Origin of the sequence: Lactococcus sp. S64, from assembly GCF_016516525.1 — a bacterium.
In the GTDB taxonomy this organism is placed as follows: domain Bacteria; phylum Bacillota; class Bacilli; order Lactobacillales; family Streptococcaceae; genus Lactococcus; species Lactococcus lactis.
In genome coordinates this window covers 115,344-230,686 of the sequence record NZ_JACVUQ010000001.1, presented here as the reverse complement: position 1 = coordinate 230,686, position 115,343 = coordinate 115,344, and the positions used below count along the sequence as shown (strand labels likewise).

The following is a 115,343-nucleotide window of genomic DNA, read 5'->3' as shown; positions in this document are numbered from 1 at the left end:
GCTGCTGGAACAACTTCCATACCATAGACTTTTGCAACTCTATCAGCCATACTAATTCCAATTGTTCCAATTCCAGAGTATGCATCAATAACAACATCACCTGGTTTTAGACCCGCAAAGTCATAGGCAGTTTCATAAAGCTTTTCAGCTTGAGGTGTGTTAACTTGATAAAAGGCAGGAGCCGAAATTTGATAAGTTTTATCTAGCATCAAATCTGTGATGAAATCTTTGCCGTATAATAAAATAAATTCTTTTCCTAAAATAAATGAACCTGTTCCAGAATTAATATTTAATTGAACAGATTTTATATTTGTAAAACGTTCAACCAAATGATCAATCACAAGTTCAACCTTTTCTGGAAGTTTTTTACTTGTAACGACTAAAGTAATCATCATTTCACCCGTGTGAAATGCTCGACGGACAACAATATTTCGCAACCAACCTTTTCTTGTTTTCTCATCATAAGCTTGTAAATTAATCTTTCGAAACTCATCGCGCAAAAAAAGAACCACAGCATCAATCTCAGGATGTTGAATATAAAAATCTTCCACAGGAATCAAAGTATGAGAATTCTTTCGATAAAATCCTGTAGTTAAAAGCCCGTCAACCATTTGGACAGGAATTTGTGCTTTATTTCGATAATTAATTGTTTTAATTGCTTCAACTACTGGTAAAACTGGATAATCAGATTTACCAGCTGTTTTTCTCAAAATATCTACTACTTGCTTATGTTTAAATTTCACTTGTTCATCATAAGATAGATGACCAAAATCTGCGATTCCGGTGCGCAAATAATCAAGGTTAAGCTGAGTAACACGATGTTTACTCTGACTTATAAATTCATCCACACGCCCAAATCCAAAAGATTTCCCAACCTTAAGCACATGCATTTTGATACGTTCCCCAGGTAAAGCATTATCCACAAAGAAAGGGAAAGAGTCGATTTTAACAACCCCTTGTCCTTCATGTGTTAAGTCAAGTACTTCTGCTTCAAATATATCGTTTTTCTTGAAATTTGTCATGTCCATATTATAACACATATTATCATTTGGGTTCTATAAATGAAGAGTATTTAAATTTTTGAAAAAATATACTCCATAATTCCCGGATTCTTTCACCTAAAATATAGTTAAAAGTGTAGTCAAATATTTTTCGACAATAAAAAAGCCACTCACAAGGTAAGTAGTTCTAATTTATCTAATAAAGAAAGTGTAGTCTTTATTATGAATTTACATTAACGCAAAATCTCTATTCTACGTTGAGCACTTGCATGAATGAGTTTCACTTTATTTTCTCCAAAAAGTTTTACTAATTTATCAAATTCTGCACTTTTAGCAAATTTTTCATTGTGCTTTAAATTTTTTTTACCATTTTTTTTGGCTTTCAAAGTAATATAAATTTCTTGTCCTTTTTCATTGTATGGAACAAAATTAGTCTGTTCTAAAACAATTTTTTCAATTTCCTTTTTTGATTTTGCCATTGAGAAAATACTCCTTTTTCATTTTTATTCAATAAATATCATAGCATAAGATTCCGAAAAACTTAAATATTTATCATTTTCTTACTATATTTTTAAAAAAGCAATTAAAAATTTATGTCATTTGACAAAAATGTAAGCGCATGCTATATTCGTTGTTGGAGAATATCTCCACTTTAATTTTTATTGGAGGCAAATCATAGAATGAATAAAGAAGTATTTTTAGACAAAGTAAAAAATGGTATTATTGTATCCTGTCAGGCTTTACCTGGTGAAGCTTTATATTCTGAAGAAGGTGGTATCATGCCTTTGATGGCTAAAGCAGCTGCGCAAGCGGGAGCCGTTGGAATTAGGGCAAATTCTGTAAGAGATATTAAAGAAATTCAGGAAATAGTTGATTTACCAATAATTGGTATTATTAAAAGAGATTATCCACCACAAAAACCTTTTATTACTGCTACCATGAAAGAAATAGATGAGTTAGTAGCCACTTCTTGTGAAGTCATCGCCTTGGATTGTACCTTTAGAGAACGTTATGATGGCCTAACTATTAATGAATTTATCAAATCAATCAAAGAAAAATATCCAAACCAACTTTTGATGGCAGATTGTTCAACCTTTGAAGAATGTAAAAATGCATATGAAGCTGGGGTAGATTTTGTTGGTACAACGCTTAGTGGTTACACAGATGAGAGTCCAAAACAAGATGAACCTGATTTTGCCTTACTTGAAAAACTAGTTGAGGAGAAGATTCCAGTCATTGCAGAGGGAAGAATTCATAGTCCAGAACAAGCCAAACGCGTTTATGATATTGGTGTTGATGCCATGGTTATCGGGGGAGCAATAACCAGACCTTTTGAGATTGCCACACGATTTATAAAAGCAATTGGTGAAAAATAGTAGCCCATTCATCGGAATAAAAAAAAGACATCTCCAAAAAGGATAGTGTCTTTTTTTTTATGCTTATCTCTCGTTTACATTTTCTTTATTAACCTGAGATCTTTCCCAATTATCGACTAATATCTTCTTATATTGAGGTCTTTCAATCGCTGCTTTTGCATTATACTGTCTTAATTTGGTAAATGAAAATCCACTGATTAAGGCTAAACCTACAAGAAGTATCGCAATTTTCTTTGTTTTTCTCTTTATATTTTTAGAGAATAAAGCTCTAACCATAAGAATCATTAAGATACAGATAATTGTTGGTATAACAAATCTGAAACTTTTGAAAGGTGCAATTCCTAAAAATTTAGTTACTGGTGAAATAAAGTAAGTTCCATAAAAGAGTGCTGTCATTCCGACAATAACAATAGCTCTAAAGCGGCTTAACGGACGGCATAAGAGATAGAGTGAAAAGAGTTGAACACTACCAATAACCAAAGTTACATCACTGATAAACTCCTTATAATGAGTCACAAAGTGTCCATCAGTAAATGTCGTATAGATTGGGAATTTATAGGCCAAGCTGAACATTACAAATATAGCAATCCCAATAATGATTCCCGTAGGTAGAGCGTTGTCTCTAATTTTTTGGAGAATATCATCTTCATTTCTTTTTTCATCTTTTTCTAGCACAAGTAGAGCACTAGGAATTCCGACGGTAAAGATACCCATCATCATTAAATTTATTGATTCTAATGGGAAGAGATGACGAGTAATTAACAATAGAACTGTTAAGGTAAAGATGTATATCACTCTTAGAAGATTCATACTAGCGACACGTGTAATATTATTAATTACCTTTCTTCCCTCTTTGAGAATATTTGGAAGAACAGAGAAATCATTTTTCAATAGAATAAATTGAGCAACTGACTTTGTAGCTTCATTACCGCTTCCTAAGGCGATTGGACAATCTGATTTCTTAAGGGCAAGAATATCATTAATTCCATCTCCAATCATTCCCACAGTATGACCATTTGCTTGTAAGGCAGCAATGATATCACGTTTTCTTTCTGGAGTTATACGACCGAATATTGTCTTTTCTTCTACCACTTCCTGTAGTTCTTTTTCACTTTCAGGAAGTTCTGATAGACCAATATAATCCGCTTCTAAACCGACCTCTTTTGCAATAAGTGAGACCGTTTTTGGATGGTCACCCGAAATAATTTTAATCTGAGTCCCTTGTTTTTCAAAGTATTCTAATATTTTTTTAGCTTCTTTTTTAGGTCTATCTTTTAAGAAAATAAGACAAAGAAGTTGGCTTTTTTCTCCCAAAACATTATGAGAGAGAGCGAGAATTCTATAACCTTTTTCCAAGGCTTCTTCAATATCAGCTTGCTGTTTAGGAGTGACATCTTTTGCTACTAAATCAAAAGCTCCTAAAATATAATTTCCTTTATTTTTAATTTCTACAGATTGATATTTAGTTTCTGAACTAAAAGGTTGATATGAAACTAATTCAAAGGTATTTTGTTGACCACTAGTAAAATATTTTGTCAAAGCCTCTATTGAGGAATTTTGTTCTTTATCTAAGGAGATAATATATGAAATGATATCATTTGTTTCAGCTTTATCATTATAGTATAGAACATTTTCAACATTCATTTGTCCTTCGGTAATTGTTCCCGTTTTATCTAAACATAAAACGTCAACCCTAGCCAATGTTTCAATTGCTGATAATTCTTGAGTCAAAACATCCATTTGTGAAAGTTTAATGACACCTAAGGCCAAAGCAACTGATGTAAGCAAGACTAATCCTTCAGGAATTAAACTTGTAATCGTTGTTGCTGTTCCAACAATCGCCATCTTTCTTTGAGGAATCACTGACAAGTTTAATGACGAAAAGACGAACTGGTTCAGCAAAACAAGAATTGAAATAGGAATAATACCTATTGCTATAATTTTTAAAATTTTATCAATTTGTTGTTGAATTTTTGATTTTGATTTTTTTAAAACTGAAGCTTCTTTTGTGAGCTTACTGATAAATGTATGATTCCCGACTGCCTGAACTTGTGCTTTTGAAGCACCTTGCATGACAAGACTACCTGAATAGATGAAATCACCAACATGTTTTTCAATAAAATCAGATTCTCCGGTAATCATGGATTCATCAACATCTAGTCCTTCTTCCAAGCATATCGCATCCACTGGAACCTGAACCCCTTTTTTCAGACAAATAATATCATTTAAAACAAGTTCTTCTTTTTCAATACTTACTTGTTCACCTGCTCTTATCACTTCTACTTTATCTTGTTTTAGAAAAGAAAGTTTTTCAATAATTCTTTTGGCTTTAATTTCTTGATAGATACCAATTGAGGTATTAGAAATAATTGAGAAAATAAACAGCATATTTTTATAAGAACCAATGATAAATAACACAACCGCAAGTACTAGATTGAGTAAATTAAATAAGGTCATTGAATTTTTAATGATAATATCTTTATTTGAATTCCCAACTTTAACCGTCATGATATTCAAATTTCCAAGTCTTTTTTGTTCTTCGACTTCTGCATTTGACAGTCCTTCGGTCATGTTTACTTTATTCAATATCTGCTTTTCCTCCTAAACTAATTTCTTTAATTATTATTATATCTAAAATTTTACCTTTTTTTCTTACATTTTTGAAAGTATTTGAAAAATTATTTTATCAAAAAAGTTATTAGAAGGCTAATAATTCTAATAACTTTTTAGCTTTTAAATTATCTATTGATTATAAAAGATTTTTATTTGTTCAATATTGAACAAGTAAAAAAGGCACCTCTTTGCAGCGCCTAAAAAAATATACACTAAAAGACGTTTTCTTTTGTTCTCTCTATTGTAGCAGATGTTTTTTTAAAATTATTTTTTATCCTAGTATTTCAAAATCAAAAAAGAACTAATTAAATAGTTCTTTTTTATTTTTTCAATTGTTTTCTACCCAACAAAATTGAAATCGAAAGAATCACTAAACCAGCTATCATTGTAGTAATGACGAATAACTCTGACTCTCCAGTTTTTGGTAATTTATTTTCTGATATAGAATTGTCGGTTTTAGACTTCTTATTATCCGTTTTTTTGTTATTTTTTTCAGAAGCTGACTCTTTATTCCTATTTCCTTCGGATGGAAATACATTTATTTTTTTATCTTTAACAGTTACCTTAGCTACGTTCGAGATACCATCATAAGTATAGGTCACTTCATAAACACCGGCTTTACTTGTATCAACTTTAGAATCATCTACTGTGAGTTGGTTGAAGTCGACTTTATTTCCGTCTTTATCAAGCGCTGATTCAAAGTTATCTTCCGCTTTCCAAGTATCCCCAACATAAATACTTGAATCATGAACATTCACAGCTGCCTTTAATTCTCCAACTACAATTTCTGATGAAAGTTTCTGTGATAACTGAGGTGAGCCGATAGGTAACGTGGCCGGAATAATAAACCAATCTAACTTATCACCAGAAGCAAAAACTTCTCCATTAGGTAGTGTAAAAGAAAAGGAATAGTAGTCCTTATTTAATCGTGTTATTGAATAATTGAACATTTGATTTCCATTTACAGTATTTTGATTATAAATTTTATTATTAAGAGAAAACATTGCTGCACTAGAATAATTCAATTCTATTTTTTGGCCTGTATTTGTTTCACCGTATGCCGGTAAAGTTCCAGTAATCACAACATCTCGTGATGTTATTGGATTGATAATCGCTGATTCTACATTTGTTTGATTTAGTTTGACTGTAATTTTTGCTGTACGAATTAATCCACCATAAGAATAAATAGCCTCATAAGTCCCTTCTTTATCTGTATCAACATTAGAAGTATCTACTTTAATTTGGCTAAAGTCTATATTTTTTCCATCAACATCGGTAGCAGAAACAAAATTATCTTGAGCATTCCACTTATCTCCTGTATAAACAGTTGAATCTTTTACATTCAATCTTGTCTGGTCAACTTTATAGATGTAAGTAACTGTTTGGGCTTGATCCGTTAATGTCCCCGTGGTGTTTCCTTGAACTTCTTCGAAGATGTAACCTTTAATTGCTTTTTGTTCTGTAATATAAGAATCTCCAATATCTCCCGATTTTACTACATCTTCAGAAATCTTATTACCATTAGTATCTAAATATTTAACAGTCAAATCAGCTGCTTTATTCGATATTGGCTGCCATACATAAGTGTCATTTTTAGGATAGGAATTAAATTTTTGTGTTAGTTCTTTACTTGTCCAAATATCTTTTCCATTTGGATTTTCATTAGTACCTGAACCTATATTTTGCCATTTCCCAGAGTATTCATTATTTGGTGAAATTTCTGGAAGTTCTACATTCACATTATCTGTAATCCAAAATCTAAACTTATCACTTAACTTCAATGACTTTAGGGAATTTGTGTTTTGAAAGAATCTTGACATTTCATAGCCAGTAATAAATGATGGCTCCAATTTAGTCATATCAAACCCACTAAGATCAAGCCCCTCTAAAGAAGAATCTCCCATGAACACCCCTTGAGCAGCGTTAAGTGGTGTTACTTTCCAACGGGATAAATCTAATTTTTTCAATTTAGACATGGTTGAAAACGCATAAGTAATCTTAGTCATGCTTGAAGTATCCCAATTTGATACATTCAATGATTGCATATTTGTTGCTCCATTGAATAGTGAAAAAATGTCTACTACATGTGAGACATCCCACGCAGTCAAATCAAGACTTGTTAAACTAGAACATCCCCCAAATACCCGTTGCATTTTTGTGGTTTTTGAAGTATTAAGTTGTTCGATTCCCTCAATATTAGTTACATTACTTAGATTATCAAATAAATTATTCAAACTATCACTTGCTACAACTGGTGCTTCAAAATGTATACTTGTAATCTGAGAACGCCATTGAACCCAAGGGCTGCTACTAGTATTTCCACCCTGATTAAGAGGCGTATCAGAAAATTCACCGGCTCCAATATACAATGCACCATTTGAATCTATTCGCCAATCTGAGGTACCAAATGTTCCTGAAGCTATATCGGCGGCGGATAAGGTACTTTCTTCAACCAGAGCATTTGTAGCTTTTTGTTCTTGAACAGTGGTAGTTAAAAGTTCTTTCGGTATTTCTCCTTGACTCTTATGTAACACTTGATTTTTACTATTAGTAGAATTACTGATTATAGTATTTGAAATTGTTGAAAGAAAACTAGATTGAGATAGTAGCTTTTTAGCGCTCTCTGAAGAGTCCACGGTTGAAGATTCTTTTGTGTTTACAGAACTTGTTTCTGAAATTACTCGTATTGTCGGTGAAAGTGTCCCAAGTAATATTGTACTTAATAAAATTCTACAGGTCTTTTTTTTCATTAGTTCATCTCCTATTATTTGATTTATTCTAGTTTTTAATATATATTTTTTTAACTGAGTTTGCTTTCTTTTCATCTAACAGCCATTCTTGTGATAATCTATACATTTCGAGTTTTTGGTTTTTACTTAAATTTTTGAAAATAAACTCAGCAAGACTATCTTTACTTTTTTCTTTAAAATGAATATCATCATACCCCATCAAATATTGGGGAGTAACATCAAAGTACTCAGCTAATTCTAATAGTCGAATTGCTGAAGGCATCGTTTTATTTTTGTAATTACTTAATGCATTTCTAGAGTATCCTAATTCTTTCTCAACCTGATTAAATGATTTATTCGAAGCTTCTGCAAGTTCTTTTAATCTCTCATAAAAATTTTTTCTATCCATTTCAAATCCTTTCAATAATTCTTTTTTCAAATTTACGAAAAATTAATGTTTTCTCGAAAGCTCTGTGATATTATTGATATGAAAATACTTATAAATGCCCAGTTTTGGCTAAAACTCAAATAATTGGAGCTTCAAAATAATATATTTAAGAAAGGATAAGTCATTATTTGATAACATAAGCGATACAATGGAACTGCTTTCCATGAAAATAATATACAAAAGACTCCGAAAAACATTAATTTTTCGGAGTCTTTTTCTATTTATAATAATAAATTAATACTTACCCTATTAACAACTCATATTGTAAACGCTAAGAATACAATACTACCATACATATATTTATATTCTTTATAATTGTATTACAATATGTCATGTACTTCATATTGTACACTATTTTTATTATTTTGAAAAGCCCCAAAATGGATAACACTAACTGTTAAACTAATAAATAAAAAGAAAAGGAGCAAGAATCACTCTCTTTTCTTATTTACGGATTCTACTCAACAGCATTAATTTCTGTTGAATCATTTGCGTAGATTTATTTGCTTTGCTTATCTCATCATCATTACGCATTTACTCGGTATAAATAACAAATGAGTATTTATGATTTTTTATTTAGAGTAGAAAATCAAGAAACTAATAAGTATGAAAGATTTGTAGCATCTATTACTCTACTCTTGAATAATTGACTCTCAGTTGTAGGAAGAATTACTCCAAAATAAAAACCACTAAAATTTTCAAGTGATTTTTATTTTTCAATATCAATGTATTTTAAAGGAGTCAATTCATCCTTATTAAGACCTATAGGACCATTTATAATATCGGACTAAGCAATCTCGAAAAGTTTTGCTTGATTTTAAGCCAGATAGATTGTTGGGCAATTTCTTCATCAGTAAGTAGCTTTGAATTTCTTAAGTCTCCCTCAAAGGTCCTGCTCATCTCTTTTGCTACAGTTTCATCATAACAAAAAGCACTTATCTCGAAATTTAATTCATAACTGCGAATATCTTGATTAGTTGTACCAAATACTCCTAATTTTCCATCCATTACAAGAGTTTTAGAGTGTATGAAGCCATTTGTATAATTGTATATTTTCACACCGTGTTTATGTAGATAATTTGCGTAATATTGTGTTGCTCTAAAAATAAACGGATGATCTGGCATATTGGGAATCATAATTCTTACATCAACACCAGAATTCGCCGCTGCTACAAGCGCTGTTATCATAGAGTCATCAGGTATCAAGTAAGGCGATTGAAGCCAAATATAGTCTTCCGCATCCATAATCATTTTAATAAAACCTGTTCTTAAGGTTTTATTATCACTCTCTGGTCCGTTAGCGACAATCTGAATATCAATGTTCCCTTCTTCTTCCGGTACCACAAAATATGAATCTTCTCTTTCAAGCTTATCATTAGGATCTCTGACTGAAACATTCCAATCTCGAATAAATGTTTCTTGAAGACCAAAAGCTGCTGTACCAACAATTCTACCGTGTGTATCGCGCCAGAAGCCAAACTTTTTACTGTTATAAATATATTGATCACCAACATTAAAACCGCCAGTCCAACCAATTTGACCATCTATCACTACAATTTTACGATGTAAATGATAGTTAAGTCGGGTTTTTGTTAGTGTATTACGCGATGTGATAAAGGCTGTGACCTTACCTCCTGCCTCTTCTAAAGGTTTAAAGAAATCCTTTCTCGTTTTTCCTCCCCATGGATCGTAAACTACTCTAACTTCCACCCCTTCTTTAGCTTTTTCAATTAGATGATCTCGAAAAGCAGTTCCAATTTTGTCATTAAAGAATGCATAGTACTCTACATGAATATTATCTTTAGCATTCTTTATGTCGTCAAACAAGGCTGAAAATTTATCTTCTCCATTCAGATAAAAATTCACTTTATTCCCACGACAAAGTGGTGTACGTTCCATATTATTAAAATACCTTTTCAGTAATCTTTCATGGGGTGCCATTTCTTTTGGCTCAAATTTTTCATTATTTTCACGCACCCTTTGGGCAAGAATAGATAGATTATATTTATTTTCTTCTTCAAAACGATTTGTTGTTGTTCGATCAAGCCCTCTTCCTAAAAAAAGATAGCCAAGGAAACCAACGCCTGGTAAAAAGAACAAGAACATAGACCACGCAAAAATACTAGCAATAGACCTAGGTTTCCGAAAAATTGTCACAAGGGCAAGCAATGTGTTAATCGTTATTAGTGTTCCCATCAAACTATAGATTGTCGCAAGTGACATAAAATATTTCTCCATAATCTCCATAAAATAATATTATTTATCTAATTATATCAAAATTTATTGGATACTTTATGTATTTTATATAAGCAAAGTTCAAAGTTTTTTTGTAAGTATTATTGATTCATTAGTTATTAATGCATTTGTATTATCTATACCACTATAATAAACTAACTCTGAAAGTTATTTTTATTTTTTTAACTATTACATTATTGGATAAACATCTTTCTCCAAATAAAGCTTGCTATTCTCGTCTTGTTATTATTGAAAATCATAACAAAATATAGAATTATAAATTATTTGGCAAATTTTTGGAATAAATAAAATGCCAGCAGATTGCTGACACCATGTTTAAGAGTTCTAATATATCATACTCTCTCATAATTTCAACCGAATATAAAAAACTGAAGTAATGACTCCAGTTTTTGCACGATTTTCAGATGCAATTATGCTTTTGTGATATTAACTGCTTGTGGTCCACGTTGACCTTCTTCAACATCAAATTCAACTTTTTGACCTTCATCAAGTGTTTTGAATCCATCAGATTGGATTGCTGAGAAGTGAGCGAACAAATCTTTGCCTTCTTCTGAAGTGATAAAGCCAAATCCTTTATCTGCGTTAAACCATTTTACTGTTCCATTTGCCATAATATTTATTTCCTTTCGACAAAATTGTAAATCTCATTTTGCGAAAAAGTGCATTCCTAAAACATTTAAACTCGAGACAAAACCTACCTCATAGTAATAACACCTATTATTACTAAAGGCAAATTGGTCTATTTAATACTTATTGATCTTCTTGTGACTCCCCAGATTTTCATGCGGATTTGCTTTAGCAAGTGTCAGGGTTTCTCTATCAACAACCCTGACATCATGGTTTTCTAATTCAACAATTAGTGCATTATTATAGAGATTAATATATCCAGAAACGACCGTTGCATGTTCCCCATTTGATAATGTAATTTTATCTCCTGTTTTCATTTTTCACTTCCATTCTAGGTGTTGCCTATTTCACGAAAAAATTTTTACTTAAGGGTGGGTTTTTATAAGAAAAATAAGGGCTCCCTAAAGCCCTTAAAATATTGCGGGAATAGGATTTGAACCTATGACCTTCGGGTTATGAGCCCGACGAGCTACCTAACTGCTCCATCCCGCTTTTTAACTATAACACTAATATCAGTTAAAAACAATTTAACATTTGGATTCATAAATTATTTTAAAGATGTGTTATCTTATCCGAACACCAAGTTATTTCTCACATTAGTAAAGCTATCACTAGATATATCACTAAAATACTTACTATAAACTCGAAAAACAGTATTCCTATGATCGCCCTTTTCTCTTTATTATTATTCGTTAGATGCTCCTTAATCTTATTATCAAATTGATTTTTGTTTATAGTTACATATTATTTAAAAAAGCTAACCCAAATGTGGGAGGGTGACTCATGTTAGAAAGAAAAGAGCTCAATCAAACTCACCAGAGTAAGTATACCAATTTTTACTATTATTACAAGGGATTCTTTGAATAAAAAAGCACCTAAATTCATAGGCGCTTAGGAGTATTTATGAAAAAGTTATTTTTTGGAATGAACTTATTATATAACTTGTTTCTTAAATGAATGATAATCTCAGCCTAGCTCTTAAGAACTAAATTCTTTTTAGGACAATTATATAAGTTTAATGTGATGAACCGTATATATTTACTAATACTACTCCTATTACAATAAAAAACAACCCTAAAATTGTTGCTATATTGACTGATTCTTTCATCACAAATATTGAAATCAGCGTAACCAATATGATTCCAAGAGCCCCCCAAAGAGCATAGGCAATATACAAAGGAATATAATTAACTGTTTTTGAAAGCATAAATATTGCAAGCCCAAATAAAGCCATGCAAAATATTGATGGAAGAGGTTTTGTAAAACCTTCTGTATACTTAATTAAACTTGAACCAGTAACCTCTGAAACAATAGCAATCGCTAAAAATAAATAACCTAAATTCATTTTTGTCCCTCTCCGATTATAATATAATGATAACAGTATAACATATTAAAACCAAAATAAGAAAGTACTCTAATGACGGTTAGAGTACTTTCGAAACAATCTATTGCTATTATAACTTATATGTTGACGTTTACAAAATGATATACTCTGGTATTATAAATAACAATTCTATAAAGCATTTCTTTTGACAACGTTATCTTTTGTTGGTATTCTTAAGCTATCAATTAAGAAGGAAACCCGAAATGGTTGGGAGAATATAATTATTTAGTGGGTTCAATCCCCACCTCCTTCATTATTAAAACTATCCTACTAGTCTGCTGCTATTAGGTTTTTTTAAAGAAAAACACCCGCTGAAGCGGGATAAATTATTTAACACGGGTAAACATCGGGTGACCTGGAACAAATTCAATTAAATCCCATAAGTTACCATATAAATCTTTGAAGACTGCAACTTTTCCATATTCTTGGACTTTTGGAGGTCTAACAAATTCAACACCTTTATTTACCATCTCTGAGTAATCTCTATCGAAATTGTCAGTTCCCAAAAAAAGAAATACTCGCCCTCCTGCTTGATTTCCTATGAATGATTCTTGGACTTTCTTTGTAGCCTTTGCCAAAAGAATAGTTGTACCATTGGAACTAGGAGGAGATACTACCACCCATCTTTTTTTTGCTCAGGTTGATATGTATCTTCTACTAATTCAAAATGAAGCTTTTTAGTATAAAAATCTATTGCCTCATCGTAATCATTAACAACTAACGCAATATGCACTATTGATTGAATCATAATTCCTCACTTTCTTTGATATTATTATATCAAAAAAACCCCTTGACTAAAGTCAGGATATTAGTTTACAATCTATTCTTTTAATTTTTCCAATGCTGCTTTTGGTACTTCACTTTTTTTAACCTCTTCCCAAGAAATTACTCCCTTAGTAGGATTAACCTTTAATTTCAAATATGCTTCTTTTCGAAGATTATGATCCGTATTGAAATCGACTCTTTTTACTTTTCCATCTTTTTGATAAGAATCTATATCATAAGCATATTGTTTATATTTTGCACTTGATTCGGACGTAATTTTTTCCTCTTCTTTACCATTTTTATTAATCTGAACATAGTAGGCTGTACCGCCATAATTTACCTTATACCAAGTATAACCAGAGCCGATAAGGATTACTAATAATACAGTAGCTAAACCAAAAAATATTTTTTTCATTATTTTATTCCTCAAAATGTTTTGATACTTAAAGTATAACATTTTGTAAGTGTAACACTTACAAAATTGTAAAAAACTGGCCGAAGTCAGGGTTATTTTTATTCAAATTTAATATATCTGCCATTGCTTTAGGCGATACCTGTGCTTGTTCATAGAATTCGGCAAGAGTGTTCCACCAGTTCCCAATTTTAGATTTTTTAACTCTTCTATTCTTCAAAATCGGTACGGATAATAAGAATCTTATCAGAAATATTAACAATCATGACCTGCTTTATTTGCAAAAGTTCTCCAATGTTATTCATATCAACAAACCTCCCAAACTTTAAATTCCCCCTGTGCTATATCAAAAGCTTCTTTAAGAGTAAACACGCGCTCTTCTATTTTTCCCATGTATTTGTTGTAAATTAAGTAGATATTGTCCACGTTCTACTCTCCTGTCTTTTTTCACTCCAATTCAATTAGCATATTTGTATTTCTGATAGAAATCAGTTCAGAAGCATTTTTTGATTAGATGAAAATTTTAAAAAAATTATTCTTTGGAGATATAAACATCGCCAAGAAAAGTTGTTCCAAGATTTGGAACTCACAAATCCTAACCCTAATAATTTAGTTTGCTGGCATCAACACAGAGGAATAATTGTAATTTTAGAAGCAAATAAGCACTAAAGAAATTCTGTAACGAATTGGACTTGACCATCATATAACTTCACATGAATTAAGACATACACATACCTCTGTACTTCTTTATAAAAGAGTTAACATTATGACTATTTCTAAAAAAATAGGACATTCAAATATATCCATAATACTCGATATGTATTTCCATATTCTAAAGAGCTAAAAAATTTAAGAATATAAAAGTTAAAAATATCTTTAGTAAAATAAATAATGATATAAAATTTGCCACAACAAAGAAAAAAGAGCGTAACCGCTAGGGTTGAATGCTCTTTTTATTTATTCATCTTAAATTCTAAATATAAATCATTATAAATTCCAGTCCAGTATGGATTGAGGTTTTTGTAGGCTTCATCATCTTTGATGGTTACTTCATCTGGATAAAAGGATTTATTATCTCGAATTTCTTTGGGTAAAAGGGCTTTGGCTTTCAGATTTGGAGTTGCATAACCAATCCACTGCGCATTTTGGGCTGCATTTTTGGGTTCTTGCATGAAATTGATAAATGCGTAAGCTGCTTTGACGTTTTTAGCTGTTTTTGGAATGGCTAAATTGTCATACCAAATATTTGTTCGCTCAGGAATAACGTATTTCAAATTTTTATTTTCAGAGGTCATCTCTGCTGCTTGTCCGCTATAAACAACGGCCAAAGGTGTTTCATTATTAATCATGTAATTCATGATTTCATCACCCAGAATTGCTTTTACATTTGGCGTAAGTTTTAGAAGATCTTGATAGGCTATATCTAGCTCTTTTTGGTTGGTTGTATTTAATGAATATCCATGTTTACTAAGGACCATTGCCATAACGTCACGCACACTGTCTGTCAGTAAAATTGAGTTTTTGTAAGTTGGTGACCAGATATCATTCCACGTTTTTGGTGGCCTTGTTACTGTTTTTGAATTATAAACAATCCCTAATGTTCCCCAAAAGTATGGAACAGAATATTGATTTCCTTGGTCAAAAGCCGGATTTAGGAGTTTAGGGTCATCATCTTTTAAACCTTTAATCTTACTATGGTCTAGCTTAATGAGCAAATTTTCTTTGGCCATTTTTTCAATCATGTAATCGGAAGGAACAATCAGGTCATAAGCTGTTCCTCCTTGTTTGACTTTTGAATACATGGCTTCATTGGAATCAAAGGTCATATAGTTTACTTTATATCCTGTTTCTTTTTGAAATTTACTAATCAAGTCTGGGTCGATATACTCTCCCCAGTTAAAAATGGTCAGGCTATTATTTTGAGTTTTGACTCCATCAGCAGCTTTCATTCTATTAGTAATCAGTCCTAACGAGGCAGTAATAATCAAAATTCCTACAAAGAAGTATAATAATTTTTTCAAGTTTCTCCTTTCTATACTTTGAGCTACAAAGTATCAGTAAAATAGTTTTAAGTCAGATTTGAAGATTTTCCAACAGTTTCTGAATCTCTCATAATATAATAATAGCCTATAACTAATAGAATTGAAAAGAGAAATACAAGAGTAGAAAGGGCATTAATTTCTAAAGAAATTCCGGCGCGAGCTCTGGAATAGATTTCAACTGATAGGGTTGTGAAATCATTTCCTGTGACAAAGAAAGTGACAGCAAAATCATCTAAAGAATAAGTAAATGCCATAAAGAAACCAGCAATAATTCCTGGTGTTAAATAGGGCAGGGTAATTTCACGCATTATTTGGCTTGAATTTGCCCCTAAATCATTTGCGGCATCAATGAGTGAACTATCCATTTCTTGATAAAGCGGCATTACCATCAGAACCACAATAGGGATAGAAAAGGCAATATGACTGAGTAAAACAGACATAAAACCAAGTTTCATTCCAACAATTGTAAATAAAATCAGGAAGGAAGCACCGATGACAACGTCTGGGGAAACCATTAAGACATTATTTAAGCCCAGTAAAGTTTCACGACGTCTTCTCTTGAATTTAACAAGGTTCAAAGCACCAATTGTTCCAATAACTGTAGCAATCAGTGAGCTTAAAAAGGCGAGAAAGAAAGTTTGAACAACAATCAGAATTAGACGACTGTCAGAAAACAATGTTTTGAAATTATCTAATGTGAAACCTGTAAATTTGCTCATATCACTTCCGGAGTTGAATGAGTAAAAAATAAGGTAAAAAATAGGTGCATATAAAAGGATGAGGACAAAGGTGAGGTAAACTTTACCAAGTGAATTTTTCTTTCGCAAATCAATCTCTCCTTTCTTTCGTCATTCTCATGACAATCAACATGGCTACAACTAAAACAACAGCAATGGTTGAACCCATTCCCCAGTTTTGTGTCGTTAGGAAGTGTTCTTCAACGGCCGTACCGAGTGTGATGACTTTATTCCCACCGATTAAACGCGTCAACATGAAGAGTGACAAACTAGGAATAAAGACAGCCTGCACTCCAGCTCTAACACCGTTTAATGAAAGTGGCCAAATCACTTGAGTAAAAGTTTGGAAACGTGAGGCGCCTAAATCGGCACTCGCATTTACCAAATTATCATCTAAATCATTTAAAGCATTAAAAATTGGTAAAACCATAAAGGGAATGGAAATATATGATGCGACCAAAATAAAACTTAGGTCAGTAAATAGAATCTGTGTCCGTCCAATTCCCAAAAACTGTAAAAAGTTATTAACTGAACCATATTTACCAAAAATTCCAATAAAGGCATAAGCTTTGAGTAACAAGTTAACCCAAGTAGGTAAAATAATAAGCATGAGCCAAAATTGTTTCATTTTTAGTTTGGTCAAAACATAAGCTACGGGGTAGGAGATGACAAGGGTTGCTACAGTAATAATCAGTGCGTAGAGAATAGAGTTCCATGTCATTAAGAGGTAAGTTCCGCTAGAAAAATAGAGGATATAATTGTTAAGGGTAAAGTGACCATTTAAATCAAAAAATGATTGCCATAAAAGCATGGCCAAAGGGACGATAACAAAGAAAAGAATCCAGAGAAAATAGGGAACAGAATAAATTCTTTTGGTCAATTATTAGCCCCACTTTCTTTATTTTCTGACTCAGGTTCATTCTCTTGCTTTTGTAAAATTTCATTCACTGTTTCAGCAAGTTCTGTCAATTCCATCGTGTTTTCAAGCGCTTCTTTAACGGCTTCTTGAATGGCAGCTTCTTCTTCGGCATTTTCTTCTTCGACAGCATTAGCTAAACCGACCGTTTCTTCTTCTTCAACATATTCTTCAATACGTGCATCAAATTCTTCTTCGGTTTCATTAAGACGCATGATGTGAATGGCTTCTGGGTCAAAATCGAGTCCAACTGTTTCTCCAACAATGGCTTTATGTGTTGAATGAATGAGCCATTCGTTATTAAATTCATCGTAGGCTACAATTTCATAATGGACGCCACGAAAGAGTTGAGTATCTACTTTTACATTGAATTTGCCTTCGTCAGGAAGTGTAAACCAGATATCTTCAGGGCGAATAACAACCTCAATTGGTTCATTTTTACGCATCCCCCCATCGACAGCTTCAAATTTCTGACCATTAAATTCAACGAGGTAGTCTTCAATCATTCTTCCGTTTAGAATGTTTGATTCACCAATAAAATCAGCAACAAAATGATTAATTGGTTCATCATAAATATCAGTTGGAGTCCCTGATTGCACAATTTCACCCTCATTCATGATGAAGACCCAATCAGACATCGCTAGCGCTTCTTCTTGGTCATGCGTAACAAAGATAAATGTAATTCCAAGACTTTGTTGTAACTCTCTTAATTCATATTGCATATCTTTTCTGAGTTTCATATCAAGTGCTGAAAGAGATTCATCAAGTAAGAGAACTTTAGGGCGATCAATTATGGCACGGGCAATAGCTACCCTTTGTTTTTGCCCTCCTGATAATTTAGTAATTGAACGCTTTTCAAAGCCATCTAAACGCACGAGTTTTAAACTCTCAGAGACGCGCTTGGCAATTTCCTTTTTATCTACCCCTTTAATTTTAAGAGCGAAAGCGACGTTATCAAAAACGTTCATATTTGGAAAAAGAGCATAGGATTGAAAAATAGTATGAACATTTCGTTTATTTGCGGGTAAGTCATTAATTCTTTTATTATCAAGAATAACATCACCATCGGTTGCATCAAGAAGCCCAGCAATAATATTTAAAATTGTTGATTTTCCTGAACCTGACGCGCCTAAAAGAGTATAAAATTTTCCCTCTTCTAGTTCAAATGAAATATCTTTAAGAACGGTTGTATCAGTGTCAGCATAAGTTTTACTGACATTTTTAAATTCGATAATTGTTTTTGACATTTTTTTAATTCCTTTGAATATAAAGATGTGATAAGCCGTAAAATTGCTTGTAAGTAATATAAAAAACCAAGCCAACGCTTGGTTTCATCATCAATTTAAGTTTTCTGATTCCAAAAGGAAAAACAGAAAAATCTAGTGCAGAGTCTATACAGCAGAAGAACTTTTAATACTCTTATTGATGCGCCAAAGCGTGTTTTTCTTGGGTGGGGCTTTTATATTCCCCATAACTCCTAAAAAGAGTTAATCAATAAGGCAACGAAAGTCGCCAATTTCGGCTTTTGACCCGGCTGTCCGTCTGGCCTTGGCTCAATTTTTACTGACAAATCGTCAATATTTTACTGACGAGATGTTATTTTTACTGACTAAAAGTATTTTTGAGAAATTTTTAGTTTCGTCAGTTCAATGCGACCAAAGGAAGTCATTGAATCGGTGGATAAGGGAAGTTTCAGCTTTGCTGAAATTTCTATCAGTTCAATGCGACCAGAGGAAGCCATTGAAGCGGTAGATAAAGGAAATTTCGACTTTGTTGAAATTTCTGTCAGTAAATTAAATCCAGAATTCAACCATTAAATTGGCAGATAGAAAGGTCTAATTTGTTGACGGCTTATTCGTCAGTAAAATTGAGCGGTCAAATCTTCTGTATATGCACAGAACATCATTAATTATAGCTTAAATTAGATGATTTATCAAGTTGAAATTTGAAAAAGACAGGAAAATCCTGTCTTATTTTTCACCGATTATTCTAACTTCAGGTTCAAGAGTAACCCCTGAGTTTTCTTTCACTTTATCAATAACATGTGCGATAAGTTTTTCATAATCTGTCGCATTTCCATTTGCAACATTAACCATGAAACCTGCATGTTTTTTGCTAACTTCAACACCGCCAATGCGTACGCCTTGTAGATTAGCTTCTTGGATTAATTGTCCAGCAAAATGGCCGACTGGGCGTTTGAAAACTGAACCGCAACTTGGATATTCCAAGGGTTGCTTACTTTCGCGCAGGAAATTGAGTCGATTCATTTCATTTTGAATTTGAGTCGGATCACCTGCTTGGAGTTCAAATTTTGCTGACAAAACAACCAAATTTTTGTCACGAATGACAGAATGACGGTAGCCAAATTGCATTTCACTTGCAGTCAGAACCGAAATGTTTCCGTCAGTATCCATAACTTTGCAACTTACCAAAACTTGAGAAATTTCGCCACCATAAGCTCCAGCATTCATGAAAACAGCACCGCCAATTGAACCTGGAATTCCGCAGGCAAATTCAAAACCTGTCAGTGAATTTGCTTGTGCCACTTGTGTTACTTCTTTTAATTTTGCACCAGCTTGAGCTTCAATCGTATAGCCAGCCACTTTTACTGACTCTAATTTTTCAAGTAAAATCACAAGGCCACGAATTCCACCATCACGCACAATCAAATTTGAAGCATTTCCAAGCACAGTAACTGCTGTGTCAGTTGATTTTGCTTTGACTAATAATTCTGTCAGTGCTTCAATTGTAGCTGGAAAAGTTAAGATATCTGCTGGTCCACCTACTTTTGTATAAGTATATTTTGATAATGGTTCATTAAATTTAACCAGCAAATCTGGGATATTTTCAAGGTCAGTTTCTTTTATCATATCCTTATTTTATCATTTTCTATTAAAGATGACAATTTTGTCTTAAATTTCGGCTTTAACTTTCTTTTTATTCAAGAAACCTTTAGCTTTATCGAAGATATCAATTGGGAAGGCTTTGCTCAAAACATTGCACAAACCAAGCGCTAAATTGAAATCAATCATACTGTGAACAAGACCACCAAAACCAATCAATAATAGAAGATTAAGTAGAGCAGCTTGATCAATATTTGCAAATCCTAAAGAATAAAAAACATAAACTACTAAAGTTTCCAAACCAGCATGAAAAATACCGAGAATAAAATTAAAAATTTGGATTTTAACTTTTTGATGAACAAGTTCTGGATGTTTCTTTAGGACATAAGCACCCACTGTCATTACAGGGAGATGCATAAGGGCACGCAACCAAATAGTTGGTACCGGAATACTAATCATAAATCCTAGGGTAGTTCCTAGAGCAACAAAAGCGGTCATTAATGGACTAAAAAACATGGCAGCCATTACGGGAACATGTGAGGCAAGCGTGAATGATGCAGGACCAATAATAATTTTAGCCGGCATAATCATTGGAATTAAAACTCCAAGTGCAGTTAGCATCGCAGCAATAATCAGATTTCTGACTTTTGCTTTTTTTGTTTGAGACATTTGAGTTTCCTTTTCTTTTTAAACTCTTGCTTTAAAAAAGCGGACAGTAGGGCAATAATGGTTTTTCATTTAAATCACATTTCCTGTCAATAAAAGAAATTTAATTATTCATTACTTTTAATTTTAAAAAAATGATCAATCAAAAACCTTGTTCTGACAAATAAAATGAAAGTTAGTGAACTACTTTACATTCTTTTTTGCTTTAATGATTATATCATTTTATATGTAAAATAATCAAGAAAAAAATCTGTATTTATAATACAGATTCTTCTACTTGTAATCCATTACTGTCAACTTCCAAGGAATAAAGTTGACCAGATAAATTTTGCTCATTAATTTTTTCTGTCAGTAAATTCAGCTTATCATCGGGTAAAAGGAGCATTACTGTTGGCCCCGCCCCAGATAAATAAGTTCCATAAGCACCAAATTCATGACCAATTTCTCGCAAAATTTTCAGTTCAGGAACTAAAGAAGCGCGATAATTTTCATGAAAACGGTCAGACTCTATCATTTGCCCAGCAACTTTTAAATTTTTTGTCAAAAGACTGGCCGTCAGTACATTTGCAATAGAGCTGGCAGCAACGGCCTCTTTGTAAGCCAATTCCTTAGGTAAAACTTTTCGACTTTCAACAGTTTTTAACTCATAGTCTGGAACAAAAGCTAGAAGTTTACATGAAGGAAAGTCTGAGCTAACATAATTCGTTTTGTCAGCAACAGTACTTGCTATAACTAAATTTCCCAAAAGTGCTGGTGCAACATTATCAGGGTGTCCTTCAATTTCACAAGCAAGTTCAAGTTTTTCTTCTGTTGTCAAATTTAGCTTTGCTAGTTGATTAGCTAATTCAATCCCAGCAATAATGACTGAACTTGATGAACCCAAACCTCTTGCTAAAGGAACTTCCGAAGTCATTTTCAAATGATATTTTACTGACAGACTGGAATTTTTAGCTTTCAAAACTGCTGACAGCGTGGTCAGTAATAAATTTTTTTCGTCAGTAGGAATATTATTTCCTAAATCATGGTCAATTTTCCAATCATTACTTTCTTCAAGTACTTCCACTGTCAAATACAAGTTGACCGCAATACCAATTGAGTCAAAACCTGCACCTAAATTTGCTGATGTCGCTGGTACAATAATTTTCATTTTCCTAGTCCCCCAAAACTTTAAAATAATTAAGTAATTTAAAATCTACTTCTTCTTTTAATTTATCTTGAATGGCCAAAAGTTGAACGCGGTTAATCTGATGACTGATAATCACAACAACTGCGCGATGTCCATCACCTTTTTGTTGTAAAACTTGTTCAAAAGAGACATCTTCACTTGTAAATAACTCCACCAAGCGCAATAATTGCCCAGTTGAATCTGGTGTTTCAACGGAAAAATAATATTTATTTACAATATCGTGAGGATTAGCTAAGCTCGTTGGACGTGCGTATTCATTAAATGACTTCCCAATTGTTCCATCTTTTTCCCGTTTAACAATTCGAACAATATCAGCTAAAACACTCGTAGCGGTTGGCTTTTGACCTGCTCCCGCCCCATAGAACATTGAATCCCCAATTCCATCTGATTCAATAAAAACAGCATTCATAACACCATTGACACTGGCCAATGGATGACTTTTGGGAAGAAAAGTTGGGCTAACCTCAGCGAAAATTCCTGATTCAACCTCATTAATTTCACCTGTCAATTTTAAAACATAACCAAATTGTTGAGCAATCTCAACGTCAGTTTTTTGAATCGTTCTGAGGCCAGATTTAGAAATTTGATCAGGACTTAGAGTCATTCCGAAAGCAAATTCACTTAAAATCGCTAATTTATAACTGGCATCAATTCCGTCAACATCATTTGTTGGGTCAGATTCAGCATAACCAAGTTCTTGAGCTTTGGCCAAAGATTGGTCGTAAGTCCATGCCTCCTCTGACATTTTCGTCATCATAAAATTACTTGTTCCATTAAGAATTCCTAAAAGATGTGTGATTTTGTCTGATGAAAATGAATTGGCTAAAGTTCTTAAGATTGGAATCCCACCAGCAACAGCCGCTTCATAATAAAGAGCAACATGATGTTTCTCTGCCAAAGCACGCAATTCAGTTCCATGAACAGCCAGTAAATCCTTATTGGCTGTGACAACATTTTTACCCGCTTTAATCACTTTCGTAATGTAGGTCTTAGCCGGTTCAATCCGTCCCATCAACTCAACAACAATTGAAATCTCAGAATCAGCCAAAATTTCTTCTAAAGTTAGAACAAAATCATATTGATAACCCTGTGCTCTAGCTTTTTCAATTGCTTTTTCATCTCTCATCAAAACTTTTGAAATGACGATTTCTTCATCTAAAATTTTTGATAGTTTTTCTTTATTCTCAGAAATTAAAGTTGGAAGCCCAGTTCCAACTGTCCCAAACCCCAATATTGCTATATTTACTGTCATCACTTCTCCTTTTCAAACAAAAATTAAATTTTAAGATAATTCAAAAAATAACTTTCGCTCAATTTCTTAATATTATACCATTTTTATCGAAAAAAATTTACTGACAGAAAGCTCAGTAAATTTAAAAGAATAAAAATTACTGACAGCCTTGTCAGTAATAATAATTTCACTATTTTTTAAAGCAAATCTAGTTTTTTCAACTCATTATCGATTTGTCCCAAAACTTCATCAAGATGTTCAGGATTATTGACAAAATCAATAGAATCACCATCGATTCTCAATTTTGGCGAAATGTTGTAATTTTTATACCAATCAGGATATTCATCATGCACTTGAGCATAATAATCTTTTAATCCTTCTTGATTTTCAATTTGTTCAAATGAACGACCACGTTGTGCAATTCTTGAGAGCATTGTTTCAAATGACACATCAATATAAACCAATAAATCCGGACGTTTTTTAGGCATTCCATCAAGTTCTTCTAACATGTTTGCTAATAAATCTTGATAAATTTCCAATTCAGTTTTTGTTACATTTCCATTTTTATAGTTCAAAGTTAGGAAAAGCTCATCCTCAAAAATCGAACGGTCAAGCACGTTATTATCCTGACGATAAGCCATTTTAATTGATTCAAAACGTTTATTCAAAAAATAGATTTGTAGCAAGAAAGCATACTTTTGAGGATCTTGATAATAAAGATCAAGTACAGGATTATTGTCCACTGCTTCATAAAAAACATCCGTTTTTAAATGTTCTCCTAAAGCCTTTGCTAGACTCGACTTCCCTGCACCAATTGTACCTGCTAATACGATCAAAATTGTCTTTTCCTCCTCGTCATTTCTTCAAAAGAAAGAAATGAATTTATAAATCTATTTTATTATAGCCGAATTTTTTAAATTTACAACTATTTATTAATTTTAAAAACTAAAAAATCATTTTAGTTATTACTTCTCTTTTTTCAAAAACTCACGAACTTGAGATGAGAAATAGAGAGAGCCTGTAACTAATAACAAATCATCTTCAGCTAAATTTTTTTGCGCACGAACTAAAGCTAATTCCCAACTTGGAGCCAATTCAACCCCTTCTTCTTCCAATCTTTGAAAATTTCCCAAATTCAAAGCTTTCGGATAATCAAAAGTTGTCAAAATCAGATGCGAATTTTTCACAGTTTGAAGCATTTTTATCATTTGACTAATATCTTTTGTAGTAATGGCTGAAAAAATGATTGTAATCTTTTTATCTGGAAACTCAGAGCTAAGGTTTTCAAGCAAACGATTCATCGCATGAACATTATGAGCACCATCCAGTAAAATGAGTGGTTTTTCACCCAATTTTTCCATACGAGCTGGCCAAAAAGCCTCACGAATTCCAGAGCGAATCACATCCTCAGTCAATTCAATCCCAACCTTACTTGCATAAACCAGAGAAAGTTCAATAGCCATACCAGCATTTTCTATTTGATGTAAGCCAACTAAAGATTTTTCAATATCCAATATTGCTTCTTGACCAGAAAAGAAATTGAAATGTTCGTGTTCTTCTACTTCCGTACGATAATCATATGGAAATTGATAAACACGCGCTGTATTTTTTCTAGCCACTTCCCATATAACCCGAAGTGCTTTTAACTCAATATTTCCAACAACTACTGGAATTCCTGGTTTAATAATTCCAGCCTTTTGAGCTGCAATTTCTTCAATCGTCGAACCAAGAATATCAATATGATCTAAACCGATTGTTGTGATTCCAGAAACAACAGGTTTAATCACATTTGTTGAATCAAGAAGTCCACCTAAACCAACTTCAATAACCGCTAAATCAACCTGCTCATCAGCGAAATATTTAAAAGCCATTGCCGTGATAATTTCAAATTCGGTAATTCCAGTCAGTTCAGCATCTTTATCAAGTTCAGCAACAAGAGGCTGGATCATTTCTACATAATAAATTAATTTATCATCAGCAATCGGGAGTGCATTAATCGACATCCGCTCACCAAAAGTGGTGATGAAAGGACTTGTGAAAGAAGCAACCTTCAGACCTGCCTGCATAAAGATTGAGCGTGTGAAAGCGACTGTGGAGCCTTTTCCATTTGTTCCAGCAACGTGAATCATTGACAAAGACTCTTCTGGATGACCAAGCAATTCTAAAAGGGCCGAAACACGACTTAGGCCTGGGCGAATATTAAATTTTAAACGTGAATGTATCCATTCCAATGCTTCTTCTATAGACATTTTGTGACCTTTTCTACTTTATCTTTTGTATTGATAATATTTTTTAAATTCATCAGGAGCTTCAGTTCTATCAAGAAGGAAAAAAGGCAATTCAGCAAGGTCTGCTTCTTTTTCTTTTAGTTCCAATAGAAAACGAAAATCAATGTGTTGATGTTCTTTCTCATTCTTAATTTTGTTGTAAGGAATATTAATCAAGTTAACATCTACCAACTTGCCTGATTCTGACGCTGAAAAACCTGTTTCTTCATGGAACTCACGAATCGCAGTTTCCAATGGCTTTTCTCCTAGTTCAACATGACCTGCTGGAAGCAAAAGCTCCTTTTGATAAGGGTGTTCAATAAAAAATAGTTTATGTTTTTTAAAAACTAATGCACTTGCTGACAATTGTAAATCTGGATTCTTTTTCCCCCGAAGCTCTAAAGTCGAATTTTTCAATAATCGAATAATCTCGGAAAATTTTTCTTCACTTCCAATAGCAGATAAAGCTTGAATTTCAGCAATTAGGTCTTCATTCATTTTTAAAATTCCTTATAAATTTCAATTGCATCGAGTAAACGTTTAGTCTCCTTAACATCATGAACACGCAAAATCCGTCCCCCGTCAGCAACCATTTGCGCTTCTAGGACAAGGCTTGAAAAAAGCCGCTCATCTCCTTGGGCATTGAAGAGTTTTCCCATAAATGACTTACGAGAGATTGCAATCATAAGAGGTAAACCTATTCTGCTTAAAATTTCAGTTGATTTAACCCGCTCAAGACTATCTGAACCTGAATCTCCATTAAAAAAACCAACTCCAGGATCAATAACGATTTGTTCAGCTTTTAAACCAAGTTGAAGTAACTCTTCTTTTTTATTTTCAAAAAATAATGGAAGTTCTTCATAAACATTATCAGCATAACTAAAACCAGCTCGCCCATTATTCATAGCAACTAAAGCCGGTTGATACTTTTCTACCACTTTTAATTTATCATTTGTATCAAAACCATCAATATCGTTAATAATATCAACCCCAGCGTCTAAAACTCGTTCCATGACATAAGCTTCATCCGTATCGACAGCAAAAATCGCTTTAGGAAAGTTTTTTTTCAACTCAAGAATAGGTTCTTTCAGTCTGTTCCATTCCTCTTCTGGGCTAATATCGTCATATCCTGGTTTCGATGATTTCCCTCCCAGCTCAAGAACAGAAGCTCCATTTTCTAAATCAGCTTCTACTCTTTTTAAAATATGAGAGAGGTTTAAATTATCTGGATTTCCATCATAAAAAGAGTCTGGTGTAACATTGACGATTGAATAGACAATTGACTTTCTAGTTAAATCAAAATTGAAATTTTTACCTGACCAAATGATTTGATGACGCTTATAAATCACTTCAAGCATTTTTTTATCTTCATCATTTTCAAAAAGATTAATCAATTTTGCTAAGTCATCAATTGTTAAAACTACTAACAAGGAGTCTGGAGCCAGTCTTGTCAAACTACCATTTCGATAAAGTTTTTTTTGAAGAGAAATCATTTCATTGTGATTTAACTCATCAAATTTTAGGATAATATTTTTAAGAGAAAAAGATTCTTGATTAAGTTCTAAGATTTTCATAAAAGACTTTCTAAAAATTCCATTCTTTTTTCATTATTTTCTTTAAATTCACCTAAAAAATAAGAAGTTTTAGTAATAGAATTTACTTTTTTTACTCCACGCATTTCAACGCACATATGACGTCCTTCAACAAGAACTGCCACTCCTTTAGGACTCAAAATATCAGTCAAAATATCTCCAATATCATGAGTGATATTTTCTTGAACCGAGAGTTTGCGCGAAACATAATCAACTAAACGGGGAATTTTTGACAAGCCAATAATTTTTCCATCAGCTGGGATATAGGCAACATGTGCTTTCCCGAAAAATGGTAACATATGATGCTCACACATTGAATAAAAAGGAATATCTTTAATCAACACAATTGAATCCGTTTTAGAAGAATCAATTTCAAAAAGTTTATACTCATTAAACTTGCTTAAGCGTTGTGATGAAAGAATTTCTTCATACATTTTAGCTACTCTCGCTGGAGTTTCAAGTAATCCTTCTCGATTTGGATTTTCCCCTACTGCAAAGAGAATCTCTTTAACGGCATCTTCAATACGATTTCTCGGTGTTTTTTCTTCTTTTATCACATGGAGCTCTTGTTCACTTACTGAAAGTTCGGCTATTGCTTTTTCTATTGACGCATAATATTTAAAGTCTTTATCAATAAGTTCAAAAATAGGTTTCAAGACAAAAAGACGATTAAAAGCTTCTTTATGTGGAATAACCAAGTTTTCTTCTTGCATTTCTAAGTCGTTATAGAAAATAATATCAATATCAATTGTTCTTGGCCCCCAATGAATTTTTCGCTCACGGTTCAAAGATAGCTCAACTTCATGAATAAAAGATAATAATTCCAAAGGTTCAAGTAGCGTTGCCACCTTTAATGCCAAATTAGTAAAATCATCTTGTTTGACGCCGCCGACTGGAGTACTTTCATAAAAATTTGATACTTTTTCAATCATAATTTTAGGGTGTTTTCCCAATAAACGAATGGCTTCATGTAAATAATACTGACGGTCACCAATATTACTTCCCATGCTTAAGTAAGTTGTTTGCATAAGTCCTCCATTTAGACATAATCTTTTATGATTTTGTTTCTCTTCTATCTCTTTAAAATATTTATCTTAAAAACCAGCTTTAGCCTCTCATCTCAATTTCAGCTGAATCAAAAATTCCTTCAATCGGTACGGCTAATTTTCTAAGATGGACTTCAACCGTTGATATACGCTCTGAAGTAGCCTTTACTGCTTGAATAATTTCAAAGGCAACATGTTCAATTAAATCAGCTTTTGAAGATTCTACAACTGCTTTTGTTGCCTCATAGAAATCAACATAAGACAAAGTTTCATCTAATTCGTCTTTTCCTGAAAAATCAAAATTTGTTTCCACGATTAAATCAATTTCGAGATTTTGTCCGAGAACTTTTTCTTCTGGCAGAACACCAATATGTGCCCTAAATTTTATATTATTAAGTTTTATTTTGTACATATTTCCTCTTTTTAAGTGTAGAAAAGGCTATGAATCTCTTCATAGCACTATTTTCAGAGATATCTTAAAATCGCTTCCCAAGCTTCTTCAAATCCTGTCTTATCAGTAGAAGAAAAGATAATAAAATCATCTGTACTATCAAATTTCATTGCTTTTTTGATAATAGATTCATGTTTATTCCACTTACCACGTGGAACTTTATCGGCTTTGGTCGCAACTAAAATCACTGGAATATGGTAGTATTTCAAAAACTCATACATCATCAAATCATCTTCTGAGGGTTCATGACGAATATCAACTAAGCTGACAACTGCTTTTAAATTTTCTCTTGTTGTCAAATATTCCTCAATCATTTTACCCCATTTTTCGCGTTCCTTTTTAGAAACACGAGCGTAGCCGTAACCAGGTACGTCAACGAAATGAAGTTGATCATCAATATTATAAAAATTGAGCAACTGTGTTTTACCAGGTTGACCAGAAGTTCTGGCAAAGTTTTTACGATTAAGTAAAGTATTAATAAAACTTGATTTACCGACATTTGAACGCCCAGCTAAGGCAATTTCTGGCCAATCATTTTCTGGATATTGTTTTTTTGATGCTGCTGAAATTGTTATTGTCAGATTATTTGTATTTATGGTCATTTTTTCTTGGCCTCTCGAATCATTTGTGGCTCAGCTTTTCCATCAACAACTGCTTCATTAATAATAACTTTGGTAATTTCTTCATGACTTGGAACTTCAAACATGATATCCATCATTACTTCTTCAATAATTGAACGAAGTCCACGCGCTCCTGTTTTGCGCTCAATTGCTTTTCTAGCAATTGCCATGAGGGCTTCATCTTCAAATTCAAGTTCAACATTATCAAATAAAAGGAGTTGTTTATATTGTTTAATCAAAGCATTTTTAGGTTCTGTCAAAATTTGAATCAAATCCTCTTCGGTCAGACGTTCCAAAGCAGCAACAATTGGTAGACGACCAATAAATTCAGGGATTAATCCAAATTTTTGAATGTCCTCGGCAATAATTTCTTGCATATAAGAGTCATCGTCATTTAATTTTTTATTATTGGCACCAAAACCAATAATTTTTTCACCTAAACGTTGTTTGACAATTTCTTCAATCCCGTCAAAAGCTCCACCAACGATAAATAAGATATTTTTGGTATCAATTTGAATCATTTCTTGATTAGGATGTTTACGTCCACCTTGTGGTGGAACGCTAGCTACTGTCCCTTCAATAATTTTCAAAAGGGCTTGTTGAACACCTTCCCCGGAAACGTCACGAGTAATTGATACATTTTCAGATTTTTTAGCAATTTTATCAATTTCATCGATATAGATAATTCCACGTTCAGCACGTTCAATATTGAAATCACCCGCTTGTAAAAGTTTTAAGAGAATATTTTCAACGTCTTCTCCAACATAACCAGCTTCAGTTAAACTTGTCGCATCTGCAATCGCAAACGGAACATTGAGTGATTTCGCTAAAGTTTGAGCGAGAAAAGTCTTACCAGAACCGGTAGGTCCGATTAATAGAATGTTTGATTTTTGTAGTTCAATATCTTCAGCAATTTTACTTGCTGTAAAATTAATTCGTTTGTAATGATTATAAACGGCAACTGCAAGTGCACGTTTTGCTTTTTCTTGACCTATCACGTACTCATTTAAATGGTCAAACATTTCTTTAGGTGTTTTAACTTCAAGCATTTCTGAATCTTGTTCTTCTCTTAATTCTTCTTCTAAGATTCGAGTTGAAAGTTCAATACATTCATTACAAATATAAACGTCTGAACCGGCAATCATTTTTTTTACATCATCTTGACTCTTTCCACAGAAAGAACAATGTATATTTGGATTTTGTGTATTTGACATAGTTATTTTTTTCCTGATTTCACTAACATAAAAAGTAAGTATTATTGGCTTACTTAAAAGGCACTTTTTCTATTTTTTAAAATAAAGTTCCAGAAAAAGCGTGAATTGTATTTACGAGGTTCGTAAAAGCATTGAGTAAAAACAATACTCCCAGACCCCAACGTTTTTTTCTAAAGCATTGAATAGCGATGACAATGCTAATCCAACAAAGGAGAGCTGTGAAAAGCCCAAAAATTGATTTTGTCATGGTTGTTTCACTTTTTCATATTTTTTAATTGTAAAAGTATAAGAATTCCGCTCATCTTTATCGTGAAATTTTTCAGAGACTAGCTTAAATCTTCCAAAGTCAAATGTACTTGGAAAATAAGTATCTCCTTTAAATTTTTCATGAACAACTGTTCGATAGAGCAATTCAAGTTCAGATTCAAAAAGGGCTAAAATTTCAGCTCCTCCTGTGATAAATAAGTCTTTATTTTGCTTATGGTACCAATCTAGAACTTCCTTAGGGCTGTGCATGATGAGCACTTTTTCATTATCTGATTGATAAGTTTCATCGCGAGTTAAAATAATACTTATTCTCCCTGGCAATACACGTTTATTCATTCCTTCAAACGTTTTTCGTCCCATCAAAATCACTTGATTCATGGTTGTTTCTTTAAAATGTTGTTGTTCAGCAGGTAAAGACCAAGGCATTTTATCAGCTTCACCGATAAGACCTGCTTCATCTTCTGCCCATATTCCAATTATCATAGCAACCCCTCTCATTGATTTTTACTTTTACTATTATAGCAAATTTTTGCTGTTTTCGCTTTGACAAGTTTGATATTGGTCACTCATTTTTAAAAATAATTTCTTTTTTTTATCAAAAAAATTTAGTTTTCTCTTTACAAAATACAAAAGAAGTGGTATGATATCAATTATATTAATTTGTTTCAATCTTTCCTGTTATGATTAAAGCAAATTAGTCCCCCAACTAGACTTCTTGCTGAGATTGACTCCGAGGGGTCTAGTTTTTTTGTTTTTTACTTTAATTAATTTACTGACAGCTCTTCTGCTTATGGTAAAATGTTCTTAAATAATTACATTTTACTCATAGATTTTTTGATAAGGCTGTCAGTAAAATTTTTGTTATTAAGAAAGTGTATTTCATGAATCATATTGCTCTTTTTGAACCTCGTATTCATTTCAATACAGGAAATATCGCCCGCACTTGTGCGGCTACTAATACCGTTTTACATTTAATTGAACCCTTTGGTTTTGAAATTTCTGATAAGCATCTTAAGCGTGCTGGTTTAGACTATTGGGATAAGGTAAATATTGTCTATCATAAAAATTTAGATGATTTTATGAATTCAATTAATGACGGAGGACAACTCTATTTGGTCAGTAAATTTGCTGAGCATGTTTATTCTGACGTTGATTACTCCAATGATGAAAAAGATCACTACTTCTTGTTTGGCCGTGAAGATACAGGTTTACCTGAAGAATTTATGCATGAACATCGTGATGAATGCATTCGTATTCCGATGAATGACGAACATGTTCGGTCATTAAATTTATCAAATTGTGCTTGTATGATTGTCTATGAAGCTTTAAAACAACAAGATTTCCGTGGACTAGAACTCGTTCATACTTATGAAAAAGATAAGTTAAAATAATTGTATTTATAAATAGACAAACGCCCTGTTACTGACAGGCGTTTTTTTATTGTTCTTTTATTTAGCGAGTGCTATAATGAAGGCAAATAAGAAGGAGATACAAAGATAAGGAGCATTTTATGAAGGCTAAACTAGGCAATGAAATTGTTGAATATTGGCAAATCAGCCTGACTAATCCCGCAAACGAATCGTGGGGCTTAGAGGCTTTTAAGAAAGGACAGCTCTCGTGGTCTGGTCAATTTGCAATGAATAAGGAGACCAAAGAAAAATTACTTGCTGACGGAATGTCTACAAAAAATCCAGCTGAGCATGATACCCTTTCTAAAGAAATAAAACATTTGGACTGGCTAGGGCTTTATATTTCGCCAAATAAGCTGAGTAATGCTTATCTGGATAATATTTATCTTGTAGTCAATCAAGTACGTATTCCATCCTTTGGACGACTTGGAGAGTACCTCCTAGTAGCACCTGATGGTTCTTTTGAAATTTACTCTGAAAAGAAATTTCAGCGAGATTTAGAAAAAATTCAATAAAAAAACCACCTCAACGGTGGTTTTATTTTATTTTGTTTCGTCAGTAACTAATTCATCTTTTTTTCCATGATTAAATACTAAATTCAGGATAATTGCTGAAACAGTACTCATCACAATCCCATTAGAAACAAAAGGTTGAATAAAGCTTGGAAGTGCTGTAAATAAGTTTGTTGAGTTAAAACCAACACCCATCGCAATAGCAACCGCAGCAATCAGAAGATTTTGATTTCCTTCAAATTCAACTTTTGCCAACATTCTAATTCCTTGTGTGGCAACCATACCAAACATAATCAACATCGCTCCACCCAATACTGGAGTTGGAATAAGTTGTGCAACAGCGGCAAATTTTGGAATAAGTCCTAATACAATTAAAAATCCAGCTGTGAAATAAATAGGTTTACGTGTTTTAATTCCTGATAATTGCACTAAACCAACGTTTTGTGAAAAACCTGTGTAAGGGAAAGTGTTGAAAACACCACCAAGAAATACAGCAAATCCTTCCGCACGATAACCATTACGCAAACGTTTTTCATCAAGATTTTCACCAGTAATATCAGCAAGAGCTAAATAAACTCCTGTTGATTCAACCAATGACACGATAGCAATAATAATCATCATTAATGAATCAGCCAAATAAAATTTAGGTGCTGAGAAATAAAAAGGTTGTGGCAAGTGTGCCCATGGTGCTTGAGAAACAACTGAAAAATCAACTAAGCCCATGCTAGCAGCCAAAATTGTTCCAGCAATAAGCCCAATTAAAATAGCAATAGAACGAATAAATCCAGTAGTAAAGATATTAATTAAAAGAATAATCACTATAGTTGAAATAGCTAAAATTAAACTTTGGATTGTTGGTTTGTCAACATTATTCCCCATATTGCCAATAGCAACAGGAATAAGGCTTAAACCAATTGTTGTAATTACTGAACCAGTAACGATTGGTGGGAATAGTTTTCGGATTTTAGAGAAAATTCCTGAAACCAAAATAACGAAAACCCCTGCAACCATTAATGAACCAAACATTGCTCCAGAGCCATGTCTTTGACCAATAATAATTAATGGAGCAACAGATTGAAAAGCAACACCAAGGACAACTGGTAAGCCAATCCCAAAGTGCTTACGTAGTTGGAGTTGCAAGAAAGTGGCTAAACCACACATGAAAATATCTGCCGAAATTAAATAGGTTAACTGAGTTGCTGAGTAATTTAAAGCTCCAGCAATCATGATTGGAACAAGAATTGAACCTGAATACATGGCCAGCAGATGTTGTAATCCTAAAACAGCAGATTTTGAGTTACTTTGCTCCTGGCTTTGTTCATTTTTTTGAGACATTTTGATTTTCCTTAAATTTTTCTTTTTTTATTTTCTTATTGCTTAAGCTTAGTCGAAATCTTTATCATCGGCTGGGGCGAAGATGACTTTACCATCTTCAAATTTTTCAATCCGGGCAAGACTGGTAAGTTTCATTCCTTGGTCAAGAAGTTTTTGACGGCCATCTTGGAAAGATTTTTCAATCACCATTCCTAAACCGACAACTTCTGCTTTAGCTTGTTCCATTAAATGAACCAAACCAAGTGCTGCTTGACCATTAGCTAAAAAGTCATCAATAATCAAGACTTTATCGCCTTCTTCAATGAGTTTGCTTGAAATTTGGACAGTTGAAGTTAATTTTTTAGTGAAAGAATAAACTTCTGTAATCAATAAATCATCATTCATAGTTACATTTTTTGCTTTTTTAGCAAAAATCATTGGAACGTTGAGTGATTCAGCAGCATATAAAGCAGGGGCAATCCCACTTGCTTCAATGGTTACGACTTTTGTAACTCCTGCATTTGCATAAACTTGTGCAAAACGTTTCCCGATTTCCTTCATCAATTGATAATCCACTTGGTGTGTCAAAAAGCGGTCAACTTTAAGAATGTCTTGTCCTAATACTTGACCGTCTGTATGAATGCGGTCTTCTAATAACTTCATTATTCTCTCCTTAAAAAAATTTTTTCTCATCTGTGCCCACAGGTGAGAAAAACGTCTCGTTATAAAAAATAACAAGACGTTTCAAATACGCAAAAAAGAAATTAAATTTACTGAAAAATCGAATTTCCTTATTGTCTCGCATTTACGGTACGAGGTAGAAACGCCCAGCCATATTCTAGGTATAAATAAGATTGTTCTATTATAGACTAAATGCTAAAGTTTTTCAAGCATAAGTTTTGGTATTCCCGAACAATGGGAAAGAAAATGCTTACTAAATCGCATCACCATTCCAAATTGAGTTTTTAACAACAACATAATCAACTTTTGTCAGCGCAGACAAATCACGACCGCCAGCATAAGAAATTGAACTTTGAAGATCTTCTTCCATTTCTTTCAATGTATCTTTAAGTGAGCCTTTGTGAGGAAGGAGAATTTTCTTTCCTTCGACATTTTTGTGTTCACCTTTTTGATATTCTGAAGCTGAACCAAAATATTCTTTGAAAAGTTGTCCGTCACGTTCAACAGTTTGTCCTGGTGATTCTTCGTGTGCAGCAAAAAGTGAACCAACCATTACCATTGTTGCTCCCATACGGATTGATTTTGCGATATCGCCATGAGTACGAATTCCGCCGTCAGCAATAACTGGTTTACTTGCTGCTTTAGCACACCATTTTACCGCTGCAAGTTGCCAACCGCCTGTACCAAATCCAGTTTTAACTTTTGTGATACATACTTTCCCTGGACCAATGCCGACTTTAGTCGCATCTGCTCCAGCGTTTTCCAATTCACGGACAGCTTCTGGCGTTCCAACATTTCCAGCAATCACAAAAGTTTGTGGCATCAAACGTTTAATCAATTGAATCGTTTTAATAACAGAATCTGCATGTCCATGAGCAATATCAATTGTAATAAATTCGGGAATGAGTGCGTCTGCTGAAATTTCACGAATAAAAGCATGTTCATCTGCTTTAACACCAACAGAAATTGAAGCAATCAGGCCTTGTTGGTGCATTTTTTTAATAAATGCCGCTCTATTTTCTGCTTCAAAACGGTGCATGATATAGAAATAGCCTTCTTTTGCAAGCATTTCAGCAATTTTATCATCAATAATGGTTTGCATATTCGCTGGAACAACAGGGAGCTTGAATGTAAAATTTCCCAGTTTTACGCTTGTGTCTGCTTCTGATCGGCTGTTAATGACACATTTATTCGGGATAAGTTGGATGTCTTCGTAGTCAAATACTGAGTTTAGATTATTCATTGCAATTTCTCCTTGAGAATGAGTAGGCTTTTATGAATTTCTAGCCTGTGAACTCATTTATGATTTGATTTACAGAAAAGACCGACCAAACCCTTCGGGTTTCACTAGTTGAACGATTATAAAATCTCTGTCTGCTCAACCTTCCTTATTCATTTTATCTCAATTAAACGGTTTTTTTAGTTATTTACTTCTATTTCTTCAAAAAACACATAACATCATTCGGAAATAGCAAACAATAAAAAAACACCGACCATTCTGTCAGTATTTTTTCTTTAAAAATAAAGTTCCACGTCTATAAATGACAAAAAAGATTAATTCATAGATGAGTAAAAAGATTAAAAAGCTATGCATGAAAAATTGCTCAGGCAAAACGCTAATAATCGGGTCTGTCGCTGGGTCAAAGAGCCAACTATTATCCCGAAAAAGCACTTCATGAAAAGCTACAAAAAATTGGTCAAAGCCAATTAGCCAAGCAATAACTCCAATTGCTAAAGGAAATAGCATAACAACTCTAAGCGCATTATGGAAAACAAGCGAAAGATTTTCTTTTATAAATCGAATAATGAAAGGAATCAAAATGATTGTCAGAAAGAAAACAAGCATAAACAAATTTTTCACTTCTGCGAAATGGTGAAGACCACTTGCTGACGAGGGGAAATCAGGCATAGATAGTTTCGTTTCCAAAGGATTAATTAAATAATTCATCAGAATTAAAAAATTATGCCATATTTTACCGGCAGTCATTTGAACTAAATCGGTTAATTGATACCAAAAAATTTCACCAAAAAATAAGGGAATCGCCAAAAAAATAGTTAAAGTTACTGACAAGGCAATAATCCATAAAATACTAAATCCAAAAATGACTTTATCTCTCATAGGCGCTCCCAAAGTATTCTAAAATTTACTGACAGAAATTAATTTTTCCGTCAGTAAATTTTTAAAAGCAATCAATTACTGACAGACCTGTCAGTAATATTTTCAAACTTCCCACTCATCTAAACTAGCTACAACATAAGTCGGAGGAACTGGAAGATTTGGTACTTCTTCAGCTCTTGTAAATCCAGTTGTGACAAGCAAGCTATCAATTCCGTTATTAATGCCCGTATGAATATCTGTCAGATAATTATCGCCAACCATTAATAAATCAGATTTAGGAAGCCCTAATTTTTCGACCGCTTTATTGGCTATAATAGCTTCTGGCTTACCAATAATGGTTGCTTCAACTCGTGTTGCCGCTTCAAGCATTTTTATCAGCGCTCCAGCTCCAGGAGTCAAACCACGTTCGTTTGGCAAATTCAAATCTGGATTTGTTCCGATAAATTTAGCTCCTTTATGAATTGCCAGAGTAGCAAGGACAAGCATTTCATAAGTTAAATCAGTATCTAAAGCGACCACAACGTAAGCTGGATTCTCACGATCTTTTTTGTAACCTGCCTCATAAATCGCTTCTTTAAGACCATCTTCTCCAATGATATAAACTGTTTTTTCTAAGCCTAAATCATTCATATAATCAACAGTAGCAAGACTTGCAGTATAAATCGTTTCCAATGGAGTGTCAATATTAAATTGTTGACTCAAACGGCGTTGTACCACGCGCGGTGTTTTTGTTGTGTTATTTGTGACCAAAAGATAAGGTATTTTAGCCTCTTGTAGCCGATGAATGAAATTCTCGCCTGCAGGAATACGCTTATTTCCCAAGTAAATTGTCCCATCAAGGTCAATTAAGTAACCACCATATTTTTTATTTGTCATTTTATTCTCTTCTACTTTTTATCACTAAAATTTACTGACAGAGCTGTCATTAAACTTTTCCCCAGTGAATTTCAATTTGAGTACTTCCGTCATTAAAATTGTGATGACTCACTTCGTCTTCCCAAGACATTAAAGCATTAATTTCTTCACCATAAAGGACTTCATGATTATATTTTATAAATACATGTTTGGGTTGATGACTTTTACGGAATTCAAAATCCACCATATCAGCTGCCCAATCATAATATTTCGCATTATTAACATGTCCATTCATATCTAATGCTGAAAAACGGACAGGATAAACAATTTTTTGAGCATCACTAAATTCGTCAATTTTACGGAATTTATGAGGACGTGAAATTTTTGATACTTTTTCAGATTCATAAGGATCAACAATTTCATCCAATACACGGTCAATTTTTCTCGTTGCCTTATCCATCAAAACCCAAGTTGAACGAATTTCAACTAAAACTTCTCCATTTTCATCTAAAAATGAGAAATTACGATAACAAAAGAATTTATTATAACTAGTTGCTTCAGTTTCAATTGTTATTTTTTCATTAAATTCTGGTAAACGATGAATCGTCAATTCATATTCAATAACTGCCCAAAAGAGGCCATATCTCTCAAATACCCAGACATCTGAGCGTCCAAGTGCCGTTGATTGCTCTCCAGAAATCTGTAAAGCCACAGCTAAAAGGCTTGAAATTCGCATTTTTTTAAAAGCATCACTTTCATAGAAAGGAACTTGATAATTTTGTTGATATTTTATACCCATTTTATGATAACCTCGCCTTCTATTTTAGCAAAAAAAAGAGCAATTTTCATAAATTGCTCATCTATTAGCCAGAGTTTTTAAAGTTCTCAGAGCTAATTAAATTTTTTCACAGGCGATTTCTAAAGTATCAATCAATAATTCTTCATAAGGATCTTTAGCATGATACTCATCAATGTATTTAATTTCTTTCACACCAGCAGCAACAACTAATTTCAGGCAGGCAAGGCAAGGAAATAACGTTGTATATAAAATCGCACCTTCAGGTGAAACGCCATGTTTAGCAGCTTGAGCAATTGCATTTTGTTCTGCATGAACCGTTGCTACACAGTGTCCATATTTATCTTCAGTACAACCAATATCTGTACAATGTGGCATCCCCGAAACCGCACCATTATATCCCGTAGAGAGAAGTTGACCATTAGGACTGACCAATAAAGCTCCTACTTGAGCATGGTTACAAGTTGATCGTTTTGCAACCACTTGGACAATTTCTTTAAAATATTCATCTTTACTTGGTCTTGTAAATTTCTCTGACATCATGAACTCCTTAATTGCTTTTTGATTTATTATAGCAAATTTATTTATTTCAGGCTTAATAAAAAAACTTCCAAGAGAATCATAAATTAACTTGGAAGAAAAATTTTATTTTTGATTTTTAAACAATTCATTATAGTTGGTTTGGTTATTAACCATATTCAAATCAACATTTCCCGAGTAACCTGGTAAAGTTCCTTGGTCAGTAAATTGTTGCATTTTATAACTTAAAGTCGTTTCTGGTGAAGCATCCCAATAACCTGTATTTCGTCCATAGGCAGCAATCCAAATCGCTTTAAATTTATCAACTTTTATTTGATTATCTCGCAAGAACCAGTCTTGGGCATAAATACCAATGTTTTTAGCTCCTTGTTTCTCCAACTCAGAGCGAAAAGCCTCAATCCCTTGGTTCATATTTTTCATATTGGTTACCTCGACATCAAGCCAATAATAGGTCGGCTTATAAGGGCTTGCTCGACGATAAAAGTCTCTTGCTTGCTTCCTCATTTCAGAAGTGTTTTCTCCAGTCACAAAAGCATAAACCGCCGTCGGGATTCCCCGCTCTTGGAAAGCTTTAATGTGCTGTTTATAGGCAGTATCTTCTCCATCCTTGCTTGCTGAATTATCAGCATGACCATAAGAACCATTGACACGAATAACCGCACCAATCACATGCTGACTTAAGGTGTTGTAATCAATATCTTCTGGACGTTGCCAACCCGAAAGGTCAACAACTGGTTTATTCAAATCCAAAACCTTCTCATCCAAAATATGATTTACAACAATTTTTTCAGTTGCTGCTTTTTTAGGAGGTTCTACCGGTCGAATTCGTACTAAACCAAGTAAGGCGATCATTGCAATCATGGATGCTGTAAAGATAAAAGCTCCCATTTTTTTAAGTTTACGTCTCATTTTAGGTTTCATTAATTATATTGTAACATAACTTTCACAAAAATTCATCACGATAGCATTAAAAATTAATATCATCGAGCAAAAATTTCTCAAAGACATTATTCCCCAACTCAAAACCTTTGTCTGTCATATGGATTCTTTGTCTATCATTATATAATAATTTTTGATTAATAAGTTCTGTGATTTGTTCACCGTATAATTTTTCAAATGAACACTTGAATTTATTTTCAAACTTCTCAACCAAAACTCCCGATTTTTTCCGAAGACCTAAGAACATTTCTTCTTCTATTTGAGATTTTTTACTTAAAACTTCTTCATTTATCCTTTTTTCAGTTGGAGCAGCTTTAAGGTAATGATGAACTGGACCAAGATTTTTATAACGAATCCCTGCTAAATATCCTGACGCTCCAGCGCCAATTCCATAATATTCCTCATTATCCCAATAAGTTATATTATGTTTGCTCTCAAATCCTGGTAAGCCAAAATTTGAAACTTCATAGTGATTATAACCATTTTTAGCTAAAATATCCATGATATATTCATACATGTCCGCATTTTTATCTTCACTTGGCAGGCGTAAAAGACCACGACGTTGTCGATTCATAAAAACTGTATGATCCTCTAAAATAAGACTATATAAAGCCACATGTGGTAGTTTTAATTCTAAAAATTTTTCAACATCTGACTTAACCATCTCCATCGTTTGCCCAGGTAAAGCATAGATTAAATCAATCGTAATATTTTCAAATCCAGCTTTTTTCAGTCTTTCAACTGAGTCATAGACCTGAACTTCTGTATGTGTCCGCCCGATTTTTTTGAGCAAAGCATCATTAAAAGTTTGGACACCTAATGAAATTCGATTGACTGCTGAATCAGCCAAAACTTTAATAACCTCATCTGATAAATCCCCTGGATTTGCTTCAACAGTAAATTCTTCCAAAACTTCTAAATCTAACTGTTCAGCAATCGCTGTCAGTAAACGTTCAAGTTGTTGGGCTGATAAAACGCTGGGCGTTCCACCACCAATATAGATTGTTCTTAATTTTTCTATCTCGAAACTTTGAAATTCTTCTATGAGCGATTCAATATAAGCATCAATCGGCTGTCCTGTCATCAGTACTTTAGCAAAATCGCAATAATAACAAATATGAGAACAAAAAGGAATGTGAAAATAAGCCGAATTAGGTTTTTGCAACATTTATAAATCCCTTCAAAAATTTTTCCTATTCAATGAAAGATAGTGAGAGGATTAACCCTAAAATTAATCTTACCAATAAAAATCACAAATACTTGACCTATTATAACACACCTATGGATAGCAATTGACTTTACAAAACGGAAAATATAGATAAAAAAGAGGGTAGCTTTAACTACACTCTATTCTTCTTTATCCCATTCCCAAGACCGTGAAAACTCCCCTCCTTTAAACAAAGAGGCAAGCCCACTTAATTGTTTGAGCCTTAATAATTCTTCTTTATCCATTCCAATATTTGTCATAATCCACCGATCACTTAAACCAGCTTCAACCAATTGTTGAACAATTTCTGTCATTAATTCTACTGAATGAGTCCCTCTGGCACGATTATGGCGAATAGTGCTGGCTATTCTATCTTCTAATGGGCGATCAATCACAGAAACGGGTAAACAGTTCCCTTCTCTTTGCGCAATCGTTTCAGAATTTTTCATTACAAGATAGCGGTGAAAACCATCCACGATCTCATAAGTATCATTTTCTTTGTCATAGTAGCAGACAATTGGCATGGTATAACCATCTTCTAATATCGACCGTTCTAAAAGTTTAAATTCAGTCGGCGCAGTTTTATTAGGATTATATGAATTTGCTCTAATCTTTTCAATTGGAACCCGTCTCACTTGATAAGCTGGACTTACAAAAAACTCTCCCATTTTTTCATTGCCTCCTTCTTCTTTTGCAATTCATCTTTCGTTTGACCAAATCCCATATATTGACAGGAAGTATCATTTTTTAAAATGGTGATACACATTCTCTTATAAGAGGGAACTAATCTGAAATTTTTAATTGGTACATCATCAGGATATTTTTTGAAACGAACTAATTCATATTCCTGTTTGTAATTTCGATTATTTTTTGGAGTACCTAAATTTTCAAATTGCAAATTTGTTTCTTCAAGTTCACTGACAACTTTCTGAGGCAAAGCTCCCCCATTTTTTGTCCAGTAAGTCAGAGAACTCTGGAACTTTTTCAGATAAACTTCTCGAATATCCTCTGGTAATGTCTTGAGTAAAAAGTCAACATAGGTCTCCCAAGTATGCCCCTTAGGAAGACTGACTCCACGATAACCAAGAGCAATTGTCCCACCATAAATAGCCGCAAAATTTGCTCCATTGACACGACCAATCAATTTTCCCCAAGTCTCTGGCTCCAATGCTTGATACAATTTCAAAGATGAGACGCCACATTGATGAAAAGGATTGGCAACCCTCATACTTTTAAAGGGTACTCCTGCTTGAAAATATAAATCATATAAATGATTATAATCAAAAGAAAATTTAGCATTTGCTACCCAGACATCCTCAAACAACCAATCATACATCGGATAAAAATTGAAAACATTATGAAAAATTCGATGACTATAATTTGTAGTTCCAAATCTTGAAAAAGTTTCATCACGTGTCACAGCATTAAAGCGATTTAAACTTTCTTGAGCTCTGATTCCGACAAGAACTGCTGTTCTTTCTGCTTTCTTTTCTTGATGAAGCCACTGACAGAATTTGCTTTGAAAATCATAATCAGACATTCCTATTTCAAAAAATGGGAAATTGTGATTTTCAAGATGAATTGCTCCTTCTGGAACTGAATTCAACCAGAGTTCGGGATGTTCAGGGTCCCAAGGAAGCCAAGTCGATTGTGACATCGATATTCCACAAGAAGCAGAGACAGGCATACAAATATGATAATAATCAAAATCAGGATATTTCCCCATTGAGCGTTCTATATAGTCTTTGGTTTCTTGATAATTCCCCTCATAGTCAAGATAATAAACAGAAACTGCTATTTCTTTGTCAGCAAGTTTATTTTCTTCATAATAACGATGAACAAGTTCTAGCATCAATCCAGAATCTTTCCCGCCAGAAAAGGAGACAATTAAGTGGTCGAAATAATTACAAATATAATCTAGTCGTTTATTGAAAGCTTCGTAAACATTTTCCTTCTGATATTTTCTCACATTCGTTACCTTTCGCATAACTTTTTCAACATTTCACTTATTGAGCTTAAACCATTTAAATCATATTAAAGTTTAGGTCTTCCAATTGAAACCATATTTATTATTTTAAAATACAAAAATTAAATATAAAATACGTTTATATCTTTATATTTTATTATAAATTACTTTATTTTGCAATTTTATATTAGAATTGTACTTTATCTTAAGGCTTAAATTATAAAAAAAGTACTTGTCAAAGTACTTTTTTATAATTTAAGTATTTTCTTCTTCCTTCAATAAGGAATAACATTGTCAAACTAAGCGAGATGAGATAAATTGGAAAAGCAACTTCTGCGAAATTCCAATGATGAATCTCTGTAAAACTTGTTGATGCAGAAAAAAGACTACCTAAAAACAAGAAACCATTTTCTGTTTCGGGATACTTCCAACCTTTTAACATGGTAGGTAATGCGGCTAGAGCATCTGATAATATCGCAAGAGATATTGCAACATTAGGATTTTTAGTCAAATACCAAGCTACTAAGGCCAAAATAGAAACAAGGCCACAAATATAATCAAATCTTTCAATTCTCCAATAAGCTGCTTTGTTAAATGATGAAACAATAAAAACTAAAATTGGACCAAAGCCAGCCATAAATACGGGTAAACTTGCCCAAGAAACACCAGTTGATAAGGATGCTGCTGTACTAATCAATGGAGCAATTCCCCAAATTAACCAAGTAATTCTATTCGGTTTAACTCGACCACGCAGACTAGCGATAAGATAAGTAGTTGTAAAAGATATTGAAATAAGTGCGCCTAAAATAACGATAAGATGCATTAAATTCTCCTAAAATAATTTTGTTTTCATTATAACAAAATCTTAAGATTATAATTCATCTGGGAAACGATAGACTTGTATACTTAAATCATCATACGTTTGTAAGTAAAGTCTGCGACTGTTCACTTCCACAGCACTGCGATAAACAGTATAAGTCCCTGAGCGGCCTTCAGACTTTGGAACTGTAACACCATTTAAAATATGCCATGCCTCAACAATATTTTGCTGTTCATCTTTAGGATACACCGCTCTTTCTTTGTAAATAGCTGCTCGAATAAATCGAGCTGTTGGTGTGAATCCTCCAGGAAAAACTGGTTTCCCATTGAAACTTCCTGTCGAAATTTGGTTAGGATTATCATTTTTTACTGACAGATTTTCTAATGATGAATTACTATCCTCATTTTTACTGACAGAAGTATTTTCACTTTCTGTCAGTAAATTGATATCCATATAAGTCCTTAATTTCTCAACTTCATTCTCAAATTTAGGAGCATTTGTAACCACACCAATTGGATTATCTGAAATGACCAATCGTCCACCATGTGGTTCAATATTAATCATTTGGCCGCTTGGATCTGTCGCAGAAAAATGTAAATCATTACGTCCAAATTTGTAGATTGCATTTTCATCAGTCATCAACTGTACATTATCAATATTCTGACGAACTTCCTCAATTGAACGGCAATTCCCCAGCAACCAAAGCAAAAATTCAAAAGCAGCAAGTTGAACTTTTCCCTTCTCTGCTTCTTTAGCGTAATCTGACTGATTTGAAAAAGTTAGTTTTTGTGCCGCCAAGCCATATTCATTTACACCATCTGAAATATCAGCATGTAATCTCATTTCGCTATTTCCGACGCCAAGGATGGCATATGGATTAATCATTTTTTGATTGTTATAGACGCTTGTCCATTCATAATTTCTTGGTAGAACAAGGGCAGCGGCATTAAAAGTATGCCAATCCATTGTTCTAGCAAAAACCAATCCACCGTCACTTGACTTTAGTTGAAAACTGGTACACATTTTTCTCCCCTTAATTAATTTGTCATCTCTTTATTTTATCAAAAGTTTTACTGATAAAGATACTAGCAGAACTATAAACTTCAATCCTATAACAAAAACTAAAAAATGTACGAAAAAAGTACTGACAGAATCAGTACTTTCATTCAACCCATAATTATAAAATTATTTGTACATTTCAAGCAATGCAAGGAAGCTATCAGCTTCAAGTGAAGCTCCACCAACGAGGGCACCGTCGATGTTTTCTTTAGCCATCAATCCTTTGATTGTTTCAGGTTTAACTGAACCACCGTATTGGATACGTACAGCTTCTGAAACTTCTTTTCCGTAAAGTTTTTCAACTGTTGAACGAACAACACCACAAGTTTCATCAGCAATTTCGTTTGTTGCAGTTTTACCAGTTCCGATTGCCCAGATTGGTTCATAAGCAATAACCAAGTTTGAAACTTGTTCAGCACTCAAGCCAGCAAGACCAGCTTCGATTTGACCTGAAACCCACTCAGCTGTTTTTCCAGCTTCAAAAGTTTCTAAAGTTTCACCACAACAAAGGATTGGAGTTGCTCCAGCAGCGAAGATTGCTTTTGCTTTTTTGTTGATGTCTTCGTCAGTTTCGTGGAAATATTCACGACGTTCGCTGTGACCGATGATGATGTATTCAACACCTAAATCAACGATAGCAGCTGGACTATTCTCACCAGTGAACGCTCCAGCATTTTCAAAGTAGCTATTTTCAGCAGCAAGTTTCAATTCTGAACCTTGACGAAGGTAAGCCATAGGAGCGAGGAAAAGTGCAGGTGCACCGATAACTGATTCAACATTATCAGATGAAGGCAAGTTATTTTTTACAGCTTCAACAAAAGCTTGCGCTTCTGACAAAGTTTTGTTCATTTTCCAGTTACCAGCGATAATTGGTTTACGTGACATTCTAATTCTCCTTATAGGGCGTTTAAGCCTCTTAAATTTTGGACTTCAGTCCATCTTTTACAAGGTCTATTTTATCACATTGTGAAAAAAATTGCAGAAATCAACTCATCATTAATAAATTTCAATCCTGTCACTTTTTTTCCAATAATTTTATAGCATCACGTGTTTTTTCCAACTTGTCATAACTTTCTGTAAAATGCTCTGATACATACATATAAAAAAGAATGTCAACAACATAAAGCTGAGCCATCAAACTCATTGTTGCAGCAGTTCGCATTTGATAATCTTCACCAGAAACAGAATGAAGAATACAATCAGCCATTTGTCCTAAGCTTGAATTTTCCCGAGAAGTAATTGCAATAATCGGGATTTTCATATTTTTCACCACGCTTGCGAGTTCCAGAACTTCTTTTGTTTCCCCCTTCATTGAAATTCCAATGAAGATTGTTTTTTTATTAGAAACAGAAAGAGAGGAAACAAATAAATGGGCATCTTGAATAAAGATAACTTGCTTGCCAATTCGACTAAACTTTTGAAAAATATCCTGAGCAACCATTGAAGATGCTCCAATTCCAAAAACAAAGATATTCTCAGCAGCATCAATTGAAGACACAGCATCCATAATTTCATCATCCAACAGAGCAGAATTTGTCGTCTCTACCATGTGATTTACCCGGACTTTGAGTTTATTCTTGATTGAAGTAGGTGTTTCAGAATCATTTACTTCCTTGTAGTATTCTTCATCATCTACATGAGCAGCATACGAGGCACTCAATTTTTGTTTAAACTGGGAGAATCCATCATAACCTAACTTTCTGGAAAATCTTACTAAAGCCGCAGAGGAGCTACCAATTTCTCCAGCCACTTCTTGCGCACTTTTTTCTAGCATTTTCTCTCCGACTTCAAAAATATAGTCAGCTATTTTTTTCTCAACTGTCGTAAAGCTAGAATAATTTTGCCTAATGATAAGTAAAGTATCCATTTAACCTCTCCGTTCTTCTTTAATTATAACAAAGAGGTTGGTATAAACCAACCTCTAACTTTTATGCTTTTACTGTTATAATCTCTTGACCTTTACTTATTTTCCCACCATGACTGATAATAATTTCTCGATAAGTATCAGAATTTGTGATAACCACAGGTGTAATTATAGATAAACCTGCTGCTTTTATTTTTGAAAGATCTGCTCTTACCAGTAAATCTCCTTTTTTGACACGATCATTTTGCTTAACGAAACTTTCAAAAGCTTCACCATTTAAGCCAACAGTATCCATTCCAATATGAATTAGAATTTCAACACCGTCATCACTAGTCAAACCAATCGCGTGCTTAGTTGGAAAAACTGTAGTAACAACACCAGCGACGGGCGAAATGACATCTCCATTATCTGGTTCAATGGCTACTCCTTTACCCAACATTCCGCTTGAGAAAACTTCATCCTCAATTGTAGAAAGTTCTTTCACATTCCCCTCAAGTGGTGATGCAATTGTTGAACTAGAAAATTCTGGAGTTGTCACAACACGTAAAGTAGGTTGAATAGTTTCCATTTGGACTGATTTTCCATAATTATCTGCTTTTTCTTTTGCATCTTTAGGAATACCAAAGAGATAAGTAGCAATAAATCCACCAATATAAGCACCCAATAGTCCAAGAAGATAAACCCACCATTTGCCATTAGCAATAAGTGGAAGGAGAGCAAGGCCTGAAGGGCCAATAGCAATGGCTCCAGCTTGACCTAATGAACCGATGATTGCACCACCAATCCCCCCACCGATACAGGCCGTGATGAATGGACGACCAAGTGGTAGGGTAATCCCATAAATTAAAGGTTCTCCAATTCCTAAAATTCCTACTGGAAGAGCACCTTTAACAAGTTCGACAAATTCTTTATCTTTTCTCAAACGAAGCCAAAGCGCAATCGCAGCACCAACTTGACCAGCTCCAGCCATTGCAAGGATTGGCAATAATTGTGTTGAGCCCGTTTTAGCAATCATTTCTAAATGAATAGGGGTTAAGATTTGGTGTAAACCAAACATAACCATTGGTAAGAAAAGTACACCCAAAACAAAGCCAGAGAAACCACCACCAACTTGAAGAATAAAGTTAATTGCCCCGACTAAACTTGAAGAAATAACTCCCGCTACCGGCATAATGGCAAAAATCTCCGCAAAACCAATGACCAATAAACCAACGGTTGGTGTCACAATAATATCAATTGAGTCAGGAATAATTTTACGTAGTTGTTTTTCTAAAATCGATAGTAACCAAACAGCGAAAATTACGCCAATAATTCCACCTTGTCCTGCCGAAAGTGCACTTCCATTAAAGATATTTTTCAATGGTGCTTCTGGGTTCATTCCTGTGAGCAAGGAAACCGCACCGATAACACCACCAAGCGAAGGTGTCGCTCCAAATTCTTGAGCTGAATTAATTCCGACATAGATGGCTAAGTAAGAAAAAATTCCAGATTGAATAATTTTTAAGACGGTAATAAACTGGGTCCATGTTGCGGCATCTAAGGTACCAGCAGTGACTAAGTTTCCTAAAACAGAGGCCAGCCCACCAATCAAACCGGCACCAACAAAAGCAGGAATCAATGGAACGAATATTTTAGAAATCGTATTAAGAACCGCTTTAAATTTTGAAGGCTTATTATACTTTTCTTTAGCTTCCGATTTTGTTTTTGCCATTAAATCATCAATTGATTGACCTTCAGCACTTGGGAAAGTTTCTCCTAACCTTACCCCAACTGTCTCAACCATTGCTTGAGCAACTTTATTTACAGTTCCAGGTCCGATGACAACTTGTAGTGTTTCATCTTCAACGACACCCATCACTCCATCAATTGCCTTTAAACCAGCTAAGTTAACTTTTGAATCATCAATAATGGTCATCCGAACACGAGTCATGCAATGAATCAATTTTTTTACATTTTGTGTTCCACCAACATTTTCATAAATCTCTCGTGCAATACGAGCTATTTTTTCTTCTGCCATTTTTGCTCCTTCTCCTACCTTATAAGGTAAATTCTTAATTCAGAGTATTTTTCACAAAACCATTTGCTCTAACAAGCTTGGTTTTTCCTTCTTCTGCTGCACAATCAGTTAATAACATGACAATTGCAAGTTTAACATCTTGATCGGCTTCAATGAATTTTTCTTCGGCTTCTTCATAAGTACAATCTGTCGCTTGCATAATGATGCGTTTACTACGCTCAACTAATTTTTCATTTGTTGGTTTAACATCCACCATCAAGTTGTTATAAACTTTACCAATCCCAATCATTGAAATTGTTGAAATCATATTCAAAATTAATTTTTGAGCTGTTCCCGATTTTAATCTTGTTGAGCCTGTTAAAAATTCTGGTCCACAATCAACTTCAATTGGAAATTCGGCATGTTTTGAAATTTCAGCATTAAGATTACAAGAAAGGCTTGCCGTTTTAGCACCAATTTCTTTAGCGTAATCTAAAGCTCCAATTACATATGGAGTCCGACCACTGGCAGCGATTCCTAAAACAAGGTCGTTCTCATTCAACTTCAAATCAATCAAATCTTGTCTTCCAAGTTCAAGACTATCCTCAGCCCCTTCGACAGCAACCGTCATTGCTTTGTCACCACCGGCAATTAAACCAATCACTTGGGTAGCTGGTACGCCAAAGGTTGGGACACATTCAGCGGCATCAAGTACACCTAAACGACCACTTGTTCCAGCACCCATATAAATCAAACGGCCACCTTTGTTAAAAGCTTCAATCGCTGATGAAATAACTGGTTCAATATTTGGAAGTGCTTCTTCAACTGCAAAAGCAACTTTTTTATCTTCATTATTCATTTTAATAAGCGCTTCTGCGACAGCCATTTGGTCAAGGTTAAAAGTTTCGTCATTTCGTCGTTCTGTTGTTAGTGTTGATAAATCAATCATTATTTTTCTCTTTTTCTATTTTAAATTTTTGTCCTGGGCCAATAAAAGAAATAAGTTCTAAATCTTCTTTAATAATATTTCCCACAACATTTACTTTTTTATCTGCTGGCAAATTCCTTTTAGTAATTTGAATTTCGCCCATATAACGACCATATTCACAATTATCAATAGTAATTGAGCCTTTTTTTCTCTCAATTGTATTTTCTGGATTTATTTCAGAAATTTCATTGAAGCGGGCCTGAGCGCTGCGGATCACATCTCTAGCATCATCTTGTCTATTTTCATGCTCACCGAGAACTTTAGCAAAATCACTTGTTGCTTGGGTTGCTTGCAATACAAGTTCCCTCTTTTGAAGATATTGGTTAATCTGCCAAGCTGTTCTTGCTTTTAATCCTCCATCCCCAACATAAATATGATCTATATTTATAGATTCCATATCAAGTAAGGAAGAGAGTGGATGTTGATAGCGGTGCGCTTCAAGGGTTGGTAATCCTTCATATAAAGGATGGCGTAGAGAATCATCTCCCGGAATAAAGACCATAACTTTAAATGAATTTCTTTTCAAAAATTCATTTTTTTTAAGAAAGTTCTCCCGAGAAAGGCCTGTTTCTGGTCTTGGGTAATAGTTGTGCCAGGCTTCAAGCTGATTAAAGTTTGCCTTATTTTCTTTTAACTCGTCAATATCTTCTTGCCTAATTGTACTGGCATTTAGACTGACAGTCATTTTTTGACTAACTTGCGCAATTGTCTCATTGCTGATATGATAATCCATTCTGAGACCAGTTACTCCAAGTTCTTGAAGTTCTTCTACTCTATCAATAGAAAATCCAGCTTTTTCTAAAGCTTGACCTGAAATATCAACCATAAGTTTCAAATGATTCTTTTTAGCAGCTGTTCCTAAGTCTATTAGTCTTTTTTTATATAGACTTGCTTCATCCTCGGGAATATGCATCGATGTGAAAATCCCTTTAAAACCATGATTAGTCATCTTGTCAATATATAAATAGTCCTTTTCATTTAAGTCTCTATTCATAAAAATTGAATAACCGTACATTTTTTATCCTTCCGAAATATTATTTCCTGATAACGTATTCATTATAACCTAAAAGAATTATTATTTCAAGTATCAATTTAATCTTTTTTTATTTTGAAATATTATTTCATTGTTTTGTATAATAAAAAGAATAAATTTCTTTATTCTTTTTATTATATTTACAAAGTACATTTTTCTTTAATTGAATCAAAATTCTCTTTAAGAAGAACCGTTGAAGCTTTAAATTTTTCTTGCTCTTCTTGAGTTAATTCTAACTCTAGGACCGCTCGAACACCTGTTCTATCAATAATTGCAGGACTTCCTGTATATAAATCGGACTGGCAATACTCTCCTGTCAAATAGGCAGAAACTGGTAGAATCACGCTTTCATTTCTAAAAATTGCTCTTGTCAAACGAGCTAATGAAGCAGCGATTCCGTAAGAGGTATTTCCTTTTTGCATAAAGATATCCAAACCTACTTCACGAATTTCTTTATCAATTTCATCGAAGGTTGGAAACTCTGGATTAGGATATTTTTTGAGCCACGTTGTTAATGGAATCGCACCGACTGTCACATTTGACCAAGCGGCAAAACTTGATTTCCCATGCTCAGCTAAAACATATCCATGAATACTTTTAGGATTAATTTGGAGTTTTTCAGCAACAATCTGGCGCATCCGACTAGTTTCTAAAAGCGTTCCTGTTCCTATCACACGATGTTTAGGCAATCCAGATACTTCTGCAACAACTTGGGCAAGGACATCAACTGGATTTGATGCGACCAAGAAAATACCATCAAAACCTGCATCCATTGTTTTACGGGTTATATCACGAATCATTTCGACATTATTTTCTAATAACTGTAGGCGATCTGGATTTTTTCCGAAAGTTGCTGACGGAGCATTGGCAGATAAAACAACAATATCTGCATCAGAAACATCTGAATAATCAGCAGCATAAATGTTTTTAGGAGCTGCGTTTAGATAAGGAAGCGCATGAAGCAAGTCTAAACTGTTGGCTGAAGCTTTACTTTTGTTGGTATTTATTATTGCAATTTCATCTGCTAAATCATCAACAACTAAGTTATGAGCATAAGTACTCCCGACGGCTCCAGCTCCAACAATTACAACTTTTTTGTTATTAATTTTCATCTCTTTTCATCATAAAAAAACAGCGGATGTCATTTTGACTCACGTTGTTTTTCTACTCCCTTTCCAAATCTCTTTTCCCAATTTACTTACAGTTTATTTACGCTTTGAAATCACGAGCAATTTGCTCGTCTTCTTTCATTTGTTTAATTAATTGATCTATCCCATCAAATTTAATCATATCACGAATTTTATCTAGCCATAAAACAGTCAATTTCTCACCATAAATTTCTCCATTAAAATCAAAAATATGAACTTCAACTGTTTTTTCAGTCCCGTTAAAAGTATCATTATATCCAATTGAAGCAAAGCCACGATGACGTTCTCCAGCAAAAATGACATCACAGGTATAAACTCCAACAGCTGGCAAATGAACGTAATCTTTAATTACTAGATTTGCTGTTGGATAGCCCAGTTGTCTTCCGCGGGCAAAACCATGAACAACAAGGCCTCTTGTTTCATAAGAATAACCTAAAAGTTCATTTGCTTGTGCAATATCACCTTCTTCAACTGCTTTTCTAATACGTGTCGATGAAATTTTTCCATGTTCATCCGCTTTTTCCGGCATGATGACCACACGGTAGTCTTCCGTTGACTTGAGATTTTTCATATCAGAACCTGTCGTATAATCAAATCCTGTAATCACCACTTTGGGATTAAATCTTTTGACGACACTTTCTGCGAATTCAGTTGAAGTTTGATGAGCAAAATTAGAAGTGAAATCTTTAAATACAAGGTAATCTACCCCATTTTCAGCAAAGAGCTCTGCTCGTTTTTCATCTGAAGTTAATTTCAAAAGCATTTCAGGCTCAAATTTTTTGAAGGTTAATGTTGGTTTTTCCGGAAAGGTAAAAACAGCTATTTTTAAATTCAATACCGCCGCAATTTTTTTAGCTTCTGTAAAAAGACTTTGATGTCCTCGGTGTAATCCATCAAAATAACCGAGGACAAGGATAAGTTCTTCATCAAATTTTAGTTCATCATTAAATTCTAATATTTCCATTTTTCTCACTTTGGCTCATATTGCTAAGAATTAAACCAATACTTTATTTGGTTTCCAAATTCCTGCTTTTTCTGGATGTTTCATGTAAACAGCAACTAATTTATCATCATAAAAGGCTGCAAATTTGTCTCTTGTCAGTTCTGACAAGTCTGTCAGTAAAAATTCACTTTTATTAGACTTAATGACAGGGCTGTCAGTAGTTTCATCTGTAACCCAATCATCCTCAGCAAATTTTTTTCCAACTCGTGCCATTTCAAACTGATCAGCAGTCAAATTTACTCTTGGCAAATCACTGACAGCATATTCTGCTGGGTACATTAAGCTAGAAAGCTCTCCTGCCTCCATTGCTACTTCAATCTCTGAGAGTTTGACAGCATCTTTAATCATCAGTCCATTACTTGCTGTTCTTTGCAATTTTGACATATGTCCTGCATAACCAAGTTGCTCTGCTAAATCTACTGCTAATGTTCGGACATAGGTTCCTTTACTGCACTCAACTTTGAAAGAAAAGCTTACCAAACCTGCCGCTTCATCAGTCATCACGGGACTTGTTCTGACAAATGATTTGATTGTAATCTCTCTTGCCGGACGGTCAACTGTCTGACCAGCTCTGGCATATTCATACAATTTTTTTCCGTTAATTTTTACGGCTGAATACATTGGAGGAATTTGCTTTATTTTTCCAATAAAATTTTTCATTACTGAGTCAATTTCAGACTCTGTCAGTTCTCGTTCTACTGGCGTTTTACTGACAACTTCCCCGTCAGCATCTTCGGTTTCCGTTGAAAAACCAATAGTAACTTCACCTTCGTAAATTTTACCTGCCGCTTCCATGTACTCTAATAACCGCGTCGATTTTCCAACGGCCACTGGTAAAACGCCTGTCACAGAAGGGTCTAAAGTTCCACCATGTCCAATTTTTTTTGTTTTTAAAATACCACGAAGTTTGGCAACAACATCAAAAGATGTCCAGCCCGCTTCTTTATAGACATTTAAAATGCCATTTAAATTTTCATTCATCCTGAAAATTATAGCATTTTTTGACTAAAAAATCACTTACAGTCTTTATGATTGGTCCTTTCCATAAAAAAATTACTGACAGAATGTCAATAATTTCTCTGACTAAAAAAGACTGACCAAAGTCAATCTTTTATTATACTTAATTTCCCGTTGGAACTTTTGTGGCGTTTATTGATTTGATTTGTGAACTACCACTATTGAGCGAAGCATCCGAACCATATTTAGCTACAAGTTGCGCACCTGTCAGTGTTTCTTTAGTTTGCCATTGAACCATTGGCCATGGATCCTGTGCCATTCTTAAACCTGTCTGCGTTGGATCAGGAACTTGTAAATAATAGGTTCCATCAGCATTTTGTTGAATACGTGCTGTATTTTGTATAACATTGACAGGGTCAGAATACGTGGATACGCCATTTGAACCTACATTAACAAGATAAGTTAAGTAAGATTCTCCAGTATAAATATCAAATTTGCCTTGAGCATTATTAACCCATTGGGCATAAACTGCATCTTGCTGCTTTCCAGTTAGAGTTGACCAGCTTTTTGGAGAGTCATTACTTGAAGATGCCGAAGTCTTTGAACTACTTGAAGCGGAAGTTGATTCTTGAGTTGAATCACTCGTTGTACTAGAGCTTTGTGATTTACTACTTGTGCTCTTACTTACTTTTGTCGAGCTTGTTTGTGCAAAAGAGGCTGACTTATCAGGAGTTTTATGAGGATAAAAAACTTGATAAGCAATGATTCCGAGAGCAACTACTAAAATGACTGCCAAACTGGCAATTGCAATTACTTTTTTGCTGTTTTTTGAACTCGCTTTTGAATGTTTTGCCATAAAAAGCCTCCTTAATAAAGCTTGAAAAATACTTTTTCATAATTAAATTATACTTAATTTTCTTATCTATTTCAAAGAATTTACCTTTAATCAATCTTAATAATACAAAAAGTTACTGACAAATACTCCGTCAGTAACTTTTATTCTTAATAACTACTTATAAGTAAATATTAATTGCTTGTTTTAGCATAGGCCGCAGATTGAGTTCCAGCTTGTCGTCCAAAGATAACAATATCAGCAACAGCGTTACCACCAATGCGGTTACCACCATGGAGACCACCTGTAACTTCTCCGGCAGCATATAATCCTTGAATTGGACTACCATCTTTTTTCAAGACTTGAGTATTTGTATTAATTTTTACCCCAGCCATTGTATGGTGAATTCCTGGAGCCACTTTAATGGCATAATACTTACCTGATACTTCAGTAGTCATTCCTGTTGTACGACCAAAGTCTTCATCTTTTTTAGTTGATACAGCTTTGTTCCAACCATCAATTGTTGAAGTCAGTGCTTTTTCATTAATGTCGAGCTTGTCAGCAAGTCCCTTGATACTGTCAGCTTCAACGACCATATCTTTAGATATATACTGTTCAACTGCTTTTACTTTATCTTTAGTTCCTTCTCCAAAAATAACATAAGAATATTTTCCTGGTTGTTTAAGTTCAGCAGCAGAAACTTTATCACGAGTATCCATTTCATTAAAGAAACGTTTCCCTTTTTGATTTACAAGAATCGCCCCTTCACCACGAATTGATTCTGAAACAAGATAACCTGTTTTTTGGAATACAGTTGGATGAATTTGAATTTTATCCATGTCAACTAATTCCCCACCAAGTTCTGAAATCATAGTAATTCCGTCACCAGTTGAACCAGCCGCATTTGTTGTCACATAATCTTTAAGGTCAGGACGATATTTTGCAATCATTTTCTTATTTGCACCGAATCCACCTGTTGTAACAACGACTGCTTTAGAAGAAATATCTTTAGTTTCACCCTCAATCTTAACTTTAACTCCAGATACTTTACCATCTTTTTCAGTAATTTTGGTAACATCACTATTTACAAATAAGGGAATATTTCGTTTGGTAATATTTTCTTCAAGACCTTTTACCAAATAACCACCAACTGCTGAACCATCATGTGGTCGGTGAGTTCTTGAAACTGACATTCCCCCTGTCGTAGTTAAATTATCTAAAACAATTCCATTTGTATTTAACCAATCAACAGCACCAGCCGAGTGGTCAACAAAATAACGAAGGAGTGCCTTGTCATTCGTACCACCACCACCTTTGAGCGTTTCTTCATAAAATTTATCATTTGAATCAGCGACACCTTGTGCTTTTTCGACTGATGTTTCTGATGCGTTCAAACCAGCTGAGGCTTTTGAAGTATTTCCACCAGCAATTGGCATTTTTTCTAAAATGACTGGATTCATTCCAGCATCTTTTGCTTCAATTGCTGCAGTCATTCCAGCCCCACCAGAACCAACAATAATCACATCGTATTTATCACTTAAAGTAGAAGGATCAGCATAGATGTTTGATTTACTTGCACCAGCCGAGGTTTCAACTTTCTGAGACGAACTTGATTGTCCTTTTGTATTCTTTGTATTACTCCCACAAGAAGTCAAAGAGAGGCCCACAAGCGTTAGCAAGCCTAGTTTAGTCCAAATTTTCATAAATTACTCCTTTTGTGTTAAAATTCACATAGTTATTATAACAAATTTTTAGCAACTTTCCAAATATCTATAAAATTTTTAGCTGTCATTAAAAATATTTTCAGAATAAATCACAAAAAGTACTGACAGAATCGTCAGTACTTTCCAGTTTTACTTATAAAGATTTATGAGTTTGATTGTAACTTAGAATAAGGCTGAGCATGTAGCATCCAACGCACTCCGTACTTGTCAGTAAAATCACCCATTTTTCCACCCCAGAATTGATTTTCAAAAGGTAAATTAACAGTGACTGTCCCCGATTCAACAGCCTTGTTCCAAAAAGCATCTGCTTGTGAGACCGCTTGTTCGTCTTCCGAATCTAAATCAATTAAAATTGAAATGGAATCATAAACAAGAGGATCAACTTTCATAAAATTGTCTGCAGCCATAATGGTTGAACCTAGAATGTCAAATTGAGAATGCATTGTTAAATCGGAAGCCTTCTCAATTGGAACCCCAAATTGTTCAGCTTGTTCTTCAGCCAGAGGCAGTCGTGAAATATTTGTCGCTCCAAGAACATCTTTATAATAATCTAATGCTTCCTTCGTATTATTAAAAGTAAGATAAGGGTGAATATTAGCCATAGTAAGCTCCTTTTCTGATAAAATTTTATAGTAATTACAACTTTAATACTATAACCAGTTTACCACAAGAAAGCGCTTCAATCCATTAATTCTGCTTGTCTATAACAATAATCTGCGTGGTCATTAATCACTCCTACAGCTTGCAAGAAAGCATAGATAACCGTTGAACCTGTAAATTTAAAACCGCGTTTCTTCATATCTTTACTCATTTTGTCAGAAAGTTCATTTGTTGCTGGAATTTCTGACTCATCATTAACTTGATGCTGTAAAACTTTTCCGTCAGTAAATGACCAGATGTACTTATTAAAGGAGCCAAATTCTTTTTGAATTTCTAAAACTTTTTGAGCATTAACAATCGCCGCTTTAACCTTTAATTTATTTCTGATAATTCCCGAATTTTGTAAAAGTTCTTGTTCTTTATTCTCGTCATATACTGCTATTTTTTCAATTTCAAAATTATCAAAAGCTTCATAAAAATTTTCTTGTTTATTTAATATTGTTGCCCAAGAAAGCCCTGCTTGATTTAAATCAAGGACCAATTTTGCAAAAAGTTCCTGATCATTATGTAAAGGGACTCCCCAATAAGTATCATGATAATGAATCATTTTATCAGTTGACAAACACCAATTACATCTTCTTAATTCAGTCATTTCTACCTCAATCCAATTACTTTACATAATAGTTATTATGCAAATTCAATAAAATTTCTTTTCCCAATGCTCTCCATCAATCTCATAAACAAATTCTGAGTAAGTTGAGTGAAGCATCATGTCTGCCATTTCAAGAAAGCTACTTGCAAGATTCAAATTCGCTAATTGATTAATATCTTGCCAGAAAACTTTTCCTTCATCTGTTTCATTAATTAATTGACCAGAGAATTCTGTTGTTGAATAAAGAAAAACCATATATCTTCTGTTCTTCTCAGGTTCAAACCAATCCTTAACTCCACAAAGTTTTAAATTTGTGATATCAAGTCCAGTTTCTTCTTTAATCTCTCTTATTGTTGACGGAACAAGAGCCTCACCTTTTTCCAGATGTCCTCCGGGAAAAGCAATTCCAGTCCATGATTTTTTACGCTCTTGAACAAGAACTTTATGATTTTTTTCGTCAATAATGGCACACATATTTGTCAATTCGACTTGTTCTAACTCATGATAAGTCATTATTTTTTCACTACTTTTTCTATTTTTTCTCAATTGGAGCCATTGCTGCTAATAAACGTTTCATTCCGACTTCTGGGAAATTAATCTTGAGTTCCATATTTTTACCAGAACCAGAAATCCCTAATACCATACCTTCGCCCCATTTACGGTGAATCGCTGTATCGCCAATTTGCCAATCTTCTGTTTCAGAATTATTAATCGTCACTTGAGCTGCAGTTGGATTAATGACTGCTTTTCTTTGATGAAGCGCATCTGACATCGAGATCCCACTGGCAAAACCACCAGATTTATAAGAAGCATTGAAGCTTGAATTTGCTTTACGAGCAATACCAGCATATTCTAGTAATTCATCATCAATTTCCGAAATAAAACGGCTGGGACGATTATAATTCGTTTTACCATAAAGCACACGTTGATTGGCATTCATTAAGTAGAGCGTTTCTTCTGCCCGTGTAATTCCAACATAAGCCAAACGACGTTCTTCTTCCAACTCATCAATATCTTCATTTACCCGTGATAAAGGAAAAATGTTTTCTTCCATTCCAATTAAGAAAACAATTGGAAATTCCAAACCTTTTGCCGCATGCAGGGTCATCATTGTTACTTGGTCAGATTCTTCCTCATAAGCATCTGTTTCAGAAAGCAAACTAACTTCGTTAAGGAAACGGCTCAACTTATCTAAGCCAGTTTCAACAATTGGCTCTCCCGTTTCTTCATCTAGAGGAATTTCTGATTTTTCATCAAACCCTTTAGTTACTGACAAGAATTCTTCAATATTTTCAATTCGTGCTTGATTTTCGATACTTGGCATCATTTGCAAAGCTTTGACATAGCCAGTACGCTCTATCATTTCTTCAACTAATTCTGTGATTGTTGAACTTTCACTATGGGTTCTCAACAAATCAAAGGCCATTGCCAAATTGTAAATCTCACCAGCCGCTTTTCCACGAATATCGGATAACATAATATCAAAACTTGAATCTGCTAAAGAAAGTCCACGACTGTCAGCAAAACGACGTAATTTTTCTAATGCCCCCGGACCGACTCCTCGTTTAGGTTCATTAACAATTCGTTCAAAACTCATATTATCTGCTGGATTTGCTACTACATTTAAGTAAGCAATAACATCACGAATTTCCTTACGTGAGTAGAATTTAGTTCCCGCAACCATTGTATAGGGAATATTAGATTTAACAAAAGAATCTTCAATTGTCCGAGACTGAGCATTAGTCCGATAAAGCACAGCATAGTCAGCGTAAGAACGTCCGGAACGAATGCCTGATGTGATAATTTCAGAAACCTTATTTGCTTCTTCTTGTTCATTTCCAGCACGAAAATAAACAATCTTATCTCCAGCATCATTTTGCGTCCAGAGTTCTTTTGGTCGACGTTTTAAATTATTTTTTATAACATTGTTTGCCGCATCAAGAATTGTTTTTGTTGAGCGGTAATTTTCTTCAAGCAAAACAACTTTAGCTTTTGGATAATCTTTTTCAAAGTCTAAGATATTTTGCATATCTGCTCCGCGCCAACCATAGATTGATTGGTCAGCATCCCCAACGACACAGATATTTTGAAAACGACTGGCTAAAAGTTTAACCAACTGATATTGTGCATGGTTGGTATCTTGATACTCATCAACATGAATATATTGAAATTTTCCTTGATAGTAAGAAAGGACATCCGGGTTTTCATCAAAAAGGCGCAACGTCTGCATGATTAAATCGTCAAAATCCATTGATTCTGCTTTTCGTAATTCTTTTTGGTAAATCTTATAAACACGCGCAACAACCATTTCATATGGATGTCTAGCGCTTGTTTGAGCTTCATAAGCTGATTCATCTAATAAATCATTTTTAGCATTTGAAATCGCATTTAAAAGCCCTTTGGGTTCCCATTTTTTAGGATCTAAATTAGCCTCTTTCAAAATTCGTTTCATCAACGATTTTTGGTCCCCTGGATCTATAATTGTAAAATTACGATTATAACCAATATGGTCAGCATCACGCCTTAAAATTCGTACACACATTGAGTGAAAGGTCGCAATTAATGTATCTTGTGCTCTTGGAGTAAGTGATAAAGCACGCTCCCGCATTTCTTTTGCTGCTTTATTTGTAAAGGTAATCGCTAAAATATTCCAAGGATTAACCATTTTTTCATCAATTAAGTAAGCAATTCGATGAGTTAAGACACGAGTCTTACCCGAACCAGCTCCTGCCATAATCAATAAAGGCCCTTCTGTAGTTTGGACCGCTTCTGCTTGTTTTTCGTTCATTCCTTGTAATAGTGGATTCATTTTATTCTCCTAGCTGCAAATCATTATTAATTATATCATAAGTAAATCACTTAATGCGAGCCTCTTATAATCTTCTATTTTTATGGTCTAAGCCTAATAAATATGCTAACCCCTCCATAAGCTTTAATGGTATAATAAAAAGAAAAGGAATAAATTATGATTTTTTTATCAACTGTATTAATTTTATGTTGTACTTGGTATTTTTTAAAATTTTTAGCTCATTTTTCTCGTAAAATTCACGATGAGGTTCGAAAATTATCTGTCTATACTCATTTTCTTTCAAAATGGCTTCAGTCAGCCCCTGCAACATTTACCTATACCGCCATTTTTTGCGCTTTTACGCTAGTTCAAAGAACTGCACCGCAACACTTAATTAACATTCTAACGAACCATTCTTCAACAAGTATAGCCAGAGTTTCTGATAAACCAATCTCTACTTTTTTTGATAGTGCTTTTTGGGTTGCGGATAACGGAGCAGGTCTCCTCATTTATGTTGTCCTTTTTTGGACCGTTATTGCTTGGGCAGAACGAAAATATGGTTCACCAAGAATGATTGTCATCACATTGTCTGGTCATATTTTAGCCAGTCTCACTACTATTTTTCTTGAACTTTGGGCAATAAATAGCGGACGTGCTCCCAGTTCTTTAGCAATGGCAACTGATGTTGGTGTTTCATATATTTTAGTTGCTGGTTGCGCTGCTGCCATTCTTATAATGAGAAAACGAATGTTTTATATTGGACTTATAATTTTAGGACTATTTATCTTACTTCCGTTATTCGTTGAACATAGTATTTGGGATATGGGTCATCTATTTGCGGCTTTTTCTGGCTTTATTTCTGCTAGATTACTCCTTAAATTATCACCTGTGCGTACGGTCAGTTCTCCTTACGAACTTCTTTTGAAGTGCCGTTCAGAACTCTCCAACAAATAAAGACTATCCATATACCACCAAGCACCCCATTAATCTGCTGACCAAGAGGGCCTACTAACTGAGGAATTGCACCCGCAATGAAAGAAAGCAAAGTTGTAATTACAAAAGCAATGGCCAAAAGGAAAACAAATTTATTTCGATAAACTAAAAGTGAAAAAATCACTCCTGTAAGAATAAATAATAAGGCTAAAACACTTAATCCGTCATGTAAAAAGAGTTCAGGTGCTTTAAGAGGATTAGGAATTCCCTCACTGTGAGCAATATCAGCATAAGGAAAAAGTGTAGCTAAGCCTGTTGCTGCACCAAATCCCGCAATCGAAAGAAAAATTATGAGAAGACGTTTGTCTTCTCTTTCATTTTGTTTAAAAAGTCCCCACGCAAGTATCAAAGAAAAACAAGCGAAAAGAATATCTGTTAAGGTGAATAATTGATGATAAGGTTGATTAAGTGCAGAAAGTCCACTCAAAAGACTTGAGTTAACTACAGTTGGATTTAACCAAAATGCAAGAATCCAAGCATTGTACAATAAGGCAGCACAAATAGCAATAATGATTAAGTAATTACTTTTTTTCATTTTCTGAATCTACTCCTAAATCAGCTGCTTCAGTTGGTAAATAGAACTCTGCCATTGCAAAAGCAGGCAAACCATAACTGAGCGCTCTTTTTAACTCTGGCAAAGCATCTTCATTAGCTTCAGGGTCTGGAAAAACTTCTGATAAATCCATTAGAACTTCATCTTCAAGTAGATTACTAAGAAGGTTCTTTAAGGATTCAATTGATTGATAAGCCCATAAAACTGTTACTTTTGAATTCTGAATAGAAAATACCTTATCATATCCCGCAGCCAATGCCGAATAATCCTGCTTATCTACTTCAACAAATCTGTTTGATAGCAAATCTCTTCTAATTCTTGATAAATATTCTGTCCGTTCAATAAATTTTGTATGGTCTATTTTTTCGATATCTGTCAGTTCTCTTAGTGTTTTAGAAAGCATTTTCCATGAGTTAACCCGTAGACTCAATTCACCTGTTTGCGTGCGCATCAGCGTTCCTTTAACCAATACTCTATCACCAACGGTCACATCTTTTTTCCATATTGCAAAATTTTCTAAACGATTTTCTAATTCAGCATATTCATTAAGAGTGTCACGTTTTATAACCAATTGAATTTTTGCTTGATTATCTGCCAAATCTGCAAATTGCATTGCGCCTCGGCCACGCAAACTAATTAACTTCCCATGAATGCTATATTCTTTTTCATCAAATTCATCAACTGATTCAAATTTATTTCTAAGGGTTTCTACTGATTCAGTTTCGCTATCGGGAAGGCTAAATGGTGGAATGCCATTTTCTCTAAGATCATTTAATTTTTTTAGATAACTGTCATCATGACCAGCTTCATTCAATAATTCCAATCGTTTATTTTCTTCAAGTCGATGAACCTTTTTGATGAAATCTGATTTTTTCCACCAGCGATTTTCTGTTCTAGGGTCATAATCTCGTGAAAAGAAACTTTTGATTTTAGAAAAGATATTCGTCGGAACAAATCCTTCAGCTTGGCCAATTGCAAAAAGAACTGAAGTAAGAGAACCGCCATTATCATAACAAATATAACGAGTTCGCCATTCTGGCAAGTAAATATCATTTGAACGATAAAGTGATTCCAATTGGTACCAACGCGAAAAGAATTTCATTACAGTTCGTGCCGCTTTATCTAAGGCATTGGCTTGCAATGTTTCTCCGTTAATGAAGAATTGCCGTGCTGCTGCAAAGTTTAAACTAATTTCGCTTATCTCTTTTTCTTTAGCTGCTTCTATCAAACTGCTAATCATGAAAGTGACAGCTCCATTCATTGCCTCAGGAGAACGTCTCATCGTATCAAGCGACAGTTTATCTGACCCCACCGGAACAAAGGATAAAATTCCTTGAACTTTTCCAGCAGCATCGGATGCTGTTACAATCATTATTTGTTGGTCTGTTGGATCACCAAATCGACTTGAAGCCATTGAATAACCACGTTCATCACCATTTCGCCATTGTTCTGTTAATTTGGTTAAATCACTAAGTTCTGTAGCAGGAATTTCAGCCTGGCGACGAATCTTGACTTGATAGTTTTCTCTTTTTGCACGACGCATAACTTGTGCAACATCATGCATGGCTGGATTTTCAATAGAAAAGTCACGAACGATAACGACCGCTTCATCCCCGAATACAGTTGCGTTCAGCCCTAATTGAGCGTACATTTTTGCTCCTGCTTCAGAGGATCCAATAACGCCTGGTGTCCAGCCCTGTGCTCGTGCAAGGTTGAGAAATGCTTCTCCCGCACTTTTCCATGATTTTTCATCTCCGATTGGGTCGCCGCTGGCTAACAAAACATCTCCAAAAAGATGATACGTGATGGCAGCTTTTTTATTTTTAGAAAAGATAGCTTTCTTATCTCTGCGAGTCGCAAAGTATGCAAGTGAGTCATTATCACCATAATCTAGAATTAGCTGACGGATTGCTAGTTCTTGTTTTGCATTTGCCGAAAGTTCTTTTTGAGTAGAGCGCGTGAATATGAGAAATGCGCTGATAAAACCAAGAAGCATTATGACTGAAATCGTAGTACTGACCCAAATATTATTTCCAGAGCTGTACGGGAAAATTTCCTGACCAAAAGGAAGAAGGTAACGGAAATCACTGACAGATTCTCTAAAAACGTAAGCAATTCTTTGAGCTAAGGATACAGAACCATGGAAAGTTAAAAATGAAACGATTACTCCGCCAATAATAGAGCAGACAAATCCTACAGCCGCAATAATTATACCTTTCCACCAAGTGCCATTCACAATTTTTGTTGGGAAGGCATTTCGAGATAAAATCATTAATACAGCTGTCGCAAGAGAAACAACTACTCCCAGAATAACAAATAAAAGTGAGAAGATAGAAAATTGTGACATGTCAAGTGCTTCTTTGGTCACAAGTCCAAAGAAATAGGCCAATAAGAAAATAAGACCAAATGCAACAAAAGCTAATTGGAAATAGATAATTTCTATCCAAAGTGCCAATCTTCTCCGGTGTCGAATTGAGCTTGCTAAAATAAATAGAACAATTGCATTAAAAATACTAAAATCGGTAGGAAGGGCAAAAAGATAGAGGAAACCAGATAATAGTTTTTGAACAGGAGGCATCAACCAGCCGACAATCCCAACTATTAAAGCGTAAATTGAGGCAAATTGTAATAAATGCCCGAGAAGTTTTGCAGACTTATCCTGCCATGGTTTTACTCGTTTTAATCTTTGTTTTACCTTATCTTGCTTAACTTTAGCTGATTTTTTATTTTTCATAACTTCCTTCTATCAAATAACTTTTATCCAAAAATAATTAATATATGTCGTTATCATATCATTTTTTCAATAATTTTTCATCCATTTTTATATTTGGAGGATAATCAAAAACCTTGATTATTTACAAGGTTTTTTCATCTATCGTATTCTCTATTGAATCGCATCCATAAAGAAATTCATTAATTTTCATCAAGAGCAGGGGGATATTACGATTTACAAAATCTCCATGCATTTTCCCACCATAGGGCTGATAATCAAATTGTTCATCTGCCAACTTCATACGATAAGTTTTAAGTGCTAACTTCCAAGTTTTTAATTGAATAATAAATGGATAAGTAATCGGAACTTGAGGGCTTGTTATTACTTGTATTTTTTCAGCTGATAAATTTGTTTTTTCCAATAATTGATTGAGCTTATCTACGAATGAAACAGGAATACAATCAAACATTAATTGAACATCAGCAGATTGCAACCAGGGACTACGATCTACGACAGGATCCATTGATACAAGTGCATAATTTCCAAGTAATCCATGGTAAAGTGCACCCATACCCCCGCGGGAAGAACCGGCACATAGTATATTCTCCCTAAGTATCCCTTCTTCTTCGGCTGTTTTTGCGATTAATTCCTGAATATTTTGTTCATAATCTCTAAAATTGGGAGTGTTGAGATAATAAGAACCATTAATTAAATTACTATCGGCAATTCTTAATACCACTGTATTTTTAGCAATAGAGTCTGTAATTCCTTCAAAAGGATTAGGAAAGAAGTTTTCCCGAGCATTCCCGTGATTGTAGCTCAATAGTCCTGGGAACCAAACCAAAAGTTTTTTAGTAAAAAAATCAGGCTGGTTTTGCGAAAGCTCTAAATCATAAAAAACTCCTTTATATTGCTTTAATCCAATTTCTAAATCTTTTCTCTTAACAGCATAAGCCCGACCGGCATAATAACCGTCAATGGTTTTATCTTCTAAAAGAAGCTGACGTAGTTTTTCATTTGCCACTGACCCTGTTTCCATACATGCTGCAACTAAATCATTTTCAATCGGGCAAAGGCTATCAAAATAATCATAACCGATTAAATCAGTAGCAATCAAAGCAACTTGAAAATGTTCCATTCCTGGACGAAGCAAATGACTTTTTTGCATTTTTTCTATCTGACCTTCAAAAATACAAGTGACGTGCCCTTGACTATCTAAAATTAATAGCCGCTCATTTTCAATTTTCCATTTTTGTTCAAAGTCACTATGCATTCCTTTTATCTTACCGTCAGGTTCAAATGACCAGATTCCCCATTTTGTATAGCTTGGCAATTGACAAAAATAAAATATTTTCCCCAGTAAAAAATTATATAATTCTTCATTCATTTTGTTTTTCCCTTTTTGTTTAATTTATGACGACTGTTGCATTTGCTTTTACGATTTGAACTATAATTTTGTAAAATATATCTTCATTCACAATATGTTATTTAAATTACTTTTTTTACTTTATTTTACAATAGAATTATACTCCTATTCTCATTTTTAATCAATTACTTTGAAATCAAAAAGTCCCGTGAGTTTCACGGAACTTTTTGATTTAGATTTCTTAAATCAGAAATTTTTAATTTGATTATATTTGGTTTCAAATGCATTTTTCATGGTATCAGTTGCTTTATCGTAAGATGTCTTATCTACAAAAGTTCCATGTACAATGATTCGATGAGTTGCCTCAGCATCAGCACAGGTTACTAAAGTGATTTCTTTTTTACCTGGACTATTATTGATTACTTCAACATGTTCTGGCGTCACTACATCAATCTTATCAATTTTATACTGATAAATATTATCTTTATCAGTCACATAAATTGTCATTCCTGCTTTTGCTTTCTCTAACGGAGTGAATAAGATAGATAAGTCAGAAGTAAATCCAGTCATATTATGACCAGCCAAACTATAATTACCTTCACCCATGACTTCGTCAGCTTTCATTGTTCCCGCTCCATATAAAAGTGAAGTATTTCCAACCCCTTTAAAGATAGGAAGATTGATATTTAATTCGGGAATTGCAATACCACCAATTACAGGTAGAGGTTGACTATTAAACTGGTTGGTAAGGACTGATTGAAAATCTACTGATTTTACCGCAGCAAAATCAAAACTCACATCAGCTTTTTTGTTTTTTTCTATCTTTTCTTGTGAAACATTATGAAGTTGATATTTATTACTATTTGTTGCAATCAACATGTTACGAATTGGCTTATTAAAAATTAAGACTAACCCTACTATAAATAGAAGAACAATAAACGTATTTAACAGCCAGTTATATTTTCCTCTTTTAGTTTTTTTACGCTCTGCCATTTTACCCACCTTGTCTTTTTGTGTACTCTTTTTATTCATTGTATCATGCTTTAAGTTCTGAGTCAAAAGTTTTAATTGTTTTACAAAAAAATCTTGCGTATAGCAAGATTTAAACAATTATTTTAAGTTTGTAATATTACCAACTTCAAATGTTTTTTTATCTGAAAGCTGAAATTTGTCTTTCAGTCCAGGTGTGATATAAACCTTATTATCTTTATCAACAAATACAGCCTCAACGTTTTTCAACTTTTCAACGTATTCGTAACCTTTTTTAGTTCCCATAGCGTATATCATTGTTGACAAACCATCACCATTGGTCTTATCTTTTCCTGAAATTAACAAGGTGATACTGGCAATATCATTCTCAAAAGGATAGCCTGTCTTAGGATTTAAAATATGACTGTATTTATGCCCATCAACTTCTAAATATCTCTCGTAAATTCCTGAAGTATTGACGTGCTCATTAGAAGCTTTAATAATCCCCATTTGAGTCCCAGTTGGATCATTTGGATTCTTAATTCCGATTGTCCACGGACTGTCAGCACCTCTCGGTGAATGACCAATCACATAAATCGAACTAGAACCCAAGTTGACAATCCCTGTGGTAACACCATCTTTTTTGAGTGAATCAACCATTTTCATGGCAACAAACCCTTTGACAATGGAACCCAAGTCCAAACGAGCGCCTTTTTGTGTCAGATAAATTGTTTCATTTTTATCATCAAATTTTATGTCATGATAATTAATTAAAGGCAAAACTTGATCAATTTCTGATTGAGCAGGCTTTCTAGCGTTATCCATTCCAATATTCCAAAGACTTGTCAGTGAACCAATTGTAATATCATAACCTAAATCTTTAGCTGAATAGTTATAACCAGCTTTAACTAATTCATATACATTTGAATTCACCTTGATAGGTTTAATTCCTGCATTTTGGTTAATCTCATCAATTTGTGAACCTGATTGATTAACGGTTGTTAAATTATTGTATTCAACAGGAAGTTTTAGAGCCTTTTCAACTGCAGCTTCTTTTCCTTTGTCATAAACAGTGACTTTAATGTAAGTTCCCATTGTCGTCACGTCTTTATTAATTGGTGACGTTAATAAATTACGATTATCTTTTTGACTAGATTTTCCATTAGCGCAAGCACTTAAGCTAATTAAACTAAGTGCTGCTAGAACCCAAATTATTATTTTTTTCATTCTCTAATTTTTACTGACAGACCTGTCAGCACCATCTTATTCAGTCAGAAAGTCTGTCAGTAACTGGCAGACTTTCTTTTCAATTATTCTTCGTTATTGTCAGTAGAAATTGTTTCATCAGTAAGTTCTGGCGCATCAACTTCTTCATCTTCAATGACTGGATCTACAAGTGCAAAGGTTACAATTTGTGCTTCATCATCAAGTCGCATTACTTTAACCCCTTGGGCAGCTCGACCAGTTTGAGAAATGTTAGCCACATTTGTACGGATAATAACCCCTGTATCTGTAATAACCATCAAATCTTCGTCACCATTGACAGCAGTTAAACCAGCTAATTTACCAGTTCTTTCTGTGACATTCATGACTTTCATCCCTTTACCACCACGGCCTTTTGTTGGATATTCCGAAGCCTGAGTTCGTTTACCAAGACCATTTTCTGAGATGACAAGAACTTCTTGACTATCATCAATTCGTGAAGTTCCAACAACATAGTCGCCTTCTCTGAGGTTAACCCCTTTAACACCGGCTGCTGCACGTCCCATATCACGAACAACTGCACCTTTAAAGCGAACTGAGTATCCCAAATGAGTTCCGATAATCACCTCATCTTCACCCGAAGTTCTAAGCACATTAATCAGTTCATCACCATCTCGGAGTTTCAAAGCCTTCAAACCATTTGTCCGAATATTGCTAAATTGACTGGTTGAAGTTCGTTTAACAATTCCATTACGTGTTGTGAAGAAGAGATATTTCGCCGCTTGGTCACGGTCAACATTGATGATTGTTGCAATTTTTTCACCGTCATCAAGCTTGAGGAGATTGACAATTGGCAATCCTTTTGCTGTCCGACCGTATTCAGGAATTTCATATCCTTTCATTCGGTAAACACGTCCAAGATTTGTAAAGAAGAGTAAATGATCATGTGTTGATGTAGATACCAAATGTTGAACAAAGTCATCATCAGACATTCCCATTCCTTGAACACCACGTCCACCACGATTTTGGGCACGGAATTCGTCATTAGCTAGACGTTTGATATATCCTTTATTTGATAAAGTAATCAATACATCTTCTTCCTCAATCAAATCTTCATCTTCAAGAGTAAGAACTTCACCAACTAACAATTCTGTTCGACGTTTGTCAGCAAATTTACGTTTAACTTCTTCTAATTCTTCACGAATAATTTTCTTAACACGTTCAGGTTTTGCCAAAATATCGGCTAAGTCAGCAATCAAAGCGACTAAATCTTGATATTCTGCCTCAATTTTATCACGTTCCAATCCGGTCAAACGACGCAAACGCATATCAAGAATAGCTTGCGATTGTTTTTCAGAGAGGAGGAATTCATCCATCATTGTTTTTTGTGCAATGGCATCCGTTTGTGATTCACGGATAATTGTAATGATACGGTCAATATTGTCAAGAGCGATACGTAAACCTTCCAAGATATGTGCGCGTGCTTCTGCACGTGCTTTATCAAAGGCTGTACGACGTTCAACAACTTCTATTTGATGTTCAATATAATCAACTAAGATTTCTTTCAAAGAAAGAATTTTAGGAATTCCTTTTTCAATCGCCAACATATTGAAACCAAATGAAGTTTGCAAACTTGTTAGTTTGAACAGATTATTTAAGATAACGTGTGCTGATAAGTCACGACGAACTTCGATAACCACGCGAATTCCTTCACGGTTGGATTCATCACGAACCGCAGTCAATCCTTCAATTCGTTTTTCATGGTTTAAACGAACAATATGTTCAACCAAACGCGCTTTATTGACCATATAAGGTAATTCAGTCACAACGATACGTTCTTTTCCACCAGCCATTTCTTCAATGTGGGTTTTTGCACGTAATGTAATTGAACCTTTACCAGTTTCATAAGCACGGCGAATACCAGATTTACCCATAACCAAAGCCCCTGTTGGGAAGTCAGGTCCAGGAATCACAGACATTAAATCAGTAACTGATGCTTCTGGATTTTCCATGAGCATATCTACTGCATCAATTGTTTCACCCAGATTATGTGGTGGAATGTTTGTTGCCATCCCAACGGCAATCCCTGTGGTTCCATTAACTAAAAGGTTTGGAAAACGAGCAGGTAAAACGAGCGGTTCACGTTCAGTACCATCGAAATTGTCCATGAAATCAACGGTATTTTTGTTGATATCGCGCAACATTTCCATGGCAATTTTACTTAAACGAGCTTCGGTATAGCGCATCGCTGCGGCACCGTCTCCGTCCATTGAACCAAAGTTACCGTGTCCGTCAGCAAGCATATGACGATAAGACCACCATTGAGCCATACGTACCATTGCTTCATAGATTGAACTGTCTCCGTGTGGGTGATATTTACCCATAACTTCACCGACAATACGTGCTGATTTTTTATGTGGTTTATCTGGAGTATTTCCAAGTTCATTCATTCCGTAGAGAATACGACGGTGAACGGGTTTTAAACCATCACGTACATCAGGAAGTGCCCGTGCAACGATAACTGACATTGCATAGTCACGAAATGACGTCTTCATCTCCTCAACTAAATTGACATTGATAACATTTTTGTCTTGCATGTTTGCCTTGTAAAATCTCATTAAAATGAAATTTTACTTTCCTTTCTTGCTTTCGGAAGAGTTTGCCCCAATTGACAAACAGATTATCTATATTATACCAAATTTTGCACGAAAAGTCAGCTTTTCTCATAGATATAGACTAGTTTTTACAATTAATCCTTAGATATTTTTAAGAATACTTATCCTTTTGTTTTATTCTAAAATATACATCAAAAAAACCCTGAAAAAATCAGGGATAATCTGGCTTTATTCCACATTGAGCGAATTTAAATCAAGACCATTTGTTTTGCGTTGTTCACGACGAGCAATGAAAGGCAAAAGCATACCTAGTAAAATTAAAACAATTGGTGTCAAAATATTCGATGCAAGTTGGAACCACCATGCAGATGGATTAGCAGCATAGTCCAATTTTGGAACCATCCCTAACACGCAGGCGATGAGTGTAAAGAGGAAACACCAAGCACCAGCAATCATGGCTAGACGTTTTTGTTTGATAAATTTATATTCAGATTGAAAATGTTTTACTGCCCGATTTAACATAACGAAGGCAAAGAAGACCCAAAGATAACGCATTGGCATCACAACTGAATTTAAATTAGTCAACCATTTAACCAATTCATTCATATCTCCGATTCCAAGTAATGGTAAAAGAATAATGATACTAACAAGAATCCCTGTTAATGTATAACCATTTTTAAGCGTTCCTTTGTTCGTTTTTTTACGCAACCATGCTGGAACGAATTCTGGGTCAGCATCAGCAAGTAAAATGCGTAATGGCGCATCAATAGAGAAAGCTAAGGCAGCAATTTGTCCTACACCGTTAGTTAAAGCATAAACAATCATTAAAAAGTTTCCGACACCAAAGTGTTGACCTAAAATTTGGAATGCTGCATAAGCACCATTAGCCATCAAGTCATTTGGTAAATTACCGCTTGAAAAAATCATTCCCATGGCAATCGAACCTAAGACGGCACAGATACCAACCATTCCAGCAAGCAAAAACATCCCTCTTGGAAATTCTTTTGCTGGGTTTTTCGTTTGATTAACATAAGGAGAAATTTTTTCAGCACCACCGACAGCGAAAACTAGCATTGAGATAGTTGTGAAATAACTAAAGTCAAATTTAGGGATATAAGTTTTAATATTTCCCATGTCAGGCGTTGCAATGTGGAAATCTTTTGCGATAAAAGGTGCTCCAATCGCCATGACAATGAAAAGTAAACTCATAACAAACATTGCTGTTCCCGCAAGCCCTCCAATCACTTTCAGAGTATTTAACCCTTTTGTTGACAACCATAAGAAAGCTAAAAAAATTGCTAAGGAAGCCAGAGCAACAGCGGTCATTGACATCTGATTAACCAGATTTCCGTTTCCTTGACCCACCCAACCAAAAGCAATCAAAATCGCTTGTGGTTTTTGAGCCAAATAAGGAATGTGAACTACCCAATAAGTCCATGCGGCATAATAAGCCAAGCGTTTTGTACTGGTATTTTCAACCCATGAACTGACCCCACCTTTACTATCTTTAAAAGTTGAACCCAGTTGACCAACAATAAGTGCATAGGGAATAAAGTACAAAGCCAAAATTAACAGCCATGAGGTAACAACAGTAATTCCTTGTTGGGCAAAGTTATTAACAACATTCCCCATTCCCCAAACCATGTTAAAGGCAATGAATGCGACGGTAAACCATCTAATTTTTTTTGTGTCCATAAAACTCCTTAAATTTTTTTGAATAAATCGCGGACATTGACAATTTATTGTTTAGCGCTTTCTTTTAAGCGTCATTAAAATTATAAAATATTACAGACTCTCCTGTCAATTTTTTACTGTAATCAAAAAAGATACTTAAATTTTTAAGTATCTTTTAAATGTTAAGAAAAGTTTAAAGACTTTCAAGAGCTTCTTTAATCGCCGTTTTTCCATTGTGCATTGAAATGACTTTTCCAATTGAATGATCGGTCATCACTAATTCTTTGATAGTATCTGCCACATCTCCTATCGTGTTACTTGCAGAAACCTCATCATTAATATCAATCAATCCTGTTGCCTCTTCCTCTGTTAATGATCCAGGTTGAATGATTGTATAATCTAAATTTGTTTCTTTAGTAAGATATAAATCAGCAAAATGTTTAGCAATATAATAATCTTTTAATGCATCAAAGCCGGCACCAATCCATTTTTCTGGTTGAAGAGAAAAAATCGTACTTAGTAAGATAAATCGTTTAACTTCTGCTTTCTCAGCTGCCTGCATGAGTTTGACAGCCCCATATAAGTCAACTTTCAATAAACTTTTTCCACCTGAGCCTGAAACATTAATAATTGCATCCATTCCATGTAATTGTTTGGCCATTTCCTCTGGTGTCCAATCAACATCAAAATGAACCGCTTTTACATTATTATATTGAGGAACTTGCTCAACTTTTCTTGCTCCAGCATAGATTTGATGGTCCGTTATTGAGAGAGATTTAAGCAAACTTTTACCTACACGTCCGGTACTTCCAACGATAAATATTTTCATTTTCTACCTCTTTTCTACTTCTTTTATTGTAACAAAAAACCACCTTGATGCTGATTTTAAGATGTTTTATTCTTCATCCATTGAGAGCACAGATAAGAAGGCTTCTTGAGGGACTTCTACTGAACCAATGGCTTTCATCCGCTTTTTACCGGCTTTTTGTTTTTCAAGGAGTTTTCGTTTGCGGGAAATATCTCCACCATAACATTTGGCCAATACATTTTTACGAAGAGCTTTAATATCTGAACGGGCAACGATTTTATTTCCGATAGTCGCTTGAATTGGCACTTCGAATTGTTGACGTGGAATGAGTTTTTTAAGTTTTTCAACAATGACTTTCCCGCGTTCAAAGGCAAAGTCTTTGTGGACAATGAAACTTAAGGCATCGACTTTTTCAGCATTTAAGAGAATGTCCATTTTCACAAGATTTGATGGACGATAATCAGAAATCTCATAATCAAAGCTGGCATAACCTTTAGTTGATGATTTAAGTTTATCAAAGAAATCAAAGACAATTTCACTCAATGGAATATTATATATGATATTGACCCGATTTGCGTCTAAATAATCCATTGTTAGGAAAATTCCACGTTTCCGTTGAGCTAATTCCATAACCGGACCAACGAAATCATTTGGTACCATGATTTGAGCTTTAACAAATGGTTCTTCGATGTTTTCAATGCGCGTAGGATCTGGGAATTCTGATGGGTTGGCTACTTCAAGGGTTTCACCGTCCGTTGTATTGATATGATAAACAACGGATGGCGCGGTCATGATCAAATCAATACCAAATTCACGTTCTAAACGCTCTTGAATGACATCCATATGCAAAAGACCGAGGAAACCACAACGGAATCCGAAACCAAGCGCTTGCGATGTTTCAGGTTCAAAACGAAGACTAGCATCGTTTAATTGAAGTTTTTCTAGGGCTTCGCGCAAGTCATTGAATTTATTTGATTCAATTGGATAAATCCCCGCAAATACCATTGGATTCATTTCTTTATAACCCTTTAGGGCCTCAGTTGCTGGATTTGATGCGAGGGTCACGGTATCTCCGACACGTGTATCCGCAACGGTTTTAATAGATGCAGCTACATAACCAACATCTCCAGCCATCAAGAAATCACGAGAAACAGCTTTTGGTGTGAAAATACCAACTTCTGTGACATCAAATTCTTTACCGTTACTCATCAATTGAATACGGTCCCCAACTTTAAGCGAGCCGTCAATGACCCGAATTTGAAGGATAACGCCTCGATATGCATCATAAACTGAGTCAAAAATCAAAGCCTTGAGCGGAGCGTCAACTTCACCTTGAGGGGCAGGAACTTTCTCAACAATTTGTTCAAGAATTTCTTCAATACCAATCCCAGCTTTGGCTGAAGCAAGAACGGCTTCAGAGGCATCTAAACCAATCACATCTTCAATTTCTTGACGAACCATTTCTGGGTCAGCAGCTGGTAGGTCAATCTTATTGATGACTGGTAAAATTTCAAGGTCATTATCCAAAGCAAGATAAACGTTTGCAAGGGTTTGGGCTTCGATTCCTTGTGCGGCATCAACAACTAATATTGCTCCCTCACAGGCAGCAAGGCTTCGTGAAACTTCATAAGTAAAATCGACGTGACCCGGCGTGTCAATGAGGTGGAAAATATAAGTTTCACCATCTTTGGCTTTATAATTTAACTCAATAGCATTTAATTTAATGGTAATTCCGCGTTCACGTTCAAGGTCCATTGAGTCAAGAAGTTGGGCTTGCATTTCTCGTTTTGAAACAGTTTCAGTTTGCTCGAGAATACGGTCAGCAAGTGTTGATTTTCCGTGGTCAATATGGGCGATAATCGAAAAATTACGAATTTTTTCCTTACGCGCGTTCATTTCTTGTAGATTCATTTTGATTCCTTTATAAGAGTTCTTGTGGACCTAAACTGGTTTGAAATTCACTTTTCATCCACTGAACTTTCTTTTTGCTTTTTTATAACTAAAAATCAGTTAGAATAATTATAGCATATTTTGCAATAAAAAACCGCTCTTATTATGTAGAGAGCGGTTTTGTGAGAGCTATAATTACTTTTATTTTATAGCAAAATATTCTATAAATTACATTTTAATCAAATTACTGACTTCTCAATTGAATAGTAACAAAATTTGAGAAGCCTGTCTTCTATATCAGACAAAATTATTGAAATAAGTGCTGGTCAAAGTTTTCATCATTGTCAGGAAATTCTTGGTCAATTTTGGTTATTTTACCAATTTCAATCTCAAGATTTTCTGTAATGAAATTTTGGACATGTGCAGTAAAAGTTTTATCATCACTGACAAAATGTAAGTGAAAACCAAGACCAAAAAGGTCAGTCAAATGTTTTGGCGCCCAAACTCCAACCATAGTTCCAGAAATATTTTCTTTTGTAAAATAAGGTTGGTCAGCCATAATTTCGTCATAAGGACGAGTGTTATTGGCTGGTTTGCTACTGACTGTCACTTCTTTGAATTGACCAGTCATAACAATAGTATAAGCGGTATTTGCTGTTGGAAATCGCTTGGTCAGTGCTGACAGAAAATCTTCTGAATTACTGACAGAGCTGTCAGTAAACTTTGCGATTGGCTGATGTTCGACCATTGCCACATAAGGCATTGTCTCATCTTCTTCAACTAATCGGACATGATTTTCTGAGTCCCCGTGATAAGCGATTCCATTGATAATGGTCACTTCTCCATTTGCAGTATCAAGTGTGCCGATACCGACTGATCCGTGTTCTAGTGCTTCTTTGAGGGTAATCGTTCCCTTGTAAAAACCACTAGAAAGTGTCGTAAAAGTATTGTGTTGGAATATTCTGCTATTCATAATGATATTATTTTATCACTTTTTTTTGTTAGTAGTATCAAATATGTTTTATAAATTTTTTTCAAATTTTATAGAGCAAAAAATCCCTGTATTTGGTATAATATTGCTTATGACAATAAAAACTTCATTTGCAAAGTTTGCTGGTAATTCATCGCGCTTTGTCTTGGAAAAATTTTTCAAGCGCGGTTCAACTTTACCAGGAAAAATTGCTTTAAAATTTGATCCTGAAATTCTTAAATCACTGACAAAAAATTATGAAATCATTGTTGTGACTGGGACAAATGGAAAAACATTGACCACAGCACTGACCGTGGGAATTCTAGAAAAGGCTTTTGGACCGGTTGTGACAAATCCAACTGGGGCTAATATGATAACGGGGATTGTATCCACATTTTTGAAAGCTCCCAAAGCGAAAACTGGCGAAAAGAAATTTGCTGTTCTTGAGATTGATGAAGCGAGTTTGCCAAAAATCACTGAATATATCAAACCTTCGTTATTTGTGTTTACTAATATTTTCCGTGACCAAATGGACCGCTATGGCGAGATTTATACAACTTATGACTTTATTGTCAAGGGTGCGGCAAATAGTCCTAAAGGTACGGTTTTGTTAAATGGCGATAGTCCACTTTTCAACTCAAAAAAATTAGTTAATCCTGTAAAATACTATGGTTTCAACCATGAAAGCCATGAACCTACTCATGCTCATTACAATACTGAGGGGATTGTTTGTCCGGTTTGTCATCATATTTTGGCTTACAAGATGAATACCTATGCTAACTTAGGAAATTATATCTGTGAAAATTGTGGTTTTAGTCGTCCAGAATTAGATTATCAACTGACAGAATTATCAGAGATTACAAATACTTCTTCTAAATTTGTAATTGATGGGACAGATTATAAAATTAATGTTGGCGGACTTTATAATATTTATAATGCTCTTGCTGCTGTATCTGTCGCTGAATATTTCAATGTGCCAAAAGAAACAATTGCGGCTGGTTTTGAACTTTCCAAAGCAGTTTTTGGTCGTCAAGAAACGCTTGAAATTGATGGAAAAAAAGTAACCATTGTTTTGATTAAAAATCCAGTAGGTGCTAATCAAGCCCTTGAAATGATGAAATTAGCCAATTATCCTTTCACTTTAGTTAGCCTTTTAAATGCCAATTATGCTGACGGAATTGACACAAGTTGGATTTGGGATGCTAATTTTGAATTAATTAATGATATGGAAATTGACCAAATTATCACAGGTGGTGTTCGTTCATCTGAAATGGCTAGAAGAATGCGTGTGACAGGATTTAATGCCGAAAATATTTCTGAACGCAAGGAACTTTCAGAAGTTTTAGAGGCAATTAAAGAGAGTCCAAAAGAGCATGTTTATATTTTGGCAACTTACACTGCCATGTTACAAATGCGTGAATTATTGGCTGAGGGTCATTATCTTGGAAAGGAAATGCGTTAAATGGCTTATATCTCTTTAAAATCAAATCTTGAAAATCCAAAGTATTCCCTCAATGTGGCTCATCTTTATGGTGATTTAATGAATACTTATGGTGATAATGGAAATATTCTCATGCTCAAGTATGTCGGAGAAAAATTAGGGGCAGAGATGACCTTCAATATCGTTTCTTTAGGTGATACTTTTGCAAAAGAAGATTATGACCTTGTTTTCTGGGGTGGTGGTCAAGATTATGAGCAAGAAATTATTGCTGACCAATCATTGCTTGACTTGTCAGCACCTTTAAAAGATTACATTGAATCTGAAAAACCACTTCTTGCAATTTGCGGTGGTTATCAAATGCTCGGTCAGTACTATGTTAATTCCGAAGGGACAAAAATTCAAGGAACGGGAATTCTTGGACATTATACTGAAAATTTACGAACTGACCGTTTTATTGGTGATATTGAAACTCACAATGAAGAATTTGGTGAAACTTATTATGGTTTTGAAAACCATTCAGGAATTACCTATCTGTCTGATGACGAAAAGCCACTAGGAACTGTCGTTTACGGTGGTGGAAATAATCCAGATGACCAAACAGAAGGTTTAATTTACAAAAATACTTTTGGAACTTATTTCCATGGGCCAATTCTTTCAAGAAATGCACGACTAGCTTATCGTTTGGTGACTACTGCTCTTTACCAAAAATATGGAGAAGAAATTCAACTCCCTGCTTTTGAAGAGATTTTAGCTGACGAAGATAAAGGCCAACAAATTGGTGACCTCAAACGTAAAGTTGAAAAATAATAAAAAAATTACTGATGAAATTTCTGTCAGTAATTTTTTTATTTCTTAAAAAGCTGTCAGTAAAATTTTTAATGATTAATCTACTGATTTCAAAGCCCCAAGCATATCCACGGCTTTTAATTTGAAATGAACAACAATAGCTAGCAAAAGAGTAGTCGCAAAAGTAATTGCTGCCGATAATAAAAGATTTGTCCAAAGTAATCCCGGTGCAAACATAATTTGGTCAGCTGACAATTGGTTCATAATAACCTGATGGAAATAATCCCCCAAACCAAAACCAACCAGAATTCCTAAAAAGCTTAATAAAATCGTTTCTCGATAAATATAAAGTGTGACTTCACGGTCATAGAATCCTAAAACTTTGATTGTGGCTAATTCGCGAATTCTCTCGGAAACATTGATATTTGTTAAATTATAGATGACAACAATCGCAAGTAAAATGGCACAAGTAATCAAAACAATCATGACACTATTAATGCCATACATAAAGGATTCAATCACCTTTTTGAGGTCACTATTTTGTGAAACTGCTTGAATTCCGTCTTCTTGCATAAATTGAGCTGACATTTTTTGAATATTATTTGTAGACGCATTTTTCAACTTAATCAATTGGGCATTTGCCACAAAATCTTTTTTAAAAACCTTTTGGTAAACCGATTGATTTATGAAAATATAATGGCCCATATACATTTCAGTAATTGCTGCTACTTTTATCTTATGAGGCTGATTTTCACTATCTTTTAGTGTCAGAGAATCACCAACTTTAAGGTCTAAAAGTTCAGCAAATTTTTCTGAAAGGACTGCTCCAGAGTTATTTAATTCAATTTTTTGACTATTTTTACGAGATTTTAAGCTAATGTATTTTGATAAATCATCAGAACGATTTGTCGCAATTAAGTTAACCTCTTGTTTTTCTAATTTGCCACTGGCTTCTTTTGTCAAATTTTCAAAGGCAATCGGCAAATAATTCTCAATTTCTGATGAGGCTAATTCTTTATCTATCTCTTCTTTTTCTTTGTCATTTACTTTATTTTTTTCAATAGTAATCATGTCATAGTGCAAAATTTGACCAAATTGTTTATTTGATAAACCAGAAATGGAATCACGAATTCCAAATCCCATGACAAGTAAAGCGGTACAGCCAGCGACACCAAAGATAGTCATTAACATTCTCTTTTTATAGCGAAATAGATTTCGAGCCGTCACTTTATAAGTAAAACTCATTCTTTTCCAAATAAAATTAATTTTCTCTAAAAGAATCCGTGAGCCTGCTTTTGGTACTTTTGCTAAAAAGAGACTGGCTGGTACTTCTTTTAGTTCCATTCGGACAACCCAATATGCTGGCAAAAGACTACAAGCTATAGCTATCGCAAAAGCAACTATTGTCCATAAAGGAGATAATGTTAACCGTAAATTGCTAAAGGTAGATGAAGCTGTGTAAGCATTAAATACCGCTATCGGCAAAAAGGTATGTCCAATAATTGTTCCTACTAAAGCTCCTAAACCGCTAGAAACTAATCCATAGACCATAAATTTCTTACGAATATCACGGTTAGAATATCCCAAAGCCTTCAGTAACCCAAGATTTCCTCGCTCTTCTTCCACAAAACGAGTCATTGTTGTCAAACTCACTAATAAAGCAATCGCAAAAAGAACTACTGGAAAAATATTTGAAAGACTGTCAATTCTTGTTGAATCATCTAAAAATGTCTTGTAACCCGGATTTCCTTCTTTACGATTATTAATTTGATAAGTCGGTTTTTCAAGCTGGTTTAGGGCTGTTTCCTGCTTTGCAAGCTCTGCTTTAGCTTTAGCAATCTTTTCTTTTCCATCATTAATTTGATTTTGGCCTGCATTGATTTGCTCAATCGCTTGAGCGGATGCATTTTCCCCAATTTGATTCTTTTGTGCGATTAATTGATTTTCTTGCTGAGTGAGTTGATTTTCTTCCTCAACTATTTGACTTTTCGCTTCATTAATCTGTTTTTCTGGGCCAGTTTTCAGTGCTGCCAAGCGTTTTTCTGGTTGATTCTTAAAAGTATTTTCTAAGGTTTTTTGTTCGGTTTTTAAACGTCTATCATATTTACTATCAAAAATGGAGATATTTTGTAAGTTTTTATAGGATAGGCGAGCAATCATATAAACATCAGAATCAAAGGCTTCCTTGGTAACAAGCGCATAACCATTAAGTTTACCCGTTCCGACTGTCGTTGAGCCAAAATCACTTTTATCGACACATTCACTTGATTTCACAAATCCAACAATTTTAAAGGAATGATTTTTTATCAAATCAGAATCCTTAGATTTGGGAGGGTTAAAATAAATGGTTTGTCCTATTTTATATTGTCCATCATATAAATAATCTAAAGCAATTTCTGAATCTTTTTGAGGCAACTTGCCTGACATTAACTCATAAGTTGACAATTCATCTGGTTTAGAAAATAGACGCAGACTATTTTCTTTTCCTTTGATTACCAAATCTTGAAAATAGCCAAATTCTGCTTTTTTTACACCCTTGGTTTCGTTAATTAATTGCTGGTCAGAATGGTCCAATCCCAAAGTTGAAGTTAGCGTCAAATCTGCTAAATGATGTTGAGCATAAAAATCTTCCGCTGTCCTTCTCATATCGGGTCCAGAAACTTTTAGTCCGACAAAAGCGAAAGTCCCTAACAACATCAAGGAAAAAATAGAAATAAAGCGACCTAATGAACCCGTAATTGACCTGCGAATTTCTTTATTTAAAGTTTTTTTTCGCATAGCTTACCACTCAATTCTATCGATATCTTCTGGTTGGCTATTATTATCAATTTGTTTAATTTTTCCATCATGCATTTGAATGACACGGTTGGCAATTGGAGCAATTGCAGCATTATGCGTGACAATAATAACTGTTTTTCCTTCTTTTCTGGCCATATCTTGAAGAATTTTCAAGATTTGTTTTCCTGTATGATAATCTAAGGCACCGGTTGGTTCATCACAAAGCAAGATTTTTGGATTTTTGGCTATGGCACGCGCAATCGCTACTCTTTGCTGCTCACCACCAGAAAGTTGCGAAGGAAAATTATGAAGCCGATGTTCCAGACCGACACTTTTCAGCACTTCTTTAGCATCCAGAGCATTTTCGACAATTTCAGAAGCTAATTCGACATTTTCTAGTGCTGTCAAATTATTGACAAGATTATAAAATTGAAAAACGAAACCAACGGCATAACGTCGGTAGGTAATCAATTCTTTGTTTGAAAAATTAGAGATTTCTTCCTCATCAATAATAACCTCTCCCTCATCATTTGTATCCATTCCTCCTAAAATATTTAGGACTGTTGATTTACCTGCCCCAGAGGAACCTAAAATGACAGCCAATTCTCCTTCTTCAATTTCAAAATTTACTTGGTCATTGGCATAAATCTTCTCTTGTCCTGATTGATAGATTTTAGACTCATTAATCACTTCAATAAATGTCATCTTATCCCTCCTTTTTGTTGTAAACGTTTTAGTTAATTATATCATAATTACATTTTACTTCTTATTCAAGTCCTCATCATTTTTAATAAAAAAATTACTGACAGAAATCCTGTCAGTAACTTTTTGTTTTTATTTCCAAAAATCATCAAAAACACTAATTGGTAAGTGACGTTTATGTTGTGTTTTATTCCACCATGCTTCGATTTTAGCCTTAGCATCCTCAGAAATCACTTTACCTTCTGTGTAGTCATCAATATCATTGTAAGTCACACCTAATGCAATCTCGTCAGCAAGTCCTGGTTTTCCTTCTTCAAGGTCTGCAGTCGGAACTTTTTCGTAAATGGCTGGGTCAGCGCCAAGTTCAGCCAAGAGTGCTTTTCCTTGGCGTTTATTCAAGCGGAAAAGTGGGAGCAAGTCTGCTCCACCATCACCAAATTTTGTGAAAAATCCAGTAATATTTTCTGCTGCATGGTCTGTTCCAAGAACCGCTCCTTGATATTGACCAGCCACAGCATACTGAGTAATCATACGTTGACGTGCCTTAATATTTCCCTTGTTGAAATCTGATACTTCAATTCCAGCTTCATTGAGGGCTGCCACTTGCCCTTCAACAGCAGCTTTAATATTTACTGTCAAACTGATATCAGGTTGAATGAAAGCAAGCGCACGTTGGGCATCTTCTTCATCAGCTTGAACACCATATGGCAGGCGAATTGCTACAAATTTATAAGTCTCATCAGCAGTTTCTTGACGCATTTCCTCGATAGCAATTTGAGCCAGACGACCTGCTAAACTAGAATCTTGACCACCAGAAATCCCTAATACAAAAGACTTAATGAAAGGATATTTTTTTAGATAATCTTTCAAAAATTCAACTGACACCCTAATTTCTTCTTTAGGATCAATGACTGGTTTCACACCAAGTTCTTTAATAATTTCATCTTGTAATGTCATTTTATCTTCCTTTTACTGACAGTTTCTATATTTTACTGACAGCTCTGTCATTAACTATTTTTAATCTAAAATTTTGCTCATATAGAATTCATCAACGTATTTCCCATCAACACACATTGCCTCACGGCGAACGCCTTCTATTGTGAATCCATGTTTTTGAAAAAGGGCAATCGCAGCATAGTTATTAATCATTACCGTTAATTCTAAGCGTTTTACTGCTTTTTCTTTTGCCCATCTTTCTAATTCCTCAAAAAGTTGAGAACCAATTCCTTGGTGTTGAAATTCTTCAATAATTCCTACAACAACATAGGCCGTATTTCTAATTCGATTAGCATTTCCTCTTTTGGCTGACAGAAATCCAACAAATTTTCCATCAACATCAGCACCAACTAAAAAATCAAAACGTGAAATTCGACCAATTGTTCGGCTAAAATCAAATCTTCGCTCCTCTGGTTCAAGCATCATGAACTTACTTTCTGTATCCAATTGCTTTTGGACATCCCAGAAAAGTCTTGCATCACAGAGGTCTATTCGTCTTATTCTCATCATTCATCATCCAATCTCGTCATTGATACTGTTGTACGCACCTGTGAAATTAGGCGCATTTTATGATTCCATAATTCTTGTGACAAATCTACTGGGTAAGGTTGAGGATTCAAATCACGTTTATATTCATCCCAAAGTTCCTCAAGGTTTTCACGAGCAAATTCTTTAATTTCATGCAAGCTTGGCAATTCATAAATCAATTCACCGTCCACAAAAATATCTTTCAAAAGTGGATTGGCATTGAAGTCTCGCACATTTTTATTGATGTAGGTATAAAGCGGGTGGAACATGTAAATTTCTTCTGCTACATCTGGACGTTCATCAGAAAATGTAATATAATCCCCCTCTGATTTGCCATCTGCTTTTTTGGTGATTCGCCAAACTTGTTTTTTACCTGGTGTAGAAACTTTTTCAGCATTACTTGAAAGTTTAATGGTGTCCTGCATTTGACCACTTTCATCTTCCATAGATACTAATTTATAAACTGCACCAAGCGCTGGCTGATCATAAGCCGTAATTAATTTAGTTCCAACTCCCCAAACATCAATTTTTGCTTTTTGCATTTTTAAACTTAAAATTGTGTTTTCATCTAAATCATTTGAAGCGTAGATTTTTGCATCAGTAAATCCTGCTTCATCAAGTTGCTGACGAACTTTTTTTGAGATATAGGCCATATCTCCAGAATCAATTCGTACACCTTGGAAATTAATTTTATCGCCAAATTCACGCGCCACTTTAATCGCTGAAGGAACTCCAACTCTTAAAGTATCATAAGTATCCACAAGGAAGACACAATCTTTATGAGTCTGTGCGTATGCTTTAAAAGCCTCATAATCATTTCCATAAGATTGAACCAAAGCATGAGCATGTGTTCCACTAGCCTTCAAACCAAAGATTTTAGCTGCACGAACGTTTGATGTCGCATCAGCACCACCAATAATTGCTGCTCGTGTTCCCCAAATGGCTGCATCCATTTCTTGAGCGCGTCTTGTCCCAAATTCCAACAAAGGGTCATCCCCAATTACAGATTTGATACGAGCAGCTTTAGTAGCAATCAAAGTTTGGAAATTTATAATATTAAGAATAGCTGTTTCGACCAACTGACATTCCGCAAGCGAACCTTCAACCTGCACTAAAGGTTCGTTAGCAAAAGCAAGTTGTCCTTCTTGCATCGCTCTAACTGTTCCTGTAAAACGCAATTCTTTTAAATAATTTAGAAAATCTTCCGGATAATCTAATTCACGCAAATAGGCAATATCTGTTTCCGAGAATTTAAGATTCTTTAAATAATCAACCATTCTTTCTAAACCAGCAAAAACAGCATAACCATTTTTAAAGGGCATCTCACGGAAAAAAACCTCAAAGACCGCCTGACGCTGATGTCGTCCAAGCTCAAAGTAAGTTTGCATCATATTAATTTGATATAAGTCCGTATGTAATGTAAGACTGTCGTCTTGATATAGATGTGGCATAATTTTTTCTCCTATATTCACTTCCGCTAATCATACCGATTTTAACGCAATTCTAATCTTTATTTTATCAAATTTTGCCCTAAATTTGTACTGGGAACCCTTTATAATTATACAATAAATTATAATTTAAATTTCGCCATGTATTTTATATAAAACTAGTCAATTTTTTGCTCCACTTATGTTTTTTGTACTACAATAGAAGTAATGGAGAAAGGAGAGGATTATGATTAGTTATCTAAAGAAACTACTTAAACAAAATGATAGTGTAAAAATCCACTTAATAGACGGAAGTGTCGTCTCTGCCTTACATTTCAAGAAAGGTTACAGCAACGGAAATTGCCTTGTAATTGATGAGGATAACACCGAGCATTATATTAACAGTAGATACATTGTCCAAATCGAATCTTAAATTAAAGAACTCCCTTGAGGAGTTTTTCTTTAGTCTTATAGATTGCGATGAGCTATGGTACAATATAAATTGACTGATTCAAAATATTGGTAGATTAAATAATTTCAAAAATTAAGGAGAAAGCCCCCTTATGGATAAAGGGAACAGAAAAAAAGTAGGTCTATTAGGAGGAAATTTTAATCCAATTCATCATGCTCATTTAATGATGGCTGACCAAGTTGCCCAACAAATGAATTTGGATAAAGTATTACTAATGCCTGAAAATATTCCACCTCATGTCGATGAAAAAGAAACCATTTCTGCAAAACATCGAGTTAAAATGCTTGAGTTAGCAATCAAAGAAAATCCTAGACTCGGTCTTGAGTTGATTGAAATTGAACGTGGTGGAAAATCTTACAGTTATGACACGCTCAAACTCCTGACTGAAGCTAATCCTGATACCGATTATTATTTCATTATTGGTAGCGACATGGTGGAATATCTTCCCAAATGGTACAAAATTGATGAACTCCTAAAACTTGTGACATTCATTGCCTTAAGAAGAACGGATACAATCTCCAAAAGTCCTTATCCTGTTACTTGGCTTGATGCTCCCTTGTTACCAATTTCTAGTACAATGCTAAGGGAAATGTTTGCCAAAAATATTGAACCCACTTACTTCTTACCTCAAAATGTTATTGATTACATTAAAATCGAAAAATTATATAAAAAAAGATGACCCAGATAGGTCGTCTTTTTGTTTAAACTTCCAAATTTAGAACTTCTTGCGCATAAATGGATGAATTTCCATTCAAAACGTAGGCAATTGTCATAATTGGTAGGATATATTGAACCGAACCAAAACCAAAGACCTCCGCAGCAATAAAAATTGGGCCAAAATAAGAGTTTGTTGCGGCTGAAAAAATTGAAACATAACCCGCAGCAGCCACAAATTCGACAGGTAAACCAAAGAGCATAGCCAAAGCTGCACCCAATGTTGAACCAATAGCAAAGAGTGGTGTGACTTCCCCACCTTGGAAGCCAGCAGAAATTGATAAAACCGTAAAGATTAATTTTAATATCCAATCATATCCATTGATATGTCCACCATTAAAACTTAAAGAAATCAAATTTGTCCCAAGACCAGCATAACGGTCCAAATGAATAACAAGTAAACCAATTGAGATGACAATTCCCATCAAAATAATTCTATAATAAGGATTAACAATTCTTTTAGCGACGGTTGCTTTCATAAAAGCTAAAGATTCCGCAAAAAATCTTCCTACAAGTCCAAAACAAACGGCAATGACAGCCAATTTTAAAAGAACCAAAGGGTCAATATGAATGTTAGTATTGATTGCGAAAGAAAATTTTTCTAATCCCAAACTGCTTGAAGTCCAACTTGCAACATATGAACCAACCAAAGCTGGGATTAAAGCTCTATACTCAATTTTACCCAACATTAAAATTTCAATAGCAAAGAAAGTTGCCGCGATTGGCGTTTGAAAGAGCCCTGCAAAACCAGCAGCCATACCAGTAATCAAAAGTATTTTTTTAGCTTCTTTTGCTGAGAGTTTTTTACCAATCGCATGTCCAATCACACCACCGATTTGAACTGCAACTCCTTCACGACCAACACTGGCACCAAACAAATGAGAAAGCCAAGTCGAGAAAACAATCAGCGGAACAAGACGTTTTGGAATATCTTCTCGCCCATGATTCCCCGCTTCAAAAATTAGGCCCATTCCTTTTTGGCTGTCTTTACCAAAATTCTTATAAATATAAACGATTAAGAGACCAGCTAAGGTTAAAAATGGAATTAAATATAGGGCATGACTATCTCTAAATTCAGTAATATAGATAAGCCCTCGACCAAATATAGCATCAATAATACCAATTAATCCCCCAATAATTACAGCTAAGAAGACATATAAAATTGCGCTTCTTGAAATTCCTACTTTAAAAAAATTCATTTTTGAAACTCCTTGTTTGTGAGTTTAACTCACTTTATAATATTTTACAAAACAAAAGGCGCTACAAACAAGACTACTTGGAGATAGCCTTTTGTTTGTAGGCGCCATTAGTTTTAAGATTTTATTCTTAAAGCGGTTTCGGGTGTGCACCATACCCATCATTTATTAATATTTATTTTAACATTTTATGAAATATTTGCAAGAAAAAGCTCAGTCGCGCATCCCATTCTTACGTTGAATTTCTTTAAGTTTATCCGGAGTAACATCTTCTCCTGTTTTTTCATCAATAACTTTGATGGTTTCAACTTGTGAGCGGAAATTTGCTTTAACACTATCGAGGTAAGCACGACGTAAAAAGGCTTGTTCTTCAAGCTCAGCTTCTGATAATCCTTCTGCTTTCTTCTTACGCGCTAATTCATTAATACGTTCTACTTGTTCATTTGTAATTGCCATTTCTTAGTTCCTTTCTTCATGAATATTGTTAAAATTACTGACAGAACTCAAATTTTACTGACAGCTTTTTAGAGTCATAAATAAACTTTCTGTCAGTAAATCTATCAATTTTATTTTGTATTAATCAAAGAAAAATCAGCCATAACACTTGTTAATGCAACAACTTCTGACAACAACGCAATACGATTATCACGAACTGATAAATCTTCAGCCATTACCATTACACTTTCAAAGAAAGTTTCAATTGCAGGTGCAAGTGAATGAACAATTGCTCTGAATTTTTCTTCACCAGGCATATAAGTCCATTGATTTTGAAGAGAAATAACAACGTTATAAAGAGCTTCTTCTGCATCTTCTTCAAAAAGTGTTGGATTTATTTCTTTAATATCTTTTGCTTTTTTAACCAAATTAATTGAACGCGAAACATTTTCAATTGCTGGTTTAAAAGGTTCGTGAAGTTTGTGCCCATCAATGACAAAAGCTGATTCCATCATGTTTGTAATATCAAAGCTTGAACTATTAATTGCCGCTTCAACAATATCATGACGATCGAGTTTTTCAAGCAAGAGTTTTTGAATACGTGCTTTGACAAAATCCAAAATTTCAAGATGATTTTCACCTTCAAATTGGTCGACAAATAAAGATAAATCGAAATGCCAATTCATTTTTTCAATAATACGAATCAAGCCTTGTACTGCTCGACGTAGAGCATAAGGGTCATTTGAACCAGAAGGAATTAAACCAACATTAAAGAAAGAGAGGACTGAATCAATTTTGTCAGCTGCTGCAAGCACAGAACCGACTTTTGTTTCAGGCAATTCTCCCTCGGCTAAAGTTGGCATATAATGTTCACGAATTGCTGCAGAAACATTTGCATTTTCACCAGCTAAAAGCGCATATTTTTCACCCATTACCCCTTGTAATTCATCAAATTCTCCAACCATTCCTGTCAAAAGGTCAAATTTATAAATTTCAGCACTACGGGCAACGTCTCTTTTTTCTTCATCTGTCAAACCAGCAATATCAGCTAACTTAGCGGCTATTTCTTTTGTTCGCGCCATGTGTTCAGTAATTGAACCAATTTTAGCATGGAAAGTTACTTTAGCAAGTTTAGCGACCAAATCTTCAATTTTAAGTTTTTGATCTTCTTTCCAGAAAAACTCTGCATCTTCAAGACGAGCAACCAAAACTTTTTCATTTCCAAGCACTACATTTTCAATATTTTCAGCGTTCCCATTACGGACAGAGATAAAGTTTGGTGCGAGTTGACCTTCTTGGTTATAAACTTCAAAATAACGTTGATTATCACGCATTGATGTCACTAAAACTTCTGCTGGAACAGAAAGATATTTAGGATCAAATGAACCAACAAAGGCAGTTGGATATTCAACAATATTATTTACTTCTTCTAATAAATCTTTATGCAAAGTAACTTGCCATTTATTTTCAGACGCAAGAGCCAAAATTTGAGCTGAAATTTCTGCTTTACGATGTTCAGCATCAACTAAAACAAAGTTTTCTGGCATTTTGCTAGCATAATCATTTGCATTTTTGAGTTCAACCTCAACATTTGCCAAGAAACGATGGCCTCGTGAAAAACGATTTGCTGTTACGTCCAATAAATCAAAAGCAACAACTTTATCTTCTAGAAGTGAAACAATCCATTGAATTGGACGAACAAAGAGAAAATCATTATTTCCCCATTTCATATAAGTTGAGAATGTCATTTTTGCGATGACTTCATCGCCAACTTTAGACAGAATTTCTTCTGCTTTTACTCCGTCAATATGTTTTTTAGCATAATAATAATCACCCTTAAGGATTAAATCATCTGGAGTAGCTCCTTGTCCTCTTGAGAAACCTTGAATCGCTTTTGACCAATTCCCTTGCGCATCTTTAGCAATTTTAGCAGATGGACCTTTAACTTCTTCGTCAATCGCTTCTGACGCTTCTGCCAAACCTTCAACAATAATTGCTAAACGACGTGGAGTTGAAAATTTAATAATTTTATCAAATTCTAAACGATTTTCTTTAAGAAAAGTTTCCATTCTTTCGGCTAATTGATTGATTGAAGGAGTCACCAAATGTGCTGGAATTTCTTCCAAACCAATTTCAAGTAAGTAATTTATCATTATTTTTCTTCTCCTTCTACAATCTTAGTATATTTTCCTTTTTTACCAAGGTATTTTTCACGCAAAGCTTCATCTTTTAAGAGCGGGAAACCAAGTTTTGCACGTTCTTCAATAAAAGTTTTTGCTACCTTACGTGCCATTGTACGAACTCTATGCATATAGCCTGCACGCTCAGTTACAGAAACTGCTCCACGTGCATCAAGTAAATTGAAGGTATGCGAAGATTTCAAAATATAATCATAAGCTGGGTGAACCAAGCCTTTATCTAATAAATCAAGCGCTTCTTGTTCATATTCTCCAAAAAGTTTAAGTAAAAGCTCTTGGTTTGATTCTTCAAAGGCAAATTTAGAATGTTCGTATTCAGGTTCTTTGAAAATATCACCGTAAGCTACGCCATTCCCCCATTCAAGGTCATAAACAGAATCAACCTCTTGAATAACTGTCGCAATACGTTCCAAACCATAAGTGATTTCTGAAGTTACGGAATCAACTTCAATTCCTCCGACTTGTTGGAAATAAGTAAATTGAGTACATTCTTGCCCATCAATCCAAACTTCCCATCCAATACCGGCACATCCCATTGAAGGATTTTCCCAGTTATCTTCAACAAAGCGGATATCATGCTCTAAAGCATCAATTCCAAGTTCAGCTAAACTTTGAAGATAAAGTTCTTGGATATTTTTTGGAGATGGTTTTAATACAACTTGGAATTGGTGGTGTTGGAACAACCGATTTGGGTTTTCACCATAACGACCGTCAGCAGGACGACGTGAAGGTTGCACATAGGCGGCTCCCCAAGGTTCAGGTCCGTTTGAACGCAAGAAAGTGTAAGGGCTCATTGTTCCTGCTCCTACTTCATTATCATAAGCTTGCATCAAGTTTGCCCCTTGTTTAGACCAAAAGCCTTGTAGGGTCAAGATAATATCTTGAAATGCTAGTTTTTTATTTGCCATTATTTTCCTCCGAAATTCAAAAAACCGCAATTCACACACTCATCAATCCTCGAAAAAATCCGAAAAGAGACAAAGGGTGCAAATGCACGGTTCCACCTTTATTTTTTACTTTATTTGTGTTCATTACAGTTTTAAGTTAAGCCATTATTGTTCTCGAACTTTCACTATCTTCGAGTCGCTACCTATAAATTCTAGCTCTATTTTCCCATTTTGTCAAGGCAAAATAAACTGATGACCTTACTTCTGTCTTATTTGGTATCAATTTTCTGGTTTATCTATCATATTCAAACATAATTATTTTCTTGAATAAAAAGTAAATTGCCTTCGTCATCAATATTGATTTCAGATTCTATAAGAGAATAGTTATCAGTTTCAGATTGAATAATGAGTGTATTTCCGCATTTTTCAACTTTTTTTCCTGATGTCCCTACGGGTTTATCGATAATAATATCAATTTCTAAAAATTGTTGAGCTAACATTTGGTTCATTTCTTCTCCAAGTTGACTTAATAAAATAATAACATCAACTCCAAGGTTCTTTAATCTTTTAACTATAAAATCTGCCTTATCAAAAGGGTTAGAAAAGATAGTCTCCGCACTCGGATGTGAGCGATAAACAATATCCATTGTTGTCAAACCAAATATTCCTATTTTCTTACCTGATGTTGTATTTTTAAGGAGATAAGGAATAAATTTTCCTTCTTTTACTAAAGGATTTAAAAGTTTATCATCTTCAAAATTAACATTAGCGGCTAAGATTGGAAAATTTATTTTATTTAGATTTTCCACTATTCCTTTTGAACCCTCATCAAATTGATGACTTCCCAATGTCGTCGCATCAAAAGGAAAGGTATTCAGGAGGTCTTGCTCATCATTTTTGTGCTCAATGTTATTAAAAATGCTATTTCCATCTCCTAAAACTAAAGTTTCTATGACTCTTTTTTTATTTTCTTCTTTGATTTTATTAATTAAAGAAAAAACCTTATCAAGGGTGAGATGAGTATTATTTATATGTAAAATGCTAAGTTTCATTATCACAACCAAACCTATATATAGTATTTAATATCTATATTTTATCATAAAAAACACAATATATTGTGTTTTAAACTTTTTTTCTAAAAATAAAAAGATGACTTCCGTCATCTTTTTAATGATTTCGATTATAAATCACACTCGAAATAAAGGAAAGAATAATAAATACAGCTCCTAGAAGTCCTGTAACAACCTCACCAATCTCCCATTTGATACTTGCTAAAATTAAAAATGCAAGCGTGAGAATGGCCCAATGTGCTCCGTGTTCAAGATATACAAGGTCATTCAATGTTCCTTTTTGAACAAGATAAAGCGTTAGACTTCTTACAAACATCGCTCCAATCACACCTAATCCTAAAAGAATAATAATCGGGTCTGCTGTAATTGCAAAGGCACCTATTACCCCATCAAAACTAAATGAAGCATCTATTACTTCCAAATATAAGAATAAAGCAAGTCCAGACTTACCAGTCGCAACCACACTACTTGTTGTGTTTGCAGCTTTGCTATGACTCATCGTTTCTCCAAAACCGTCAACAAGCATGAAAGTTAGGATTCCTAAAATTCCAGCAAATAAAACAGCGTGAGCATCTTTAGCAATAAATTCCGATGTGATTAAAAGCAAAATAATGGAAATAATTGCATTTGCTGCCGGAAAATTTCCAATTTTTTGAAGGATTTTCTCTGGTATTTTAAGCCAAGTATGTGCCCGTTCATCAAAGAAAAATCCTAAGGCTAGCATCAATAGAAACATTCCACCGAAAGCTGCGATTTGTGGATGAGCATGGTGCAAAATATAACCATATGTTCCTACTGTATTGGGATTTCCTTTTTCTAAAGCTAATTTTAAAGCACTGATAGGGTCAATTTGGGCTGACACTCCAACAATCAAGAGTGGAAAAATCAAACGCATTCCAAGAACGGCAATCAAAACTCCTAAGGTTAAGAAAGCTTTTTGCCATGCAGAACTCATTCGTTCGAGAATACGTGCATTCACAATAGCGTTATCCATAGATAAGGAAATTTCTAGAACAGCAAGAATAAGCGTAATAAAAAGTCCATTCCACCCAGCATAAACAAATGCGATAATTAGGGCAATTAAACTAACAATAAATGAGCCTCTGAATATTTTCATAGGTCCCCTCTTCTAAAATAATCTTCTCATCTATTCTAACATACTTTTTACACTCTCACTGTGCCTAGAACTATGCTTTGCCTGATAAAGATTATCGTAAAAATGAGCAAAATCGTAAAAGAAATTGTCAAAATAAGGTCGACTTTTGCTTTTGAAAAGACTTTTATGAGTAAATAATAGAAACTTATTCCAAGTAAGGCTCCAAGTGAGTTAGTGATGAGGTCAGTAATATCCGTTGCACCAATGGCAAGAAGATATTGTAAACTTTCAAATGAAAAACTTAATAAAATGGAAATTGCCAATTTATTTAAAAAGGAGATTTTTGGTGCATTCATAGTCAATAAAATACCAAAAGGAATAAAAGCTAGAATATTAAATAAAACCTCGCGACGACCACCGGACATGGCTAAAGGTGTCAGATTAAGACTTCTTGTATTCGTCATTTCAAGAAAAGCAAATGGATGAAAAGAAAGTTTAAATAATACCAGCCAAACCAGTCCTAATATATAAATGAAAAATAAAAGCTGTGCTAATTTTTTTGTCATTTTTCTCCTTTCTTAAGAAAATAGGTTTTCGATTGTTGTTCTTTTAGTATTTTAACTGATTTAACTTAAACAGAAACCTTTATCAGTTATGATATAAATAAAAAGGGAATTCTCCCTTTTTAAAATCAATATTTTATGACAGGAATTCAACTTCTACTTGTTGACTGTCCCCTTTTTTCATGATTATTTTTCCATTAAAAGTTTCTGTCAGTAAATTCATGACTTCGTCAACCTTTTCTTCGTCAATAAAACATTTTACTTTGATATCCGACAAAAACTCACTATCCGAAATTTTGATTTTTTGGTCAATTAAAAAGCGCTGTAAGCTGTCATAGAGGCTGTAATCAAGGTTTAAAATAAGCTCACGTTGATTGATAAATTCAACTAAACCAACAGCTTCGATGGCATGATTTACACTGCCCGCATAAGCACGAATTAAACCACCAGCACCTAATTTTATTCCACCAAAATACCGAGTAACAACGGCACAAACATTGATTATTTCTTTTTTCTTTAAAATTTCAAGCATCGGAACACCAGCAGTCCCTGACGGCTCTCCATCATCACTTGTTCGTTGAATTTCTTGACGGTCACCTAATGTATAGGCCGAGCAGTTATGATTGGCTTTCCAGTGTTCTTTTTTGATTTTCGCAATAAAATCACGCGCTTCTTCTTCAGATGAAATTCTTTTCAAATGGCAAATAAATCGTGATTTTTTGATTTCCTCTTCATTGATAAAATCAGTTTTTATAGTGATAGTCATGCTACTGATTTTAACAAATTTTGTTACATTTTAACAGCATTTTCGTATAGAATAGTATGAGCACTAATCAAGAAAAGTTATTTGGCCGTTTATTATTAAAAAATGATATTTTACAACTTATAAAAAGTACTGACAAGATTTCTGTCAGTAAAATTTTTAGTAATTTTTTGTTAGAAGCGAAGGTGAATCCAATTTTGGGAATGACTTCAATTTCTTCCAATAAAATAAAATGCAACCGTTGTGGGACTGTTCATATAAAAAAATCTGTCAAACTTCCAATTGGTGTATTTTACTGTCCAAGTTGTATTCAATTAGGTCGAGTCCGCTCCGATGAATTCTTGTACTTTCTGCCACAAAAGAATTTCCCAAAGAAATCATATATAAACTGGTCGGGAAAACTGACAGAGAATCAAAAATCAATTTCAAATGCCCTCTGTCAGGAAATTAATTCTCATCAGCAAATAATTGTCCAAGCTGTGACTGGAGCTGGAAAAACTGAAATGATTTATCAAGTCATTGAGCAAATTTTAGAAAGCGGTGGGGTTGTTGGTCTAGCTAGTCCAAGAATTGATGTTTGTCTTGAACTTCATCAGCGATTATCACGTGATTTTTCCTGTAAGATTCCACTCTTATATCATGATGGCGACAGCTATTTCCGAGCTCCATTAATAATAATGACCAGTCATCAGCTTTTACGTTTCAAGGAAGCTTTTGATTTGCTGATTATTGATGAAGTTGATGCCTTTCCCTTTAGAGATAATGAAATGCTTTATTTTGCGGCAGAAAAAGCAAGAAAAATAGAAGGAAATTTAATATATTTGACCGCAACTTCTACTGACAAACTTGAAAAAGATATAAAAAAGCAAAAACTCTATCCTTTGTTTCTCCCGCGTCGTTTTCACAATTTTCCTTTAGTCGTGCCTAAATTTTTTTGGAAAAATAAATTTGATAAGAAATTAATTGAGCAAAGAAATAGTGGCTTTCCTCTTCTTATTTTTGCTGCTGAAATTGAATTTGGACAAGAATTTGCAAAACAACTACAATTGAAATTTCCTAAAGAAAAAATTGCTTCCGTTGCTTCAACAACAAAAGATAGATTGGAAATTGTTAAAGCTTTTAGAAATAAAGAAATTACTATTTTAATAGCGACTTCAATTCTTGAACGGGGAGTCACTTTTCCAAATGTTGATGTTTTTGTCATCAACAGTGAGCACCCAAACTTCACTAAATCCGCACTGATACAAATGGCTGGACGTGTGGGTCGTAGTCCTGAACGTCCAACAGGCTTAGTTAGTTTTTTTCATTACGGAAAATCCAAAGCAATGTGTCAGGCAGTTAGAGAAATCAAAAAAATGAACCAACTGGGAGGTCTTTCATGATAAAGTGTTTGCTTTGTTCAAGAAGTATTGCTCAAAACTTTCTATTTAGCGAACTTTTCCTACTCAAAAGTCCTCAAAATCTTTTATGTTCTAAATGTCAAAAAAATTTTGAAAAGATCCCTGAAGCTCACTGTCCTCGCTGCTGTAAGCCAAATGTCCATGAGATCTGTACTGATTGTCAAAATTGGGAAAAAAGAGGATACAAAATCAGACATCAGGCAATTTTTCACTACAATCAAGCAATGAAAGATTATTTTAGCCAGTATAAATTTGTTGGAGATTATCGATTATACCAAATTTTTGAGCCCTATTTTAAAAGTATTTCCCCAAAATCTCCTTTGGTTCCAATTCCTATTTCACCAAAAAGATTAGAGGAACGTGGTTTCAATCAAGTGACTGCTTTTCTTCAACAAGATAATTTTATTGAACTTCTTGAAAAAGAGAATTCGGTCAAACAATCTAGCCTTAATCGAAAAGAACGATTGGAAAGTCCAAATCCTTTTCGATTAAAAAAAGGGCTAAAAGTCCCTACAAAAGTTATATTAATTGACGATATTTATACAACAGGTACCACCTTATATCACGCATCACAAATTCTAAAAGAAGCTGGTGTTCATGAAATAAGGAGCTTTTCTCTCTGCCGTTAATCATTAAATCAAATAAAAAAGCCTTTCAGCTTTTTATAAATTCTTTATTTCATCTGACCATTCAATAATCTTTAAATTACTAAATCTTTCTTGCCACCTAGCAAGCTTATTTTCATAAAGTATTCGATTATTATCGACATGATAAATTGGCCGAATTGTTTTAGTAAAAATATCTTCTAAGCCGTAGGGAGCAAAAATTTCAATATTGCGTGAATTACCACTTATGCCTACAGCATGAACCGTAGCAATCCAACGCTCAATCGCATTTTCTGTGTTTTTATACGGTACTTTATTTCCATTATGCCAAAGATGCATGTATGCTTCATTATGAATATCAAATTGATAGGGAAATTTTTCAGATAAAACTTTTTCTAACTTTTTATCATTTTTAGCAGAGCTGTCAGCAGAAATCTCTTTATCAAAGTACACAATATCAATATCGTGAATTCCTGTCATTAAATTATTTCCGTCAGAATAATTCCAAACCGTTTGAAAGACACTTCCTGCGGCTAGATAATAATTAGGCAAATTTAAAACAGAAACTTCATCCAAAATGAACATCAATTCGGAGTTCTTTTTCAATATTTTTAGAAAATCATTTTTTCTATCCATTTCCGCTTATCCTCTAAAAGAAAAGATGCCAAATTTTAGGTAAAAATACAATCAGACCAACAATCAATGCAAATCCCGAAATAACTAAAACTGCCCCAGCTGCCATATCTTTGGCTCGTTTTGCACGCATATAAAATTGGTAATCTGATGCTAAATCCACCACATTTTCGATAGCAGAATTAAAAAGTTCTGCCATAAAAACTAGAAAAATTGACAACAACAAAAAGAGCCATTCAAATTCTGAAATTTGAAAAACGAGACCAAAAACAATGGCTAAAAAGGCTGCCAAAGCATGTTTACGCATGTTACGTTCTTCTTTAAAAGCTGTCCAAATTCCAGACAGTGCAAAGTCTAAACTCGAAAGTAAATTAGGATTTTTCCAACGGGCCCTATCCTCTTGAACAGGTCTTTTACCATTATTAAAATCCTTTTTCTTAAAGAGTTTTACATCTTTATCTTGTGAGTCCATAGGCAGTTAAAATCTCCTCTTGCAAACCAAACATTTCTGACTCTTCTTCTGGTGTGTAGTGGTCATAACCATTGATATGCAAAAAGCCATGAACAGCTAACCAACCATATTCACGTTCAATCGAGTGACCATAATCAGCAGCCTGTTCAGCAGCCTTGTCTATTGAAATAAACAATTCACCAATAAATGGATCCATTTCTTCCAACAATTCCTCTGGTAATTCCATATCTTCATCAAAGAAAAATTCTGATTCATCAGGTTTATATTCTAATGAGATAACATCGGTTGGTCGGTCAGTTTCGCGATATTGCAAATTCAACTCATGTGAACGAGCATTATCAACAAAAGTTACTGACATTTCTGCTGATTCTTTCAAGTTCAGTTTTTTAGCAGCAAAAGCTAAAACTTCTTTGGTTTGTTCAATAATCTCACTTGGCACTTTGCCTGTTTCATCAACTAATTCTACGTACATTTTTTTCCTTATTTAATTACTGACAATAATTCATAAAATAGCCCTAAGTAGCTCAATATTTTAGCTATTTCTATTATTCTGTCAGTAAATTTTAATGACAGACAGAACTGTCAGAGAATTTCTCATTCAATCTGTCACTTACAATCAACAATTACTTTCTGTCAGCCTTTTTTTGCAACATTTCCTTACAAAAGGACAAAATGGGACCTCTTGTGGCAATTAATATATCTTCTGGCAGATTATCAAAGGCAAACCATTGACAGTCAAGAACCTCTGATTCTTCTAAAAGAATCTCTCCAGAAAAATCATTACAAGTAAAAACAGTATCAACAATATGAACTTCATCCCCATTTGGATAGAAAAAGTGTTGTTCTGTCCCAGAAGCTACAGTGTACAATTTTATTTTTCCAGCTTTTAAGCCAACTTCTTCATAGAGTTCACGTTTCGCTGCTTCTTCAACCTTTTCATTCGGTTCAACTGACCCACCATGATAACACCATTTCCCATTATCTGCCCGTTTTTGAAGTAAAATTCCTCGATTTTCATCATAAATAATCAAGCTTGCACATGCAATTACCATTGGGACATGCCCAATTTTTTTGCGCAAATCCATGACATAACCTTCGGCCATTATTGTTTCCTTCTTATCTAGAAATTTGATCAATCTGACATTAACAAAAGTCCCAAACTATTCATCACCATAGGCTTTGATAATTTCAGCAACAACTGGATGTCGAACGACATCTTTTGCCATGAAATAAACAAAATCAATTGATTTCACATGACTTAATTTATCTTTGGCATCAATCAAACCTGATTTTACTTTATTAGGTAAGTCAATTTGTGAAATATCTCCATTAACAATCATTTTAGAATTAAAGCCGAGTCGAGTCAAAAACATTTTCATCTGCATCGTTGTTGTATTCTGTGCTTCATCCAAAATGACGAAGGCATCATCAAGCGTACGACCGCGCATGTAAGCAAGCGGAGCAATTTCAATAATTCCTCGTTCCATCATTCGTTCAGTTGCCGTCTTTCCTAAAATTTGGAAAAGGGCATCATAAACTGGTCGTAAATAAGGATCAACCTTTTCTTGCAAATCGCCTGGTAAGAACCCAAGACTTTCACCAGCTTCTACAGCTGGTCTTGTCAAAATAATTCGTTTCACCTGACCATTACGTAATGCTTGAACAGCCATCACAACAGCTAAAAACGTTTTCCCTGTTCCAGCTGGTCCAATTCCAAAAACAATATCATGATGTTTGACAGAATCAACATAAGTTTTTTGAATCAGATTTTTTAGTCGAATTGACTTTCCAGCTGCATCTTTCGTCAGTTCAACTTCATAAAGTGCAGTGAAATTTTCAATATCATCATTTAAAACCATCTTTATTGCAATAATGACATCTGACGCATGAACTGGAACTCCTCGACCTACTAGTACCTGCAGAGCTTGGAGGGCTTTACGAGCTCGCTCCCTTGTCAATTCATCCTCAGAAACGATTTGAACCGTTTCGCCACGATAATTAATCTCAACCCCTAGTTGAGATTCAACTAACTTCAAATATTTATCTTGTACCCCAAAGAGTAGACTTGCATCTTCTGGATTTTCTAGTTTAAATTCAATTGAATTTTTAGTCAAATACACAATCTCCATTAATCATTTTCTTACATTATAGCATATTTCATATTTTAATTTAAATCACACCTTACTGAATATAAAGAAAAACTCTATTTTAAAATAGAGTTAAATCAATTTTAGTAAGCCATCATTTTTTTATTTCCTCGATAAAGTTCTACGATTGTCCAAATTAATAAAAAGAGAACTCCCAAAATAAGAAAACCAGAAATAAGATGAGATAGTCCAAGATTATGAGGTATAAAGTTGGCAATTTGATCTGGCAAACCAATCAAATTAAGATAGGTCAAAGCAATAACTGAAAACCATCCCAAACATTTAATAATGAAATTATTTTTAAAATCACCCATCTCCTTTTTACTATTAGTCAACATCAACAAAGGAATGATTGAAAAAGGTAGAGCAAAGGCTAGAAAAACTTGAGAATTATTCATCAAATTATTAATTGCTTCATGCTGTGCTTTCAAAGTTTGTCCTCTTGTCATTGAGACACAAATCAATACTGGAACAACTGAGAGTAAACGTGTTACTAATCTTCTGGCCCACATTGGCATTCTCATATGGATAAAACCTTCCATAATAACTTGACCCGTTAAAGTCCCTGTAATAGTAGAATTCTGTCCTGAAGCAAGAAGAGCTACGGCAAACAAAGTGGATAAAGCTCCTGTTCTTGCTACATCGGCAAGCAGTCCATTGCTTAAAACAGTCGGATTAGAGAGGGCATCATATAAACCAAAGAATGATGGATCATCAATCACGCCCGTTTTGAATACGGCAACTCCCATGATTAACAAGAGGGAATTCACAACAAAAGCCACTGTCAATTGAATATTAGAATCCCATGTTGAAAATCTCACCGCTCTAGCAACATCTGCTTTATCCTGATGATTGATTTTTCGGCTTTGTGAAATAGAAGAATGGAGATACAAATTATGAGGCATAACTGTAGCACCAATAATCCCTAAGGCCCCTGTTAAAGGAGACATCCCTGCCACTGTTGGTGAAGAGGCAAACGTCCGGCTATTGGGGATAAATCCCTCAATAATTCCTTTCCAATCTGGATTTGATAAAGCGACTTGATAAGCAAAAATGACCAAAATGACTAAAATCAAACAGATAACAAGGGCTTCAATTTTTCTAAAACCTACTTTCGTCAATAACAAAAGCAAAAAGACATCAAGAACTGTAATAAAAACCGCTAAAATTAATGGGATATTAAATAAAAGATAAAGAGCGATAGCAGCCCCAATTACTTCTGCAATATCCGTTGCCATTATGGCAAGTTCAGTTAATATCCATAAAACAATTCCTAGAGATTTACTTGTTCTTGCTCTTATAGCTTGAGCCAAATCCATTTGACTGACAATACCCAATTTTGCCGACATATATTGAAGGAGCATTGCAATTAAACTTGACATCAGAATGACTGAAATCAGTAAGTATTGAAAGTTTTGTCCGCCAGTTATTGAGGTTGACCAATTTCCTGGGTCCATATAACCAACTGCAACTAAGGCACCCGGTCCTGAATAAGTTAGCAACATTTTGAAAAAGCCAACATTTTTAGGTACTTCTACTGTCCCATTTATTTCCTCTAAGGATTTTCCATTCGTATGATAAATCAATCGATGACGTTGATGTTCTTCATCATTCATTATTTCTCCTAGTTCTAAGTTGAATAAAATTCAACAACCATTATGTTAAGTATATTTTTATAGTAATTAAAATAAATCAATTATCGATTTAAGAAATTATCAAACTTTTTAATCTATAACTGATAATAAAAATATTATAGCACCACCTTATCTTTTTTTCAAATATTTTAGCATATATTTATAAATATATTTAAAAAGATACAAAAAAAGCCCTCAAGAGGACTTTATTCATTAATATATAAAAAAAACCTGTCAAAGACAGGTTTCAAAATTCTTATTTAGCCACTACTGGATAAACTGATACGTGTTTTTTACCACGTTTCATTTCGAATTTAACAGTTCCTTCGATTTTAGCGAAGAGAGTATCGTCGCCACCACGGCCAACGTTAGTACCTGGATGGATATGTGTACCACGTTGACGGAAAAGGATTGAACCGCCGCTTACAAGTTCACCGTCAGATGCTTTAGCACCGAGACGTTTAGCTTGTGAGTCACGTCCATTGGAAGTAGAACCCCCACCTTTTTTGTGGGCGAAGAGTTGCAGATTAAGTTCAAGCATGTTATTGCCCTCCATTTTCAAATTTAAGTGTAATGTACTGACCATAGCTTTTCTCAACTGCTTTCATCGAATTTGCAAAAGCTTCGAGCAAAGTTTGAGCCAATACGCCTTGTTTTTCAGGTATGCTCAAAGGAATTTCAACATACAAGTAACCATCTTCCATCTGAGTCACAGGTTTAATGCGAGCCATCTCGTAGATATTATTTGCCGTTGTAATTGATAGAACGCTGACCGCCGCACAAACTACATCGTGTCCATACTCGCCAGATTCAGCATGTCCTGAGATTTCATAAGAAACAATTTTGTCTCTTTTTGTCCTGATACAAGCTTCAATCATAATTAAGCGTTAACTGATTTGATAACAACTTTAGTGTATGGTTGACGGTGACCTTGTTTACGGTGTGAGTGTTTTTTAGGTTTGTATTGGAAAGTAACAACTTTCTTTTGCTTACCATGTTTTTCGACTTCACCAACAACAGTTGCGCCTTCAACGAGTGGTGCACCAACTTTAGTTGTTTCGCCTCCGACAAAGATAACTTCGTCGAAAGTAACGGTTTGACCAGCTTCAACATTGAGTTTTTCAACGTAGATTACTGAACCTTCTTCAACTTTAACTTGTTTACCACCAGTTTTGATGATTGCATAGTTTGACATTGTGATTCCTCCTTGTTAGATTTCATCGCTTTTAAGTCAAGCGACTGTTAGACTCGCCTTTGTTCGTGGGCGTATGCCACTTAATACGAAACTTCGTGCGGTTGCACTTTATGAGACTTCACAAAGACAACTATATTATTATACTACTTCTTTTTCTACTTTTCAAGTCTTATTTTTCACTTTTTTCTTCTATAGAATTAAGCGAGACTTTATAAATCTTTTTCGTATTCCAAAGCATATTAATCAAAGTATTTACCAGTAAGAGTAACCAAGCAAAAGACAAGCTAAAAGAAAGAATTTCAAAAGCCGTTAATGTCAAATAATGAATAGGATGCCATAAAACATAAGAGATTAAGATAAGACCTACAATAAAATAAGACATACGATATAAATTTGGATCAGCATTTGGTAAAAACCAACGAATTCCTAGTATCGAAATAGCCATAAATAAGACTATTAATTGAGCAACAATGTCATGAGCAATATGCATCCAGCCTGGATCATTGGGAATTAATCCAACTAAAGCAATTGAAATAGCACAAAGTGTCAATAAAACTTGCAAAATATTTTGTCGATAATGACTGCCCGCTTTTTGCCTTAATGAAACAAAAATATAATCAATTAATGCTGCAAATAAGGCTGCCGAAACAATTAACGTCAGATTAAATTGCCAGCTTGAACGTGAAGCCTGAGTTCCAAGCAAACTAAAATTCCTTTGCCACCAGTACTGATTTCCATTAGTGGCCATACTTGAGACGAAACCACCAATAGAAACCACTAAAAGCATTGTTACCATCATATTAATCGAAAAAGTATCTACAACAAAAATCATGACATAATTAATGATTCCAGAAAAAATAGTAAAGATTAGGGTGGAAGTAAAGAGTCCAAAACTTACACCATAAAAAATTTGACCTAAAAACCAAAAAAGGCCCATCGATGCTAAAATGACGATAAGTAAAACAGATAAAGTGACTGTGGCAAATGTCCGCCAGTAACTTCTTTTGGTCATCTGTTTATAAAATTCTTTTCTGCGAGAGAAATAAGCAGAAATAAAAGTCAGCATCCCTACTGCATTAGCAATTGTAATAACCGCCGTTGCCAAAGATTCATTTCCAGAAAGCGCGATAACATGAGGATGTTTTAGGACAAAGGCAAAAATAATAAAGATAAATGCAGAAATAATCGTTGGAATAATAAACCACTTGGGCGCCTTATCTGATTTTCTGGCATTGATTTTTCGAATGGTAAAACTATCAGCCGCTAAATCGACGATTTCAATTTCTTCGTTTTCTTTAAGGTCTAATCGTTCATATATTTCTTTAGGTAGATGAATTTTATCCATTTGTTTCTCCTTCCACATTTTGCTCTCTCCAGTCAATTCTCAAATGATAATCGGCTATTTTTTGGGCACCTTGCGAAAGTTGGTAATTAATTTTAATTGTCCTGCTCTCATGATCAATGCTTAAAGCATTTGTCAAAATTGATAGTTCTCCTAAACCTTCATATTCAGTTAAACCTGGAATTTCTGGATGAAAATGCATTTTGATAGGTCGCTTTGCAAAACGGGTCATTATCACTTCTTTTTCATCAAATTTAAGTAAAACTTTTTCATTTGCAGCATTTTGATACTTGAGTAAGGTCTGATGTTCTCCTTTTTTCAACTCTCCCTGATATATTTCTTTGACCAACTCTTCTTGCTGGTCAATTTTAATTCTATTCCTAATTATAATTTCCATAATCATATTTTACTATAATTCCTTGAATATTAAAAACATAGTCTGTGCTAAAAACATTAAGGTGATGAGGGTCTGCATTTTAGGAGAAAATAGGGTATAATTAGGATAAAATAAGGGAAAATCTGATTTATTTTTAATAGAGAATAGACCTTAAATTTTAGAGGGGGTTTTATTTTGGAAAAAGTCTTTCGTGACCCAGTTCATGACTATATCACGGTGAATCATCCTGTAATATCAGAATTGATTGACACTGCTGAATTCCAACGTTTAAGACGAATTAAACAACTTGGAACATCAAGCTTTACCTTCCATGGAGCTGAACATACCCGTTTTTCTCATTGTTTGGGTGTTTACCACATTGCCAAAAGGATTACTGATTATTTTAGTCGGAATTTCCCTTTGGAATGGAATCCTGATGAGAATCTTTTAACTCAGTGTGCAGCCTTATTACACGATGTTGGACACGGTGCTTATTCACATACTTTTGAAGGTTTATTTAATACAGACCACGAGGCGGTCACTCGAGAAATAATTACTTCTCCTGATACAGAAATTAATGGAATTTTACGCAAAGTCTCCCCTGATTTTCCTGAAAAGGTAGCTTCTGTTATTTCTCATGAATATTCTAATCCTCAAGTTGTTCAATTGATTTCAAGTCAAATTGATGCTGACCGCATGGATTATCTCCTTAGAGATGCTTATTTTACAGGTGCTGTCTATGGACAATTTGATTTAACTTGGATTTTAAGAGTGATTGTTCCTACGGAAAATGGAATTGCTTTTAAGTACTCAGGAATGCATGCAGTTGAAGACTATATTGTCAGTCGATACCAAATGTATATGCAGGTTTATTTTCATGCTTCTTCACGCTCAATGGAAGTTTTACTGCAAAAGTTACTCGCACGTGCTAAGTCTTTATATGCCAGTCAGCCAGACTATTTTGCGATATCAAGTCCTTGTCTCGTTCCCTTTTTCGAGCAAAATCATAATTTACAAGATTATTTAAGACTTGATGATGGCGTTATGAACACTTATTTTCAAGTTTGGATGAGTCATGATGATGAAATTCTCGCTGATTTAGCTTCCGCTTATGTCAATCGTCATTTACTCAAATCAATTACTTTTGACCCCAAGACTGTAGAATTAGAAGATTTAGAAATTTTATCTTCTTTAGTTGAAGAAGCAGGCTTTAATCCTGATTATTACACTGGTATTCATAGTAATTATGATTTACCTTATGATTTCTATCGACCAAGTTCTGAAAAACCGCGGACTGAAATTAATATTTTACAAAAAAATGGTTCGCTTACAGAGCTGTCAGTACTTTCTCCACTTATTAAAAGTTTGACAGGTACAATTCATGGAAATAGCCGATTCTATTTTCCAAAAATTATGCTAGAAAATCCTGAATTTACCAAGTATATTGTTAATGACAGCTTGGTGATTAATCAAAATTTTACTGACAGAAATTCTACTGCCTCTGAAAATACTGACGACTCTGTCAGTAAACAATTATCACTTGATGACAACCTATAATTGCTAAATATTTAATAAATTGAAAGAAATAGAAAGAGAAATTCTTATGATTAAACTTGTTGCTATTGACCTTGACGGAACTTTACTTGACCCTAATCGCCAAATTACTGCCGAAGTAAAAACGGCTGTTAAAAAAGCTAAAGCGGCTGGCGTTAAAATTGTCATTACAACTGGCCGACCTTTACCTGGTGTTGTTGATATTTTAAAAGCACTTGAATTAACTGACCAAAGTGATTATGTTATTACTTATAATGGTGGGTTGGTTCAGCGAGCAACTGGTGAAGAATTTATCAAAGAAACTTTGAGTTCTGAAGATTGGCTTGACTTAGATGCTGCTGCTCGTAAAATTGGACTGCCGATTCACGCAATCACTCGCGAGGGAATCTATACTCCAAATCACGATGTCGGAAGATATACTGTCCAAGAAGCCCAAATGGTTAAAATGCCACTTTATATTCGCCAACCCGAAGATATTGCTGCTTTAGAAATTGCTAAAGTAATGATGGTTGATGAACCTGCGGCTCTTGATGACGGAATTGCATACCTTCCCTTCGAATTCTTTGAACGATATAATGTAGTGAAATCAACACCGTTTTATTTAGAATTCATGAATAAAAAAGCAAGTAAAGGGTCAGCAGTTCAACATTTGGCTGAGAAACTTTCTTTTGACTTGGATGAAGTAATGGCTATTGGAGATGAAGAAAATGACCGTTCAATGCTTGAAGTTGCAGGTTGTCCTGTTGTGATGGAAAACGGAAAATCGGAATTGAAAAAAATTGCTAAATATGTAACTAAATCAAATGCTAAATCAGGCGTTGCTTATGCGATTAATGAATGGGTTTTAAAAGATTACCAAGATTAATTAAAAATTTATGAGCATTATTGTTCCCTACTGAACTTTTTAGCGTTATAATATAAGTATAAAAAGATAACAAATAGATGAATTTACAAGTCATCTCTTGATATATAGTGGAGGTAATAAGATGAAAATTACATTTGATGAAAAAACAGCTGATAAAATTAAAGCATTTGGTGATGTTGATTTAGTTTTTGACTTTGACCATACTTTGAGTGAAGTCAATACTGAAGTTGATGCTTGTGCTGGTGGAATTTCTCGCTATCGTATCGTTGCCGTAGAAAAAGGAAATGTTCCTGAAGTTTTTGATGCAAGTATCGATTCTGAATTTGGACCAATTTATTATAAAGGCTATGGTTCTTACTTCTTCCAAGATGAAATGTCTACCAAAATCAATCCTTCATATAATTTGATTGAATTGCGTAGTACAGCTGAATTGCTCAGCCCTAACCTTTTAATCGTTGACTTCCGTGGTAAACAAAAAGCTAGCTAATTAGTTCCAACCAAAAAGACCCTCCAAGAGGGTCTTTTTTATATGTCATAAAATGGATTTGTCTTTTCTTGGCTTTCATAAATCTTGACAGCCATATCAAAAGAACGAAGCTTTTCAGCAACTAATCCAATAAAAGCATGCTCAATATAATGACCAGGGTCTATTCCTAATAAACCAGCTGAAAGCATATCATGACCAACATGATAATAAATATCTCCTGTTATGTAAATATCTGCCTTTTTTTCCAAAGCTTTAGGCCATAATTTTCCACCTGAACCGCCACAAATTGCAATTCTTCCAATTTTTTGAGTCAAATTATGGTCATAAGTGATAAGACGTAATCTATCTAAGCCAAATGCTGCTTTCACTTTTTCTGTCAGCACTGATAATTCTGTCAGTTCAATATTTCCAACACGTCCCAATCCTTCTTCGTCATCTAGCACTTCAATATCAGTCATTCCAAGTAACTGACTGAAATAATCATTTAAACCACCAGTAACCACATCAATATTTGTATGGCTGGTATAAACAGCAATTCCAGCTCGCGCCAAGTCCAAAACTAATTTTTCCTGATCATTCATTGAAGTCAATGCAGAAAGGGGGCGGAAAATCAAAGGATGTTTAGCAATAATCAGATTCACACCCAGCGCTTTTGCTTCTGCCACTGTTTGCTCACGAATATCCAAGGTTACCAAAACTTTTGTTAGTTCATCGTTTGGGTTCCCAACTTGTAAACCTACAGGATCACCTTCAACAGCTAATTCTTTGGGGCAAAATTTTTCGTATTCAAGCATAAAATCAGAAATTTTCATCGAAGCACTTCCTCAATTCTCGCAATTTGATTTAAAACCTCTTGACGTTTTTCGGCTTGTTCTTCAGGCAAACGAGCAATAATTTTATTCAAAGTATTTAATTCCTTTTGCCATTTTTGTTGAAAAACAGTTGATTTTTCTTTAGATAAAAAAGGGCCAAATGTTAAATCATTTACTGACAACTTTTCTGTCATTAATTTTGAGAGTGGTTCGGCAACGATAATCTCGTAAAACTTACCAGCCTCCAATAAAATCTCTTCTTTTTTAATGACAAATTGATGATTCACTAACCACTGACGGAGGCTTTCCTCATGATTATTAGGCTGCAAAATCAAACGTTTAACATGGCCTAACTTTTCTTTACCTGCCTCTAAAATTTCGGAAATTAATATTCCTCCCATACCAGCAATCACGATTGTATCAATCTTGTCAGTATTTTCAATAGCACCTAAGCCATTGGCCAATCGAACCTCAATCCGATCACTTAAATCAGCTTCTGATACATGATTTTTAGCAATTTCAAAAGGCCCTTTAACCACTTCTCCCGCTACCGCAAAATCAATCACCAATTTTTGCATCAAATAAGTTGGTAAATAAGCATGGTCCGAGCCGATATCAGCAAGTCTTGCTCCATTATCAACATAGTCAGCTACTGCTTTCAAACGTTTTGAAAGTTTAATTTCATTCATTTTTTAAATATTTCTTTCCAAATTTACAATAATCTAAAACAGGACAGTCTGCACATTTCGGCTTTTTGGCTGTACAATGATAACGCCCAAAGAAAATGAGATGGTGATGTGCTTGTACCCATTTTTCTTGCGGAATCAGCTTCATCAACTTTTCTTCAACTTCTAAAACTGTTGCTTTTTGGGGAACGATATCCAAACGTTTAGAAACTCGTTCAACATGTGTATCAACCGCAATCCCCGGAATTCCGTAGGCTTCTGCTAAAACAACATTTGCTGTTTTTCGACCCACCCCCGGTAAAGTTTGTAAAACCTTTTTATCCTTTGGCAAATCAGGCAAAAGGTCCCCAAAGTCGGTCACTAACATCTGTGATGTCCGTAAAATATTTTTAGCTTTAGTCTTGTAAAGACCAATTGTCCGAATCAGCTTTTCAATTTCTTCCACTTTTGCCTGTGACATTGTTTGTGCATCTGGAAAAGTGGCAAAAAGAGCCGGCGTCGCCTTATTAACTCCTTTGTCAGTTGCTTGGGCAGATAAAATTGTCGCAATCAATAGTTGAAAAGGAGTTTCCCACTCTAATTCTCCGTGAGCTTGCGGGAACATGTCTTCAATAATTTCTAAAGCTTCAAGATATCTTTTTTTACTTAACATCGTGCACGTCCATTATCTCTATTAACTATTCCATGGTCCATCCAAAGGAATATAAAAATCTTCTTGTGGTTTCTTTCTCTTAGCTTCTTCGCGTTCCATTTGTCGACTCTCAATCGCTTGAAGAGAATTCACCCCATCATTTTTCCAATTTCGTAAAATAGCTTTAATGTAATTTAAAGATACCTTACGATTGAGGACTGCTTCACGCAAAGCTTGTTTAATCAACGAAAAATCATAACCATCTTCAAACAGCCAAGCTCTCAATTCTTCCATTTGTACAGGAGAAATCATGCCCATTTCTGCTTCAAACATGCTAACTAATTCTTTAAGCTGCCCCTCTTCCTGAACTTTTTCATTCTCTGGAGTTGAACTCGCAACAGCACCACCCAAAATTTCATCTAAGTGCTTAAAGGCCGGGCTAATATCAAAGAAAGTTTCCATTTCTCCATCAATTTCAATTAAAGTCACCTTCATTGCTCCAAATTTGGACAGATTATCAATGGCCTGATTGACCTCCGATAATTTTTTACCTGTTTTTTCAGCAATTTCACTAGGTGCAATATCTTGATTTTCAAAAAAGTATAACCAAATCAAAAAATCAAAAGCAGAAGGGAAAAGCTTACTAAAATGTGCTAAAAACACATTTGGTAAGACAAGATGCCCTTTGCTATATTCATCGTAATAATTCATAGAACTATTATAGCATATCGCGTCATTATGGTTCAATGAACTTCACATAAAAACTACTTAAATCAGTTAAACTTTAGAAAATTTTTAATCAATTATTTTATACTATTTAATTTCAGAGCTTAATTTCCTAAAGTAATTATTTTCTTCAATTACATTTTTGTAAGAATTTAGCAAGCAAATCCTTGATATACTATACTTATAAACAAAAGGACATTTGAAAGGAAATAAACAATGAAAACACAAACAGAAAAAATTACTCAAAAAGTAGAAAATGAAAAATCAATCAAAGATAATTTAGAAATTATCCACTCACTTAATGACTTACTCTACAACGGTTCTTTATACTGATGTAAAGTAACACAAAAAAGGACCTATGAAAATTAATTTCTTAGGTCTTTTTTTATTATTTCGCTTGATAGACTATTTTTCCATCACATATTGTATATTTGACTTGCCCTTGAACTTTCTGTTTAATAAATGGAGAATTGGTCGCTTTGGAGTCAAATGTTTCACCGACCTGATAGTCATTTTCAGCGTCAAAAATGACGAGGTCAGCTGGTCCATTTTCTGCGAGGTAACCTGCATCAAAATTATAAAGTTTAGCTGGATTAACGGTCATTTTTGTCAGTAATTCACTGAGTGTCAAATGGCCTTTTGCGACTAAGTTTGTCAAGCCAAGTTGCAATGAAGTTTCTAATCCAATCATTCCTGAAGGCGCCTTATCAAGGCTGACATTTTTCTCTTCATGAGTATGAGGGGCATGGTCTGTGGCGATGACATCAATCGTTCCATCTTTCAATCCCTCAATTATTTTACCGATATCAGCAGTTCTACGCAATGGTGGGTTGAGTTTAGCATTGGTCCCTTGCTCAAAAATCATTTGTTCTGTAATCGAAAAATGTTGTGGAGTCACTTCTGCTGTGATATTTGCTCCTAAATTTTTGGCAAATCGCACCACTTCAACAGATTCTCCAGCTGATAAATGTTGAATGTGCAAGCGAGCGCCTGTTTCGTAAGCAATCATAGTATCACGCGCCATCATGCTGTATTCTGAAACAGTCGGTGCCCCTGTGAAGCCACATTTATGAGCCACTTCGCCATCATTCACTCCTAAAGTTCCAATCAAATTTGGATCTTCTTCATGAATTGAAATCAGGCTGTCAGTTAATTTCGCTTTTTGCAGAGCTTTACGTAAAACGCCAGCATCTGTCAGTGGAATACCATCATCAGAAAAGCCGATTGCTCCTGCTTTAATGAGTTCATCAAAATCTGTTAAATGCTCTCCATCAAAATCTTGCGTAATTGACCCAACTGTATCAATCTTAATATCTTCTTTGTCAGCAATTTCTAAAGTTTCTGTCAGTACTTTTGGCGTAGATAAAATAGGTTTTGTATTTGCCATCATAACTACTCTTGTAAAACCACCAGCCGCAGCTGATTTTGCACCGCTATGAATCGTTTCTTTATGTGTTTGTCCTGGTTCACGAAAATGAACATGAACATCAATTAAACCAGGGGCAACGACTAATCCCCTTGCATCAACAATTTCTGCATTTTTTACTGACAAATTTAAGCCGATTTTTACTATCTTGTCATTTTCAATCAGAATATCTAACACTTCATCTCGATTTGATTTGGGGTCAACAAGTCGTCCATTTTTAATTAATAAAGTCATTTTCTTCCTTTCATAAATTACTGACAGAACAATCAGCTTTGCTGACTTGTTCATTTATCCTCCGATTCAATGTCTCCCTTTGGTCGCATTGAACTGACAGCTATTCCAGAACCTAATTATTTACTGACAGGCTCTTTGAATTTCTGTCAGTAAATTAATTTTGCCAAGTTTCTTGATTTTCTTTGAACTTTTTAAGTAATTCTAATTCTTCTTTTGTCACATAACCCGTTTCTTTAGCAATTTCAATCAATTCAGAATAAGTTGTCAAAGTGGCTAATTTAACACCAGCATCAGCAAATTTTCTGTTCGCTTTTTCTAATTCATAAGTGAAAATTGCAACCACACCAAGAACATCAGCACCTTCACGTTCAGCGGCTGCAACAGCTTCTAAAACAGAACCACCAGTCGAAATCAAATCTTCAACCACAACCATTTTTTGGCCTTTTGCCACACGTCCCTCAACCTGATTTCCTGCTCCATGGTCTTTTGGTTTACTACGAATATAAGCAAATGGCAATTTAAGATAGTCAGCAATAATTGCACCATGAGGAATTCCTGCTGTAGCAGTTCCTGCAATGACTTCAACTTCTGGAAATTCCGCTTTAATCAATTCTGCAAAAGCACCTTCGATTTGGCTTCTAACTTCCGGATAAGCTAAGGTCACCCGATTATCAGTATATATTGGCGACTTAATTCCTGAAGCCCAAGTAAAAGGTTGACTTGGTGAAAGACTGACCGCTTTAATTTCTAATAAATCTGCAGCAATGGCTTTTGATATTGACATAATTTCTCCTTCTAGTTTACTGACAGAACCATCAGCAAAGCTGACAGTTCATTTTTCTACCGATTCAATAATTCCCTTTGGTCATATTGAACTGACAGAACTACCGTAGCGAGTATAGATAACGTGCAGCCCAATCCTGGTAGTTGTCAGCAATAAAAAACACTTGCCAAGAATCCTAGCAAGTGTAAAAAGTATCAAAACAAATTCACTTTTACTGACAGAAAATCCTGTCAGTAAAAATAGAATCAATTTTTCCTGATTTCAACCTTGCTAGCCTCTCTGGACTAGTTTAAAAGTTATATTGTTTATTAGTTTAACAAACTTGAGCCAGATTTGCAAGTCTTATTTTTTCGACTTATGATAATTGGAATCAAAAAACATTGTAATAATATTGAATGCAACCATAGACAAACCAACGCATTTCATTTTATTATCAGCCGAATAGTTTGTATAAACATACCAAGCCAAAACCATAAAAAGAAATCTTAAGATAACATCTGCTAAAAATATAAATTTTTTCATTAAATTTCCTCAATGATTGAAAATCAAATCCCCTCAGCCCTAACCCCTATCATTTATTTCTATGAAAAGTTTGCATGATAAGACTTAAAATGCTAAGAATTACTGCAATACTTGCAAAAATATATTTAAGTATGCTAAGGCCATTTGGAAAAATAAAAATTAAAACACCGAGTATTACGGCAAATATACTACTCAGATATTGTACGATTCTTATACTCTTTTTAGTAATCATTGCCATTCAAACCCCCAGACTCCTCCACTGAAATCTTAGTTATTTTCTCAAACTCTCATCAAAGAAAGTTGAAACTAAAACAAACAGTGCAATTACAAACCCTAAAATATAACCAATGCTCCATTTCTCGGAATTGTTAATTAGAATAGCACCACCTAAAAATAAAATTGTACGAACGAGAGCTATAGCAACAAATCTTTTCTTGTTATTATTTTTCATCATAAACCTCCTTCATTGCCATCCCCACTTAGTTGGAATAAGTCCCCAGTCAATCCAGATTCCTCCATTAACACTTGACATCCAACCACAAGCTGCAGCGGCTGATGCTGCCAATTTAACCACCCAAGTCGTTGGCATCCAAATCGTCGCAATTGAAACAGATGTAGGACCATACTTCAAAATTTTATTTACATCATTTTTACTTAAAAACAAACGCACACCATACCAGTGAAATTCAACTTTTGTTACTCCTACATGTTTAGTAGCCATAGAAGTAGCAGAATTCTTCAAAGTCGTTGGGTTTTCAGCTAAAATAATGGAATTTCCTTTTTGAACAACCTTAACATCAATATCAGATTTTTCGATTTTTTGAGCTCCAACGATAAGTTGTTGATTTGCAATTTTAACTGATTCATTTAATTTATTTATTTCTTCACCACTTGTATTTTGAGGTAACACATTATGATTTACAACATATTTCCCATTTAAAAGAGATATAGCATTATCAAAACGATTGATAAAGTATTGATTAATTTGACCATTATTCGTCGTTGGCGTAGTTGGTTGGCTTACTGCCAACAAGTCAATATCACCAGAATAGTTTGAAACTTGATTTACATTTTTAGCTTCGAGTTTTTGTGATGAGACCTTATTGTGTGCAGATTGGGCAAGCCCAAGACTTCCACCCGTTACGAGTAAAATTGTTAGACTTGAAAATACTAGATTATTTTTTAAATGTGACATATTTTTTCTCCTTTTTGAGATGCGATGCAAATCAATAGAGATTTTGCATCACTGCTACGGTGACATTTCTTCTTTCAAGATTTTTAACCCTCCTTTTACCATTCTGAGTGAGCGACACTCAAGATTCATGAATCATTTTCTAAAATGATTATATCAAATCAAACTGCCCCAAAAAGCCTTTTCCGAAATCTCGGAAAAATTTTTTATAAAAAATAAAAAGGGAACTCAAATCCCTTTTATATCCCACTAGTTTTTTACAGATTCATCAAATATTTTTTGATAATAAGCCTTCATCTCTGGCAAACCCAATTCATCAAAAAGACGGATAGAACTCTCCATTTTAGCTTTCCCCTCGGCAGTTTTTCCTGATTGATGAAGCAATAAGCCAAGAGTAAAGCGAGACATATTACGGCAAAATAAATCTTTTTTATAAGGTATTAAAGCAATATTAACATCTTCCAAGAGTTTTTGAGCAATGGAATATTTATTCTCACTAATATATTTTACAGCTGCTCGGCAAACAATTTGGACAATTTTTTCCCGATATTTTTTAACTTTGAGATAATGCAAATTTTCTTTCCAAAAGTTTTTCATCAAAGAGAGAGTCAAACGGGTATTCAAGTGTTCTACAACAAACGAAAGAATACTTAACTCAAAATATGACCAAACTTCGATATTAAACATTAAATCAGTAACTTCAACTTCTTCTCGCTCTGTCAATCCATAAAGCAAATTTTGAGTCGCTAGAAATATCATTCGATTTCCTTGTTCATTATCATACTTTCCAGCCTCACTATTAATCGCTTTTAATTTTACAGTATCTTGCATATAATTCGCATCTTCAATTTCATCACAAATCTCAACAAAATAATCAGAATGGTAATTGTTAAAAAAATATTCAAACTCAGAAACCTCAATATGCATTAATTCTAAAGCTGCATCTAATTTATCAAATCTAAGAATAGACTTTCCACTTTCAAAATCTGACAGTGATGATTTTGACAAACCTACTTTTCCAAAGTCAGTTAATCTAAAGTTTCGTTGTGTTCGTAAATCATAGAAAATTTCTCCCATCAAAGAGATTGTTCTATTGCTTTTTACCATTCCACATTCCAGCATTTCAATTTATTTTGATTAAATTGTACTACTTTTTAACAAAAAAGCAATGATTGTTTCGCTTTATTTAAATATAGGATTTTTAGATTACAAAACAAAAAAAACGAAAAGCTTTCAAGCTTCGCGTTTTAGCATATTTACGCTAAATTCTCTTCACAATACTTACAAATTTTCCAATTCTTCCATCGCTTCCAAAAGAGTCAT

Annotated in this window: 114 protein-coding genes, 1 tRNA gene, 1 pseudogene, 2 riboswitches and 1 other annotated feature (2 of these 119 cut by a window edge); of the genes and pseudogenes, 15 read left to right on the top strand and 101 right to left on the bottom strand. The window is 34.4% G+C overall.

The features are described 5' to 3' along the window. Both rlmD and IAE51_RS01110 read right to left on the bottom strand, forming a co-directional pair. On the bottom strand, nt 1-1,028 hold the 5' portion of the coding sequence (gene rlmD, locus IAE51_RS01115) for a 23S rRNA (uracil(1939)-C(5))-methyltransferase RlmD (RefSeq protein ID WP_165379844.1). Its footprint begins 343 nt before the window's first position; 1,028 of the gene's 1,371 nt are visible here — the first part of the coding sequence; the start codon lies at nt 1,026-1,028; the stop codon falls past the left edge of the window. A 206-nt stretch (nt 1,029-1,234) separates the two neighbouring features. After that, nucleotides 1,235-1,480: a hypothetical protein gene (locus IAE51_RS01110; protein ID WP_012897766.1), complete on the bottom strand. Its 246-nt coding sequence runs from the start codon at nt 1,478-1,480 to the stop codon at nt 1,235-1,237. 201 nt (nt 1,481-1,681) lie between these two features. Here IAE51_RS01110 and IAE51_RS01105 point away from each other — a divergent pair, with 201 nt between their 5' ends. Further along, entirely contained in the window at nt 1,682-2,377 is a 696-nt protein-coding gene (locus IAE51_RS01105) for an N-acetylmannosamine-6-phosphate 2-epimerase (protein WP_103054731.1), read from the top strand. A gap of 63 nt (nt 2,378-2,440) precedes the next feature. On the opposite strand, the gene IAE51_RS01100 is transcribed toward IAE51_RS01105, so the two are convergent. From IAE51_RS01100 to IAE51_RS01045, 10 genes and pseudogenes are all read right to left on the bottom strand, one after another. Continuing rightward, complete coding sequence (locus IAE51_RS01100) at nt 2,441-4,948, bottom strand: HAD-IC family P-type ATPase (RefSeq protein ID WP_200094656.1); 2,508 nt, start codon at nt 4,946-4,948, stop codon at nt 2,441-2,443. A gap of 362 nt (nt 4,949-5,310) precedes the next feature. Next, the gene (locus IAE51_RS12125) at nt 5,311-7,740 is read right to left on the bottom strand and encodes a bacterial Ig-like domain-containing protein (protein ID WP_233611006.1); all 2,430 of its coding nucleotides are present in this window, start codon (nt 7,738-7,740) and stop codon (nt 5,311-5,313) included. A gap of 28 nt (nt 7,741-7,768) precedes the next feature. Then, a complete protein-coding gene (locus IAE51_RS01080; RefSeq protein WP_200094523.1) occupies nt 7,769-8,128 on the bottom strand; it encodes a helix-turn-helix domain-containing protein in 360 nt (119 codons plus the stop codon). 813 nt (nt 8,129-8,941) lie between these two features. After that, nucleotides 8,942-10,390, bottom strand: a complete 1,449-nt coding sequence (cls, locus tag IAE51_RS01075; RefSeq protein WP_058203819.1) for a cardiolipin synthase — start codon at nt 10,388-10,390, stop codon at nt 8,942-8,944. Between the two features lie 443 nt (nt 10,391-10,833). Beyond that, the gene (locus tag IAE51_RS01070) at nt 10,834-11,034 is read right to left on the bottom strand and encodes a cold-shock protein (RefSeq protein WP_011669084.1); all 201 of its coding nucleotides are present in this window, start codon (nt 11,032-11,034) and stop codon (nt 10,834-10,836) included. 132 nt (nt 11,035-11,166) lie between these two features. Further along, nucleotides 11,167-11,367, bottom strand: coding sequence for a bacteriocin (locus tag IAE51_RS01065; protein ID WP_200094521.1), 201 nt, complete (start codon nt 11,365-11,367; stop codon nt 11,167-11,169). A gap of 101 nt (nt 11,368-11,468) precedes the next feature. After that, a tRNA-Met gene (locus tag IAE51_RS01060) sits at nt 11,469-11,542 on the bottom strand. 523 nt (nt 11,543-12,065) lie between these two features. After that, nucleotides 12,066-12,395 (bottom strand): multidrug efflux SMR transporter, encoded by a 330-nt coding sequence (locus IAE51_RS01055; protein WP_012897762.1) that lies wholly within the window; start codon nt 12,393-12,395, stop codon nt 12,066-12,068. A 365-nt stretch (nt 12,396-12,760) separates the two neighbouring features. Next, nucleotides 12,761-13,182 (bottom strand): annotated as a pseudogene (locus tag IAE51_RS01050) (VOC family protein). 72 nt (nt 13,183-13,254) lie between these two features. After that, nucleotides 13,255-13,614 (bottom strand): YxeA family protein, encoded by a 360-nt coding sequence (locus IAE51_RS01045; protein WP_103054727.1) that lies wholly within the window; start codon nt 13,612-13,614, stop codon nt 13,255-13,257. 682 nt (nt 13,615-14,296) lie between these two features. On the opposite strand from IAE51_RS01045, the gene IAE51_RS12395 reads away from it, so the two are divergent. Beyond that, entirely contained in the window at nt 14,297-14,455 is a 159-nt protein-coding gene (locus tag IAE51_RS12395) for a tyrosine-type recombinase/integrase (protein ID WP_081041239.1), read from the top strand. A gap of 109 nt (nt 14,456-14,564) precedes the next feature. Here the strand turns inward: IAE51_RS12395 and IAE51_RS01035 are convergent, their stop codons facing one another. Genes IAE51_RS01035 through IAE51_RS01020 form a run of 4 tightly spaced genes read right to left on the bottom strand, consistent with a single transcriptional unit; the run spans nt 14,565 to nt 18,553 of the window. Further along, on the bottom strand, nt 14,565-15,632 hold the full coding sequence (locus tag IAE51_RS01035) for an ABC transporter substrate-binding protein (RefSeq protein WP_136122469.1): 1,068 nt from the start codon (nt 15,630-15,632) through the stop codon (nt 14,565-14,567). A gap of 47 nt (nt 15,633-15,679) precedes the next feature. Further along, the gene (locus IAE51_RS01030) at nt 15,680-16,480 is read right to left on the bottom strand and encodes an ABC transporter permease (RefSeq protein ID WP_058202847.1); all 801 of its coding nucleotides are present in this window, start codon (nt 16,478-16,480) and stop codon (nt 15,680-15,682) included. A 1-nt stretch (nt 16,481) separates the two neighbouring features. Next, complete coding sequence (locus IAE51_RS01025) at nt 16,482-17,270, bottom strand: ABC transporter permease (protein ID WP_012897758.1); 789 nt, start codon at nt 17,268-17,270, stop codon at nt 16,482-16,484. Further along, the gene (locus tag IAE51_RS01020) at nt 17,267-18,553 is read right to left on the bottom strand and encodes an ABC transporter ATP-binding protein (RefSeq protein WP_033899526.1); all 1,287 of its coding nucleotides are present in this window, start codon (nt 18,551-18,553) and stop codon (nt 17,267-17,269) included. Before IAE51_RS01020 ends, IAE51_RS01025 begins: the two co-directional genes overlap by 4 nt. Before the next feature lie 429 nt (nt 18,554-18,982). On the opposite strand from IAE51_RS01020, the gene IAE51_RS01015 reads away from it, so the two are divergent. Continuing rightward, nucleotides 18,983-19,123 (top strand): hypothetical protein, encoded by a 141-nt coding sequence (locus IAE51_RS01015; protein ID WP_023189302.1) that lies wholly within the window; start codon nt 18,983-18,985, stop codon nt 19,121-19,123. Nucleotides 19,124-19,276: 153 nt separating this feature from the next. On the opposite strand, the gene murB is transcribed toward IAE51_RS01015, so the two are convergent. From murB to IAE51_RS00950, 14 genes are all read right to left on the bottom strand, one after another. Further along, complete coding sequence (gene murB, locus IAE51_RS01010) at nt 19,277-20,176, bottom strand: UDP-N-acetylmuramate dehydrogenase (RefSeq protein WP_033899523.1); 900 nt, start codon at nt 20,174-20,176, stop codon at nt 19,277-19,279. Between the two features lie 42 nt (nt 20,177-20,218). Beyond that, nucleotides 20,219-20,818, bottom strand: coding sequence for a niacin ECF transporter S component NiaX (gene niaX / locus IAE51_RS01005; RefSeq protein ID WP_200094519.1), 600 nt, complete (start codon nt 20,816-20,818; stop codon nt 20,219-20,221). A gap of 253 nt (nt 20,819-21,071) precedes the next feature. Beyond that, entirely contained in the window at nt 21,072-21,962 is an 891-nt protein-coding gene (gene thrB / locus IAE51_RS01000) for a homoserine kinase (RefSeq protein WP_057720245.1), read from the bottom strand. A 4-nt stretch (nt 21,963-21,966) separates the two neighbouring features. After that, the gene (locus IAE51_RS00995; RefSeq protein WP_003132116.1) at nt 21,967-23,253 is read right to left on the bottom strand and encodes a homoserine dehydrogenase; all 1,287 of its coding nucleotides are present in this window, start codon (nt 23,251-23,253) and stop codon (nt 21,967-21,969) included. Between the two features lie 176 nt (nt 23,254-23,429). Beyond that, on the bottom strand, nt 23,430-24,071 hold the full coding sequence (locus tag IAE51_RS00990; RefSeq protein ID WP_032398530.1) for a deoxynucleoside kinase: 642 nt from the start codon (nt 24,069-24,071) through the stop codon (nt 23,430-23,432). Between the two features lie 126 nt (nt 24,072-24,197). Next, nucleotides 24,198-25,481, bottom strand: a complete 1,284-nt coding sequence (locus IAE51_RS00985; RefSeq protein ID WP_200094517.1) for a folylpolyglutamate synthase/dihydrofolate synthase family protein — start codon at nt 25,479-25,481, stop codon at nt 24,198-24,200. An 18-nt stretch (nt 25,482-25,499) separates the two neighbouring features. Next, nucleotides 25,500-25,997 (bottom strand): NUDIX domain-containing protein, encoded by a 498-nt coding sequence (locus IAE51_RS00980; RefSeq protein WP_021721819.1) that lies wholly within the window; start codon nt 25,995-25,997, stop codon nt 25,500-25,502. Between the two features lie 2 nt (nt 25,998-25,999). Then, a complete protein-coding gene (gene folP / locus IAE51_RS00975; RefSeq protein WP_033899512.1) occupies nt 26,000-27,073 on the bottom strand; it encodes a dihydropteroate synthase in 1,074 nt (357 codons plus the stop codon). Beyond that, nucleotides 27,070-28,119 carry a GTP cyclohydrolase I FolE gene (gene folE, locus IAE51_RS00970; protein ID WP_109990864.1) on the bottom strand — a complete coding sequence of 350 codons (1,050 nt, stop codon included), beginning with the start codon at nt 28,117-28,119 and terminating at the stop codon, nt 27,070-27,072. Before folE ends, folP begins: the two co-directional genes overlap by 4 nt. A gap of 79 nt (nt 28,120-28,198) precedes the next feature. After that, nucleotides 28,199-28,549, bottom strand: a complete 351-nt coding sequence (gene folB, locus IAE51_RS00965; protein WP_003132106.1) for a dihydroneopterin aldolase — start codon at nt 28,547-28,549, stop codon at nt 28,199-28,201. A 53-nt stretch (nt 28,550-28,602) separates the two neighbouring features. Continuing rightward, nucleotides 28,603-29,190, bottom strand: coding sequence for a ribosome biogenesis GTP-binding protein YihA/YsxC (gene yihA / locus IAE51_RS00960; protein WP_010905788.1), 588 nt, complete (start codon nt 29,188-29,190; stop codon nt 28,603-28,605). Next, nucleotides 29,187-30,422 carry an ATP-dependent Clp protease ATP-binding subunit ClpX gene (gene clpX / locus IAE51_RS00955; RefSeq protein WP_200094514.1) on the bottom strand — a complete coding sequence of 412 codons (1,236 nt, stop codon included), beginning with the start codon at nt 30,420-30,422 and terminating at the stop codon, nt 29,187-29,189. The genes yihA and clpX overlap by 4 nt, the downstream gene beginning before the upstream one ends. 76 nt (nt 30,423-30,498) lie before the next feature. Continuing rightward, nucleotides 30,499-30,669, bottom strand: a complete 171-nt coding sequence (locus IAE51_RS12115; protein ID WP_003132101.1) for a hypothetical protein — start codon at nt 30,667-30,669, stop codon at nt 30,499-30,501. Continuing rightward, complete coding sequence (locus IAE51_RS00950; RefSeq protein WP_010905786.1) at nt 30,666-31,172, bottom strand: dihydrofolate reductase; 507 nt, start codon at nt 31,170-31,172, stop codon at nt 30,666-30,668. The genes IAE51_RS12115 and IAE51_RS00950 overlap by 4 nt, the downstream gene beginning before the upstream one ends. A 398-nt stretch (nt 31,173-31,570) precedes the next feature. On the opposite strand from IAE51_RS00950, the gene IAE51_RS00945 reads away from it, so the two are divergent. Further along, nucleotides 31,571-32,080 (top strand): tRNA (cytidine(34)-2'-O)-methyltransferase, encoded by a 510-nt coding sequence (locus tag IAE51_RS00945; RefSeq protein WP_033899498.1) that lies wholly within the window; start codon nt 31,571-31,573, stop codon nt 32,078-32,080. A gap of 119 nt (nt 32,081-32,199) precedes the next feature. Next, the gene (locus tag IAE51_RS00940) at nt 32,200-32,613 is read left to right on the top strand and encodes a hypothetical protein (RefSeq protein ID WP_200094512.1); all 414 of its coding nucleotides are present in this window, start codon (nt 32,200-32,202) and stop codon (nt 32,611-32,613) included. Between the two features lie 27 nt (nt 32,614-32,640). On the opposite strand, the gene IAE51_RS00935 is transcribed toward IAE51_RS00940, so the two are convergent. The 27 genes from IAE51_RS00935 to pcrA all read right to left on the bottom strand — a co-directional run bounded on the left by IAE51_RS00935 (nt 32,641) and on the right by pcrA (nt 60,512). After that, nucleotides 32,641-33,945 (bottom strand): nucleobase:cation symporter-2 family protein, encoded by a 1,305-nt coding sequence (locus tag IAE51_RS00935; protein ID WP_033899494.1) that lies wholly within the window; start codon nt 33,943-33,945, stop codon nt 32,641-32,643. A gap of 48 nt (nt 33,946-33,993) precedes the next feature. Further along, nucleotides 33,994-34,587 carry a xanthine phosphoribosyltransferase gene (locus IAE51_RS00930; protein WP_003132093.1) on the bottom strand — a complete coding sequence of 198 codons (594 nt, stop codon included), beginning with the start codon at nt 34,585-34,587 and terminating at the stop codon, nt 33,994-33,996. A 111-nt stretch (nt 34,588-34,698) separates the two neighbouring features. Further along, a riboswitch (purine riboswitch) is annotated at nt 34,699-34,796 on the bottom strand. Nucleotides 34,797-34,858: 62 nt separating this feature from the next. Then, nucleotides 34,859-35,848, bottom strand: a complete 990-nt coding sequence (gene guaC, locus IAE51_RS00925) for a GMP reductase (protein ID WP_012897747.1) — start codon at nt 35,846-35,848, stop codon at nt 34,859-34,861. A gap of 258 nt (nt 35,849-36,106) precedes the next feature. After that, on the bottom strand, nt 36,107-36,724 hold the full coding sequence (locus IAE51_RS00920) for a TIGR01906 family membrane protein (RefSeq protein ID WP_033899491.1): 618 nt from the start codon (nt 36,722-36,724) through the stop codon (nt 36,107-36,109). Between the two features lie 102 nt (nt 36,725-36,826). Next, the gene (locus IAE51_RS00915) at nt 36,827-37,600 is read right to left on the bottom strand and encodes a TIGR01457 family HAD-type hydrolase (protein ID WP_012897745.1); all 774 of its coding nucleotides are present in this window, start codon (nt 37,598-37,600) and stop codon (nt 36,827-36,829) included. Nucleotides 37,601-37,649: 49 nt separating this feature from the next. Then, a complete protein-coding gene (locus IAE51_RS00910) occupies nt 37,650-38,378 on the bottom strand; it encodes an acyl-[acyl-carrier-protein] thioesterase (RefSeq protein WP_003132089.1) in 729 nt (242 codons plus the stop codon). Between the two features lie 96 nt (nt 38,379-38,474). Continuing rightward, a complete protein-coding gene (locus IAE51_RS00905; RefSeq protein WP_021721810.1) occupies nt 38,475-38,915 on the bottom strand; it encodes a cytidine/deoxycytidylate deaminase family protein in 441 nt (146 codons plus the stop codon). Between the two features lie 105 nt (nt 38,916-39,020). Next, on the bottom strand, nt 39,021-39,824 hold the full coding sequence (locus IAE51_RS00900) for a glycoside hydrolase family 25 protein (RefSeq protein WP_014570581.1): 804 nt from the start codon (nt 39,822-39,824) through the stop codon (nt 39,021-39,023). 58 nt (nt 39,825-39,882) lie between these two features. Continuing rightward, nucleotides 39,883-41,022: a radical SAM family heme chaperone HemW gene (hemW, locus tag IAE51_RS00895; protein WP_058223039.1), complete on the bottom strand. Its 1,140-nt coding sequence runs from the start codon at nt 41,020-41,022 to the stop codon at nt 39,883-39,885. A 179-nt stretch (nt 41,023-41,201) separates the two neighbouring features. After that, complete coding sequence (locus IAE51_RS00890; RefSeq protein WP_153914976.1) at nt 41,202-41,729, bottom strand: ParB/RepB/Spo0J family partition protein; 528 nt, start codon at nt 41,727-41,729, stop codon at nt 41,202-41,204. Beyond that, nucleotides 41,711-43,030 carry a phosphoadenosine phosphosulfate reductase gene (locus IAE51_RS00885; protein WP_277730413.1) on the bottom strand — a complete coding sequence of 440 codons (1,320 nt, stop codon included), beginning with the start codon at nt 43,028-43,030 and terminating at the stop codon, nt 41,711-41,713. The genes IAE51_RS00890 and IAE51_RS00885 overlap by 19 nt, the downstream gene beginning before the upstream one ends. A 232-nt stretch (nt 43,031-43,262) precedes the next feature. Further along, nucleotides 43,263-43,850 (bottom strand): hypothetical protein, encoded by a 588-nt coding sequence (locus tag IAE51_RS00880; RefSeq protein ID WP_047206233.1) that lies wholly within the window; start codon nt 43,848-43,850, stop codon nt 43,263-43,265. A gap of 48 nt (nt 43,851-43,898) precedes the next feature. After that, nucleotides 43,899-44,870: a choloylglycine hydrolase family protein gene (locus IAE51_RS00875; RefSeq protein ID WP_003132079.1), complete on the bottom strand. Its 972-nt coding sequence runs from the start codon at nt 44,868-44,870 to the stop codon at nt 43,899-43,901. Nucleotides 44,871-45,032: 162 nt separating this feature from the next. Next, nucleotides 45,033-45,791, bottom strand: a complete 759-nt coding sequence (gene tpiA, locus IAE51_RS00870; protein WP_098383812.1) for a triose-phosphate isomerase — start codon at nt 45,789-45,791, stop codon at nt 45,033-45,035. Nucleotides 45,792-45,921: 130 nt separating this feature from the next. Continuing rightward, entirely contained in the window at nt 45,922-46,773 is an 852-nt protein-coding gene (locus IAE51_RS00865) for a MurR/RpiR family transcriptional regulator (RefSeq protein WP_033899477.1), read from the bottom strand. 61 nt (nt 46,774-46,834) lie between these two features. Further along, entirely contained in the window at nt 46,835-48,787 is a 1,953-nt protein-coding gene (locus tag IAE51_RS00860; protein WP_058204488.1) for a glucose PTS transporter subunit IIA, read from the bottom strand. A gap of 34 nt (nt 48,788-48,821) precedes the next feature. After that, nucleotides 48,822-49,715, bottom strand: a complete 894-nt coding sequence (gene murQ / locus IAE51_RS00855; protein WP_103054716.1) for an N-acetylmuramic acid 6-phosphate etherase — start codon at nt 49,713-49,715, stop codon at nt 48,822-48,824. Next, nucleotides 49,708-50,769, bottom strand: a complete 1,062-nt coding sequence (locus IAE51_RS00850; RefSeq protein WP_200094509.1) for a DUF871 domain-containing protein — start codon at nt 50,767-50,769, stop codon at nt 49,708-49,710. Before IAE51_RS00850 ends, murQ begins: the two co-directional genes overlap by 8 nt. A gap of 158 nt (nt 50,770-50,927) precedes the next feature. Next, entirely contained in the window at nt 50,928-51,899 is a 972-nt protein-coding gene (locus IAE51_RS00845) for an L-lactate dehydrogenase (RefSeq protein ID WP_200094504.1), read from the bottom strand. 97 nt (nt 51,900-51,996) lie between these two features. Continuing rightward, nucleotides 51,997-52,899, bottom strand: coding sequence for a bifunctional riboflavin kinase/FAD synthetase (locus IAE51_RS00840; RefSeq protein ID WP_200094502.1), 903 nt, complete (start codon nt 52,897-52,899; stop codon nt 51,997-51,999). 30 nt (nt 52,900-52,929) lie between these two features. Further along, a complete protein-coding gene (gene truB, locus IAE51_RS00835; protein ID WP_200094499.1) occupies nt 52,930-53,919 on the bottom strand; it encodes a tRNA pseudouridine(55) synthase TruB in 990 nt (329 codons plus the stop codon). A gap of 139 nt (nt 53,920-54,058) precedes the next feature. After that, a complete protein-coding gene (locus IAE51_RS00830) occupies nt 54,059-54,751 on the bottom strand; it encodes a hypothetical protein (protein WP_033899461.1) in 693 nt (230 codons plus the stop codon). 170 nt (nt 54,752-54,921) lie between these two features. Next, nucleotides 54,922-56,430 (bottom strand): flavocytochrome c, encoded by a 1,509-nt coding sequence (locus IAE51_RS00825; RefSeq protein ID WP_003132064.1) that lies wholly within the window; start codon nt 56,428-56,430, stop codon nt 54,922-54,924. Between the two features lie 164 nt (nt 56,431-56,594). Beyond that, complete coding sequence (locus IAE51_RS00820) at nt 56,595-57,053, bottom strand: VOC family protein (RefSeq protein WP_017864437.1); 459 nt, start codon at nt 57,051-57,053, stop codon at nt 56,595-56,597. 77 nt (nt 57,054-57,130) lie between these two features. After that, nucleotides 57,131-57,703: a DNA-3-methyladenine glycosylase I gene (locus tag IAE51_RS00815; RefSeq protein WP_058212263.1), complete on the bottom strand. Its 573-nt coding sequence runs from the start codon at nt 57,701-57,703 to the stop codon at nt 57,131-57,133. A 45-nt stretch (nt 57,704-57,748) separates the two neighbouring features. Continuing rightward, complete coding sequence (locus IAE51_RS00810) at nt 57,749-58,216, bottom strand: 8-oxo-dGTP diphosphatase (RefSeq protein ID WP_003132061.1); 468 nt, start codon at nt 58,214-58,216, stop codon at nt 57,749-57,751. A gap of 19 nt (nt 58,217-58,235) precedes the next feature. Next, nucleotides 58,236-60,512, bottom strand: a complete 2,277-nt coding sequence (gene pcrA / locus IAE51_RS00805) for a DNA helicase PcrA (protein WP_200094496.1) — start codon at nt 60,510-60,512, stop codon at nt 58,236-58,238. A gap of 156 nt (nt 60,513-60,668) precedes the next feature. Between pcrA and IAE51_RS00800 the strand changes: the two genes are divergently transcribed. Then, nucleotides 60,669-61,445 carry a rhomboid-like protein gene (locus IAE51_RS00800; RefSeq protein ID WP_200094493.1) on the top strand — a complete coding sequence of 259 codons (777 nt, stop codon included), beginning with the start codon at nt 60,669-60,671 and terminating at the stop codon, nt 61,443-61,445. Here the strand turns inward: IAE51_RS00800 and IAE51_RS00795 are convergent. The 10 genes from IAE51_RS00795 to IAE51_RS00750 form a co-directional block, all read right to left on the bottom strand. Continuing rightward, complete coding sequence (locus tag IAE51_RS00795) at nt 61,390-62,019, bottom strand: DUF998 domain-containing protein (protein WP_180259620.1); 630 nt, start codon at nt 62,017-62,019, stop codon at nt 61,390-61,392. The genes IAE51_RS00800 and IAE51_RS00795 overlap by 56 nt on opposite strands. Then, on the bottom strand, nt 62,006-64,771 hold the full coding sequence (locus IAE51_RS00790; protein WP_200094489.1) for a phosphatidylglycerol lysyltransferase domain-containing protein: 2,766 nt from the start codon (nt 64,769-64,771) through the stop codon (nt 62,006-62,008). Before IAE51_RS00790 ends, IAE51_RS00795 begins: the two co-directional genes overlap by 14 nt. Before the next feature lie 121 nt (nt 64,772-64,892). Next, entirely contained in the window at nt 64,893-66,137 is a 1,245-nt protein-coding gene (locus IAE51_RS00785) for an XcbB/CpsF family capsular polysaccharide biosynthesis protein (protein ID WP_200094485.1), read from the bottom strand. 225 nt (nt 66,138-66,362) lie between these two features. Continuing rightward, nucleotides 66,363-67,109, bottom strand: coding sequence for a class A sortase (locus IAE51_RS00780; RefSeq protein ID WP_200094483.1), 747 nt, complete (start codon nt 67,107-67,109; stop codon nt 66,363-66,365). Nucleotides 67,110-67,226: 117 nt separating this feature from the next. Continuing rightward, nucleotides 67,227-68,312, bottom strand: a complete 1,086-nt coding sequence (locus IAE51_RS00775; RefSeq protein ID WP_012897724.1) for an FAD:protein FMN transferase — start codon at nt 68,310-68,312, stop codon at nt 67,227-67,229. Nucleotides 68,313-68,395: 83 nt separating this feature from the next. After that, nucleotides 68,396-70,885 carry a DNA gyrase subunit A gene (gene gyrA / locus IAE51_RS00770; RefSeq protein ID WP_010905763.1) on the bottom strand — a complete coding sequence of 830 codons (2,490 nt, stop codon included), beginning with the start codon at nt 70,883-70,885 and terminating at the stop codon, nt 68,396-68,398. Nucleotides 70,886-71,131: 246 nt separating this feature from the next. Further along, on the bottom strand, nt 71,132-72,598 hold the full coding sequence (locus IAE51_RS00765; protein ID WP_200094481.1) for an APC family permease: 1,467 nt from the start codon (nt 72,596-72,598) through the stop codon (nt 71,132-71,134). A gap of 172 nt (nt 72,599-72,770) precedes the next feature. Next, nucleotides 72,771-73,406 (bottom strand): SDR family oxidoreductase, encoded by a 636-nt coding sequence (locus IAE51_RS00760; protein ID WP_200094479.1) that lies wholly within the window; start codon nt 73,404-73,406, stop codon nt 72,771-72,773. A gap of 66 nt (nt 73,407-73,472) precedes the next feature. Then, nucleotides 73,473-75,296, bottom strand: a complete 1,824-nt coding sequence (gene lepA / locus IAE51_RS00755; RefSeq protein ID WP_033899449.1) for a translation elongation factor 4 — start codon at nt 75,294-75,296, stop codon at nt 73,473-73,475. A gap of 286 nt (nt 75,297-75,582) precedes the next feature. After that, complete coding sequence (locus IAE51_RS00750) at nt 75,583-76,248, bottom strand: acetolactate decarboxylase (protein WP_012897719.1); 666 nt, start codon at nt 76,246-76,248, stop codon at nt 75,583-75,585. Nucleotides 76,249-76,357: 109 nt separating this feature from the next. On the opposite strand from IAE51_RS00750, the gene murT reads away from it, so the two are divergent. Both murT and gatD read left to right on the top strand, forming a co-directional pair. Continuing rightward, nucleotides 76,358-77,707 carry a lipid II isoglutaminyl synthase subunit MurT gene (gene murT / locus IAE51_RS00745; RefSeq protein WP_003132046.1) on the top strand — a complete coding sequence of 450 codons (1,350 nt, stop codon included), beginning with the start codon at nt 76,358-76,360 and terminating at the stop codon, nt 77,705-77,707. Further along, nucleotides 77,708-78,493, top strand: a complete 786-nt coding sequence (gatD, locus tag IAE51_RS00740) for a lipid II isoglutaminyl synthase subunit GatD (protein ID WP_021722506.1) — start codon at nt 77,708-77,710, stop codon at nt 78,491-78,493. It abuts the gene before it with no gap. Nucleotides 78,494-78,568: 75 nt separating this feature from the next. Here gatD and IAE51_RS00735 read toward each other — a convergent pair whose 3' ends face one another. The 5 genes from IAE51_RS00735 to IAE51_RS00715 form a co-directional block, all read right to left on the bottom strand. After that, on the bottom strand, nt 78,569-81,250 hold the full coding sequence (locus tag IAE51_RS00735; protein WP_200094477.1) for an FtsX-like permease family protein: 2,682 nt from the start codon (nt 81,248-81,250) through the stop codon (nt 78,569-78,571). 3 nt (nt 81,251-81,253) lie between these two features. Further along, nucleotides 81,254-81,955, bottom strand: coding sequence for an ABC transporter ATP-binding protein (locus IAE51_RS00730; protein WP_033899445.1), 702 nt, complete (start codon nt 81,953-81,955; stop codon nt 81,254-81,256). A 129-nt stretch (nt 81,956-82,084) separates the two neighbouring features. Beyond that, on the bottom strand, nt 82,085-82,909 hold the full coding sequence (gene nadE / locus IAE51_RS00725; RefSeq protein WP_033899443.1) for an ammonia-dependent NAD(+) synthetase: 825 nt from the start codon (nt 82,907-82,909) through the stop codon (nt 82,085-82,087). Nucleotides 82,910-82,969: 60 nt separating this feature from the next. Next, nucleotides 82,970-83,458 (bottom strand): GNAT family N-acetyltransferase, encoded by a 489-nt coding sequence (locus IAE51_RS00720; RefSeq protein WP_200094475.1) that lies wholly within the window; start codon nt 83,456-83,458, stop codon nt 82,970-82,972. Beyond that, a complete protein-coding gene (locus IAE51_RS00715; protein WP_026138892.1) occupies nt 83,455-84,927 on the bottom strand; it encodes a nicotinate phosphoribosyltransferase in 1,473 nt (490 codons plus the stop codon). The genes IAE51_RS00720 and IAE51_RS00715 overlap by 4 nt, the downstream gene beginning before the upstream one ends. A 539-nt stretch (nt 84,928-85,466) precedes the next feature. Here IAE51_RS00715 and IAE51_RS00710 point away from each other — a divergent pair. Then, nucleotides 85,467-86,054 carry a nicotinate-nucleotide adenylyltransferase gene (locus IAE51_RS00710; protein ID WP_058204505.1) on the top strand — a complete coding sequence of 196 codons (588 nt, stop codon included), beginning with the start codon at nt 85,467-85,469 and terminating at the stop codon, nt 86,052-86,054. A 22-nt stretch (nt 86,055-86,076) separates the two neighbouring features. On the opposite strand, the gene IAE51_RS00705 is transcribed toward IAE51_RS00710, so the two are convergent. The 8 genes from IAE51_RS00705 to IAE51_RS00670 all read right to left on the bottom strand — a co-directional run bounded on the left by IAE51_RS00705 (nt 86,077) and on the right by IAE51_RS00670 (nt 94,300). Beyond that, nucleotides 86,077-87,288, bottom strand: a complete 1,212-nt coding sequence (locus IAE51_RS00705) for a voltage-gated chloride channel family protein (RefSeq protein ID WP_200094473.1) — start codon at nt 87,286-87,288, stop codon at nt 86,077-86,079. Between the two features lie 91 nt (nt 87,289-87,379). Further along, nucleotides 87,380-87,454: riboswitch (Fluoride riboswitch) on the bottom strand. Between the two features lie 44 nt (nt 87,455-87,498). Beyond that, nucleotides 87,499-87,741 (bottom strand): DUF896 domain-containing protein, encoded by a 243-nt coding sequence (locus tag IAE51_RS00700; protein WP_103054706.1) that lies wholly within the window; start codon nt 87,739-87,741, stop codon nt 87,499-87,501. A gap of 110 nt (nt 87,742-87,851) precedes the next feature. Further along, on the bottom strand, nt 87,852-89,873 hold the full coding sequence (glyS, locus tag IAE51_RS00695) for a glycine--tRNA ligase subunit beta (protein ID WP_200094470.1): 2,022 nt from the start codon (nt 89,871-89,873) through the stop codon (nt 87,852-87,854). Further along, nucleotides 89,873-90,826: a glycine--tRNA ligase subunit alpha gene (gene glyQ, locus IAE51_RS00690; RefSeq protein WP_003130667.1), complete on the bottom strand. Its 954-nt coding sequence runs from the start codon at nt 90,824-90,826 to the stop codon at nt 89,873-89,875. The genes glyS and glyQ overlap by 1 nt, the downstream gene beginning before the upstream one ends. Nucleotides 90,827-91,110: 284 nt before the next feature. Further along, nucleotides 91,111-91,857 carry a bifunctional metallophosphatase/5'-nucleotidase gene (locus tag IAE51_RS00685; protein ID WP_058208415.1) on the bottom strand — a complete coding sequence of 249 codons (747 nt, stop codon included), beginning with the start codon at nt 91,855-91,857 and terminating at the stop codon, nt 91,111-91,113. A 115-nt stretch (nt 91,858-91,972) separates the two neighbouring features. Next, nucleotides 91,973-92,992, bottom strand: a complete 1,020-nt coding sequence (locus tag IAE51_RS00680; RefSeq protein WP_200094467.1) for a DUF475 domain-containing protein — start codon at nt 92,990-92,992, stop codon at nt 91,973-91,975. A 47-nt stretch (nt 92,993-93,039) separates the two neighbouring features. Continuing rightward, nucleotides 93,040-93,537 carry a VanZ family protein gene (locus IAE51_RS00675; RefSeq protein WP_003130662.1) on the bottom strand — a complete coding sequence of 166 codons (498 nt, stop codon included), beginning with the start codon at nt 93,535-93,537 and terminating at the stop codon, nt 93,040-93,042. A 133-nt stretch (nt 93,538-93,670) separates the two neighbouring features. Beyond that, the gene (locus tag IAE51_RS00670) at nt 93,671-94,300 is read right to left on the bottom strand and encodes a YigZ family protein (protein ID WP_003130660.1); all 630 of its coding nucleotides are present in this window, start codon (nt 94,298-94,300) and stop codon (nt 93,671-93,673) included. Nucleotides 94,301-94,356: 56 nt separating this feature from the next. Here IAE51_RS00670 and IAE51_RS00665 point away from each other — a divergent pair, with 56 nt between their 5' ends. Then, the gene (locus tag IAE51_RS00665; protein ID WP_200094464.1) at nt 94,357-95,679 is read left to right on the top strand and encodes a DEAD/DEAH box helicase; all 1,323 of its coding nucleotides are present in this window, start codon (nt 94,357-94,359) and stop codon (nt 95,677-95,679) included. Between the two features lie 242 nt (nt 95,680-95,921). Continuing rightward, nucleotides 95,922-96,326 carry a ComF family protein gene (locus IAE51_RS12110; protein ID WP_021722514.1) on the top strand — a complete coding sequence of 135 codons (405 nt, stop codon included), beginning with the start codon at nt 95,922-95,924 and terminating at the stop codon, nt 96,324-96,326. A gap of 33 nt (nt 96,327-96,359) precedes the next feature. Here IAE51_RS12110 and IAE51_RS00655 read toward each other — a convergent pair whose 3' ends face one another. The 11 genes from IAE51_RS00655 to IAE51_RS00605 form a co-directional block, all read right to left on the bottom strand. Beyond that, nucleotides 96,360-96,938 (bottom strand): nucleotidyltransferase family protein, encoded by a 579-nt coding sequence (locus IAE51_RS00655; RefSeq protein ID WP_021722515.1) that lies wholly within the window; start codon nt 96,936-96,938, stop codon nt 96,360-96,362. 13 nt (nt 96,939-96,951) lie between these two features. After that, nucleotides 96,952-97,407: a diacylglycerol kinase family protein gene (locus IAE51_RS00650; protein ID WP_003130653.1), complete on the bottom strand. Its 456-nt coding sequence runs from the start codon at nt 97,405-97,407 to the stop codon at nt 96,952-96,954. Then, nucleotides 97,391-97,879: an rRNA maturation RNase YbeY gene (ybeY, locus tag IAE51_RS00645; RefSeq protein WP_200094461.1), complete on the bottom strand. Its 489-nt coding sequence runs from the start codon at nt 97,877-97,879 to the stop codon at nt 97,391-97,393. The genes IAE51_RS00650 and ybeY overlap by 17 nt, the downstream gene beginning before the upstream one ends. Before the next feature lie 151 nt (nt 97,880-98,030). Further along, nucleotides 98,031-98,510 carry an NUDIX hydrolase gene (locus IAE51_RS00640; protein WP_021722517.1) on the bottom strand — a complete coding sequence of 160 codons (480 nt, stop codon included), beginning with the start codon at nt 98,508-98,510 and terminating at the stop codon, nt 98,031-98,033. 57 nt (nt 98,511-98,567) lie between these two features. Next, entirely contained in the window at nt 98,568-99,536 is a 969-nt protein-coding gene (locus tag IAE51_RS00635; RefSeq protein WP_003130649.1) for a PhoH family protein, read from the bottom strand. 101 nt (nt 99,537-99,637) lie between these two features. Next, a complete protein-coding gene (locus IAE51_RS00630; RefSeq protein ID WP_200094459.1) occupies nt 99,638-101,170 on the bottom strand; it encodes an Nramp family divalent metal transporter in 1,533 nt (510 codons plus the stop codon). A gap of 274 nt (nt 101,171-101,444) precedes the next feature. Beyond that, nucleotides 101,445-101,729: a 50S ribosomal protein L27 gene (gene rpmA, locus IAE51_RS00625; RefSeq protein ID WP_003130646.1), complete on the bottom strand. Its 285-nt coding sequence runs from the start codon at nt 101,727-101,729 to the stop codon at nt 101,445-101,447. Nucleotide 101,730: 1 nt separating this feature from the next. Then, nucleotides 101,731-102,066, bottom strand: a complete 336-nt coding sequence (locus IAE51_RS00620) for a ribosomal-processing cysteine protease Prp (RefSeq protein WP_012897702.1) — start codon at nt 102,064-102,066, stop codon at nt 101,731-101,733. A 2-nt stretch (nt 102,067-102,068) separates the two neighbouring features. Beyond that, entirely contained in the window at nt 102,069-102,383 is a 315-nt protein-coding gene (gene rplU, locus IAE51_RS00615; protein ID WP_003130644.1) for a 50S ribosomal protein L21, read from the bottom strand. Between the two features lie 39 nt (nt 102,384-102,422). Then, nucleotides 102,423-102,496 (bottom strand) — a sequence feature (ribosomal protein L21 leader region). A gap of 56 nt (nt 102,497-102,552) precedes the next feature. Next, the gene (locus IAE51_RS00610; protein WP_003130638.1) at nt 102,553-103,728 is read right to left on the bottom strand and encodes a DUF998 domain-containing protein; all 1,176 of its coding nucleotides are present in this window, start codon (nt 103,726-103,728) and stop codon (nt 102,553-102,555) included. Further along, nucleotides 103,721-104,122 carry a DUF1934 domain-containing protein gene (locus IAE51_RS00605; protein ID WP_026138891.1) on the bottom strand — a complete coding sequence of 134 codons (402 nt, stop codon included), beginning with the start codon at nt 104,120-104,122 and terminating at the stop codon, nt 103,721-103,723. The genes IAE51_RS00610 and IAE51_RS00605 overlap by 8 nt, the downstream gene beginning before the upstream one ends. A 174-nt stretch (nt 104,123-104,296) precedes the next feature. Here IAE51_RS00605 and IAE51_RS00600 point away from each other — a divergent pair, with 174 nt between their 5' ends. The 3 genes from IAE51_RS00600 (at nt 104,297) to IAE51_RS00590 (ending at nt 107,007) form a co-directional block, all read left to right on the top strand. Further along, on the top strand, nt 104,297-105,658 hold the full coding sequence (locus IAE51_RS00600) for an HD domain-containing protein (RefSeq protein ID WP_200094457.1): 1,362 nt from the start codon (nt 104,297-104,299) through the stop codon (nt 105,656-105,658). A gap of 46 nt (nt 105,659-105,704) precedes the next feature. Next, nucleotides 105,705-106,520 carry a sugar-phosphatase gene (gene yidA, locus IAE51_RS00595; RefSeq protein WP_003130632.1) on the top strand — a complete coding sequence of 272 codons (816 nt, stop codon included), beginning with the start codon at nt 105,705-105,707 and terminating at the stop codon, nt 106,518-106,520. A gap of 121 nt (nt 106,521-106,641) precedes the next feature. Further along, nucleotides 106,642-107,007 (top strand): iron-sulfur cluster biosynthesis family protein, encoded by a 366-nt coding sequence (locus IAE51_RS00590; RefSeq protein WP_003130630.1) that lies wholly within the window; start codon nt 106,642-106,644, stop codon nt 107,005-107,007. Between the two features lie 38 nt (nt 107,008-107,045). On the opposite strand, the gene IAE51_RS00585 is transcribed toward IAE51_RS00590, so the two are convergent. The 6 genes from IAE51_RS00585 to pyrE all read right to left on the bottom strand — a co-directional run bounded on the left by IAE51_RS00585 (nt 107,046) and on the right by pyrE (nt 112,306). Next, the gene (locus IAE51_RS00585) at nt 107,046-107,819 is read right to left on the bottom strand and encodes a Nif3-like dinuclear metal center hexameric protein (protein ID WP_200094455.1); all 774 of its coding nucleotides are present in this window, start codon (nt 107,817-107,819) and stop codon (nt 107,046-107,048) included. After that, entirely contained in the window at nt 107,816-108,508 is a 693-nt protein-coding gene (locus tag IAE51_RS00580) for a tRNA (adenine(22)-N(1))-methyltransferase TrmK (protein WP_021722524.1), read from the bottom strand. The genes IAE51_RS00585 and IAE51_RS00580 overlap by 4 nt, the downstream gene beginning before the upstream one ends. After that, the gene (gene nth / locus IAE51_RS00575) at nt 108,501-109,157 is read right to left on the bottom strand and encodes an endonuclease III (RefSeq protein WP_003130627.1); all 657 of its coding nucleotides are present in this window, start codon (nt 109,155-109,157) and stop codon (nt 108,501-108,503) included. The genes IAE51_RS00580 and nth overlap by 8 nt, the downstream gene beginning before the upstream one ends. Nucleotides 109,158-109,178: 21 nt before the next feature. Continuing rightward, nucleotides 109,179-109,847 carry a DnaD domain-containing protein gene (locus IAE51_RS00570; RefSeq protein WP_012897694.1) on the bottom strand — a complete coding sequence of 223 codons (669 nt, stop codon included), beginning with the start codon at nt 109,845-109,847 and terminating at the stop codon, nt 109,179-109,181. Nucleotides 109,848-110,250: 403 nt separating this feature from the next. Beyond that, complete coding sequence (locus IAE51_RS00565) at nt 110,251-111,522, bottom strand: dihydroorotase (protein WP_200094650.1); 1,272 nt, start codon at nt 111,520-111,522, stop codon at nt 110,251-110,253. A 154-nt stretch (nt 111,523-111,676) separates the two neighbouring features. Further along, complete coding sequence (gene pyrE, locus IAE51_RS00560) at nt 111,677-112,306, bottom strand: orotate phosphoribosyltransferase (RefSeq protein ID WP_012897692.1); 630 nt, start codon at nt 112,304-112,306, stop codon at nt 111,677-111,679. Here pyrE and IAE51_RS12330 point away from each other — a divergent pair. Beyond that, complete coding sequence (locus IAE51_RS12330; protein ID WP_003132757.1) at nt 112,287-112,415, top strand: hypothetical protein; 129 nt, start codon at nt 112,287-112,289, stop codon at nt 112,413-112,415. The genes pyrE and IAE51_RS12330 overlap by 20 nt on opposite strands. A 684-nt stretch (nt 112,416-113,099) precedes the next feature. Here the strand turns inward: IAE51_RS12330 and IAE51_RS00555 are convergent. From IAE51_RS00555 to IAE51_RS00540, 4 genes are all read right to left on the bottom strand, one after another. Further along, nucleotides 113,100-113,279: a hypothetical protein gene (locus tag IAE51_RS00555; RefSeq protein ID WP_200094444.1), complete on the bottom strand. Its 180-nt coding sequence runs from the start codon at nt 113,277-113,279 to the stop codon at nt 113,100-113,102. Between the two features lie 12 nt (nt 113,280-113,291). Then, nucleotides 113,292-114,023 (bottom strand): hypothetical protein, encoded by a 732-nt coding sequence (locus IAE51_RS00550; protein WP_103054696.1) that lies wholly within the window; start codon nt 114,021-114,023, stop codon nt 113,292-113,294. Nucleotides 114,024-114,269: 246 nt separating this feature from the next. Beyond that, a complete protein-coding gene (locus tag IAE51_RS00545) occupies nt 114,270-115,127 on the bottom strand; it encodes an XRE/MutR family transcriptional regulator (RefSeq protein WP_200094442.1) in 858 nt (285 codons plus the stop codon). A gap of 174 nt (nt 115,128-115,301) precedes the next feature. Continuing rightward, nucleotides 115,302-115,343, bottom strand: the end of a protein-coding gene (locus tag IAE51_RS00540) for an ABC-F family ATP-binding cassette domain-containing protein (RefSeq protein ID WP_129881580.1). Its footprint extends 1,866 nt past the window's final position; only the last 42 of its 1,908 coding nucleotides appear in the window; its start codon lies beyond the right edge, outside the window — the gene reads right to left on this strand; its stop codon occupies nt 115,302-115,304.

Excerpts from the sequence above, each read along its gene's own strand:
- IAE51_RS01110 (WP_012897766.1), bottom strand. The coding sequence starts at position 1,480 with ATGGCAAAATCAAAAAAGGAAATTGAAAAAATTGTTTTAGAACAGACT.
- IAE51_RS01105 (WP_103054731.1), top strand. The coding sequence starts at position 1,682 with ATGAATAAAGAAGTATTTTTAGACAAAGTAAAAAATGGTATTATTGTA.
- IAE51_RS01100 (WP_200094656.1), bottom strand. The coding sequence starts at position 4,948 with ATGACCGAAGGACTGTCAAATGCAGAAGTCGAAGAACAAAAAAGACTT.
- IAE51_RS12125 (WP_233611006.1), bottom strand. The coding sequence starts at position 7,740 with ATGAAAAAAAAGACCTGTAGAATTTTATTAAGTACAATATTACTTGGG.
- IAE51_RS01080 (WP_200094523.1), bottom strand. The coding sequence starts at position 8,128 with ATGGATAGAAAAAATTTTTATGAGAGATTAAAAGAACTTGCAGAAGCT.
- cls (WP_058203819.1), bottom strand. The coding sequence starts at position 10,390 with ATGTCACTTGCGACAATCTATAGTTTGATGGGAACACTAATAACGATT.
- IAE51_RS01070 (WP_011669084.1), bottom strand. The coding sequence starts at position 11,034 with ATGGCAAATGGAACAGTAAAATGGTTTAACGCAGATAAAGGATTTGGC.
- IAE51_RS01065 (WP_200094521.1), bottom strand. The coding sequence starts at position 11,367 with ATGAAAACAGGAGATAAAATTACATTATCAAATGGGGAACATGCAACG.
- IAE51_RS01055 (WP_012897762.1), bottom strand. The coding sequence starts at position 12,395 with ATGAATTTAGGTTATTTATTTTTAGCGATTGCTATTGTTTCAGAGGTT.
- IAE51_RS01045 (WP_103054727.1), bottom strand. The coding sequence starts at position 13,614 with ATGAAAAAAATATTTTTTGGTTTAGCTACTGTATTATTAGTAATCCTT.
- IAE51_RS01020 (WP_033899526.1), bottom strand. The coding sequence starts at position 18,553 with ATGTCAAAAACAATTATCGAATTTAAAAATGTCAGTAAAACTTATGCT.
- murB (WP_033899523.1), bottom strand. The coding sequence starts at position 20,176 with ATGATAAAAGAAACTGACCTTGAAAATATCCCAGATTTGCTGGTTAAA.
- niaX (WP_200094519.1), bottom strand. The coding sequence starts at position 20,818 with ATGTCTCAAACAAAAAAAGCAAAAGTCAGAAATCTGATTATTGCTGCG.
- thrB (WP_057720245.1), bottom strand. The coding sequence starts at position 21,962 with ATGAAAATTATTGTACCAGCGACATCAGCAAATTTAGGTGCAGGTTTT.
- IAE51_RS00995 (WP_003132116.1), bottom strand. The coding sequence starts at position 23,253 with ATGACAGTAAATATAGCAATATTGGGGTTTGGGACAGTTGGAACTGGG.
- IAE51_RS00985 (WP_200094517.1), bottom strand. The coding sequence starts at position 25,481 with ATGTCTATAGAAGAAGCATTGGAATGGATACATTCACGTTTAAAATTT.
- IAE51_RS00980 (WP_021721819.1), bottom strand. The coding sequence starts at position 25,997 with ATGAATGAAGACCTAATTGCTGAAATTCAAGCTTTATCTGCTATTGGA.
- folP (WP_033899512.1), bottom strand. The coding sequence starts at position 27,073 with ATGAAAATCTTAGAACTTAATCAAGAATCTTTTTCTCTTAAAAATATT.
- folE (WP_109990864.1), bottom strand. The coding sequence starts at position 28,119 with ATGCAAACAACTTACTTAAGCATGGGAAGTAATATTGGTGACCGTCAG.
- folB (WP_003132106.1), bottom strand. The coding sequence starts at position 28,549 with ATGTACAAAATAAAACTTAATAATATAAAATTTAGGGCACATATTGGT.
- yihA (WP_010905788.1), bottom strand. The coding sequence starts at position 29,190 with ATGACCATAAATACAAATAATCTGACAATAACAATTTCAGCAGCATCA.
- clpX (WP_200094514.1), bottom strand. The coding sequence starts at position 30,422 with ATGTCAAATACACAAAATCCAAATATACATTGTTCTTTCTGTGGAAAG.
- IAE51_RS12115 (WP_003132101.1), bottom strand. The coding sequence starts at position 30,669 with ATGACAAAATCAATTTTTGGGCTTTTCACAGCTCTCCTTTGTTGGATT.
- IAE51_RS00950 (WP_010905786.1), bottom strand. The coding sequence starts at position 31,172 with ATGATAATTGGAATATGGGCAGAAGATGAAGCAGGTCTTATCGGTGAA.
- IAE51_RS00945 (WP_033899498.1), top strand. The coding sequence starts at position 31,571 with ATGAATCATATTGCTCTTTTTGAACCTCGTATTCATTTCAATACAGGA.
- IAE51_RS00940 (WP_200094512.1), top strand. The coding sequence starts at position 32,200 with ATGAAGGCTAAACTAGGCAATGAAATTGTTGAATATTGGCAAATCAGC.
- IAE51_RS00935 (WP_033899494.1), bottom strand. The coding sequence starts at position 33,945 with ATGTCTCAAAAAAATGAACAAAGCCAGGAGCAAAGTAACTCAAAATCT.
- IAE51_RS00930 (WP_003132093.1), bottom strand. The coding sequence starts at position 34,587 with ATGAAGTTATTAGAAGACCGCATTCATACAGACGGTCAAGTATTAGGA.
- guaC (WP_012897747.1), bottom strand. The coding sequence starts at position 35,848 with ATGAATAATCTAAACTCAGTATTTGACTACGAAGACATCCAACTTATC.
- IAE51_RS00920 (WP_033899491.1), bottom strand. The coding sequence starts at position 36,724 with ATGAGAGATAAAGTCATTTTTGGATTTAGTATTTTATGGATTATTGCC.
- IAE51_RS00915 (WP_012897745.1), bottom strand. The coding sequence starts at position 37,600 with ATGACAAATAAAAAATATGGTGGTTACTTAATTGACCTTGATGGGACA.
- IAE51_RS00910 (WP_003132089.1), bottom strand. The coding sequence starts at position 38,378 with ATGGGTATAAAATATCAACAAAATTATCAAGTTCCTTTCTATGAAAGT.
- IAE51_RS00905 (WP_021721810.1), bottom strand. The coding sequence starts at position 38,915 with ATGTCAGAGAAATTTACAAGACCAAGTAAAGATGAATATTTTAAAGAA.
- IAE51_RS00900 (WP_014570581.1), bottom strand. The coding sequence starts at position 39,824 with ATGAGACGTAAACTTAAAAAAATGGGAGCTTTTATCTTTACAGCATCC.
- hemW (WP_058223039.1), bottom strand. The coding sequence starts at position 41,022 with ATGTTGCAAAAACCTAATTCGGCTTATTTTCACATTCCTTTTTGTTCT.
- IAE51_RS00890 (WP_153914976.1), bottom strand. The coding sequence starts at position 41,729 with ATGGGAGAGTTTTTTGTAAGTCCAGCTTATCAAGTGAGACGGGTTCCA.
- IAE51_RS00880 (WP_047206233.1), bottom strand. The coding sequence starts at position 43,850 with ATGCATCTTATCGTTATTTTAGGCGCACTTATTTCAATATCTTTTACA.
- IAE51_RS00875 (WP_003132079.1), bottom strand. The coding sequence starts at position 44,870 with ATGTGTACCAGTTTTCAACTAAAGTCAAGTGACGGTGGATTGGTTTTT.
- tpiA (WP_098383812.1), bottom strand. The coding sequence starts at position 45,791 with ATGTCACGTAAACCAATTATCGCTGGTAACTGGAAAATGAACAAAACT.
- IAE51_RS00865 (WP_033899477.1), bottom strand. The coding sequence starts at position 46,773 with ATGGATACTTTACTTATCATTAGGCAAAATTATTCTAGCTTTACGACA.
- IAE51_RS00860 (WP_058204488.1), bottom strand. The coding sequence starts at position 48,787 with ATGGCAGAAGAAAAAATAGCTCGTATTGCACGAGAGATTTATGAAAAT.
- murQ (WP_103054716.1), bottom strand. The coding sequence starts at position 49,715 with ATGATTGATTTATCAACACTAACAACAGAACGACGAAATGACGAAACT.
- IAE51_RS00850 (WP_200094509.1), bottom strand. The coding sequence starts at position 50,769 with ATGTACGGTTATTCAATTTTTATGAATAGAGACTTAAATGAAAAGGAC.
- IAE51_RS00845 (WP_200094504.1), bottom strand. The coding sequence starts at position 51,899 with ATGAAAATTAATAACAAAAAAGTTGTAATTGTTGGAGCTGGAGCCGTC.
- IAE51_RS00840 (WP_200094502.1), bottom strand. The coding sequence starts at position 52,899 with ATGGAAATATTAGAATTTAATGATGAACTAAAATTTGATGAAGAACTT.
- truB (WP_200094499.1), bottom strand. The coding sequence starts at position 53,919 with ATGAATGAAAATTTAAATGGCATTTTAAATGTCTATAAAGAAGCGGGC.
- IAE51_RS00830 (WP_033899461.1), bottom strand. The coding sequence starts at position 54,751 with ATGGCAAAACATTCAAAAGCGAGTTCAAAAAACAGCAAAAAAGTAATT.
- IAE51_RS00825 (WP_003132064.1), bottom strand. The coding sequence starts at position 56,430 with ATGAAAATTTGGACTAAACTAGGCTTGCTAACGCTTGTGGGCCTCTCT.
- IAE51_RS00820 (WP_017864437.1), bottom strand. The coding sequence starts at position 57,053 with ATGGCTAATATTCACCCTTATCTTACTTTTAATAATACGAAGGAAGCA.
- IAE51_RS00815 (WP_058212263.1), bottom strand. The coding sequence starts at position 57,703 with ATGACTGAATTAAGAAGATGTAATTGGTGTTTGTCAACTGATAAAATG.
- IAE51_RS00810 (WP_003132061.1), bottom strand. The coding sequence starts at position 58,216 with ATGACTTATCATGAGTTAGAACAAGTCGAATTGACAAATATGTGTGCC.
- pcrA (WP_200094496.1), bottom strand. The coding sequence starts at position 60,512 with ATGAATCCACTATTACAAGGAATGAACGAAAAACAAGCAGAAGCGGTC.
- IAE51_RS00800 (WP_200094493.1), top strand. The coding sequence starts at position 60,669 with ATGATTTTTTTATCAACTGTATTAATTTTATGTTGTACTTGGTATTTT.
- IAE51_RS00795 (WP_180259620.1), bottom strand. The coding sequence starts at position 62,019 with ATGAAAAAAAGTAATTACTTAATCATTATTGCTATTTGTGCTGCCTTA.
- IAE51_RS00790 (WP_200094489.1), bottom strand. The coding sequence starts at position 64,771 with ATGAAAAATAAAAAATCAGCTAAAGTTAAGCAAGATAAGGTAAAACAA.
- IAE51_RS00785 (WP_200094485.1), bottom strand. The coding sequence starts at position 66,137 with ATGAATGAAGAATTATATAATTTTTTACTGGGGAAAATATTTTATTTT.
- IAE51_RS00780 (WP_200094483.1), bottom strand. The coding sequence starts at position 67,109 with ATGGCAGAGCGTAAAAAAACTAAAAGAGGAAAATATAACTGGCTGTTA.
- IAE51_RS00775 (WP_012897724.1), bottom strand. The coding sequence starts at position 68,312 with ATGAAAAAAATAATAATTTGGGTTCTAGCAGCACTTAGTTTAATTAGC.
- gyrA (WP_010905763.1), bottom strand. The coding sequence starts at position 70,885 with ATGCAAGACAAAAATGTTATCAATGTCAATTTAGTTGAGGAGATGAAG.
- IAE51_RS00765 (WP_200094481.1), bottom strand. The coding sequence starts at position 72,598 with ATGGACACAAAAAAAATTAGATGGTTTACCGTCGCATTCATTGCCTTT.
- IAE51_RS00760 (WP_200094479.1), bottom strand. The coding sequence starts at position 73,406 with ATGAAAATATTTATCGTTGGAAGTACCGGACGTGTAGGTAAAAGTTTG.
- lepA (WP_033899449.1), bottom strand. The coding sequence starts at position 75,296 with ATGAATCTACAAGAAATGAACGCGCGTAAGGAAAAAATTCGTAATTTT.
- IAE51_RS00750 (WP_012897719.1), bottom strand. The coding sequence starts at position 76,248 with ATGAATAGCAGAATATTCCAACACAATACTTTTACGACACTTTCTAGT.
- murT (WP_003132046.1), top strand. The coding sequence starts at position 76,358 with ATGACAATAAAAACTTCATTTGCAAAGTTTGCTGGTAATTCATCGCGC.
- gatD (WP_021722506.1), top strand. The coding sequence starts at position 77,708 with ATGGCTTATATCTCTTTAAAATCAAATCTTGAAAATCCAAAGTATTCC.
- IAE51_RS00735 (WP_200094477.1), bottom strand. The coding sequence starts at position 81,250 with ATGCGAAAAAAAACTTTAAATAAAGAAATTCGCAGGTCAATTACGGGT.
- IAE51_RS00730 (WP_033899445.1), bottom strand. The coding sequence starts at position 81,955 with ATGACATTTATTGAAGTGATTAATGAGTCTAAAATCTATCAATCAGGA.
- nadE (WP_033899443.1), bottom strand. The coding sequence starts at position 82,909 with ATGACATTACAAGATGAAATTATTAAAGAACTTGGTGTGAAACCAGTC.
- IAE51_RS00720 (WP_200094475.1), bottom strand. The coding sequence starts at position 83,458 with ATGATGAGAATAAGACGAATAGACCTCTGTGATGCAAGACTTTTCTGG.
- IAE51_RS00715 (WP_026138892.1), bottom strand. The coding sequence starts at position 84,927 with ATGCCACATCTATATCAAGACGACAGTCTTACATTACATACGGACTTA.
- IAE51_RS00710 (WP_058204505.1), top strand. The coding sequence starts at position 85,467 with ATGGATAAAGGGAACAGAAAAAAAGTAGGTCTATTAGGAGGAAATTTT.
- IAE51_RS00705 (WP_200094473.1), bottom strand. The coding sequence starts at position 87,288 with ATGAATTTTTTTAAAGTAGGAATTTCAAGAAGCGCAATTTTATATGTC.
- IAE51_RS00700 (WP_103054706.1), bottom strand. The coding sequence starts at position 87,741 with ATGGCAATTACAAATGAACAAGTAGAACGTATTAATGAATTAGCGCGT.
- glyS (WP_200094470.1), bottom strand. The coding sequence starts at position 89,873 with ATGATAAATTACTTACTTGAAATTGGTTTGGAAGAAATTCCAGCACAT.
- glyQ (WP_003130667.1), bottom strand. The coding sequence starts at position 90,826 with ATGGCAAATAAAAAACTAGCATTTCAAGATATTATCTTGACCCTACAA.
- IAE51_RS00685 (WP_058208415.1), bottom strand. The coding sequence starts at position 91,857 with ATGAAACTTAGCATTTTACATATAAATAATACTCATCTCACCCTTGAT.
- IAE51_RS00680 (WP_200094467.1), bottom strand. The coding sequence starts at position 92,992 with ATGAAAATATTCAGAGGCTCATTTATTGTTAGTTTAATTGCCCTAATT.
- IAE51_RS00675 (WP_003130662.1), bottom strand. The coding sequence starts at position 93,537 with ATGACAAAAAAATTAGCACAGCTTTTATTTTTCATTTATATATTAGGA.
- IAE51_RS00670 (WP_003130660.1), bottom strand. The coding sequence starts at position 94,300 with ATGACTATCACTATAAAAACTGATTTTATCAATGAAGAGGAAATCAAA.
- IAE51_RS00665 (WP_200094464.1), top strand. The coding sequence starts at position 94,357 with ATGAGCACTAATCAAGAAAAGTTATTTGGCCGTTTATTATTAAAAAAT.
- IAE51_RS12110 (WP_021722514.1), top strand. The coding sequence starts at position 95,922 with ATGAAAGATTATTTTAGCCAGTATAAATTTGTTGGAGATTATCGATTA.
- IAE51_RS00655 (WP_021722515.1), bottom strand. The coding sequence starts at position 96,938 with ATGGATAGAAAAAATGATTTTCTAAAAATATTGAAAAAGAACTCCGAA.
- IAE51_RS00650 (WP_003130653.1), bottom strand. The coding sequence starts at position 97,407 with ATGGACTCACAAGATAAAGATGTAAAACTCTTTAAGAAAAAGGATTTT.
- ybeY (WP_200094461.1), bottom strand. The coding sequence starts at position 97,879 with ATGTACGTAGAATTAGTTGATGAAACAGGCAAAGTGCCAAGTGAGATT.
- IAE51_RS00640 (WP_021722517.1), bottom strand. The coding sequence starts at position 98,510 with ATGGCCGAAGGTTATGTCATGGATTTGCGCAAAAAAATTGGGCATGTC.
- IAE51_RS00635 (WP_003130649.1), bottom strand. The coding sequence starts at position 99,536 with ATGGAGATTGTGTATTTGACTAAAAATTCAATTGAATTTAAACTAGAA.
- IAE51_RS00630 (WP_200094459.1), bottom strand. The coding sequence starts at position 101,170 with ATGAATGATGAAGAACATCAACGTCATCGATTGATTTATCATACGAAT.
- rpmA (WP_003130646.1), bottom strand. The coding sequence starts at position 101,729 with ATGCTTGAACTTAATCTGCAACTCTTCGCCCACAAAAAAGGTGGGGGT.
- IAE51_RS00620 (WP_012897702.1), bottom strand. The coding sequence starts at position 102,066 with ATGATTGAAGCTTGTATCAGGACAAAAAGAGACAAAATTGTTTCTTAT.
- rplU (WP_003130644.1), bottom strand. The coding sequence starts at position 102,383 with ATGTCAAACTATGCAATCATCAAAACTGGTGGTAAACAAGTTAAAGTT.
- IAE51_RS00610 (WP_003130638.1), bottom strand. The coding sequence starts at position 103,728 with ATGGATAAAATTCATCTACCTAAAGAAATATATGAACGATTAGACCTT.
- IAE51_RS00605 (WP_026138891.1), bottom strand. The coding sequence starts at position 104,122 with ATGGAAATTATAATTAGGAATAGAATTAAAATTGACCAGCAAGAAGAG.
- yidA (WP_003130632.1), top strand. The coding sequence starts at position 105,705 with ATGATTAAACTTGTTGCTATTGACCTTGACGGAACTTTACTTGACCCT.
- IAE51_RS00590 (WP_003130630.1), top strand. The coding sequence starts at position 106,642 with ATGAAAATTACATTTGATGAAAAAACAGCTGATAAAATTAAAGCATTT.
- IAE51_RS00585 (WP_200094455.1), bottom strand. The coding sequence starts at position 107,819 with ATGAAAATTTCTGATTTTATGCTTGAATACGAAAAATTTTGCCCCAAA.
- IAE51_RS00580 (WP_021722524.1), bottom strand. The coding sequence starts at position 108,508 with ATGAATGAAATTAAACTTTCAAAACGTTTGAAAGCAGTAGCTGACTAT.
- nth (WP_003130627.1), bottom strand. The coding sequence starts at position 109,157 with ATGTTAAGTAAAAAAAGATATCTTGAAGCTTTAGAAATTATTGAAGAC.
- IAE51_RS00570 (WP_012897694.1), bottom strand. The coding sequence starts at position 109,847 with ATGAATTATTACGATGAATATAGCAAAGGGCATCTTGTCTTACCAAAT.
- IAE51_RS00565 (WP_200094650.1), bottom strand. The coding sequence starts at position 111,522 with ATGACTTTATTAATTAAAAATGGACGACTTGTTGACCCCAAATCAAAT.
- IAE51_RS12330 (WP_003132757.1), top strand. The coding sequence starts at position 112,287 with ATGGCTTTTGATATTGACATAATTTCTCCTTCTAGTTTACTGACAGAA.
- pyrE (WP_012897692.1), bottom strand. The coding sequence starts at position 112,306 with ATGTCAATATCAAAAGCCATTGCTGCAGATTTATTAGAAATTAAAGCG.
- IAE51_RS00555 (WP_200094444.1), bottom strand. The coding sequence starts at position 113,279 with ATGAAAAATAATAACAAGAAAAGATTTGTTGCTATAGCTCTCGTTCGT.
- IAE51_RS00550 (WP_103054696.1), bottom strand. The coding sequence starts at position 114,023 with ATGTCACATTTAAAAAATAATCTAGTATTTTCAAGTCTAACAATTTTA.
- IAE51_RS00545 (WP_200094442.1), bottom strand. The coding sequence starts at position 115,127 with ATGGTAAAAAGCAATAGAACAATCTCTTTGATGGGAGAAATTTTCTAT.